This window comes from Microbacterium sp. FW305-3-2-15-F-LB2 (genome assembly GCF_058787255.1).
Genome location: NZ_JBYSZO010000001.1, coordinates 1,797,029 through 1,908,458 on the forward strand (window position 1 = coordinate 1,797,029; position 111,430 = coordinate 1,908,458).

Genomic DNA, 111,430 nt, shown 5'->3' on the forward strand with positions numbered 1-111,430 from the left:
TAACCAACCCGCGCATATCAGAGTGACAACGCGTCGAACACGACACGCGCGTCACCACCCGACACGACCGGAACGAGCGGACGCCGCAGCCGACGGGCACGGCGTCCGCTCACCCCTGCCCCTTGACAAACCCCACTCCCATATCAGGGCGCGTCGACGGCCCTAGGCTGAGCGAGGTGAACGAGATCCTCACGTGGCTGCTCGACGTCGTCCAGAACGTCGATCCCGTGGTGCGCACGCTCGTGGCCGGACTCGCCATGATGCTCGAGACGAGCGTGCTCGTCGGTCTGATCGTTCCCGGCGACACCGTCGTGATCGTCTCGGGGACCGCGATTTCCTCACCGCTCGACGGCGTTCTGCTCGGCGTGGCCGTCGTGATCGGGTCCCTCGTCGGCGAGAGCCTCGGATTCTGGCTCGGCCGGTACTTCGGGCCGCGCATCCGCGCCTCGCGCCTCGGGCAGAAACTCGGCGACCGCAACTGGGAACGCGCCGACCGCTATCTCCGCCGCCGCGGCGGCCCCGCGATCTTCCTGTCGCGCTTTCTTCCGGTGCTGCACTCCCTGGTGCCGCTCACGGTCGGGATGGCCGGCTATCGCTACCGGCGCTTCCTGGCCTGGACGGCCCCCGCGTGCATCGTCTGGGCGAGCCTCTACATCACGGTCGCCGCCACCGCCGCGGGCACCTACCGCGAACTCGCCGACCAGATCCACTACGCCGGATACGTCTTCGTCGGGATCATCGTCGTCTTCCTGATCCTGGTCTACGTCGGCAAGAAGGTGCTCGAGCGCATCGAGCGCCGCCACCTCGCCGAAGAACACGACACCCTCGAACCGGCGGGCGACGACGTGAAAGACTGAGGGGGATGCCTCGTTCCCCTCGCGCCAAAGTGCTCTGGTTCGCCCGCCTGGAGTACCGCTTCCACGCCTGGCGTGAGCGTCGAGCGCGGGCCCGCGGTCTGCGCCCCACGGTGACCGGGTTCCCCGGATACGGCACGGAGGAGTGGGTCCGCGTCCTCGGGCGCGTGCTGATCACTCCCCCGGGCAAGCGCACCTCGACCGGCGATTTCGCCAGCCTGCGCGGCTGGCGCAGCTTCGCGGCCGTGCCCGTCGGATTCGCCCAGGTCACCGTCACGATCGAGGGGGTCGCGCACAAGGTCATCGCCGATCGTGGTGGAGTCATCGACGCGAAGCTGCCGGCGACCCTGCCGCCCGGCTGGCAGACGGTGACGACGACCGTCGAGGGCAGCGCGCCGACGGAGACGCGCGTCTTCATCGTGGGTTCCGACGTGCGGTTCGGCGTCGTCAGCGACATCGACGACACCGTCATGGTCACCGCCCTTCCCCGCCCGCTGCTCGCGGCATGGAACTCCTTCGTCGTCGACGAGCACGCTCGCCAGCCCGTGCCGGGAATGGCGGTCATGTTGGAGCGACTGTCGCGTGAGCACCCCGGGACGCCGGTCATCTACCTGTCGACCGGCGCCTGGAACGTCGCTCCGACGCTCACGCGTTTCATGCGCCGACACCTTTTCCCGTCGGGTTCGTTCCTGCTCACCGACTGGGGCCCGACCCACGACCGTTGGTTCCGCAGCGGCCGCGACCACAAGGAGAGCAACCTCCGACGGCTCGCCGGCGAGTTCCCGAACGTGAAGTGGTTGCTGGTGGGTGACGACGGTCAGCACGATGACGCGATCTACACGCAGTTCGCCATCGAGCACCCCGACAGCGTCGCCGCCGTCGCCATCCGCCGTCTGCTCCCCGCGGAGGCGGTGCTCGCCGGTGGTCGCACGGTCGTCGACGACCATTCGGCCGCCGACGTCCCGTGGGTCACCGAGTCCGACGGAGCCGGGCTGCTCGAACGCCTCGAAGACGCCGGCGTCATCTCCCGTGACGCCTGACTCGGACGGCCGTGTCGGTGGGGGTTTGCGCTCCCCCTTTTCGCCGAGACTTCATCGCGCTGACATCTCCCTTGCAGTCCGCAAGGGAGATGTCGGGCGGATGAAGTCTCGCGGTAACCGCGGTCGCGGTAACCGCGGTCGCGGCGAGCGACCGAGCGCGACCCGCGTGTCGGAGGTCCCGCGTACGGTGGAGGCATGTGCGGTCGATTCGTCGTGGCCAATGTGGCATCCGAGCTCGTGGGGGTGCTGCGCGTCGACGTCGAGACCGATGAGCTCCCTCCTCCGTCGTACAACATCGCGCCCACGGCATCCGTGGCCATCGTCCTCGACTCGGTGAAGACCGAACCGCCGGTGCGGCGACTCGAGGTGGCGCGCTGGGGTCTCGTCCCGGGGTGGGCGAAAGACGTCAAGATCGGCGCGCGGGCGTTCAACGCGCGGTCCGAAGAGGTCGAAGACAAGCCGATGTTCCGGAACGCCCTCATCAAGCGCCGCGCCGTCATCCCCGCCTCGGGGTACTACGAGTGGAAGACGACGGAGGCGGGCAAGACCCCGCACTACATCCACCCCGCCGACGGCTCGCCGCTGTTCTTCGCGGGCCTCTACGAGTGGTGGAAGGATCCCGCGAAGGCCGACGACGATCCGGCGCGCTGGGTGCTGAGCTGCACGATCCTCACGCGCGACTCGATCGGGCGACTGGGATCCATCCACGACCGGATGCCGCTGTTCATGGACCCCGACTTCGCCGACGCGTGGCTCGACCCGACGACCGAGAACGTCGGCGACATCCTGGATGCCGCGATCGACGCGGCCCCCGACGTCGCCGAAACTCTCGACGATCATGTCGTGTCGCCGGCGGTCGGAAACGTCCGCAATGACTCGCCCGAGCTCATCGAGCCCGTGGCATGACGGCGCTCCTGGAGACGACCGCGCTGTCGCGATCCGAGTGGATCGCGCGGGCGGAGGCCCACGCCGAGCGGGCCGACGCGCTCACGGCCGCTCATCGTGCCCGCGCGGCGCGGGGCGAGAAGCATCCGGTCGAGGACTTCCTCTTCACCTACTACTCGTACAAGCCCGCAATCCTGCGCCGGTGGCATCCCGGTCCCGGGGTTGTTCTCGCCGACGCCGACGAGCGCGCAACCTGGCGCTGGTACCGCCCCGTCGCCGACGGCGTCGAGGTGGATGCCGACGCCTTCCGCCGCGAACGCGGCTCGCTGTACCGCGGCGTGGTGAACCTGTTGCGCGCCACCGCCGCTCGCCCGGCGCAGTTCGGATGCTTCGGCCTGCACGAGTGGGCCATGGCCTATCGCACCGATGAGGTGCGGCACGCGGTGCCGCTGCGTCTCGGATCCGACGGAACGGATGCCGTGGTCGAGTCGCACGACCTCAAGTGCACGCACTTCGATGCGTTCCGGTTCTTCACCCCCGACGCGGTTCCGCGCAACAAGGCGCCGCTCACGCGCGACTCGCAGGCCGACGTCGAACAGCCGGGCTGCCTGCACGCGGGCATGGACGTGTACAAGTGGGCGGTGAAGCTCGGGCCGCTCGTGCCCGGCGAGATTCTGCTCGACGCGTTCGAGCTCGCCCGTGACATCCGGATCCTCGACATGGAGGCGTCGCCCTACGACCTCGCCGACTGGGGCTACTCTCCCGTCGCGATCGAGACGCCCGACGGCAAGGCGCAGTACGTCGCGCGTCAGCGGGCGGTGAGTCTCCGTTCGCAGGCCCTGCGTGCGGCGCTCGTGAGCGCCGTCACGGGAGGGAACGACACGCCCGGTGGAGCCGATTTCTTGCCTCCCGAATCCGTGTAGTAAGCTCATGGAGTTGCCTCGAGAGGGGCGAACAACAGAAAACGGGCCTGTGGCGCAGCTGGTAGCGCACCTGCATGGCATGCAGGGGGTCAGGGGTTCGAGTCCCCTCAGGTCCACCGAAACAGATGCCCCGCGAAGGATTCGCGGGGCATCTTGCGTTTCCGCCTCACCCGAGCAGCACCACGTTGAACTCCCGGACGACCGCCCGCACCTCGTCGAGGTAGCGCCGCGCCTGTTCGGTCAGTGGGATCGCCGAGTGGGCGATCCACCCGATCTCGATGCGCTCGTCGACCTCGAGGGGCACGGCGACGATCTCGGGGTCGAGGTCGTCGCTGATGATGCCGGTCGAGATCGTGTAGCCCCCGAGGCCGATCATGAGGTTGAAGATCGTCGCACGGTCGGACACGCGGATCTCCTGCGTGCTCGACCGGGTCGAGAGGATCTCCTCGGCGAAATAGAACGAGTTGTTCGTCCCCTGGTCGAACGTCAGGCGCGGCAGCCCTTCGAGGTCCTCGAGGGTCACGCGCTTCCGCGCCGCCAGCGGGTTCTTGCGCGACACGAAGATGTGCGGGTCGGCGAGGAACAGCGGGTGGAACGACAGCCCCGAGTCGCGCAGCAGCTTGTCGATCACATCCCGGTTGAAATCGTTGCGATAGAGGATGCCGAGTTCGCTCCGCAGCGTCCGGACATCCTCGATGATGTCCCACGTCCGCGTCTCGCGCAGCGAGAACTCGTACTGCTCCGCCCCGCTCGCCTTCACCATCCGCACGAACGCGTCAACGGCGAAGGAGTAATGCTGCGCAGACACCCCGAGGAGTCGGCGCGAGGGCGGCCGATCGAGGTAGCGCTGTTCGAGCAGGGCGAGCTGTTCGACGACCTGCCGGGCGTACCCGAGGAACTCGACGCCGTCCGAGGTGAGCGTGATGCCACGCGCGGAGCGGACGAGGAGCGACCGCCCGACGCGCGCCTCGAGATCCTTCATCGCCGCGGACATCGTCGGCTGGGACACGTAGAGCAGGTCCGCGGCAGCGGAGATCGAGCCTTCGGCGGCGACCTCGATGAACGACTGGAGCTGCTGCAGCGTCACGCCGCTCGGTCGACGAGCCATAGGCAAAGACTATACGAGCGGATAGTCGCGTCGGATTACCCGATGGATGCCGAACGCGAGCACCATGGAACCACCGATGACCGCGCGGCGGTCTCCCCATGCGCGAGAGGAGCATCTGGCGATGTCCACCGACTTCACGTTCCAGATCTCGACCACCCGATTCGACGAGAACTACTCGCCGTCCGAGAGTTCGCGCGCCACCACGAACTTCGCGAACCTGGCCCGAGGCGAGGATCGCCAGGAGAACCTCCGCAACGCCCTCACGATGATCGACCGCCGGTTCAACGACCTCGCGCGGTGGGACAACCCTGACGGTGACCGCTACACGCTGGAGATCGACATCGTGTCGGTCGACCTCGAGTTCGCGGCATCCGGTGACGACCAGCGTTTCCCGCTCCTCGAGGTCCTCGACCTCGTGATCGTCGATCGGACCACCGGCGCGCGGCATCACGGCATCGTCGGGAACAACTTCTCGTCGTACCTGCGCGACTTCGACTTCAGCGTGTTGCTCCCGGCCGCAAGCGCCGCAGCGGGCGGCTTCACGGTGCCGGACGACTTCGGAGCGCTGCACGGAAAGCTCTTCCAGCATTTCCTGGAGTCGCCCGAGTACCAGCGGCATTTCGCGGTGTCACCGGTGATCTGCATCAGTGTCTCGACGAGCAAGACCTACCGACGCACCGACAACAGGCATCCGGTTCTCGGGGTCGAGTACGTGCAGGACGACTACTCCCTCACCGACGAGTACTTCGGCAAGATGGGCCTCCAGGTCCGCTACTTCCTGCCCGAGGGCAGCTCGGCGCCGCTCGCGTTCTACTTCCGCGGCGATCTGCTCAACGACTACACGAACCTGCAGCTCATCGGGACGATCAGCACGATGGAGACGTTCCAGAAGATCTACCGCCCCGAGATCTACAACGCCAACTCCGCCGCAGCCCACGTGTTCCGCCCGACCCTCGAGAGCAGCGACTTTTCGCGCACACGCGTCGACTACGACCGTGAGGAGCGCTCCCGCCTGGCCGTGACCCAGGGAAAGTACACGGAGGAGCACTTCGTGAAGCCCCACGGCGAGCTGCTCGCCCGCTGGGCCGGCCTCTCCCCCGCCCTCATCCACTGACCCGCCGGAGCCCCGCACGCATGAACGTCCTGATTCCCACCGCCGCCGTCGGCAGCCTCCCCAAGCCCTCGTGGCTGGCCGAACCCGAGAAGCTGTGGTCGCCCTGGGCGCTCGAGGGGGACGCTCTCGTCGAGGGAAAGCACGACGCCCTTCGCGCCGCCGTCCACGAGCAGCAGCGACGCGGGATCGACATCATCAGCGACGGTGAGCAGACGCGCCAGCACTTCGTCACGACCTTCATCGAGCATCTCACCGGCGTCGACTTCGAGAACCGCGAGACGGTCCGCATCCGCAACCGCTACGACGCGAGCGTCCCGACCGTCGTCGGGCCGGTCGCGCGGGAGAGGCCGGTCTTCGTCCAGGATGCCGCCTTCCTCCGCAGACAGACCGATCAGCCGATCAAGTGGGCGCTGCCCGGACCGATGACGATGATCGACACGCTCTCCGACCACTACTACGGGAGCCGCGAGAAGCTCGCGTGGGAGTTCGCCGGAATCCTGAATCAGGAGGCCAAGGAGCTCGAGGCTGCCGGGGTCGACGTCATCCAGTTCGACGAGCCCGCCTTCAACGTCTTCTTCGACGACGTGCGTGACTGGGGAATCGCGACACTCGAGCGCGCCATCGAGGGCCTGCGCGCCGAGACGGTGGTGCACATCTGCTACGGCTACGGCATCAAGGCCAACACGGACTGGAAGGCGACGCTCGGTCCGGAATGGCGCCAGTACGAGCACTCGTTCCCGCTCCTGCAGGACTCGAGCATCGACACGATCTCACTGGAGTCCCACAATTCCCGCATCCCGCTCGATGTGATCGAGCTGCTCCGCGGCAAGCGGGTCATGCTCGGTGCCGTCGACGTGGCGTCGAACGAGATCGAGCGCCCGGAAGAAGTCGCCGACACGCTCCGGCGGGCTCTGGAGTTCGTGGATGCCGACAAGCTCATCGCGAGTTCGAACTGCGGGATGGCTCCGCTGCCACGCGAGGTGGCGCTCGCCAAGCTCAGCGCCCTCAGCGCGGGCGCCGCGATCCTACGCGCCGAGCTCTCCCCCGCCCTGGTCTGATCGGGGAACGACGAAGGGCCGCCCCTCACGGGGCGGCCCTTCGTCGTGATCGCGTCAGTCGGCGGAGGCCGGAGCCGGCAGCTCGAGCGGCACGACCGGGCAGTCCTTCCACAGGCGCTCGAGGCCGTAGTACACGCGCTCCTGTTCGTGGAACACGTGGACGACGAGGTCGCCGAAGTCCAGCAACACCCAACGCGACTCTTGGCGTCCTTCGCGGCGTAGGCGCTTGTGCCCGGCCTCGAGGAGCTTCTCCTCGACCTCGTCCGCGATCGCGGCGACGTTGCGCTCGTTGCGCCCCGTCACGAGCAGGAAGATGTCGACGAGCGGGAGCGGCTCGGAGACGTCGAGCGCGACGAGATCCTCACCGGCCTTCGAGTCGGCGGCGATGGCGGCGATGCGCGCCATCTCGATTCCGTTGGGGCTGGCTGTCATCCGAAGACTCCTGTCGTGAAGGCGAGGACCAGCGCGACGGCGACCGCGACGGCGAGGGCGCCCGTGGTGATGATGAGACCGACGACGAGCTTGCTGCCCTTCTCGGGCGCCGGGGGGCGAATGATCTCACCGGGTTGCTTGACGGTACTGATGGCGGCGCTGGCCGCGATGGGGGTGGGCGACGAGGCCGGCGGCAGCTCTCCGTCGAGGAGAACGGCGTCGACGTCGCGACCATCCGTGGTTCCGGGGGCGTGACCGGCCGAGCCGAGGCCCTCGGGGAGTTCGAAGGTGCCCGTGATGAGCACTTCGCCGGTCGAGGTGATCGGACCGACAAGCGGCACCCCGGCCGGTGTCTGCGAGAGGATGAGCGCGTTGGGGGTGGATACGGAACCTGTGGCGGGGCTCCGGGAGATCAGCTGATCGAAGGACGGGGGGAGCGAGATCTCCGGCGTCTGACCGCTGAGGAGACCCGAGCCGAACGCCGGATCGATCGTCGAAACGGAAGCGTCGTTCGTGGCGGCGTCGCCGGTGTCGGCAGCCTCATTGGGCGCCGCCGGGCGGAAGATCGCCTGGAGGCCACTGGTCTTCTCGCCGTCATGGGTCTCCGACGAGGGCGCGGCATCGGTCGGTGACGGCTCTTCGGACTCCTGAGCGACCGGCGTTGCCGTCTGCACACGAGGCGCTTCCTCCGCCTCGGCGCGCGGCGCGGGGATTGCCGGCTGGAGGTCGGGCGCGATGATCGGCACCGAGGCGGTGCGGATACGCTCCTGAGCGCGCGCCTGCCGTCGCGTGAGTCCGGTCACACCCAGATCGCCCCCGTCGGACGGCGGGAAGGATGCCGGAACGATCGGCGGCTCGACGGCGGCGGCGGCAGGAGCTTCGGGCTCGTCAGGAGCGGGCGACGGCTCGTCGACCGGTGCCGGTACATCCACCGGCTCGCCATCGTCGGACTTGTCGGCCTTGCGGCCGAAGAGCCCGCCCAGCACACCCCCCTTCTTCGCGGGGGGTTCGGGCGCCTGCTCTGTTTCCGTGGCCGGATCCTCCACGGTGCGCTCAGGCGCCGCGGCGTCGGTCGCGGGCCCATCCGCCGACGCGACTTCGGCGGGCGTGGGGGGCTGTTCCACGGGCGACGGCTCACCGGCGACGTCGGACGGGACCTCGGGCTGCGGCGTGATGATCGGCGTCGCGCCGGTGTTGCGGAGTTCGCGCAGCTGACGCCGGGTCAGCGGCGGGGTCTCGGGATTCTCGGATGTGCTCATGCAGGGCTCCGGTAGAGGTGATGCTTCGCGATGTACTGCACGACGCCGTCGGGCACGAGGTACCACACGGGGTGTCCTCGGCGCACGCGGGCGCGGCAGTCTGTGGACGAAATGGCCAACGCCGGGATCTCGAGCTGGCTGACGTCGTCGGTGGGGAGTCCCTCGGTCGACAGGACGTGTCCAGGACGGGACACGGCCACGAAGTGGGCGAGGTCCCACAGCTCCCGATGATTGCGCCACCCCAGGATCTGCGCAACGGCGTCCGCCCCGGTGATGAAGAAGAGATCGGCACCGGGACGTTCGCGCTTCAGGTCGCGCAGCGTGTCGATCGTGTAGGTCGGGCCGGCGCGATCGATGTCGACGCGGCTCACCGTGAACTGCGGGTTGGACGCGGTCGCGATGACCGTCATGAGGTAGCGGTGCTCGCTCTCGGTGACGTCGGCCTTCTGCCACGGACGCCCCGTCGGCACGAAGACGACCTCGTCGAGGTCGAAGGACTGTGCGACCTCGCTCGCCGCGACCAGGTGACCGTGATGGATGGGATCGAATGTCCCACCCATGACCCCGATTCGAGGGGCGCGCGTCACCGACATACGGTGGGCCTCAGTGGCCGTGCGCCTCGGGGGTGGGCGTCCCGTGCTTCTCGGTGTATGCGGCGGCCTTGTGCGCGTGACGGTTCGACACGTTGCGGTACGACAGCGTGACCAGGCTCAGCGCGATGAACGCGACGAGGGCCAGGGCGCCGATCCACCACGTCTCGGCCTGCGCGTTACCACCGTGGTGGGCGCCCTCTTCGGCGGCGAGGGCGATCAGCGAGGCGAAAGTCATCAGTGCTCCGTTCAAGAAATCTGCGCGACGCGCACCATCATTTTAGCGGTCAGGCCCGGACCTGTCCGTCGCCGCGCCCCAGCCACTTGGTGCTGGTGAGTTCGGCGAGGCCCATCGGGCCGCGGGCGTGCAGTTTTTGCGTCGAGATCCCGACCTCCGCACCGAACCCGAACTCGCCGCCATCGGTGAACCGGGTCGACGCGTTCACGAGCACGACGGCCGAGTCGACCTCCGCGAGGAAGCGGGCGGCTGAAGCCTCGTCGTCGGTGATGATCGACTCGGTGTGATGTGTGGAGTAGCGGCGGATGTGATCGAGCGCCGTGTCGAGGTCATCGACGACGCGGACCGCGAGGTCGAGGCTGAGGTACTCCGTCGCCCAATCGTCGTCAGTGGCGGCCACCACGCGCGGGTCGTAGGCGGCCGCGGTCTCGTCGCCGTGGACACGGACTCCCGCGGCGGAAAGCGAACCGAGCAGATCGGGCAGCAGCCGGTCGGCGGCGTCCCGGTGCACGAGGACGGTCTCGACCGAGTTGCAGACGCTCGGACGCTGCGTCTTCGCGTTCAGCACGATGTCACGGGCCCAGTCGGCGCGTGCCGTGGCATCCAGATACACGTGGACGACGCCGGCACCGGTCTCGATGACCGGCACGGTCGACTCGGTGACGACGGTCTCGATGAGGGCGGCACTCCCCCGCGGCACGAGGACATCGACGAGCCCGCGGGCGTTCATGAGCGCTCGGGCGCCCTCACGACCGAAGTCGTCGACGGTCTGGATCGCCTCGGGCGAGATGCCCTGACTCTGCAGGGCGCCGCGCATGACGTCGACCAGAGCCGCGTTCGAGCTCTGGGCAGCGGAGCCGCCCCGGAGGACCACCGCGTTGCCGGATCGCAGGGCGAGCGCGGCGATGTCGACCGTCACGTTCGGCCGTGCCTCGTAGATCGACCCAACGACGCCGAACGGGACCGCGACCTTCTCGAGTGCGAGGCCGTTCGGAAGGGTGCGTCGGTCGAGGACGCGACCCACCGGATCGGGTAGCTCGGCCACGTCGCGCACCGCGGCGGAAAGGGCGGCGACCCGGCCCGCGTCGAGCCGGAGGCGGTCGAGCAGGGCCTCGCCGATCTTCGCGTCTCGGCCCCGGGCGAGGTCGTCGGCGTTGGCCGCGACGATATCGTCGGCGGACGCATCGATCGCGTCGGCGATCGCTCGCAGCATCGCGGTCTTCGTCGCGGAATCGAGGAGCCCGACCTGGCGCGCGGCATCTTTCGCCAGGCGCAGGCGTTCGTCGACCGAAACGGCGGTGAGGGTCATCGCGTCAGTCTATCGCCGCCCGCACCGCTCCCACGGGTCCCGTGGCAAGGGTGACAGGATCAGGGTTCGGGGCGAACCAGGTGCCCACGGGTGCACCGGTGAGCGCCTCCGACACGAGGTCGGCGCTCGTGACGAGGACCCCCACTCCGGCCGCGGACGCGAGCTTGGCGGCCGAGGCCTTCGTCGCTGCTCCGCCCGTGCCGACGCCGTTCACGGTGACCGACCCGAACGTGTACTGCGAGAGGTCGTCGCCCCACGACACGTCGGTGATGGGACGCGCGCCCGGCTCGCTCGGGGGTGCCGTGTACAGGCACTCGATGTCGCTGAGCAGCACGAGCGCATCGGCGCCGATCAGCTGCGCCACGAGGGCGGCCAACCGATCGTTGTCTCCGAAGCGGATCTCATGCGTGGCGACGGTGTCGTTCTCGTTCACGATGGGCAGGATGCCGAGCCCCAGCAGACGCTCCATCGCCCGACGGGCGTTCGAGCGCGGCGTCGCGTTCTCGAGATCGCCCGCGGTGAGGAGCACCTGGCCGGCGAGCAGTCCGAAGCGGTCGAGCGAGGTCTGATAGCGCCACATGAGCACGTTCTGCCCCACGGCGGCAGCGGCCTGCTGCGTCGCGAGGTCGTTGGGGCGTCCCTGCAGGTCGAGCAGGGGCAGCGCCGTCGCGATGGCGCCCGAGGACACCAGCACGACCTCGATCCCACCCTGCCGCGCGCGGGCCAAGGCGTCGACGATGAGGTCGATCCGGAACGCGCCGTCGCCGCTGATCGACGAGGAGCCGACCTTCACGACGACGCGCGACGCGGAGGGCAGGTCGCCCCGGACGCGCGCGGTCACCGCTCGCCCTCGTCGTCTCCCGCCCGGGCGGCGAGACGCTCGGCCTCGAGCTCCGCTCGGGCCTCTGCCTTGGCATCCATGCGCTCGTGGTAGCGCTCGCGACGCTCGTTGCTCGTCCGGCGATTGCTCTGCAGGAGGCGAGGGTCGGTGCCTCGCGGAGCCGTCATGAGCTCCGCCGCCGACGAGAGCGTCGGCTCCCAGTCGAACACGATGCCGTCGCCGGGGCCGATCACGACGGTCGCGCCGGCGACAGCGCCAGCGCGGAACAATTCGTCCTCGACGCCGAGGCGCGCGAGGCGATCGGCGAGGTATCCCACGGCCTCTTCGTTCTGGAAGTCGGTCTGCTGCACCCACTTGACGGGCTTGTCGCCCAGGATGCGATAGAGGGGACCGTACGTGCCGCCCTCCACCTTGATGGTGAAGTCCTTCTCCGAGCCGAGCGGGCGGATCACGATCCGTTCGGCGGGAGCGTCGTCGATCGTGGCCACGCGGTGCTGCTCGACGACCTCGCCGAGGGCGAACGTGAGCTCGCGGAGTCCCGCACGGCTGACCGTGGAGATCTCGAACACGCGGAACCCGCGGGCCTCGAGGTCGGGGCGCACGAGATCGGCGAGATCGCGGGCCTCCGGCACGTCGACCTTGTTGAGTGCGACGATCTGCGGGCGCTCGAGCAACGGCAGCTGCCCCTCGGGAACGGGGTACGCGGCCAGCTCGGCGAGGATGACATCCAGGTCGCTGAGCGGGTCGCGGCCGGGGTCGAGAGTCGCGCAGTCCAGCACGTGCACGAGCGCGGTGCAGCGTTCGACGTGGCGCAGGAACTCGAGACCGAGTCCGCGCCCCTCGCTCGCGCCCTCGATGAGACCCGGGACATCGGCGATCGTGAAGCGCACGTCGCCGGCCTGGACGACCCCGAGGTTCGGGTGCAGCGTCGTGAAGGGGTAGTCGGCGATCTTCGGGCGGGCGGCGGAGACCGCCGCGATCAGGCTCGACTTGCCGGCTGACGGGAAGCCCACCAGTGCGACATCGGCGACGGTCTTCAACTCGAGGACGACATCGCCCTCCCAGCCGGGCGTGCCGAGCAGGGCGAAACCGGGGGCCTTGCGCTTGGGCGAGGCGAGGGCGGCGTTGCCGAGACCGCCGAGGCCGCCGGGAGCGACCACGAAGCGCATCCCGGGGGTGAGCATGTCGACGAGGACGGTGCCGTCGGGATCCTTGACCACCGTGCCGAGTGGCACGGGGAGCTCCTGCTCCTCGCCCGCGGCACCGGATCGGTGGTCGCCCATGCCGAAGCCGCCGTTGCCCGCGGAGCGGTGCGGCGAGTGGTGGTACGACAGCAGCGTCGTCACCTGCGGGTCGGCGACGAGCACGACGTCGCCGCCGTGCCCGCCGTTACCGCCGTCGGGGCCGGCGAGCGGCTTGAACTTCTCGCGGCGCACCGACACGCAGCCGTTGCCGCCCTTGCCCGCACGCAGGTGCAGGGTGACGCGGTCGACGAAGGTGACCATGAGAACTCCTCCCGGAGGGTGCCGGCGGGGCCGACGTAGAAAAACGACGAGGGGGCGGGCACAGTGCCCACCCCCTCGGGAACGCCGTGAGCTGCGGAATTACTCCGCGGCAGCGGCGACGATGTTGACGACCTTGCGGCCGCCCTTCTGACCGAACTGGACCGAGCCGGCGGCGAGGGCGAACAGCGTGTCGTCGCCACCGCGGCCGACGTTGGCGCCGGGGTGGAAGTGCGTGCCGCGCTGGCGGACGAGGATCTCGCCGGCGAGGACGGTCTGGCCGCCGAAGCGCTTCACGCCGAGGCGCTGTGCGTTGGAGTCACGACCGTTGCGGGTGGAGCTTGCGCCCTTTTTGTGTGCCATCTCTGCGTCTCCTGGCTCTTACTTGATGCCGGTGATCTTGACGCGCGTGAGGTCCTGACGGTGGCCCTGGCGCTTCTTGTAGCCGGTCTTGTTCTTGAACTTCTGGATCACGATCTTCGGACCGCGCTCCTCACCGAGGACCTCGGCCGTGACCGAGACCTTCGCGAGCTTGTCGGCGTCGGTCGTGACCGTCTCGCCGTCGACGAACAGGACGGCGGGCAGCTGGATGCTCTCGCCGACCTTCGCCGCCTGGCGGTCGAGCACGACGATGGTGCCGACCTCGACCTTTTCCTGCCGGCCGCCGGCGCGCACAACTGCGTAAACCACTTCACACCTGTTTCATTCGGGAGCGCACGGCTCCGGTTGTCTGATGACATCGGGAGGACTTGAAGCCCTGAGTCTCGGTGCGATCCAGCCGACCTGAGCCGGCGGGGTCTCGCGTCAATCGCGCGGACACGACGCACCAAAGGACGAGTTTAGCTCACCCGGCGGATTCCGGCAAAAGCATCGGGGCCGCGTGTCGGCCATAGGATCGCCGGGTGGCGATTCTCATCGACGACCCGCAGTGGCCGGCGCACGGTCGGTTCTGGGCGCACCTGGTGAGCGACTCGGACCTCGCCGAGCTGCACGCGTTCGCCGCGGCAGCCGGCATCCCCCGTCGAGCCTTCGACCTCGACCACTACGACGTTCCGGACGAGCGCCACGCTGACCTCGTCGCTGCCGGCGCCGAGCACGTCGGCGGACGCGAACTCGTGCGCCGCCTCCGCGCCTCGGGCCTGCGGATCACCGCCCGCGAGAGGCGCGCCACAGGCGCGTGAGGGGTCAGGATCTGTCGCCCGACCGAGGTCGGAACGAATCTTGACCCCTCACGCGCGGACGTGGGGGCTCAGGCCTCTTCGGCCGGCTGGGCGCTGACCGGCGTGCCGGTGAGCGCCGCGGTGGTCACACGGCGGCGTGAGCGGCCCTGACCCGGCGCCTTCGGCTCGGGGAGCGCCTCGAGCACAGACTCGAGCAGTGCGTCCTTCTCGGTGCGCGGGGCGCGCGGCTCACGCTTCTTACGGGGGCGCTTCTCGCGGGCGGGCGCCTCGGCCTTGGCCTCCAGGGCCGCCTCGACGGACGCCACCACGGCCGCTTCGACGGCGGGATCATCGACGGTGGGGTGGATCGTGGATGCCGCGATCTGAGCGAGTGCCGACTTCACGCCCTCAGTGATCACATGCGTGCCGCCCGTGGGCGCTGCGGGTGCGGCGGTGTTCGCGCCGTTGTTCGTCGGGGATCCGTTGCCCCCGCGGCTGCCGCCGCGGCGGTTGCCATTGGCGTTTCCGTTGCCGTTGCCGTTCGCGACGGGAGCGGAGCGGTGCTTGACGACCGGGTCGTGGTGGACGATCACGCCGCGGCCGGCGCACACCTCGCACGCCTCGCTGAACGTCTCGAGCAGGCCCAGACCCAGCTTCTTGCGCGTCATCTGCACGAGACCGAGCGAGGTCACCTCGGCGACCTGGTGCTTGGTCCGGTCGCGGCTCAGGCACTCGATCAGTCGACGCAGCACGAGGTCGCGGTTGGACTCGAGCACCATGTCGATGAAGTCGACGACGATGATGCCGCCGATGTCGCGCAACCGCAGTTGGCGGACGATCTCTTCCGCCGCCTCGAGGTTGTTCTTCGTGACCGTCTCTTCCAGGTTTCCGCCGGAACCGACGAACTTGCCGGTGTTGACGTCGACGACCGTCATCGCCTCGGTCCGGTCGATCACGAGCGACCCACCCGAAGGGAGCCACACCTTCCGGTCGAGCGCCTTCTCGATCTGCTCGGTGATCCGGAACGCGTCGAACGGGTCCTGCTCGCCCTCGTACTTCTCGACGCGGTCGAGCAGATCGGGAGCGACGCCGGCGAGGTAGTTCGAGATGGTCGTGAGCGCTTCGTCGCCCTGGATGAGCATGCGCGTGAAGTCTTCGTTGAAGACGTCGCGCACGATCTTCACCAGCAGGTCGGGCTCGGAGTGCAGCAGCGCCGGAGCCTGGATGGTCTTCACCTGGGTGCTGATGTGCTCCCACTGCGCGGTCAGGCGCTGCACGTCGCGGGTCAGCTGATCCTCGGTCGCGCCCTCGGCGGCGGTGCGCACGATGACGCCGGACGACTCGGGAAGCACCTCTTTGAGGATCTTCTTCAGGCGCGCACGCTCGGTGTCGGGGAGCTTGCGCGAGATGCCGTTCATGGCGCCCCCGGGCACGTACACGAGGTAACGGCCGGGCAGGGAGATCTGGCTCGTCAGACGCGCACCCTTATGGCCGACCGGATCCTTCGTGACCTGCACGAGTACGCGGTCGCCCGACTTCAGCGCCAGCTCGATGCGGCGGGGCTGGTTGCCGGTCTCCACACCGTCCCAGTCGACCTCGCCGGAGTAGAGCACGGCGTTGCGTCCACGCCCGATGTCGACGAACGCCGCCTCCATGCTCGGGAGGACGTTCTGCACGCGACCGAGGTAGACGTTGCCGATGAGGGAGGCATCCTGGTTGCGGGCGACGTAGTGCTCGACGAGCACGTTGTCTTCCAGCACGCCGATCTGGATGCGACCGCCCTTCGACCGCACGACCATCACGCGGTCCACGGCCTCGCGGCGAGCGAGGAACTCGGCCTCGGTCACGACGGGGCGTCGACGACCGGCCTCACGACCGTCGCGGCGGCGCTGCTTCTTGGCCTCGAGGCGCGTGGAGCCCTTGATGCGCTGCGGCTCGGTGATGAGCTCGACCGCGCGCTGACGGACCGGTGCGGCCGGGGCCTCGGGCTGCTCGTCGGCACCGGCGGGGGCTGCGCCGCGGCGACGATTGCGGCGGCGGGCGTTGACGGAGGTGCGTTCGGCCGGGCCGTCGTCCTCACGGTCGTCGACGTCGTCGCGGGTCGCCAGGGGCGGGAGCTCGGGGGCGTAGAAGTGCAGCTGCGTCGACACGGCCGAGACGAACACCTCGGGGAGCAGGCCGAGCGACACCGCCGTGGGGATGGCGGGCGTCGTCGGCTCGGTCGGAGCCTCGGGCTCGGCCTGCGCTTCGGGCTGCGTGGATGCCTCGGGCTCGGCCGGCGCTTCGGGCTGCGTGGATGCCTCGGGCTCGGGCTCCGCGACCGCGGGGGTCTCTTCGGCCTCGGGCTCCACGGCATCCGTCGCCGTCATCGCGGCGGAGTCGGCGGCATCCGCTTCCAGGACGGCGGGCTCGCCGGCGTCGACCGCCGCTGCGGTCTCGGCGTCCTCGACCGCGGCCTCGTCGTCGGGATCGCTGTCCGTCGAAGGAGCGTCGGCCGCCGAGATGTCGTCCTGGACATCTTCGGCGGGGGTGTCGATCGCCGGGGTCTCGGCGGCGGGCTGTTCTGTTGCGTCGGCCATATCGGGCGTACTCCCTAGCGGGCGACACCGCGCGTCGCCCGGCGAAATCTCGTGCGGCGCCGCACCCGGCGGGGCCGCGAACTCACTCGGTCTGCAGCAGGCCTGCGGCTCGTGCTGCGAAGGGCGGTCATCGCCCGAAGTCTTCTGGTGATTCGCCTGCGGCGCGGCCGCGGCTCATCGAAACTCCATTATCGCACGGTCAGCGCGATTCGCTCACAGGTGCGGCGCGAGTCAATCCTCGTTCTCGCTCGCATCAACGCTCGGGCTCGGCAGAAACGCCCGGTAACGGCGTTTCCGCGGAGCCGGGGCGTTGATGTCGGCGGCCGAACGGAGCGGCATCTCGACGGCGAGGCATCGCACAGGCGCCGCATCGGACGACGGTGGAAGAATCGCGAACATGAGTGAAAGCGTCACCCCGCGTCGGCCCGTCGTCCTCGCGGTGTGGTTGATCATCGCCGGAGCGGTCGGATGGTGGGCGGCGTTCTCGCTCACGATGGAGCGGTTCCACCAGCTCATGGACGGTGGCGCCGCGGCATCCTGTGACTTCAGCGTTCTGGTGCAGTGCACCGCGAACCTCAAGTCGTGGCAGGGCAGCGTGTTCGGCTTTCCGAACCCCATCATCGGTCTCGCGGCGTGGATCGCCCCGATCGTCGTGGGCTTCGCGATCCTCGCGGGCGCCCGCTTCGCGCGCTGGTTCTGGATCCTGTTCTGGCTCGGCATCGCCGGCGCGCTGACGTTCGTCATCTGGCTCATCTCGCAGAGCGTCTTCGTGCTCGGCACCCTGTGCCCGTGGTGCATGGTCACGTGGTCGGTGACGATCCCGACGTTCTTCGTGGTCACGCTCCATCTGCTGCGCGAGGGCATTTTCCCCGTCGGGCCGAAGGTGCGAGAGATCGCGACGTCGCTCATGGCGTGGGTGCCGCTCATGGCGTTCGGCGCCTACGTCGTCGTCGCGGTCATCGCGCAGCTGCGTCTGGACGTGCTGTCGCAGATCTGACGCAGCCCGCACTCGGCATAGCCTCAGCGATTTGCGGAATGTGAGCGGGTTCGGGGCGGATGCCGCTGAGATTGTGCGGATCGCGGAGTCGGCGCCCCGCAGCCGCCACCGCATACGACGACGGCCGCCGTCCCTCGCGGGAACGGCGGCCGTCGTGGCATCCGGGATCAGTCGAACCAGATGGAGAGCTCGCGCGCGGCCGACTCGGGGCTGTCACTGCCGTGCACGAGGTTCTGCTGAACCTTCAGGCCCCAGTCGCGACCGAAGTCACCGCGGATCGTGCCGGGGGCCGCGGTCGTGGGGTCGGTGGTGCCGGCGAGTGAGCGGAAGCCCTCGATCACACGGTTGCCCGCGAGGCGGATCGCGACCGACGGGCCGGAGAGCATGAACTCCAGCAGCGGCTCGTAGAACGGCTTGCCCTCGTGTTCGGCGTAGTGCTCGGCGAGCCGCTCACGGTCGGGCTCGACGAGGCGGATGTCGACGAGGGCGTAGCCCTTCGCCTCGATGCGCGCAAGGATCGCGCCGGTCAGGCCGCGGGCGACGCCATCGGGCTTGACCAGGACGAGGGTCTCTTCGGTGGCCATGGGTCATTCTCCGTTCGAGAGGTCGGGGTCGGCGGCGCGTCGTGCGTTCTGCCGGTCCAGCGCCGCTCCCTTGATCGTCGCATACGCCCACATGCCACCGAAAATGAGAGCGACGACGGCGAGGGCCGGAACCAGGATGCCGCCGAGAGCGAGGATCACCTGGAGCGCCCAGCCGACGACGATGGCCCATCGGTGCCGCAGCAGACCCGAGATCGCGACCATGGCCGCGGCCATGACCGCTCCCCCGACGATCCCCCACCACGGCTCGATGCCCCACGGGAGCGCCTTGAGGCCGTACACGACGAGACCGCCGAGGAAGACGACGATCGACTCGAAGCCGAGAACGACCGCCCCGAGCGACTCCTGGGCGCCGCGGACGCGACGGGGGCGACGCTCGCGGGGGCTCATGCCTGCCACCCCGCCTTCCAGTCCTCGAGCTCGGACAGGCGGATCGCTTCGCCGGCGAGCACGACCGAGCCGGCGATCACAACGGCACGCCGGTCGGACTCTGCGGCCCACTCGCGTGCCGCGTCCGCCGCGTCCTCGAGGGTGCGGTGCACGGTGACGGGGACGTCGGCGGACTCGGCGACGTCGGCGATCGTGTCGGGGTCGGCGGCCCGCTCACTGTCCGGAGCGGTCGCGAAGATGCGGGCGACGGCGGGGGCGAGCGTCGAGACGATGCCCGCGGTGTCCTTGCCGGACAGGATGCCGACGACGGCCCCCCATTCGTCGATGTCGAACGCCTCGTCGAGAGCCGCGACGAGCGCACGGGCCCCGTGCGGGTTGTGGGCGGCGTCGACGAGCACGGTCGGCGCCGTGCCGAGCAGCTGCAGACGGCCCGGGGAGGTCGCGGCGCCGAGGCCGTCGATCACGACGTCGGAGGCGAGCGGCTGGGTGCCACCGCCGATCAGGGATTCCACGGCGGCGATCGCCAGCGCCGCGTTGGCCCCCTGGTGGGCGCCGTAGAGCGGCAGGTACAGCTCGGGGTAGGTGCCTGCGATGCCGCGGACGGTGAGGAGCTGACCGCCCACGGCGAGCGTCTGCGTCTCGAGAGCGAAGCCCTCTCCGGCGAACGCGACCGAGGCGTGCATCTTCTCGGCGCGCGCGACGATGGCCCGCCGCGCCTCCTCCGGCTGCGCGGCAGAGACGACCGCCGCGCCCTCCTTGATGATGCCGGCCTTGACGGACGCGATCGCGGCGATGGTCGAGCCCAGGCGGTCGGTGTGGTCGATGTCGATCGGCGTGAAGACCGCCACGTCGCCGTCGGCGGTGTTCGTCGAGTCCCACTCCCCGCCCATGCCGACCTCCAGCACGAGGACGTCGATCGGGGCGTCCGCGCACGCGACGAACGCCAGCGCGGTCAGCAGCTCGAAGAAGGTCAGCGGCGCGTCGCCGGACGCCTCGAGCTCGGCATCCACGATCTGCACGAAAGGCTGGATCTCGTCCCACGCGTCCGCGATCGCGGCGTCGGCCACCGGCTCTCCGTCGATGAGGATGCGCTCGGTGAAGCGTTCGAGATGCGGGCTGGTGAACAGGCCGGTCCGTAGCCCGAGAGCCCGGAGAAGGGTCTCGATGATGCGGCTCGTGGACGTCTTGCCGTTCGTGCCGGTCACGTGGATGACGCGGTAGGTGCGCTGCGGGTCGTCGAGCAGTTCGAGCAGCCGGCGCGTGCGCTCGACGCGCGGCTGCACCCACTGCTCGCCCTGGCGCTCGAGGAGCGCGGCGTAGACGGCATCGGCGCGGGAACGGTCGCTCATGCGGTGCCTCCGGTCGAGATGCGGGCGACGGCCACGGTGACCGCCCCGGCGTTGGCGTACGTCTTCGCCGCGACGACGACCGAGAACTCGGGCGCGAGGACCGTGGCGTGCTCGATGAGGCGCTCGGTGCGGGTGGCGAGCAGAACGCCTTCGGCGAGGGTCTCGGATGCCACGCCCGCGAGGTCGAACGCCTGGGCGACCGCGCGCGCGTCTGCGTCGTCGTCGAATGTCAAAGCGAGCGAGATGCGGTCGCTCACGTCGAAGCCCGCGGCCTTACGGGTGTCCTGGATCGCGCGGATCATGTCGCGCGCCAGGCCCTCGGCCTCGAGCTCGGGCGTCGTGACGGTGTCGAGCAGCACGAAACCGCCCGACGACAGCACCGCGAGAGCCTCCCCGGCGGGCCGTCCAGCGGTCTCGACGACGAGGTCGTACTCGGTCGGCTCCAGCGGGATGCCGCCGGCGACCACGCGGCCGTCGACCTGGCTCCAGTCGCCGGCACGGGCGGCCTGGATCGCCTGCTGCACCTGCTTGCCGAGGCGGGGACCGGCGGCCCGGGCGTTCACCGACAGGCGGTGGGTGATGCCGTAGGCGGCGGCCGTGTCGTCCTCGAGCGGGATCTGCTCGACGCTCTTCACGTTGAGCTCGTCGCGGAGGATGTCGTCGAACTGCGCCAGTCCGGCGGCATCCGGGGTCACCACCGTCAAACGCGGCAGCGGCAGGCGCACGCGCTTGCCCTCGCGCTTGCGGAGGGCGTTCGCGACGCTCGAGACCTCGCGGACCGTGTCCATCGCGGTGCGGATGTCGGCCGCGGCCGGGAAGGCCTCGGCATCCGGCCAGTCCTGCAGGTGCACGCTGCGACCGCCGGTGAGTCCCTGCCACACCCGCTCGGTCACGAGGGGAAGCAGCGGGGCGGCGACGCGCGTGAGCGTTTCGAGCACCGTGTAGAGCGTGTCGAAGGCCTCACGACTCGTCGGGTCATCGGTCACGCCCACCCAGAACCGGTCGCGCGAGCGTCGGATGTACCAGTTCGTCAGGACCTCGGCGAAGTCGCGAAGGCGCTCGGCCGCAGTCGTGGAGTCGAGCCCCTCGAGGTCGGCCGCGACGTCGCGCACGAGATCGCCGGTGAGGGCGAGGATGTAGCGGTCGAGCACGTCGGTCGAGTCCGTGCGCCATTCGGCCGTGTACCCGTCGCCGGAGGCGTTGGCGTACGTCGCGAAGAAGTACCACGCGTTCCACAGCGGCAGCAGGAACTCGCGGACGCCGGAGCGGATGCCTTCCTCGGTCACGACGAGGTTCCCTCCCCGCAGCACCGAACTCGACATGAGGAACCAGCGCATGGCATCCGAGCCGTCGCGGTCGAAGACCTCGTTCACGTCGGGGTAGTTGCGCAGCGACTTGGACATCTTCTGTCCGTCGTTGCCGAGGACGATCCCGTGGCACGAGACGCCCGTGAAAGCGGGGCGATCGAACAGCGCCGTCGATAGCACGTGCATGACGTAGAACCAGCCGCGGGTCTGCCCGATGTACTCGACGATGAAGTCGGCCGGCGAGTGCTCGTCGAACCACTCGTGGTTCTCGAACGGGTAGTGCACCTGCGCGAACGGCATGGAGCCGGAGTCGAACCACACGTCCAGCACGTCCTCGATGCGACGCATCGTCGAGCGACCGGTCGGGTCGTCGGGGTTCGGGCGCGTGAGGTCGTCGATGTAGGGACGGTGGAGGTCCACTTCGTCATCCGCGTTGCGCGGCAGGCGGCCGAAGTCGGCCTCGATCTCGGCGAGCGAGCCGTACACGTCGACGCGCGGGTAGTTCGGGTCGTCGCTCTTCCACACCGGGATCGGCGATCCCCAATACCGGTTCCGGCTGATCGACCAGTCGCGCGCGCCCTCGAGCCACTTGCCGAACTGGCCCTCCTTGACGTTCTCGGGCACCCAGGTGATCTGCTCGTTGTTCTCGAGCAGGCGGTCCTTCACGTCGGTGACGCGCACGAACCAGCTCGAGACCGCCTTGTAGATCAGGGGGTTCCGGCAGCGCCAGCAGTGGGGGTACGAGTGCTCGTACGACGCCTCGCGGAGAAGGCGCCCCTCCTGCTTCAGCAGGCGGATGAGCGGCCGGTTGGCATCCATCCACAGCTCTCCCGCGACGTCGGTGACGGCGGACAGGAACCGGCCGCCGTCGTCGAGCGAGATGATCGTGGGAAGGCCCGCGGCATCCGCGAGGCGCTTGTCATCCTCACCGTACGCGGGGGCCTGGTGCACGATTCCGGTGCCGTCGCTGACGGTGACGTAGTCGTCGACGAGGATCTTCCAGGCGTTGCCCGTCCCCCAGGTCTCGGCGTCCGCGTAGTAGTCGAACAGGCGGTCGTATGACACGCCCTCGAGCTCGGAGCCCAGGATCGTCGTCTGCACGGCCTGGCGCGCGGCATCCGGGGTCTCGTACCCGAGGTCCTTCGCGTAGCCGGGCAGCAGGTCTTCGGCCAGGAGGTAGCGGTGCGCGGTGGCCTCGATCGCCTCGTCGGGCGTGCCGTCGGGCGCGCGGTGCACGTCGGCCGCACCGTGGGGTCCGCCCTCGATCACGGCATAGCGGATGCCGGGACCCACCGCGAGGGCGAGGTTGGTCGGCAGGGTCCACGGCGTCGTCGTCCACGCGAGTGCACGTACACCGGTGAGGCCGAGGGCTTCGGCCTTCGCACCGACGAGCGGGAACGTCACGGTGACCGACGGGTCCTGGCGCATCTTGTAGACGTCGTCGTCCATGCGCAGTTCGTGGCTCGACAGCGGCGTCTCGTCGCGCCAGCAGTACGGCAGCACGCGGTAACCCTCGTACGCGAGGCCCTTGTCGTGCAGGGTCTTGAACGCCCACAGGACGCTCTCCATGTACGACGTGTCGAGCGTCTTGTAGCCGCGCTCGAAGTCGACCCAGCGCGCCTGGCGGGTGACGTAGTCCTGCCAGTCGCGCGTGTACTCGAGCACCGATTCGCGGGCCTTGCCGTTGAACACGGCGACACCCATGCGCTCGATCTCGTCCTTCTCGGTGATGCCGAGCTGCTTCATCGCCTCGAGCTCGGCGGGAAGGCCGTGCGTGTCCCACCCGAAGACGCGGTCGACCTTCTTGCCCCGCATCGTCTGGAAGCGCGGGAAGAGGTCCTTCGCGTAGCCGGTGAGGAGGTGCCCGTAGTGCGGCAGGCCGTTGGCGAAGGGCGGGCCGTCGTAGAACACCCATTCCTCGGCGCCCTCGCGCTGCTCGATCGACGCGCGGAACGTGTCGTCGGCATCCCAGAAGGCGAGCGTGTCGCGCTCGATCTCGGGGAAGCGGGGGCTGGGGACAACGGATGCCGCGGCGTCGGCCGCCGGTCCGAAGGATGAGGGGCGTGGGTAGGTCATGTCTCTCCGCAGGTCGCGATCCACCTGCAGGGACGATCCGTTCGGACCGCGGTACCACCCCGCATTGCGCCCACCGGGGTGGGCGCCGCTCTCACTGCGGCTGTGACGGGCCTGACCCGCTCGGTTCTACTGGGGGCGGTGACCCCGTTCTTCCGAGAGCTCCCCGGTGATAGCCGGATCGGTGCTGATACACCCATTCTACGCCGACGCGCTCGGGTCGGCGGGCTCGTCTCCGACAAACCAGGGTCCGGGCGCGGGAATGCCGGAGCGAACGCGGGAGTTTCTGGACTCGTGCCAAGATCTAACCCCGTGACCTCTGCTCCCCCCGTCCCCCGACCGACCTCCTCCGCACCCGCACGCCGCGTCGCGTGGGCGTCGATGATCGGCACCTCGCTCGAATCCTTCGACTTCTACGTCTACGCCTACTTCGCCGCGTTCTTCGTGGGACCGCTCTTCTTCGATCCGCTCGGCGGCATCGGCGCGACCTTCGCCGCGTTCTCGACGATCGCGCTCGCCTTCGTCGTGCGGCCGATCGGTGCCATCATCTTCGGTCACATGGGCGACCGGCTCGGCCGTCGCACCACGCTCCTGTGGACCGTGGGCATCATGGGCGTCGCGACGGGCCTCATCGGCGTTCTACCGACGTACGCCCAGGCCGGCTGGTTCGGGGCCGTGCTGCTGCTGGTGCTGCGTATCGCGCAGGGCCTTTCGCTGGGCGGAGAGTGGGGTGGCTCGATCCTTCTCGCGACCGAGCACTCCAGCCCGGTGAAGCGCGCGTTCTACGCCGCGATCCCGCAGCTGGGCTCGCCGGTCGGATCGATCCTCTCCGCGGTCGTGTTCATCGTGATGACCTTCGCACTCCCGGCCGATCAGCTCGCCGCCTGGGGCTGGCGCATCCCGTTCCTGCTCGCCCTCCCCCTGCTGCTGGTCTCGCTCTACCTCCGCTGGTCGATCGACGAGACGCCCGTGTTCGAGAACGTCGTGGCGACCGGTCGCCGCGACCGCGTCCCGTTCCTCGCGATGTTCCGCGCGCAGCCGACCGTGGTCGTCGTGGCCATCGGAGCGGCGCTGCTCGGCATCGGTTCCTACTCCCTGATGAACACCTACACGATCAACTACGGCGTCGAACGCCTCGGCTTCAGCTTCCAGGACCTGCTCGTCGCCACGACGATCGGTGCGCTCCTCCAGCTGGTCACGATCCCGCTGTTCGGCGCGTGGGCCAACCGCATCGGCTCGGCCAAGGTGGTGGCGTGGGGCGCGCTCGGCACGCTCCTCATCACGTTCCCGATGTACTTCCTGCTGCAGTTCGCGACCTTCCCGATCCTCGTCGCCACGATGATCGTCGGCGGCATCCTGCCGACCATGTCGTGGGCGGCCCTGGGCGGTCTCATGAACGACCTCTTCCCCGCCCACTTCCGTTACTCCGCGCTCTCGATCGCGTACGCCGTCGCGGCGACGATCTCCGGGTTCATCCCCCTCGCCACCGTCGCGCTCGGAAACGCCACGGGCTTCGCGTGGTGGCATCCCGGGGTCGTCCTCGCGATCCTCTCGGCCGTCACTCTCGTGGCGGCCTGGATCGCCGTGCGGCGCCGCCCGGTGGCCGAGACGGTCTGAGCGGTCGCCGCCCACTCGCCGCCGCGCGCCGTCGTGCGGTCTTCGGCGGAGGTTCAGTGGGCTGAGCGGTTGCGGGGCGCGGCGGTCGCTCAGTGATTCGCGCAATCTCAGTCGGCATCCGGGATTCGGGCTGAGGTTGTGCGGATCGCTGAGGTTCTGAGGGGCGCCGAGGGTGTGAGGGCTCTGTGGCTGATCGAGTGCGAATCACCGAGCTTCTGCATCGCCGCACCCGCAGCGTGCCTCCGTCACCCCCGCATCCGCAGCCCGCAGCCCGCAGCCCGCAGCAGCGCCGTCGCGTGCCGCGAGGGCCGGCTGACCTCCCGGTAGACTCGATCGGCATCCCACAGTCAGGCACGCACACACGGTGCCGCACATATCGCTCGAGGAGTACCCATGTCGCAGATCCCGGACAAGCCCGCCCTGGAGGGCCTCGAGCAGAAGTGGGATGCCGCGTGGACCGAACGCGGCACGTACGTCTTCGACCGGGCCCGTGCGGCCGAGGTGGGCCGCGCCGGTGTCTTCTCCGTCGACACCCCTCCCCCGACGGCATCCGGAAGCCTCCACATCGGGCACGTCTTCAGCTACACGCACACCGACGTCAAGGTGCGGTTCGAGCGCATGCGGGGCAAGACGGTGTTCTACCCCATCGGCTGGGATGACAACGGCTTGCCCACTGAGCGTCGCGTCCAGAACTACTACGGCGTTCGCTGCGACCCCTCGCTGCCGTACGACCCCGACTTCACGCCCCCGATCGCGGGTGGCGACAACAAGAGCAGCAAGGCAGCCGATCAGGTTCCCATCAGCCGCCGCAACTTCATCGAGCTGTGCGAGCTGCTGACCGTCGAGGACGAGAAGGCGTTCGAGGCGCTGTGGCGCGACCTCGGACTCAGCGTCGACTGGGGCCAGACGTACCGCACGATCTCGGACGACGCGATGCGCACCAGCCAGCTGGCGTTCCTGCGCAACGTCGAGCGCGGCGAGGCGTATCAGGCCCTCGCCCCCACGCTGTGGGACGTCGACTTCCGCTCGGCGATCGCGCAGGCCGAGCTCGAAGACCGCGAGCAGCCCGCCGCGTACCACCGTCTGGGCTTCCACAAGACGGACGGCTCCGGCGACGTGTTCATCGAGACCACCCGCCCCGAGCTGCTTGCCGCGTGCGTGGCGCTGGTGGCCAACCCCGCCGACGAGCGGTATCAGCCCCTCTTCGGCTCGACCGTGCGGACGCCGCTCTTCGACGTCGAGGTGCCGGTGCTCGCCCACCCGCTCGCGCAGCAGGACAAGGGCTCGGGCATCGCCATGATCTGTACGTTCGGCGACGTCACCGACATCATCTGGTGGCGTGAGCTCGACCTCCCCAACCGCACGATCATCGGCAAGGACGGCCGTATCGTCGCCGAGGCCCCGGATGTCATCGTGACGGATGCCGCGAAGGCGGCGTACGCCGAGCTCGCGGGCAAGACCGTGTTCAGCGCCAAGAAGCGCATCGTCGAACTCCTCCAGGAGTCGGGCGAGATGGAGGGCGACCCGAAGCCCTTCACGCACCCGGTGAAGTTCTTCGAGAAGGGCGACCGCCCCCTCGAGATCGTGTCGACGCGCCAGTGGTACATCCGCAACGGCGCGCGCGACGCCGAGCTGCGCGAGCGTCTCATCGCCCTCGGGCGGGAGATGTCGTGGCATCCCGACTTCATGCGCGTGCGCTTCGAGAACTGGACCAACGGGCTCACCGGCGACTGGCTCGTGTCGCGCCAGCGGTTCTTCGGCGTGCCGATTCCGGTCTGGTACGGCCTCGACGAGAACGGGGAGCGCGACTACTCCCGCGTGCTGACACCGGACCTCGCGGCGCTTCCGGTCGACCCCACGACGGACGTGCCCCCGGGCTACACCGAGGATCAGCGCGGCGTCGCGGGCGGCTTCGACGCCGAGCGCGACATCCTCGACACGTGGGCGACGTCGTCTCTCACGCCGCAGCTGGCCGGTGGCTGGCAGCGCGACGAGGAGCTGTGGAACCTCGTCGCCCCGTTCGATCTACGTCCGCAGGGGCAGGACATCATCCGCACGTGGCTGTTCTCGACGATGCTGCGCAGCGCTCTCGAAGACGGCCGGGTGCCGTGGACGGATGCCGCCATCTCGGGCTTCATCGTCGACCCCGACCGCAAGAAGATGTCGAAGTCCAAGGGCAACGTCGTCACACCGGCCGACGTGCTGCAGCAGCACGGCTCCGACGCCGTGCGGTACTGGGCGGCGTCCAGCCGCCTCGGCACCGACGCGGCCTTCGACCCGCAGAACCCGACGCAGATCAAGATCGGTCGGCGCCTGGCGATCAAGCTGTTGAACGCGGCGAAGTTCGTGCTGTCGTTCCCGGTGCCCGAGGGGGCCGAGGTCACCCACGCGCTGGATGCCTCGATGCTCGCCACCCTCGACCGGGTGGTCGCCGACGCGACGGCGGCGCTGGAGTCGTACGACCACGCCCGCGCCCTGGAGATCACCGAGTCGTTCTTCTGGACCTTCTGCGACGACTACCTCGAGCTCGTCAAGGAGCGCGCCTACGATCGCTCCGACGTCGGTCAGGCGTCGGCCGCTCTTGCGCTGCGCACGGCCCTGTCGACGCTCGTCCGCCTCTTCGCTCCGGTGTTGTCGTTCGCCACCGAAGAGACCTGGTCGTGGTTCGAGGACGGATCGGTGCACACCGCCGCGTGGCCCGAGCCACTCGGCATCGAGGGCGACGCCGTCGTGCTGACCGCCGTGGGCGAGGCGCTCATCGGCATCCGCCGTGCGAAGACCGAGGTGAAGGCCTCGCAGAAGACGCCGGTCCTCTCCCTCACGATCCACAGCCCGCACGTCGCCGCATTGCGCCTGGCCGAGGGCGATCTCCGCGCCGTGGGCCGGATCGAGACGATCACCTTCGTCGAGGCCGACACCACCACCGTCACCGACATCGTGTTCGCACCGCAGGAGGACTGATGCAACTCGGAACCCGCTGGACCGCCCGCGAGCAGCCCCCGGCCGCCGTGCCCGCCGTTCTCCACGCGCAGATCGCGGCCGTCGAGGCGGCGCTGAACCCCGATGGACTCAGCGCCCCCGCTCCGCGATGGACGCTGACCTTCCTCGAGGGTCGGCCGGTCGCCGAGCTCGACACCGGCGTGATCGTCTCGCAGGATGCCTCGGGCGAGGTCACCGTGCGCTACGACACCGACGACGAGTTCGCCTGAGGTCTCAGCGGGGCGTGAGGTAGCGCCACACGTCGTCGCTCATCTCCCGCGATGCCCGCCGTGCCGTTCTCAGCGCAGGCTCCGCCTCGGCTCGGACGGCACGGTGGCGCATGCGCTCCTCGGCAAACCTCGACATCGCGTGGGCCAGCGCGAGCAGTGCCGCTTCTGCGCGTGTCGGGCGGACCGGTTGCGCGACGGCAGACGTCATGGTGGCGCTCATGCGCTGCCCTTCTCGATCGGAAGGGGGAAGACGTCCGCGCGCATCGTGACGGCGCGCACGTCGTCTCCCGTCTGGTTCCGGTAGCGTTTCACGGTCTCGTCGATGAGTGCCTGCACACGGGCGATGAGCTCGGCGGACTGTGCAGGCGTGAGCCTCGCCGTCGCGGTCGTGATGACCGACGCTTCACGCCACTCCTCCGGTTCGTCCCAGCCGTGCGCCACGAAGTGCATGAGCTGCTGATGCCGCAGGGCGAGCGTCTCGGATTGCACGACCTCCATGACCGCGCGCCCGGACGGCGTGTTCTGCATCTCGGGATTGGTCAGCGTCACGCTCCCCGCGGGCCGCTCCCACCATCTTTCGCGCGCGGTCCCGCGACCCGCGACCTCACGGATGAGATCGTGGCGCGCCAGCGCACGAAGGTGGTAGCTCGTCGCCCCGGTCGACTCCCCCGTGAGCTCGGCGAGACTGCTCGCCGTCTGAGGACCGTACTGGCTGAGGATGTCGAAGAGTCGGACGCGGAGGGGATGCGCCAGCGCGCGGAGCGCCCCGGCATCCAGGACCCGCCCTTCCTGCGTTCGTTCTTCCATCATGTTGCAAAGATACCTTTGCAGACAGTTGTTTGCAACGTTCTCTCTGCATCCACGTCCGAGAGCACTTAGGCTGGAACGATGACGGATGCCGTGACCAATCCCCTCCTCGCTCCGACGCCGCTCCCCTACGATCTGCCGCCGTACGGCAGCATCCGGGTCGAGCATTACCTTCCGGCCTTCCATGCCGCGTTCGCGGCGCAGCGGGCCGAGGTCGACGCGATCACCTCGCAGACCGACGCGCCGGGGTTCGAGAACACGCTGGTGGCCCTCGAGCGCAGCGGCGCCCTGCTCGACCGGGTCGCCCGCACCTTCTACACCGTCGCGTCCGCCGACGGAACGGCTGAGGTGCAGGCCGTCGAGGAGGAGCTGGCGCCCCTCATGTCCGCACACGGCGACGCGATCCAGCTCGACGCGGCGCTCTTCGCGCGCGTGACGGCCGTGCACGACGCGCTCGACACCCTCGACCTGGATGCCGAGAGCCGGTACCTCGTGGAACGGCGCCACCGCGAGATGTCCCTCGCGGGTGCGGGCCTCGACGACTCCCAGAAGCAGCGCCTGACCGATCTCAACCAGCGTCTCTCGACCCTCACCACGACGTTCGAGAAGAACCTCCTTGCCGACACCAACGACCTGGCCGTCGTGTTCGACGACGCCACAGAGCTGGACGGGCTGAGCGACGGCGAGCTTTCGGCGGCCGCGCAGGCCGCGACCGAGCGCGGACTCGAAGGCCGCTACGTCGTCACCCTCACGCTGTACACGGGCCACCCGTACCTCGCTTCGATCACGAACCGCGAGAGCCGTCGCCGCCTCCTGGAGGCGTCCCGCGCTCGCGGCACCCGCGGCAACGCCCACGACAATCGTGCGACGCTGCGGGAGATCGTCCGCTTGCGGGCCGAGCGCGCGGCGCTCCTCGGCTATCCGTCGCATGCGGCCGCGGTCCTCGCGGATCAGACCGCCGGATCCCCGGACGCGGTGCACGACCTGCTGCGCCGGCTCGCGGTGCCCGCGGCGGCGAACGCCCGTGCCGAGCAGGAGGCGTTGCAGCGCATCGCCGATGGCGACGGCATCCGGATCGAGGCGCACGACTGGGCGTTCTACACCGAGAAGGTCCGTGCCGAGCAGTACGACCTCGATCGTGCCGCCCTGCGCCCGTGGTTCGAGGCCGAGCGCGTGCTGCGGGACGGGGTGTTCTCGGCCGCCGAGCAGCTGTACGGCATCCACATCGCCGAACGCCACGACCTGCAGGGATATCACCCCGACGTGCGTGTCTTCGAGGTTCACAACGCCGACGGCAGCGAGCTCGGGCTGTTCCTCCTCGACCTCTACACCCGTGATTCCAAGCGCGGCGGCGCGTGGATGAACTCGATCGTCACGCAATCGCGCCTTCGGGGCACGGCGCCGGTCGTCGTGAACAACCTCAACGTCAACAAGCCCGCGCCGGGCACGCCGACCCTCCTGACGCTCGACGAGGTCACGACGCTCTTCCACGAGTTCGGGCACGCCCTGCACGGTCTGTTCGCCACCGTCACCTACCCGCATTTCGCCGGCACGGCGGTGCACCGCGACTTCGTGGAGTTCCCCAGCCAGGTGAACGAGATGTGGATTTTCTGGCCCGAGATCCTCGCCCACTACGCGCGGCACCACGAGACGGGCGAGCCGCTGCCCGCGGACGTCGTCGAACGGCTCCACACCTCGGAGGCCTTCAACCAGGGCTTCGCCACGAGCGAGTACCTCGCGGCATCCTGGATCGACCAGGCCTGGCACGGGTTGTCGGTCGACGATGCGGCGCGGGACATCGACGTGTCCGCGTTCGAGGCGGCGGCTCTCGCCGACATCGGGCTCGACAACCCCGCGGTCCCGACCCGGTACGCCTCCACGTACTTCGCGCACGTCTTCTCGGGCGGATACAGCGCCGGGTACTACTCGTACATCTGGAGCGAGGTCCTCGACGCCGACACCGTCGAGTGGTTCCGCGAGAACGGCGGCCTGACACGCGAGAACGGCGACCGCTTCCGCCAGCGTCTCCTGGGTGTCGGCGGATCGGGCGATCCGCTCGCGGCCTACCGCGACTTCCGCGGCCGGGATGCCGAGATCCAGCCGCTGCTCGAACGTCGCGGCCTCATGGTCTGACAGCGCCGAGGCGTCTGGCACCATAGCGGGCATGCAGAGCATCACCGCGTCGCGGCTCGACGAGCTGGCCCGCCTCCGCCGGGTGCGCGATCGCATCGACCGCGAACACGCACGCCCCCTCGACGTCGAGGAGCTCGCCCGCGGCGTTCACATGTCGGCGGGCCATCTCAGCCGCACCTTCCGATCGGCCTTCGGTGAATCGCCTTACGCCTACCTCATGACCCGCCGCGTCGAGCGCGCGATGGCGCTCCTGCGCCGAGGGGATCTGACGGTCACCGAGGTCTGCTTCACCGTCGGCTTCTCTTCGCTCGGCACCTTCAGTACCCGGTTCACCGAGCTGGTCGGAATCGCTCCGAGCGTCTACCGCCGCTTGGCCTCGACACAGAACGCCGGGCCGCCCGCCTGCCGGGAGAAATTCGTCACTCGACCGGTCAGGAATCAAGAAGCGCCCCGCGGTACGCCACAGTTAGCGTGAGCGCCATGGACATCACGATTCATCAGACGTACCTGCCGCACACCGACCCGGAGGCCTCGCTGCGCTTCTACCGCGACCTCCTCGGATTCGAAGTGCGCGGAGACGTGGGGTACGAGAACATGCGCTGGCTCACGGTCGGGCCCGCCGGACAGGAGGACACAGCAATCGTGCTGCATCCACCGACGGCAAGCCCGGACCTCACCGTGGAGGAGAGCCGGGTGCTCCTCGAACTCATCGCCAAGGGCACGTATTTCGGCGTCAACCTGGCTACCCCCGACCTCGCAGCGACGTTCCAAGCCCTGGAGGCCGCGGGCGCGGAGGTTGTGCAGGAGCCCACAGAGCAGCCCTACGGCGTCTTCGACTGTGCGGTCCGAGACCCCGCGGGAAACATGGTCCGCATCCAGCAGCCCCGCTAGGTGCTCCGTCGTTCCCGAGGACGAAGCGGACGGGGCGGCATCCGATCGACCGTCGACCGATCGGCAGGGTCTTGCCAGCGAGCCGGCCGAGAGGCTCAGCACAGCCGAAAGGCCCGCGGCCACGGTAGCCTCGGGAACATGATGACCAGCCAGGCCCGTATCGGCCGCTCCCGGAACGGCGATCTGGTCGTGCGCTGATCCGCGCTCCTCCTTGTGTGAGTGACCCGAACTCACCCAGACAGCACAAGGAGAATCATGACCGCACACTTCAACCACACGATCATCGCTTCGATCGACGCCGCCGAGATGGCGGAGTTCTATCGTGACCTGATCGAAGCGGACGAGGCGCCCGCGTGGGGCCCGTTCGTCAACGTCCAGATCGGCGGCGGTGTCTTGCTGCAGTTCGCAGCCCCGCCGATGGAGTTCCCGCCGCAGCACTACGCGTATCTGCTCGATGACGCTCACTTCGACCGCGCCTACGGCAAGATCGTCGATCACGGCTTAGAGCATTGGGCAGACCCTCAGCGATCCCAGCCCGGACAGATCAATCACGAGCACGGTGGCCGAGGCGTCTATCTCCTCGATCCCTCCGGACACTATCTCGAGCTGATCACCCGGCCCTACCTCTGACCAACCCAGAGGGTGGGCATCGGGGCGAGGTGCGGTGTCCTCCCTCGCCGGCGACGTCAGGCGCTCTTGCGCTTCTGCGCCAACACCACCGTCGCGGGAACGCCGTCTTCGACGGACGCGCGAGTGATGACGACCTTCGCGACGTCGTCCGCAGACGGCACGTCGAACATGACCGGACCCAGCACGTCCTCCAGGATCGCCCGGAGCCCGCGGGCACCGGTCTTGCGGGCCACGGCGAGGTCGGCGATCGCGCGCAAGGCCTCTTCCTCGAACTCGAGCTGGACCCCGTCGATCTCGAACATGCGCTGGTACTGCTTCACCAGAGCGTTGCGCGGAGCCGTGAGGATCTCCATCAGGGCATCCTGATCGAGCGGCGAGACGGATGCCACGACCGGGAGGCGACCGATGAACTCGGGGATGAGGCCGAACTTGTGCAGGTCTTCCGGGAGCACCTCGCTGAAGAGGTCGGGCGCGTCCTCCTTGCGGTGGAGCGGAGCGCCGAAACCGACGCCGTGCTTGCCCACGCGCGCCGAGATGATCTCCTCCAGACCCGCGAAGGCGCCGGCCACGATGAACAGGACGTTCGTCGTGTCGATCTGGATGAACTCCTGGTGCGGGTGCTTGCGGCCGCCCTGCGGCGGAACCGACGCGACGGTGCCCTCGAGGATCTTGAGCAGGGCTTGCTGCACACCCTCGCCGGACACGTCGCGCGTGATCGAGGGATTTTCGGCCTTCCGCGCGATCTTGTCGACCTCGTCGATGTAGATGATCCCGGTCTCGGCACGCTTGACGTCGAAGTCGGCGGCCTGCAAGAGCTTCAGCAGGATGTTCTCGACGTCTTCGCCGACGTATCCGGCTTCCGTGAGGGCCGTGGCATCCGCCACCGCGAACGGCACGTTGAGACGCTTCGCGAGCGTCTGCGCCAGGTACGTCTTGCCGCATCCGGTCGGGCCGAGGAGCAGGATGTTGCTCTTGGCGATGTCGATCTCTTCGGCGCGCTGCTCGGCCGGCTGCAGGGTGCCGTGGGCGCGCACGCGCTTGTAGTGGTTGTAGACGGCGACGGCGAGGGCGCGCTTGGCGGGCTCCTGACCGACGACGTACTCCTCGAGGAAGCCGAAGATCTCACGCGGCTTCGGCAGATCGAAGTCGGCGACCTCGCCCGAGGACGATTCGGCCATGCGCTCTTCGATGATCTCGTTGCAGAGCTCGACGCACTCGTCGCAGATGTAGACGCCGGGACCGGCGATCAGCTGCTGCACCTGCTTCTGACTCTTGCCGCAGAAGGAGCATTTGAACAGATCGGCGCTTTCTCCGATACGTGCCATGCTCGTGCCTCCTCATCCCCGGCCACTCGCCCGAGTGACTTTGAGCCTAACCTCTGCTCGGGACATCCGAGGGCATTTGTGCGAGGTGCCGCGATTGTGATCGCCGAGGGCGGACACTGCCGCCGTCCCACGCGAGTCGCCCCGAATCGTCACCTCCGGCACATCTCGAGCGACGACTCCTGGTGGCTCACGCGCCGGAGGGGCCGAGTGCCCCACCGGGTACGACGATGCCCCGCCGGTGGTGTTCCGGCGGGGCATCGAGGGGGCGCTCAGGCGGTCAGAGCCGCCGGGACGCGCTTGCGAGTCGTCAGCACCTGGTCGACGATGCCGTACTCCATCGCCTCCTGGGCCGAGAGGATCTTGTCGCGGTCGATGTCCTTGTTGACCTTCGCGACGTCCTGGCCGGTGTGCCGCGCCATGGTCTCTTCGAGCCACGTGCGCATGCGCATGATCTCGGCGGCCTGGATCTCGATGTCGGACGCCTGTCCGTGACCCGACTCGCCGACGGCGGGCTGGTGGATCAGGATGCGGGCGTTCGGAAGAGCCAGACGCTTGCCGGGAGCACCGGCCGCGAGCAGCACCGACGCCGCCGAGGCGGCCTGACCGAGCACGACCGTCTGGATTTGCGGCGACACGTACTGCATCGTGTCGTAGATCGCGGTCATGGCCGTGAACGAGCCACCGGGCGAGTTGATGTACATGATGATGTCGCGGTCGGGGTCCTGCGACTCGAGCACGAGCAGCTGGGCCATGACGTCATCGGCCGAAGCGTCGTCGACCTGGACGCCCAGGAAGATGACTCGGTCCTCGAAGAGCTTGTTGTACGGGTCCTGACGCTTGTAGCCGTAGGCCGTCCGCTCCTCGAACTGGGGCAGGATGTAGCGGCTGTTCGGCATCTGCGCGGCGCCGCCGCCGAAGGTGGGAGTGTGCATTGCGGTGTCCTTTCCTCTCGCCCTCGGCCTCAGGCCGCGGTCCCGCCGCCACCGGCGACGTCGGTGGCGTGCTCACGCATGTGGTCGACGAAGCCGTACTCGAGCGCTTCCTGCGCCGTGAACCAGCGGTCGCGGTCGCCGTCGGCGTTGATCTGCTCGACGCTCTTGCCGGTCTGTGCCGCGGTGATCTCGGCGAGACGCTTCTTCATGTCGAGAATCAGCTGCGCCTGCGTCTGGATGTCGCTCGCGGTTCCGCCGAAGCCACCGTGCGGCTGGTGCAGCAGCACGCGGGCGTTCGGCGTGATGTAGCGCTTGCCCTTGGTGCCGCTGGTCAGGAGCAGCTGGCCCATCGACGCGGCCATGCCGATACCGACCGTGACGATGTCGTTCGGCACGAACTGCATCGTGTCGTAGATCGCCATGCCGGCCGTGATCGAGCCGCCGGGCGAGTTGATGTAGAGGTAGATGTCCTTCTGCGAGTCCTCTGCCGCGAGCAGCAGGATCTTGGCGCAGATCTCGTTGGCGTTCTCGTCACGCACCTCCGAACCGAGCCAGATGATGCGGTCCTTGAGCAGCCTGTCGAAGACGCTCGTTGCCATAAGGGGTTCGGGCATTTGTGCTCCTCTTCCGGTGATCTGCAACGAATCTACCGGCGGGATTCGGGGCGGGTCGCCGTGTTCGCCGCGGGCGGATCAGGCGTGTCCGTCCGCGATCTCGCGGGCGTATCCGGTCACGGAGCGGGTGTAGAGCGGAAGGTACGGGGCGAGCGTTTCCAGCGCGATGGATGCCGCCCGCTCGGCCTCCCCCGCCGACACGAGCGCGAGCGCGTAGAACGCCGCTGCGGCGTCGTGCAGAGGTCCGCGGGGCTGGCGCTCGTACTCGGCGCGCAGCAGGGCGAGCGCCTCGTCGATCTTGCCGAGATTGCGGATGGTGCTCGCCAGCTGGATCGTCGCGCGCGTCCGGCGCTCCTCGTCCAGGCCTCGGTCGAGGGCACGACGGTAGAGCACCTCGGCCTCGGCCTCGAGGCCGGCCGAGTCGCGGGCACCGGCCCGCTCGAACAGGGCGACGGGGTCGTCCTCGGGACGTTCGGTGGCCAGCGCGTCGATCCGCTCGACGACCTCGGTCTCGCTCAGGGTGTCGTCGCCCCACACGCCGTCGATGCGGTCCTGCCAGTCGTCCACGAGTGTTCTCCCCTGTGTCGGCGCGGCGCCTTCTTACCGCAGTCCTCGGCGGAAGAGGCGGTGACAAAAGCAGGGGGCGGATGCCGTGGCATCCACCCCCTGTCCTCGAACGCTGTTACTCGCTGTCGGCGGCCTTCTTCTTGGCCGGGGCGCGCTTCTTGGCGGGGGCCTTCTTGGGGGCCTCCTCGGCGGCGGCCTCTTCGGCCTCGACGACGGCGTCCGCGTCGGCTGCGGCGTCGGCGATCTCCTGCGCCTCCTCGACGACCTCGTCCTCGGCGTCGGTGGGCTCTTCGCCCTCGACGGCGACGAAGCCGGTCAGGTCGACGGGCTTGCCGTTCGTGTCGACGACGGTGACCTTGCCGAGCGCGATCGCGAGCGCCTTGTTCCGGGCGACCTCGCCGACCATCGCGGGGAGCTGGTTGCCCTGCTGCAGCGCGTTGACGAAGTCCTGCGGGGCCATGCCGTACTGGGCGGCCGACTGGATCAGGTACTGCGTCAGTTCGTCCTGCGAGACCTGGACATTGGCATCCTCGGCGATCTTGTCGAGGATCATCTGGGTGCGGAACTGCTTCTCGCTCGCCTCGGTGACCTCGGCGCGGTGCACGTCGTCCTCGAGGCGGTTCTCGCCCTCGAGGTGCGTGTGGACCTCGTCCTCGATGAGCTGCGGCGGCACCGGGATGTCGACGGCCTCGATGAGCGCCTCGACGAACTTGTCGCGCGCGGCGGCGCCCTGCGTGAAGACCGACTGCTCGGAGACGCGCTCGGCGAGCGAGGCGCGCAGCTCTTCGAGGGTGTCGAACTCGGATGCCATCTGCGCGAAGTCGTCGTCGGCGTCGGGGAGCTCGCGCTCCTTGACGGCCGTGATCGTGACCGAGACCTCGGCCTCTTCACCGGCGTGGTCGCCACCGACGAGCTTGGAGCGGAACGTGGTCTGCTCGTCAGCGGTCAGCGATTCAATGGCCTCGTCGATGCCCTCGAGCAGTTCGCCGGAGCCGACCTCGTACGACACGCCCTCGGCGCGGTCGATCTCGGCGCCGTCGATGGTGGCGACCAGGTCGAGCTCGACGAAGTCGCCCGTGGCGGCGGGACGGTCGACGGTGACGAGCGTGCCGAAGCGGGCGCGGAGTCGGTCGAGCTCGGCATCCACCGCGGCCTCATCGGCCTCGAGGGCGTCGACGGTCACGGTGATCGTGTCGTACGCGGGAAGGTCGAACTCGGGGCGGACGTCGACCTCGACGTCGACGATGAGGTCGCCCGAGTAGTCCTTGAGCTCGGGGAGCTCGACAATCTCGGCGCTGGGGCGGCCGATGACGCGCAGCTCCTGGTCTTCGACGGCCTGGCGGTAGAACCCGTCGAGACCCTCGTTGACGGCGTGCTCGATGACGGCGCCGCGACCGATGCGCTGGTCGATGATCGGCGCGGGCACCTTGCCCTTGCGGAAGCCGGGGATCTGCACGTCCTGAGCGATGTGCTCGTAGGCGTGGGCGATGCTCGGCTTGAGCTCTTCGGGCGAGACCGTGATGTGGAGCTTGACCCGGGTCGGGCTGAGCTTCTCGACGGTGCTGTTGACCATGCGGTGTGTTCTCCTCGTGTGGCCCGCGCGCACGCGGGGGCCGGCTAGGCCTGTGGTCTGTGGGGCCGTTGCGTCGGGGCGACAGGATTTGAACCTGCGGCCTCCCGCTCCCAAAGCGGGCGCTCTACCAAGCTGAGCTACGCCCCGGGGCGACGCGCATGACGCGTTCGACGAAACGACCCCTGAAAGTCTAGTCGATCGACGTGCGGGGGCCGGTGCGAGAGCCTCGCACATGTCGAGACTCCGGCTCGAGTCCCTTGATGGATGCCGCGCCCCGGTGCTCGAAAACAGGGGATGCCACGAGAACTGGCCGTTTCGAGCGAGGATCGCCCAATCCTCGGCGAATCCCCTGTCCTGGTGCCGCCCGTGTTCATGACACGGTCTGTCGTGAAGTAGAGTTGTGGACGCTGCGGTGCGCCGCCGCGGGGATGTAGCTCAATGGTAGAGCCTCAGTCTTCCAAACTGATGGTGCGGGTTCGATTCCCGTCATCCCCTCCATTTCGTCTTTCAGCTGAGCGCTGCGTTGTCCCCCAGTACCGCGTGGAACGACTCTGGGAGCACGACGTTCTCCCCCGCTCCGGCGAAGAACCCGGCCACCTGCTGCGGTCGGTATCCGGCGATGCCGCAGCCCACCTCCGTGACGAGGAACCGTAGCTCCGGATGCTCCGCCGCGAAAGCGACGAAACGTCTGGCCTGGTCCTCGAACACCGCCAGCCCCGACATCGTGTCGATCCCGTACGACTGGCCCTGCAGCCCCTCGGACTGACCCCACACGGCACCGAAGCGGTCGAGAGCGAACCGCGCCGCGCCGCCGCCGTGAGCTCCCGAGGCGTTGGAGCCGAAGACGAAGACCTCACCGGGTTCGAGCGTCTCGATGTGCATGGCGCCACGCTACGCGCGGGCTGCCGACGGTGCAGGGGGTTGCCGGACCTTAGGCTCGCAGGAATGATCGCCTGGGCGAACCGCTGGCAGATACCCGTCTACATCGGGGCGATGCTCGTGGGCGCTGCTGCCGGTCTCCTCGCATCGGGAATAACGCCCGTGCTGGAGACGCTCGTCACCCCGTTCCTGATCCTGCTGCTGTTCGCGACGTTCCTCTCGGTTCCCTTCGCCTCGATCGGTCGCGCGGTCCGCGACCTGCGGTTCCTCGGCGCGGTGCTGGTCCTGAACTTCGTCCTCGTGCCCCTGTTGGTCTTCGGTCTGTCGCGGTTCGTCGCCCACGACCGGGCTCTGCTCGTGGGAGTCCTCCTGGTTCTCCTCACGCCGTGCATCGACTACGTCATCGTGTTCACCCGATTGGCAGGGGGTGAGGCATCCCGGTTGTTGGCCGTGTCCCCGGTGCTCATGCTCGCGCAGTGCGCGCTGCTGCCCGTCTTCCTCGGTCTGTTCGCCGGGAGCGAGGTCGTGGCCACGATCGACGTCGGCCCCTTCGTTCTGGCGTTCGTCGCGTTCATCGCGCTACCGCTCGGCCTCGCGGCGCTCATTCAACGGTCGGGCCGCCGGTTCGCCGCAGCCCGCGTCGTCGAACGAACGATGGATGCCGCCATGGTTCCACTCCTCGCCCTGACCCTCGCCGTGGTCGTCGGCGCGCAGATCGACAGGGTCCGCACCCACGCGGTCGCGCTGCTCGGCGTCGTGCCGATCTACGTCGCGTTCCTCGTCGTCGCGCCGGTGCTCGGCATCCTCGTCTCCCGACTGTTCCGGCAGGACGCCGGCTCGGCCCGCGCGGTCGTGTTCTCGGGGTCGACGCGCAACTCGCTCGTCGTCCTGCCGCTCGCTCTGGCCCTCCCCGAGCCGTTTGCCCTCGCCTCCGCCGCCGTCGTCACGCAGACGCTCGTCGAGCTCCTCGGGATGGTCGTCCTGGTGCGGGTGGTGCCGCGCGTTATCGTGCGGTGAGTCAGAGCTGAATCGCCGCGGCGTGCCGCTCCGAGTGCCCGAGGTACGTTTGCGCGTTGCGGAGGATGCCCTCCCGCTCCTCGGGCGTCAGCGCGCGTCGCACCTTCGCGGGGACGCCGGCGACGAGGGACCCCTCGGGGATCACCGTGCCCTCGAGGACGACTGCTCCCCCGGCGACGAGGCATCCGGGGCCGATGTCGGCGCCCGAGAGAACGACGCTTCCCATTCCGATGAGCGAACCATCGCCGATCGTGCAGCCGTGCACGACCGCGTTGTGCCCCACCGAGACATCGGCGCCGATCGTCACCGGGCGGCCACGGTCGACGTGGACCGAGACGTTGTCCTGCAGGTTGCTTCGCGGGCCCAGCACGATCGCCGCCGCGTCGCCGCGGACCACGGCGTTGTACCAGACGCTCGACCCCTCGCTCAGGGTCACCGCGCCGATGATGCGGGCACCGGATGCCACGAACGCCGTCTCGTGGAGCTCCGGCGTCGCGTCGGGAAGGGCGAGGACCGTGGCATCCGCTGAGATCTTCATGCGCCGAGACTATCGGTCGACTGAGGTGAGGATTGCCTTCCTACCAGGGATTTAGCCCAGCCTCATCTTGCTTGCGGAATGTTCTGGGGTGAGTAGCGTTGCTGTCATCACGACCTCGGTACGACCCTCAGGAGATCTCATGAGCACCGTTCAGACGCCCGCCGCCACCACCGTCGACTCGACCATGGCCTCCAGCACCGCCCAGTTCCTCTCGCCCGTCGTCCTCGGTCTCGAGGCCCTCGTCGTCAACGGCAAGCAGGCGCACTGGCACGTCCGCGGGTCGAACTTCATCGGCGTGCACGAGCTGCTCGACACGGTCGTCGCCCACGCGCAGGACTGGGCGGACCTCGCCGCGGAGCGCATCGTCGCCCTCGGACTGCCGATCGACTCGCGCCTCTCGACCGTCGCCGCCAAGGCCAAGGAGACCGCGGTCCCCGCCGGTTTCGCGCAGTCGGACGTCGTCATCCGCGCCGTGATCGCCGACATCGACGCCGTGCTCGTCGACATCCAGACCGCGATCGACGGTCTCGACGAGACCGACCTGTCGAGCCAGGATGTCGCGATCGAGATCAAGCGCGGCCTCGACAAGGACCGCTGGTTCCTCTTCGCGCACCTCGCGGCCTGAGTCTCTCTTCGAAAGGGGGCGACGCTTCGGCGTCGCCCCCTTCGCTTCGCATGAGGGGTCAATTTCGGTCGCTTGCGAGAGGTCCAGGCGACGAATCTTGACCCCTCACGCGAGTCTTGGAACCTCGCGCGGATCCGGGGTCAGGACGCGTGCGTCACGCGTCCGGCGAGCAGCGTTGTGCGAACCGACATCGCGCGCAGAGCACGCTCATCGGCCGTCCGCGGGTCGGCATCCACGAGCACCAGATCCGCGGGGGCACCCGGCGTGATCTCGGCCGGGGCCGTCGAGCCGCCGGCGGTGGATGCCGCGATCGCGGTGTCGATGTCGACCCGCTGGTACGGCTGCCACGCGTCGCGGCCATCGCGCGTGCGGAACACGGCTGAGGCGATCGCCGCCCACGGATCCAGTCCCGCCACGGGAGCGTCGGAGCCGAAGCGCAGGTTGGCGCCGCTGTCGGCCAGCGACCGCAACGGGTACGGCTGAGCCGACTGCTCGGCCCAGATCGCATCCGTCATATCGCGGTCGTCGAGCGCGTGCTCGGGCTGCACACTCGCCGCCACGCCGAGTCTCGCGAACCGTGGGATGTCGGCGTGGGCCACGAGCTGAGCGTGCTCGATGGTGCCGACCGCACCGGTACGGGCGTACGCGTCGAGGGCGTGGGCGTTCGCGACGTCGCCGATCGCATGGATCGCGCACTCCAGACCGGCCGCGGTTGCGCGTGTCATGAGGTCGACGAGGTCGTCGGGAGGGATGGTGAGCAGACCGTGGTTGTGGACCTCGCCCGGGTAGTGGTGGGCGCACGCGGCAGTCCGTGTCCCCAACGAGCCGTCGGTGATGGCTTTCAGCGGACCGACGCGCACGAGATCGCCCGTAGCCCCGCGGACGGGGTCGCCCGTGCGGAGCCCCTCGGCGATCGCACGGTCGAGATGCTGCGGATACGTGCCGTACGACACCCGGAGGGTGTCGAAGCCGCGCGCCAGGCGCCTCTGCCACGGCTCGTCGTTCCACGTCATGTCGAGGTCGACCAAGCCGACGAGCCCGCGAGCGGCGGCCGCGCGCGCCATCCGTTCGACGGCACGGTCGGCGAGGTCGGGGTCGACGGCGTTGATCCGTCGCGAGATCTCGAACGCGTCCTCTTCGCGCAGAACACCGGATGCCGGTGGCAGATAACCCTCGCGGCGGAAGGCCGCGGAGTTCATCCACACACTGTGCACGTCGGCGTTCACGAGGTACGTCGGGACCTCGCCGGTGGTGGCATCCAAAAGCGTGAGCGTCGGCTCATCGGGCCACAGGCCGTCACGGAAGCCGACGCCGACACGGCGACCTCCGTCACCGGCCGGCGACGACCCGATGATGGTGGCTGCCTCCCGCGCCGAGCCCGCGTCACCCAGAGGGACACGATCGGTGGTGAGCGCCCACTGCACGACGTGCACGTGGTGGTCCCACAACCCCGGAAGCAGCCAGCCTCCGTCGCCGTCGACGACGACTCCGCGCGGGCGAAGGTTGCCCGTCGGCGCGATGTCGAGGATGCGCCCGCCCGCGAGCACGAGATCGACGGGCTCGTCGGGGGTGGGGAGGAAGGCGCGGCCGGGCCCGGCGACACGCACCGCCCGAACGAAGCCCGCGGTCTCGCCGATCATGCGCGCGGGCGCGCATCGGCGGCGCGGCGCATCTCTGCGGCGAGGGCCGGGTTCGCAAACGGCCCCCCGCCAAGCCCTTCGATGATGGCGTCGACGACCTCGGCCGGGCGGTTCTGACTGAGCTTCCGCTTCGCCACCACGCGGGTCGGGGTGAGACGGAACCCGACGGTGCCCGCGGCGAGCCGGTCCACGAACGCGGGATCGTTCGGCGCACGGTACAGCCGACGACCCTCCGCGCCCTCGAAACGCTCCACCAGCCGGTCGAGCACCCGCAGGTTCTCGTCCGGTGTCAGCAGCTCCGGGATGCCACTGAGGTGGGCGGAGACGAAGTTCCACGTCGGCACCGCCGGCACATCGCCGTACCACCGGGGCGAGATGTAGCCGTGCGGCCCTTGCACGACGACGAGCAGCTCACGGTCACCGAGCCCGAGGATCGCGTCGTCGGGCTTTCCCACGTGTCCCACGATCGTGAGGTCGTCGCGGTCGTCGTCGAGGAGGACGGCGTAGTGGGACGCCACCAGGCCGTCGGCACCGGTCGAGACCAGCGTGACCCATGGGTGACCCTCGATGAGGCGTCGGATCTCGCCGACATCGGTCATCGCGAAACTCGGATTCTGCCGCACCGGATCAGCCTAGAGCGCTCAGGCCTGGCACTTCGGGCACCAGTACAGCTTGCGTCCCGCCGCTTCCTCGACGAGCACCGTCGTGCCGCAGACCCGGCAGGGCAGCCCGGCGCGGTGGTAGACCCAATGCCGGTCGTCGCGGTGCGCCATGGCTTGCCGGTAGGCCTCGGGGTCGAGGTCGTCCATCGTCATCATCTGCCCGGTCTCGACGCCGATCGCGAGCAGCCGCACCCAGTCGCGCCACATCTCACGGACCGTCTCCTCGGGCACCTCACGGCCGGGGGTGTGCGGGTTCTGGCGGGCGCGGAACAGGATCTCGGCCCGGTAGACGTTGCCGATCCCGCTGACCACGGCCTGATCCATCAGCAGCAGACCGATCGCGGTGGGCTTGCGCCGCACCGTCGCGACGAACCGCTCCTCCCCCTCGACGATGTCGTCGACGAGGGGATCGGGCCCGAGCTTCGCGATCGTCGCCGCAACCTCATCCGGAGTCTGGAGCTGGCACGCGGTGGGACCGCGGAGATCGGCGCACGTCGCCTGGGTCAGCAGACGCAGTCGCACCGCACCGACGACCGGCGGCGGCCACTCCGTCTGCTCCTCGAGGCCGGTCGTCTGCTCCGACATCCGGACGCGGGCACGCCGGGGAGCCCCGATCGAGGTGAGGGAGTTCTCGCCGGCGGCATCCAGGATCGGCTCATCCAGGACGGTGCCGCGCTGGTTGGTGTGGCCCATGCGGCCGTTCGCGGACGCGATGGTCGCGTCGATCGCCACGTCTCCGGCGAAGTCCCACGCGCCGTACATGCCGAGGTGTACGCGCAGCCACACGTCGGGGTCGAACCGCAGGAACATCTGCTTGCCGACGGCGCGGACCTCGACCGCCTCCCGGCCGTCGATGACGGACGCGCCCTCGGCGAACCGGCCCTGAGGACTGGATGCCGCGACCGTGCGCCCCACGATGTTGCGGTCGAACTGCCGAGCGATGCGGTGGACGGAATGCCCTTCGGGCATCAGCCTGCCTCGGGGTCGAACGAGTCGCTCGCGTCGAGCACGTCGGGCTTCGTCTCCGACTCGCGCGGATCGGGCAGCAGGATGCCGTCCTGCTCGTACGCGGCCAGCTGCGCGATGCGGCGGGCGTGGCGCTCTTCGCCCGAGAACGGGGTCTCGATGAACCGGTCGATGAACGACGCGGCCTCGTCGAACGTGTGCTGGCGGGCGCCGATGGCGATCACGTTCGCGTCGTTGTGCTGGCGCGCCAGCTCGGCGGTCGCGATGTTCCAGACGAGGGCGGCACGGACCCCGAGCACCTTGTTGGCCGCGATCTGCTCGCCGTTGCCCGAGCCGCCGAAGACGACGCCGAGCGTCTCGACGCCGTCGGCCTGATCGCGCACGACCGCCTGAGCGGCGCGGATGCAGAACGCCGGGTAGTCGTCGAGCGGGTCGTACTCGATGGGGCCGTGATCGACGACCTCGTGGCCCTGGGAGGCGAGGTGGTGCTGCAGCTGGGTGGAGAACTCGAGACCGGCGTGATCGGTGCCGATGTGAATGCGCATGGGCCCATCCTAAAGAGAGCCGCCGACACCGTGGGCGCACACGACGACGCCGCCCACCCCGAGTCGGAGCGAGCGGCGTCGAGGCATCGTCAGGGCCGCAGTCCCGCGGCGACGGGCTTGAACCCGGCGCGGACGTTCTCGCAGCACCCCGGGCGGCAGACGTCGTACCAGGGGCCGAGGTCGGTCACGTGCGGACGCTCGGACTTCGGCGTGCCGGCGAGGCGCTCCTCGACCAGGTCGACGAGGCCGGAGACGTACGCGGGGTCGACGCCCGGAGTGGGCGTGCGGACGGCGCGGATGCCGGCCTCCTCGGCCGCCTCCATCGCCTCGGTGTCGAGGTCCCACAGCACTTCCATGTGGTCGCTGACGAATCCGAGCGGGACGATGACGACGGCCTCCGCCCCGCGGCCGGGGAGCTCGGCGATCACGTCGTTGACGTCGGGCTCGAGCCACGGCTGCGATGCGGGGCCGGAACGCGACTGGTACACGAGTTCCCACTCGACGTCGGCGACGGCCGCCGCGACCTCGGCCATGACGTACGCGGCGACAGCCTTGTGCTGCGCCTCGTAGGCGCCACCCTCGCCGAAGTCGACGTCACGGGGGCCGGACCGCTGGGCGTCAGCGGTCGGGATCGAGTGGGTGGAGAAGAGCACGCGGATCTTCTCCGGCGCGATGCCGTCCGCAACGTAGGAGGACACGGCATCCTTGACGCCCTCGACGAAGGCGGAGACGAAGCCGGGGTGGTCGAAGAACTGCCGCACCTTGTCGATCGTGACCGTCTCGCCGAGCCCGGTGGCCTCGAGCACGCGGGCGTAGTCCTCGCGGTACTGGCGGCAGCTGGAGAACGAGCTGTACGCGCTGGTCGCGATGGCGAGAAGAGTCGTGTCGCCGGCGTCCGCCGCCTCGGTGACGGCCTCCTCGAGGTAGGGCGCCCAGTTGCGGTTGCCCCAGTAGACGGGGAGGTTCAGTCCGCGGCGCGCGATCTCCGCCTCGAGAGCGGCCTTCAGCGCGCGGTTCTGCGCGTTGATCGGGCTCACGCCGCCGAAATGGCGGTAGTGATGGGCGACCTCTTCGAGGCGCTCATCGGGGATGCCACGCCCGCGCGTGACGTTGCGCAGGAACGGGATCACGTCCTCCTGCCCCTCGGGCCCGCCGAAGCCGGCGAGGAGGATGGCGTCGTAGGCCACGGGCGTCTCGACCCACTTGGGTCCGGATGCCGCGGCAGGAGACGCGTAAAGGACGGTTTCGGGGGTGGTGTCCGTGTCGGTCGTACTCACCCCGACATCCTCCCACCAACCTCATCAGCCCGGCCCTGGGGTATCTCGACACTAGGCTTATACGGTTGTCGTCGGCGCCAGCAGTGCCATCCGCGACGATCCACCCACATCCTCGGGAGAACGCCAGTGCCAGGAGAGAACCTCACCCGCATCGAAGCGCAGGAGCGCCGCGCGATCGTCGACACGCACGAATACGACGTGCGGCTCGACCTCACTCGTGGCGACGAGGTGTTCGGTTCGGTCACCACCGTCCGCTTCACCGCGACCGAGGGGGCATCGACGTTCATCGACCTCATCGCGCGCACGGTCAACACGGTCACCCTCAACGGCCGCAGCCTCGACCCGGCCGAGGTCTTCGCCGACTCGCGCATCGCGCTGGACGGCCTCGCCGCCGAGAACGAACTCGTCGTCGATGCGGACTGCGAGTACACGAACACCGGCGAGGGCCTGCACCGCTTCGTCGACCCCGTCGACGGCGAGGTCTACCTCTACACGCAGTTCGAGGTGCCCGATTCGCGTCGCGTGTTCACCGTCTTCGAGCAGCCCGACCTGAAGGCCGAGTTCACCTTCACGGTGACGGCCCCCGCCGCCTGGAAGGTCGTCTCCAACTCGCCCACACCCGAACCGCGCGAGGTCGGAGACGGCGTCGCCGAGTGGAGCTTCCCCGCGACGCCGCGCATCTCGTCCTACATCACCGCCCTCGTCGCGGGCCCTTACGAGTCGACGTTCTCCGAGCTCACGAGCGCTGACGGCCGCGTCATCCCGCTCGGCGTGTACGCCCGCAAGAGCCTGTGGCAGTACCTGGATGCCGACTACGTCTTCGACAAGACCCGTCAGGGCTTCGCGTACTACGAGGAGAAGTTCGGCTTCCCCTATCCCTTCGCGAAGTACGACCAGCTCTTCGTGCCCGAGTTCAACGCGGGCGCGATGGAGAACGCCGGCGCCGTGACGTTCACCGAGACGTACGTGTTCCGCAGCAAGGTCACGGATGCCGTGAAGGAGCGTCGCGTCGTGACGATCCTGCACGAGCTGGCGCACATGTGGTTCGGCGACCTCGTCACCATGAAGTGGTGGAACGACCTCTGGCTGAACGAGTCGTTCGCCGAGTGGGCCTCCACCATCGCGACGGCCGAGGCCACCGAGTGGGAGGCGGCCTGGACGACCTTCAACGCGATGGAGAAGACCTGGGCCTACCGCCAGGACCAGCTGCCCTCGACGCACCCCGTCGTCGCCGAGATCAACGACCTCGAAGACGTGCAGGTGAACTTCGACGGCATCACCTACGCCAAGGGCGGGTCGGTCCTCAAGCAGCTGGCCGCGTGGGTCGGTATCGAGCAGTTCTTCGCGGGCGTCGCGGCGTACTTCCAGAAGCACCAGTGGTCCAACACCGAGGTCGGCGACCTGCTCACCGAGCTCGAGACCACGAGCGGGCGCGACCTGGGCGACTGGGCCAAGAAGTGGCTCGAGACGGCGGGCGTCAACACGCTGTCGCCGCTCATCGAGCAGGACGACCACGGATCGCTCACGCGCTTCGCGATCGTCCAGACCGCCCCGTCGGACTACCCGACCATCCGTCCGCACCGTCTCGGCGTCGGCTTCTACTCGCTCTCCACGTCCGGCCGTCTCGAGCGGGTGCACCGCGTCGAGCTCGATGTCGACGGCGACCGCACCGAAGTACCGGAGCTGCGTGGCATCCGTCGTCCCGACCTCGTGCTGCTGAACGACGACGACCTCGCCTACGCGAAGATCCGTCTCGACGAGCGCTCGCTCGCCACGGCCATCGCGCACCTGAAGGACATCGCCGACCCGCTCGCGCGTTCGCTCGTCTGGGGTGCCGCGTGGGACCAGACCCGGGATGCCGAAGCCTCGGCGACCGACTACATCGACCTGGTGCTGCGCAACATCGGTTCCGAGACCGAGTCGACGACCGTGCGCACGACGCTCGCGCAGCTCCAGCTCGCCGCGAACAGCTACGTCGCCCCCGCCACGCGCGCGACCGCCCGTGAGCGTGTCGCGGACGGCCTGTGGGAGCTCGCCCAGTCCGCGGAAGCGGGCAGCGACAGCCAGCTGCAGTTCGTCACCGCGTTCGCCTCGGCGGCGGCCACGCCGGCACACGTCGAGACGGTCCGCTCACTGCGCGACGGTGAGACGGTGCTCGACGGGCTCGAGATCGACACCGACCTGTCGTGGCAGCTGCTCGTGGCCCTCGTTGCGGGCGGTGCGGTCACGGCGGACGACATCGACGCGGCCCGCGCCGCCGACAACACCGCGAAGGGTGGCGAGTTCGCGGCGCAGGCCAAGGCCGCGCTGCCCACGGTCGAGGCCAAGCAGGAGGCCTGGAGCTCGCTGATCGACAGCGCCGACGCGCCGAACACCATCGTGCGTTCGGCCGCGCTCGGGTTCACGCACCCCGCGACGGTCGACGTGCTCGCGGAGTTCGTCCAGCCGTACTTCGACATGTTGCTGCCGATCTGGGAGAGCCGCAGCTACCAGATCGCGCAGTACCTGATCGTGGGGCTGTACCCCGCCGCACTGGCGAACACGCAGCTGCGCGACGCCACGCGCGCCTGGCTCTCGGCGCACAAGGACGCCGCTCCGGCGCTTCGTCGCCTCGTGAGCGAGAACCTCGCGGGTGTCGAGCGCGCTCTCGCGGTGCAGGAGCGCGACGCGCAGTAGGGCAACGGCCTCGACGGACGCCCTCTCCCGCTTCGGTGGGAGGGGGCGTACCTCTTGCGATGTACTCCCCCACCCGGGGGATCCACCCGCGGACGGACGCGCCGACGGCCCGTGCTTCCTAGCGTGGAAGCATGATCATCGCAGACCACCTCACCAAGAGATTCGGTACCCGCACCGCCGTATCCGATGTCTCGTTCACCGTTCCTCCGGGGCGCGTCACCGGGTTCCTCGGCCCCAACGGCGCGGGCAAGTCCACCACGATGCGCATGATCGTCGGACTCGACCGCCCGAGCGCGGGCAGCGTCACCGTAAACGGCACGCCGTACGACCGGCTCCGCGCCCCTCTCACCGAGGTGGGCGTCCTCCTCGACGCCAAGGCCGTGCACACCGGACGCTCGGCACGCAACCACCTGCGCGTCATGGCCGCGACCCACGGGATCGGGCCGCGACGTGTCGACGAGGTCATCGAGCTCACCGGCATCGCCTCCGTTGCCGACAAGAGAGCGGGGGGCTTCTCGCTCGGCATGGGCCAACGCCTCGGAATCGCCGCGGCGCTTCTGGGCGATCCGCACACGCTGATCCTCGACGAGCCGGTCAACGGTCTCGACCCCGAGGGCGTGCGGTGGGTGCGCGAGTTCGTTCGCCACATCGCGGCCGAGGGCCGCACGGTCCTGCTCTCCAGCCACCTGATGAGCGAGATGGCTCTGACCGCCGACCACGTGATCGTGCTCGGGCGCGGACGCGTCCTCGCCGACGCGCCCTTGGGTGAACTCGTGCGGTCGTGGACCACCGAGGCCGTGCTCGTCCGCTCCCCCGAGCTCACGCGGCTCGTCGAGGTGCTGGTACCGGAAGGAGTCACGACGACGCTCGCCGAGCCGGGGCTCGCCCACGTCGTCGGCGCCTCCGCGGCCGTTGTCGGCGACATCGCCGCCCGCCACGGCATCCCCCTCCATGAACTGACCCCGCGCAGCGGCTCGCTCGAGGACGCCTACCTCGCCCTCACCGATGACGCGATCGAGTACAAGACGAAGGAACTCGTATGACCGCCCTCACCGCGCCTCGGCGCACGACGTTCACGGATGCCACGACCGGTCCGACATTCCTCCGGACGCTCCGCGCCGAGATGCTCAAGCTGACGACGCTCCGCTCGACGTGGTGGTCGCTTGCGATCGCGGCCGCCCTGTCCGTGGCCATCGCGTGGCTCTTCGGCTCGGCGTCGGACGGTGGCGACCCGATCCTGGGTGTCGTGGTCTCGGCACAGTTCACGATGCTCGTCGCCGGCGTCCTCGGTGCCATCGCGGTCACCGGCGAATACGCCACCGGCATGATCCGCTCCACCCTCACCGCGAATCCTCGTCGTGTTCAGGTGGCCCTCGCCAAGAGCGTCGCGATCGCGCTCGTCGTGGGCGCGGCGACCGCGGTCACGTACCTCGTCTGCCTCGCGGTCACGGTGCCCACCTCATCGGTCGCCATCGTCTGGTCGGACCCGGCCCGAGCCGTGCTTCCTCTGGTGTTCGGGATCGCTGCGATGGTCGCGTACGCGCTCATCGGTATGGGCTTCGGGCTCCTCATCCGCAATGGCGCCGGCGCGATCGCCGCCACCGTGGGCGTGCTGTTCGTCGCCCCGATCGCGGTAAACCTGTTCGCCCTGGGCGGCCCGTCGTGGCAGTGGGTGGTCGACCTCGGCCGGTACCTCCCGGTCGCCGCCGGATCCGACCTCACGGCGATCCCCACGGGTGACGTCCTGGTCCCGGCCCTCACCCTCGCCGCGTGGGTGGTCGGGCTCGTGGGGGCGGGGATGGTCCTGCTCCAGCGCCGCGACGCCTGACCCGAGGGGGTCGACGGATGCCTCGATGCCCAGGTGGCACCGAGGCATCCGTCGTTAGCATGAAGGGGATGCCTGTACTCGCGAGCACACCGGAACCCCGCCCCACGCCCAACGGTCTGACGGACCCTTCCACCTGGGCGTGGCTCGGGGAGCGCCTGCTGGAATTCGGCGGCGTCATTCTCCGGATCGTCGGGATCATCATCGGCGTCATCGTCGCCGCCTGGGTCCTCCGCGTCATCATCCGCCGTGTCGTCGACCGCATCGTCAACGGCGCCAAGAAGAACGCCCGCGTCGACGACACGCAAGCCCTCGACCGGTCTCCGCTCGCGGCTGTCCGGCTCGTGCAGCGCACACGAACGCTCGGCACGATCCTTCAGAACATCGTCAACGTCGTTCTCGTGATCGTCGCGCTCGTGTGGATCGCGGGCATCGTGGCACCCAACGCCCTGGCATCCCTCACCCTCCTCACGGCCGCGATCGGTGCCGGACTCGGCTTCGGCGCGCAGAACATCGTCAAGGACGTCCTGAACGGGATCTTCATCGTCGCGGAGGACCAGATCGGCATCGGCGACGTCGTCGATCTGGGGCTCGCTACCGGCATCGTGGAGTTCGTGAGCGTCCGCATCACGCATGTGCGTGACGTCAACGGCACGCTCTGGTACGTCCGCAACGGCGAGATCACGCGTATCGGCAACATGTCGCAGGGCTGGTCGCGCGTCATCATCGACCTGGCGGTGCCGGTGGATGCCGACATCGACGACGTCGAGAAGGCCATGCTCGGTGCCGCCAAGGCGCTCGCCAAGGAGCAGAAGTGGCGCTCGCGCATCATCGAGCAGCCCGAGATCTGGGGCTTGGAGTCGATCAGCGGCGACGCCCTCGTGATCCGCCTGGTCATGAAGACCCGCTCGAGCGCGAAGGACGACGTGGCGCGCGAACTCCGGGTCCGCCTGAAGCGAGCGATCGACGACATGGGGCTCACGCTGCCTCAGCTGAACTCCATCGTGCTGACCGGAGCCGAAGGCGCTCAGAGCGTGCGCGGGGCCCACCCGCCGAAGACGAAACCGACCCCCGTCACCACCGCGACCGAGCGGCCCGTCTGGCGACCGCGGCGGAAGAGGCTGGCCGTGTCGGACACGGTGCTCGACGCGGATGCCGTAGCCACCGAGATCGCGGCCGAGAAGGCCCGGGCGAAGAAGACGAAGCCGGTCGCGAAGGCCGAGACTCCCGCGCCGCCCGCAGACGCCCCGCCCGCAGACGCCCCGCCCGCAGCCGGCGACGGCGTGCACAAGCCCACTCCCCCCGCCGTGCGGGCCGACGACGACGGAGCCTCCGCGTGAGCGAACCGATCAGCTTCTACGAACAGGCCGGCGGGATGGACACCTTCCGGCGCCTGGTCGACGCGTTCTACCGCGGGGTCGCCGACGACGACGTCCTCAAGCCGATGTATCCCGAAGAAGACCTCGGGCCCGCGGCCGAGCGTCTCACGCTGTTCCTCGCGCAGTACTGGGGCGGGCCGACCACGTACAGCGAGAACCGCGGGCACCCGCGCCTGCGCATGCGGCACAATCCCTTCCACGTGAACCCCGATGCGCGCGATCGGTGGCTGCGGCACATGCGTGCGGCGGTCGACGAGATCGCGCTTCCTCCGGCCCTCGAAGCGCCGCTGTGGGACTACCTGGAGCGCGCCGCCCACGCGATGGTGAACACGTTCGAGCCACGCGGTATCGGACCCTTCCAGGGCGGGCGCCCCGCTACGGGACTCCCCGTCCGCGCGGCGGAAGCCCCGCGCGGGGAGGGCGGAGCGCCGGTCGGCTGATCGACGGCGGCGCCCTCTTTCGGCGGTGCGTTCGCTTGCGGAGAGCGGCGCGAGCGAGCGCAGCCCCCGCGAGCGAGGCGTCAGCGGCCGAAGATGTCGCCAAGACCCGGGAGTTCGAAGCCGGAGATCCGTTCTCCCAGGCCGCTGAGACCCTCACCGGCGCCCGAGATCGCCTCCTGCGCGCCACCTGCGGCCTCACCGATCGCCTCGGCTCCGAGCCCCTCGGCGAGAGCAGGGAGTTCGACCCCGGATGCCAGAGCCTCCAGGTCGACGCCGGCCGCGAGCCCCGAGAAGTCGACGCCCGACGCCACCGCCTCAGCGATCAGCGGCGCCGCCACCGCGCTCGCGACCGCCCCACCGGCGACGACGGCGAGGAGCCCTCCGGCCCCGAGGACGCCCGCTCCGACGAGTCCGCCGCGGCCGGTCCGGGCGAGCAGAGCCGACATGCCGCCGGGGCGCTGTGCCTCGGCGCGCCCGGCCGCGCGGGCGAGGTCGGCGGGGGCGTCGCTGCGCGGCCGGTCGTGCGGTGCGAATTCGGCATCCATCCGACCGCGCACGTGGGCGCGTTGCGCCGGGGTGAGGCGTTCGAACGCCTCGCGATGGAGGCGCTCCACCTGGTCGGGGTCGGCAGTGCGAAGGAGGTAGTCGTAGCGCGCGATGGCGGTGCGGTCTTCCGGGGGGAGCGCGGCCGCGGAGGCGGTCGGCGGAGCGTACCGATGACCGGGCTCCGTCGCCCCCGCAGCGCCGGGTGCCGCATCCGCGCGCGTGACCCGAGCAGGTGCGGCGGGGGTCTGCGGCGAACGGCGGTCGCCCGTGACAGCATCCGCGGCCGTGCGGACGAGATCACGCCAGTCCGTTCCGGCGGTCGATCCGGCGTTGGACGACGGACGCGAGGAGCCGGTCTTCTCGACGGCGCGGGCGGCGAGATCGAACAGGCGGGAGATCTTGGACATGGGGACACCTCTCGACGGGCGGCACGTGGCCGCGACGTCAAGGTCTCTTCCGTTCCGAGGAACCGACGTGCCCGGAGCCCAACCGTGGACTCGTGATGACGAGGACGTCGTCGAGGAATACTCCCCTTGCGTGGAACCGACGGTAGCGCCGATGGCTATGAGGTCGCTGGATCAGCGACCTGTGGCCCGCACCGCCGTGAGCCCGGAGCGCACCGGCCCGCGGACGAGCACGTGTCCGCGATTGAGCGTCACGCGCGTCCACACGCCGCTCGTGCGGACCGCGGCCTCCTCGGCCCCAGCGATGAACCCCAGCGCGTAGGCCGCGAACGCCGTGCCCAGCGGCAGACCCCCGAGGGCGTCGTCCGGTTGACCCCACACCTGAGCGCGCACCGTCCGCACGACATCCTCGCCCGGGTCGGCGGGCAGGGCGTCGGCGACCGCGGCGATCCCGTACTGGGCGCGCGCCGCCAGGACGGCGCTGTCGAGGGCGTCGGACTGCAGCCAGCCGCCACGAGGCGGGGAGACACCGGCCCAGGCCGGGGCGCTCGCGATCTCGGGCAGCACGACCGCTGAGGCATCGTCGGGGGCGATCGAGAGAGCGGATGCCTCGACCACCAGGTCGCACTGCAGCTCCGGGTCGACGGGTGACACCCGCAGACCGAGCACGGTGGGCGTGGCATCCAGGAGCCCGCGGGGCGCCAGCGGAGCCGCGGTCGTGACGAGGACGCCGCCGTCTGCGCGGAGCCGGACGGAGCCGTCACCGAGCCGTACGGATCGGGACGCGAACGTGAGCAGGTCGGCTGCCGCCTGCGGATCGGGGAACATCAGGCGGGCGGACACCCGCCCTAAACTATCAAGCGACGCAGACCTCTGCGCGGGACGGGAGTGAGCGTGACCGACGCCATCGACCCCGTGGCCTCGCTGCTCGCGGTGCTCGACCTCCGCGACGCGGGAGCACGGACCACCGAGGACATCTTCACCGGTGTCTCGCAGCCGATGCCGTCGGGCCGTGTGTATGGCGGCCAGGTGCTGGCGCAGTCGATCGTCGCCGCGTCGCGAACCCTTCCGCCCGAGCGCACCGTGCATTCGATGCACGGGTATTTTCTTCGGCCGGGCGACCCCGCTACCGGCATCACGTTCTCGGTCGACCGGATCCACGACGGGCGGTCGTTCTCGACTCGGCGCACGCAGGCTTTTCAGGCCGGCGTGCCGATCTTCTCGATGATCGCCTCGTTCCAGGACGAGGGGCCGGGCCTCGAACACGCCGAACCGATGCCCGTCGGCATCCCGTTCCCGGAGGATCTTCCGCCGTTCGACGACAGCCAGCTGCACCCGGCCAGCCGCAAGCTCTTCTCGGAACGACCGGTGGATGTTCTGCATGTGCCGTCGCCCGTGTACACGTCGGTCGAGGGCCCGCACGTGCCGCGTCAGGCCGTGTGGATGCGCACGCGACGCGAGCTCCCCGACGACCCGGCGGTGCACCGCGCCGCGCTGGCGTACCTGAGCGATCTGACGATCCAGGAGACGATCCTGCGCGGTCACGGAGTCCCATGGAGCGCACCGGGCCTCCGGGTGGCGAGCTTGGACCACGCGATGTGGTGGCACCGGCCGGGGCGCGTCGACGACTGGCTGCTCTACGTGCAGGAGTCGCCGAACGCCCGCGGCGGCCGTGGACTCTCCACCGGGCGCATCTACACGCGCGAGGGGACGCTGCTGGCGAGCGTCGCCCAGGAGATCATGGTGCGGGTGCCGGGCGAATAGGGTCAGCGCGTGGCGCCGCGCCGGCGGTACTCGATGGGGTCGCCCACGTACGGGCCCCAGGCGGCTCGCTCGGTCTCGCTCCACCGGATGGGGCGGCCGCTGGCCGTGTCGACGAGCACGACCACCGCGGTGGCGCGGGCATAGAGAACGGGCGCGTCGTCGCCGATCGGGCTGAAGACCTCGAAGCAGATGTCGGCGCTGGAGCCGCCCATCGCACCGATCCACAGGCGCACGTCGAGCGGTCGTTGACTGTACGGCACCGGGCGGAGGTACTCGATCTCCTGCCGCGCGATGAGGGTCGCGCGCTCTCCCCCGCTCTCCAGCACGCTCATGTCGAACACGGCGGTCGGCAGGGCGTCCCCGGCTTCGTCTCCGCGCCAGAACGCGCGGAGTCGTGCCTCTTCCAGCAGCTTCAACATCGACGTGTTGTTGACGTGGCCGAGTGCATCGAGATCTCCCCACCGCAAGTGGATGGGGATGTGGAGCCGCTCGGGCCCGGCCGGAGCCGAGCCCGAGGAGGGCGTCACGTCAGTCACGCGTGAGCTTGCGGTAGGTCGAGCGGGAGGGGTTCGCCGCATCGGCGCCGAGACGCTCGACCTTGTTCGCCTCGTAGGCCTCGAAGTTGCCCTCGAACCAGTGCCACTGGTCGGGGTGCTCGTCGGTGCCCTCGTAGGCGAGGATGTGCGTGGCGATGCGGTCGAGGAACCACCGGTCGTGCGTGATGACCACGGCGCAGCCGGGGAACTCGAGCAGAGCGTTCTCGAGCGAGCTCAGGGTCTCGACATCGAGGTCGTTGGTCGGCTCGTCGAGGAGGAGCAGGTTGCCGCCCTCCTTCAACGTCAGCGCGAGGTTCAGACGGTTGCGCTCACCGCCGGAAAGCACGCCGGCCTTCTTCTGCTGGTCGGGTCCCTTGAAACCGAACTTCGACACGTAGGCCCGCGAGGGGATCTCGGTCTTACCGACCGTGATGATGTCGAGCCCGTCGGACACGACCTCCCACAGCGTCTTCTCGGGATCGATGTTCGCGCGCGACTGGTCGACGTAGCTGATCTTGACCGTCTCGCCGATCTTCAGCGTGCCGCCATCGAGGGGCTCGAGACCGACGATCGTCTTGAACAGCGTGGTCTTTCCGACACCGTTGGGGCCGATGACGCCGACGATGCCGTTGGGGGGCAGGTTGAAGCTCAGGTTGCTGATGAGAGAGCGGTCGCCGAAGCTCTTCTCGAGCTTCTTCGCGTCGATCACGATGCTGCCGAGACGAGGGCCGGCGGGGATCTGGATCTCGTCGAAGTCGAGCTTGCGCGTGCGCTCCGCCTCGGCGGCCATCTCCTCGTAGCGCGCCAGACGCGCCTTCGACTTCACCTGGCGGCCCTTGGCATTGGACCGCACCCACTCGAGCTCTTCCTTGAGGCGCTTGGCGAGCTTGGCGTCCTTCTTGCCCTGGACGTCGAGACGCTGGCCCTTCTTCTCGAGGTAGGTCGAGTAGTTGCCCTCGTAGGGGTAGAGGTGACCGCGGTCGACCTCGGCGATCCACTCCGCGACGTTGTCGAGGAAGTACCGGTCGTGGGTGATGGCGATGACGGCGCCCTTGTAGGCCTTGAGGTGCTGCTCGAGCCAGAGCACGCTCTCGGCGTCGAGGTGGTTGGTGGGCTCGTCGAGCAGCAGCAGGTCGGGCTTCTGCAGCAGCAGCTTCGCGAGGGCGACGCGGCGGCGCTCACCACCGGACAGCGGCACGACCGACGCGTCGGCCGGCGGGGTGCGCAGGGCATCCATCGCCTGCTCGAGCTGCGAGTCGAGGTCCCACCCGTCGGCGGCGTCGATCTCTTCCTGCAGGGTGCCCATCTCGGCCAGCAGCGCGTCGAAGTCGGCGTCGGGGTCGGCCATGAGCGCCGAGATCTCGTTGAAGCGGTCGAGCTTCGGCTTGATCGCGACTCCGTCCTGGATGTTCTCCAGCACGGTCTTGCTGTCGTCGAGTTCGGGCTCCTGCATGAGGATGCCGACGGTGAATCCGGGACTCAGCCGGGCCTCGCCGTTGGACGGCGTGTCGAGGCCCGCCATGATCTTCAGGATCGTGGACTTACCGGCCCCGTTCGGGCCGACCATGCCGATCTTGGCGCCGGGTAGGAACGACATCGTGACGTCGTCGAGAATCAGCTTGTCGCCCACGGCCTTGCGGGCGCGGACCATGGAATAGATGTATTCGGCCATCGAGGACGTACCACCTTCGATTGAGGATGAGGGCCGCGCCCTCCCGGGTCGCGGAGTCGAATGTCTGCGCTGCGCCCGGGTGCGCGGAAGTCGTCTCCAGCCTAGCAACGCCACCCTGAGCGGTGCCCCGCCGACGCACTCGGCCGAACGATCACCAGTCGATGGCGCGGGTCTGACCGATCAGGCATCCCCCGGTCGACAGACCGGGCAGAACGGCGGCTACGGGATCGCCGATCGCGGGACCGACCTGGCCGACGAGGCACTCCTCGCCCCACCGCACCGAGAACTCGATGCTCTCGGCCGGGTTGCCGATCGTCGTCTGGTCGGGGGTGACCTGCATCGCCGTCTTGTCGAAGCCCGCGGCCACGAGCGCATCGACATAGGCGCGGCCCGAGGCCTGTGCCGGGCCGCCCCACACGTCACGGGTGACTCGGGTGAAGAGCGGCAGGTTGTCGTTGGCGGAGCCGCTCGACTCGAGGGTCGGAGCGATCGTCGGAGACGGGGCAGGGGCAGATTCCGCGGAGCCCGACGTCGTCGCCGAAGGCGCCGTTTCGGGCGGCCGCGGGGGTTCGTTCGCCGTGCACCCCGCGAGGGCGACGACGGCAGCCAACGCCAGCGCAGCGACCGGACGGGGATTCAGGCGGATCACCCGCTCGAGTCTACGGACCGTCCGCGCACTGCCCGTGCCGCTCAGAACGGTGTCGAGTCGCCCACCTCGACGAGCGTGGAGTCCGAGCCGCCGCCGCGCGTCTCCGTCACCGAAGACGTGTCTCCGAGCCCTGCCGGCTCATCGCCGGGCACCGCCCAGGCGTCCGCGTCGCTCGCGGTCTCGGCAGCCGATTGTCCCTCCGGCGTCGTCGCTCCGTCGCCCGGAGACCGTTCGGGCCGACGGAAGGCCGAGACACCCCAGCGCAGGTCGTGCCCGACCGCGTCGGCGGTGACATCGGCGCTCACGCCACGCTTCGCGTCCGTCTCCCACTCCCGCAGCCGTAGTCGGCCGGCGACGATGACGCGCTCCCCTTTGTGGAGCGATGCCAGGGCGTTGCGGCCCAGCTCGCCGAAGACGGAGACGGCGTAGTAGTTCGTGTGGCCGTCGATCCACTGGCCGCGCTCACGGTCGAAGCGCCGCTCGCTGACCGCCAGCCGGAAGGCGGCGATCGGATCGCCGCCACGGGTCGCGCGCTCCTCCGGATCTCCGACGATGTTGCCGACGAGGGTGATGTGGTCGCTCATGATGTGTCCTCTCTCGATGTGGGCTCCGGCACCCGTGTGCCCGACGGGCGCCGGAGCCACCGTCAGAATGTCCGGATTCTTCGCCGCCGCGCGGGCATCTCGAACCGTTCCGTGGAGAGATCGGGCGGGCGAGGCCGTGGGGAGGACCGGTACCGAACCAATGTCGGAGGTCCCTCGTACCGTGGGCGCATGACCACCGCACTCTGGAACGACCTCGCACCGGCACCGCGCCCGGCCGGGTGGGGCGCGGCGACGCACGTCGCAGCGGGTCTGTGGCGCATCGCCGACCCGCGCGGCGTCGTCGTCGGACACGTGCGCGCGATCGCCGCCGACGGAGGCTGGCGCTACGCCGCCGAACGATTCCACGCGGCGAGCGGACGCTTCCGCCGTCTCGGCGAGTTCTGGTCGTCCGCCGACGCGTTGGAGTGCCTGCGCTACGCGCGATGACCCCGCTCGGGCTGCACGACGCGCGATGACGCCGCCCCATTGCGCTACGCGCTGGGAAGCCGCCGGCGACCGACCGCGGTCGGCTCAGACCCGGCGAGCGGCCATCGTCGGTTCAGACCACCGCCGCAAGATCGTCGAGCGCGGCACCCACGGGCGTGCCGCGCACGTCGTCCCACGCCGCTCGTAAGATGTCGACGGCTCGCTCCAAGGTGTGGGGCGCGGCGGTGAACGGGATGCGAAGACGACGGTCGTGCCCGCCGTCCACCGCGAAGCGCGAACCGGCCGAGAGAAGAAGGCCACGCGCACGCGCGTTCATGACGAGCGGAGTGCTCACGGGCTCGCCGATACCGACCCACAGCGACACTCCCCCGTGGACGGTCGGGACGTCCCACTCGGGGAAGGTCTCGACGAGGGCGCGTGTCACGGCATCGCGGCCCGCGCGCAGCAGGTCGGCGCGCTGTGCGCTGATCTCGTCGAGCCGGCCGATGACCCGAGCGGCCACGGCCTGCTCGAACTCGGGAGTTCCGAGGTCGTGCACCGGGCGTCCACTGGCAAGGCGTCGGATGATGTCGGCCTGGGCACGCACCCACCCGACACGCAGGCCGCCCCACACCGTCTTGCCGAGGGATCCGACGCGAACGATACGGTCCGCGTCGGGGAACGCGGTCGACTCGGCCTGTCGGTCGATGTCGAGTCCGGCGGTCGTCTCGTCCAGGACGAGGATCGTACCGGCCCTCTGCGATCCGTCGACGAACGCGTTCACTTCCGCGCGACTCATCGTGCGGCCGGTGGGGTTGTGGAACTCGGGCATGAGGTACGCGAGCGCCGGAAGCACCCGCGCGAACGTCTGCGCGGCGCGGTCGAGGTCCCATCCCGTATCAGGGGTGACGGGAACGCCCACCAGGCGGGCCCCGGCCGCGCGGAAAGCGTCCGCTCCGTGCGAGTACGTCGGCGTCTCGATCAGCACGCGATCAGCGCGCGACAGCAGCACCGACGCGATCAGGTGCAGCGCGCTCTGCGCCCCCGTCGTCACGAGGATCTCATCCGCACCGGTCGGGAGCCCGCGGTCTCGGTAGTGCTGCGCGATAGCCTCGCGCAGACCGACCTGGCCGACGACGTCGTAGCCCGTCCGAGAGAGGAGGACCGCGGCATCCTGCGCGACCTCCGCGAACACGGCCGGCAAGCCCGGCCACGCGGCGGGACTCGCCTGCTGCAGGTCGATCACGCCGTCGCGCCGGTCGTCGACACCGGGGTCGGTCCGTCGGAGAGGCAACGTGACGCTGCCGCTCCCGCGCAGGCTCTGGATGTGCCCGGAATCTCGCAGGCTGCGGTAGGTCGCCGCCACGGTCGTGCGGCTGAGGCTCAACGCCGCGGCGAGTTCGCGCTCTGCCGGCAGCGCCGTCCGCGGCGCGATGCGGTTGTCCAGACACAGCAGGCGGATGCCGTCGGCCAGCGATTCGTACGCGGGCCCGCGACCGCGCCAACCGCCGAGCGCCTCGGCCAGAGCCCGGGCGGAGATACGGGAATCCATGGGGCCAGAATAGTCAAATTGGACCCCTTGCATAGACCCAATCGCGTGATTGGATCTTCTCCGTGACCTCCCGAATCCTCCGCCTCCTGATCGGCCTCGCCCTTTACGGTTTCGGTTGCGCCCTGACCATCGCGGCAGGCCTCGGCGTCGACCCGTGGACGGTCTTCGCCGAAGGTCTCTCGCGCGTGACGGGCATCGGCGTCGGATGGATCACGAACATCGTCGGACTCGGGGTCCTGCTGCTCTGGATCCCCCTGCGCCAGCGACCGGGGATCGGCACGGTGGCGAACATCCTGCTCGTCGGGACGAGCATCCAGCTCGCGCTGGCCGTCCTGCCCCACCCCGACGACCTCGTCTGGCAGGTGGCACTGCTCGTGTGCGGCGTGGTCACGGTGGCCGTGGCATCCGGTCTCTACATCGGCGCGCACTTCGGCCCGGGCCCGCGCGACGGTCTCATGACCGGACTCCACGCACGCCTCGGCTGGCCGATCTGGGTGTGCCGTCTCGCCGTCGAGGGCACCGTGCTCGTCGCCGGTTGGCTGCTGGGCGGAACCGTCGGGATCGGGACGGTCGTGTTCGCGCTCGGCATCGGTCCGCTCGTCCACGTCGCGCTGCCGCTCTTGGCGGCACCCGAGCCGCAGCGGCGTCTTCGCCGCCCGGCCCGGGTGTGAGGCCGCCGCGCCGCACGGCATCATCGCCCGCGGCGCGGTGTGGAACTCAGTGCTCCCGGAACTCGGGGCGGTCGCTCCCGGGCTTCAGGTGCGAGTGCAGGGCGTTCTTCGCAATGGCCATGGTCGGGTAGACACCGAGCCGCTCGTCCTTGCCCGTCATGTGTACGGCGTAGCCCTCGGCATCCTTCTGGATGGTGCCGACGACGCCGCCCGGACCGTAGGCGACCCACAGGCGCCGTGTCGTCGTATCGGACATGGTTCTCCTTTCGTTCGATCTGGCCGGACACTACGCCCGCGCCGTCGACGCCGCCAGGGGGTCGACCACGCGGAGAGCGGTCACCGATATCCTGGTGCGGACCCCCAGTAGCTCAGTGGATAGAGCAGCGGCCTTCTAATCCGCCGGTCGCACGTTCGAATCGTGCCTGGGGGACCGACTCCACGTCCGACCCCGTCAGTAGGATGACGGGATGGTAAGCGCCTCTGAGAACGACCGGCTCGTCTGGATCGACTGCGAGATGACGGGACTCGACCTCGCGGTCGACGAGCTCGTCGAGATCGCGATCGTCGTCACCGATTTCGAGCTGAACGTCCTCGATTCGGGCTTCCAGGTCGTCATCAGGCCCGACGCGTCGGCGTTGGAGAACATGGGCGAGTTCGTCACCGAGATGCATCGCTCGTCTGGACTGCTCGACGAGATCCCCCACGGTGTGAGCCTCGCGGATGCCGAGTTCCAGGCGCTCGAGTACATCCAGCGTTTCGCTCCCCTCGAGGGCAAGGCGCCCCTCGCCGGAAACACCATCGGGACCGACCGCATGTTCCTCGCGAAGTACATGCCGCGCGTCGATCGGTGGCTGCACTACCGCAACGTCGACGTGTCGAGCATCAAGGAGCTGTCGCGTCGGTGGTACCCCCGTGCGTATTTCAACGCTCCCGCGAAGAACGGCGGGCACCGCGCTCTTGCCGACATCCTCGAGTCGATCCGCGAATTGGCGTACTACCGCAAGGCCGTTTTCGTGCCCGAGCCCGGCCCGACCAGCGACGAGGCGAAGGGCGCCGCATCGTCGGTCGTTTCGTCGTTCGCGCGAGACGTATGACATAATCGTTCAGTTGTCCGCTGCGGCGGACGCATGGTGGCTATAGCTCAGTTGGTAGAGCACCGCGTTGTGGTCGCGGGGGTCGCGGGTTCAAGTCCCGTTAGCCACCCCACATCGAAGGCCCGCTCCCGGCGGGCCTTCGTCGTTCCGGCCGGCGCCCCTCGGCGGCTCATAGAATCGACCGGGCGGGGCGAATCGGCATCCGCCGCCATCGTCCGCACGATCGGGAGACCCCATGCACGAGGACGTCGGAGAGCACGCGACTCTCGATCTCGACGCCGAGGCGTTCGAGGCTCTCGTCGTCGCCGAGCTCGACCGTCTCCCCGATGACATGGTCGAAGGACTCGACAACGTCGTCTTCGTGGTCGAAGACCGCCCCGAGGACGGGTCGCTCGACCTCCTCGGTCTCTACGACGGCTGGGCGTTGACCGAGCGCGACCGGTACGGGGTGGGCGAGCTCCCCGACCGGATCATCGTGTACCGCGAGCCCCACCTGGCCGCATGCGCCGACGAAGACGAACTGCGTGACGAGATCCACACGACGCTCGTGCACGAGATCGCGCACTTCTACGGGATCGACGATGCGCGGCTGCACGAACTCGGATGGGCGTGATGGCAGGCATCGCCGCCCCCGACCTCGACGAGGTCACCGAGATCGAGGTCGCTCCCCCGACGTCGTGGCAGACCGTCGTGTGGAACGATCCCGTGAACCTGATGAGCTACGTCGTCCACGTGTTCCGCACGTACTTCGGGTTCGACGCCGACACGGCGCACCGGCTGATGCTCTCGGTGCACCACGACGGCCACGCCGTCGTCGCGCGCGGCCCTCGCGAGCTCATGGAAGTGCACGCGCAGGCGATGCACGACTACGGACTCTGGGCCACCGTGCGAAAGGACGAGCGATGAATGACCGCATCGTCGTGATGGAGATCAGCGGGCTCGAGGCGCTCCACCTGGCGGGCATCGTCGGGCAGTTCCGCGATCTCGTCGTCGATGCCGGCCGCGACGACGACCCGGCCGTGATCCGTCTGCTCCCCGACGCCTACCCCGACGACGAGGAGGCGAGCCGCGAGTTCCGGAGGCTCACGGGCGCCGACATGCTCGACCGCCGCGACGACGACGCGCGCACGGTGCTTCACACCCTCGGCATGGACGGCGGCGACCTCGACCCCGGGAGCGACCCCGACACGACGATCACGGTGGCCCTCGGCGAGACCGAGGCGCGCGCGTGGATGCGGACCCTCTCGGCGGTTCGCCTCGTGCTGGCCACGCGACTCGGCATCCAGGACGACGACGACCATCGTCCCGGTGACGCGCGCTTCGGCATCTACGACTGGATCGGCTACCGTCTGGACGGCCTCGTCACCGCTCTCGACCGTGAGCTCGACGATCCGTCCGGCCGCTGATCCGATCAGACCGTTCCGCCGCCGCTGATCACGGCAGGAAGACGACCAGGGATGCCAGGGCCTGCGGCTCGTGCTCCCGGAGGTGAGCGGACTCCTGGGCCGCCCAGCGATCCCAGTGCGGACGGTACGTGTCGCCGTCGCGGCGCAGCGCGCGGTCCTTACGGGAGATGTCGGGCGCATCCACCCACACCCGGACGTCGGCGAGCGACGCCGCGGCGGGAGTGAGGAGCCCCGAGCCCTCGACGACGAGCGGGAGCGACGGGTCGACGGCGTGCGCCTCCGCGCGCTCCCCCGACTCCCAGTCCCAGCGCTGCCAGACGCCGACGGCACCCTTCGCGTGCGGCAGAAGGATCGACTCCCGCGCGTAGTCGGCACCCTCGGCGAGACCGCCCCATCCCGGATAGAGGTCGTCCAGCGCGACGAGCTGCACACGACCGCGCCCCGGCCACGCGGTCACCAGTCGCCGCGCGAGCGAGCTCTTCCCCGCCCCACTCCGGCCGTCGATCAGCACCACCGGGTTGGACGCGCCGACCGCCCGCACCCGCGACAACACCGCCCCGACCGCAGCGGTCAGGGCGGCGTCGAGGGGATCTCCGCTACTTCTTGAGGGCGCGGATGACACGGCTGAGGGCGCGACCGGCCACCCACACGAACGGGATGCCGACGGCGAGCAACGACACCAGGTTCGGGTCGAAACGCAGGTCGTCGCCACGGCGGATGTACGCGCCCAACGGCAGCGTGTACCCGCCACCGCCGCCGCCCTCGTTGCCGTTCTCGTCGGAGCCTCCGCCGAATCCGGCCCAAATCAGGGCGACGGGGACGATGCGGACGCCGTCGACGTCCTGCTGCTCCCCGTAGGCGGACGTGACGCCGAAGCTGGTGGCCTGCTTGCCGAGTTCCAATGCGATGTTGGGCATGGGCCCACCGTACCCGGCCGCGACGGTCGCGCCCAGGGGTGTTGCGCCCGCGGGCGGGCCGTGTCAGTGCTCGTACGAGGGACGGGGGTTCGTCGGCAGTGCGCCGCCGCCGCGGGCGGGACCGAGGAGCGAGCCGCGCGTCACGGCACCGCGCCCGAACCGCGCGGTGGCACCGTCGAGCGCCCCCTCGACGCGCCGCCACTCCGCGTCGTCGTCCCACAGCGTCGCGGCCGCTGACGTCGGCCGGAGCTTCTCGCCGCGCACGCCGACGAGCCGCACCGCTTGTCGGCGGTCGATTCCGTCGAACAGCTCGATCGCGGCATCGCCGATCCGTTGGCCGACCGACGTGGGTTCGGGCAGCGTCCGCGAACGACTCAGCGTCGTGAAGTCGCTGAAGCGCACCTTGATCGAGATCGTGGATGCCTCGAACTCCTGGCTGCGCAAGCGCGCACCGACGCGGTCGGCGAGCCGCCGCAGCTCGACGTGCAGCGTCCGGGTGTCGGAGATGTCGGTGTGGAAGGTCTCTTCGTGGCCGACGCTCTTCTCGACCCGGCTCGTGTGCACCTCGCGAGCGTCGATTCCGCGCGCGAGGTGCCAGATACGTTCGCCCATCGCCGGGCCCAGCACCTGCTCGAGCACCGGACGGGGCGTGTCGAGCACGTCGGAGATGAGCCGGATCCCTCGCGACTCCAGCGACTCGGCCGCCTTCGGTCCGACGCCCCAGAGGGCGCGGACGGATCGCGGACGCAGGAAGGCCTCGGTGTCGGCCTCCGCGACGATGAGCAGGCCGTTGGGTTTGGAGATCGTGGATGCCATCTTCGCCACGTGCTTCGTCGCGGCCACGCCGACGCTGCACGTCAGGCCCGTGCGCTCTTTGACCCGGGTACGGAGGTCGCGCGCGATCTTTCCCGGGCTCCCCCACAGTCGCCTCGCGCCGCGCACGTCGAGGAACGCCTCGTCGATCGACAGCGGTTCCACGAGTGGCGTGATCTCGTCGAAGATCGCCATGACCTGCCGCGACATCTCGGTGTATCGCGAGTACGGCGGGTTCACCACGATCGCGTTCGGGCACAGGCGGAGCGCGACCGCCACCGGCATCGCCGACTTCACGCCGTAACGACGTGCCTCGTACGACGCGCTCGAGACGACGCCGCGCCCCTCGGACCCGCCGATGATGAGGGGCTTGCCCGCGAGCGAGGGGTCATCGAGCACGGCCACCGACGCGAAGAACGCATCCATGTCGACGTGCAGGATGCCCGCTCCCGTGTCGTCGGCGTCGGGCGGCGAGACGATGCGCCCCGTGCCGTCCCCGCGTCCCATGGCATCCATTCTCCCCCGGGCCTCCGACATTGCGGCCGGTGGGGTGGGCGCGCGGACTCAGCGATCCGCACAACCTCGGTTCGGATTCGCGCGAGCGCACCGACATCGGGCGAATCACCGAGGTTGTGCGGCCGCCGTCGACCCGTGCGGCGTCGAGGACGCCCGGCGAACGACGGATGCCACGGCCCCGGTCGCGCGGACCGGTGGAGCCGTGGCATCCGGGGGTGCTTACTGCGCGGCGGCGCGTTCCAGCACGAGCTCGCGCACGCGCGCGGCGTCGGCCTGACCCTTCATGGCCTTCATGACGGCGCCGATGACGGCGCCGGCGGCTTGGACCTTGCCGTCGCGGATCTTCGCGAGCACGTCGGGCTGAGCGGCGAGGGCGTCGTCGATGGCGGCGATGAGCGCACCGTCGTCCGACACGACGGCGAGCCCGCGGGCGTCGACGACCTCCTGCGGAGTGCCTTCACCGGCGATGACCCCCTCGAGCACCTGGCGCGCGAGCTTGTCGGTCAGCGTTCCGGCGTCGACCAGCTTCTGCAACGCGGCCACGTTCTCGGGGCTGACGAGCTCGGCGGGCTCGCGTTCCTCGGCGTTCGCGATGCGGCTGATCTCGCTCAACCACCACTTGCGTGCGGCGGCCGGCGTCGCACCCGCGGCGACGGTGGCTTCGACCTCGTCGAGCAGCCCGGCGTTCACGACGCCCTGGAAGTCGATGTCGGCGAAGCCCCAGTCGGCCTTCAGACGACGACGGCGGGCGGCGGGGGGCTCGGGCAGGGCCGCGCGCAGCTCCTCGATCAGCTCGGGCGCCGGAACGACCGGCAGCAGATCCGGCTCGGGGAAGTACCGGTAGTCATCGGCATCCGACTTCGGACGCCCGGGCGACGTGCGCCCGGTGTCCTCGTGCCAGTGGCGCGTCTCCTGCGTGATCGTGCCGCCCGCGGCGAGGATCGCGGCCTGCCGCTGGATCTCGTACCGCACCGCGCGCTCGACGGACCGCATCGAGTTCACGTTCTTCGTCTCGGTGCGGGTGCCCAGCTTCTCCTGCCCCCGCGGGCGCAGCGACACGTTCGCATCGCAGCGGAGGTTGCCGCGCTCGAGACGTGCCTCCGAGATGCCGAGGGCGCGCACGATGTCGCGGATCGTCGCGACGTACGCCTTCGCCAGTGCGGGGGCCGAGTGCTCCGCGCCGACGATCGGCTTGGTCACGATCTCGACCAGCGGCACCCCCGCGCGGTTGTAGTCGACGAGGGAGTACTCCGCGCCCTGGATGCGACCGGTGGCCCCACCCATGTGCGTGAGCTTGCCGGCATCCTCTTCCATGTGCGCGCGCTCGATCGGCACCGTGACGATCGTGCCGTCCTCGAGCTCGACCTCGACGGAACCCTCGAACGCGATGGGCTCGTCGTACTGCGAGATCTGGTAGTTCTTGCCCAGGTCGGGGTAGAAGTAGTTCTTCCGCGCGAAGCGGCTCGACGGCGCGATCGAGCAGCCGAGGGCCAGACCCAGGCTGATCGACGAGCGGATCGCCTCGGCGTTCACGACCGGCAGTGCACCCGGCAGGCCCATGTCGACCGGGGCGACGAGCGTGTTCGGCTCGGCGCCGTGGTTCGCCTCGTTCGCCGGGTTGGGCGCGGCGGAGAACATCTTCGTCGCGGTGTTCAGTTCGACGTGGACCTCGAACCCGAGGACCGGCTCGAACATCTCGAGCGCCTCGTCGAAGTCCATCAGCGCATCCTTGGCCATCAGCGCGTCGCTCCGTTCGTGAGGGAAGGGGCCCGGTCCAGCAGCGGACCGCCCCACTGGTCGACGAGCAGCGCCTCGAGGGCCGCGCCGACACGGTACAGGCGCGCGTCCTCGCGGGCGGGAGCGAGGAACTGGATGCCGACCGGCAGCCCGTCCTCCTCGGCTAAGCCGCTCGGGATCGAGATGCCCGGGACACCGGCGAGGTTCGCCGGGATCGTGGTGACGTCGTTGAGATACATCTGCAGCGGGTCATCGATCTTCTCGCCGAGGCGGAAGGCGGTCGTCGGGGCCGACGGCGTGGCGATGACGTCCACGTCGGCGAACGCCGCGTCGAAGTCCTGCTGGATGAGCGTGCGGACCTTCTGCGCGCTGCCGTAGTAGGCGTCGTAGTACCCGGCCGACAGGGCGTACGTGCCGAGGATGATGCGGCGCTTGACCTCGGGGCCGAACCCGGCGTCGCGGGTGGCGGCCATGACGTTCTCCACCGTCGGGGTGCCCTCAGGGGTGACGCGCAGACCGAAGCGCACCGAATCGAACTTGGCGAGGTTGCTGGATGCCTCCGCGGGGAGGATCAGGTAGTACGCCGCGACGCCGTACTCGAAGTGCGGCGCGCTGATCTCGACGATCTCCGCACCCTGCGCCTCCATCGCCGAGAGCGCCGCGCGGAACGAGTCCGAGACGCCCTTCTGGAATCCGCGGTCGTCGAGCTCGCGGATGACCCCGACCTTGAGGCCCTTCAGCACGGCACCCGACGCACCCTCGCGCGCGGCGGCCGCGAACGACGGCCACGCGTCGGAGAGCGACGTCGAGTCGTGCGGGTCGTGTCCGCCGATGACGTCGTGCAGAAGACCGGCGTCGAGCACGGTGCGGGTCACGGGACCGACCTGGTCGAGGCTGGATGCCAGCGCGATCGCGCCGTAGCGGCTGACTCCGCCGTACGTGGGCTTCACGCCGACCGTGCCGGTGACGTGAGCGGGCTGACGGATCGACCCGCCCGTGTCGGAGCCCAGGGCCAACGGCGCCTCGAACGCGGCCACGGCCGCGGCCGAACCGCCACCCGAACCGCCGGGGATACGGTCGAGGTCCCAGGGGTTCCGGGTCGGGCCGTAGGCGGAGAATTCCGTGGAGGACCCCATGGCGAACTCGTCCATGTTGGTCTTGCCGAGGGGCACGAGACCGGCCGCGCGAGCGCGCGCCACGACGGTCGCGTCGTACGGCGACATGTAGCCCTCGAGGATCTTCGATCCGCTCGTGGACGGCATGTCGGTCGTGACGAGGACGTCCTTCACGGCGAGCGGCACACCGGCGAGCTCGCCGAGCTGTTCGCCCGCGGCGCGGCGGCGGTCGATGTCGGCCGCGACGTCGAGGGCGTGGTCGCTGACGTGGAGGAAGGCGTGCACGTCGCCGTCGACGGCGGTGATGCGATCGAGGTGCGCCTGCGTCGCCTCGACGCTCGACACCTCTTTCGCGGTGAGAGCGGCGGCGAGGTCGGCGGCGCTCAGGCGCGTAAGGTCGGTCACTGCTCCTCCCCCAGGATCGCGGTCACGCGGAACCGGCCGTCGGCCTGGTCCGGCGCGTTCTGCAGCACCTGCTCGAGAGTGAGCTGCTGCTGCACGACATCGGGGCGGAAGACGTTCTGCAGCGGGATCGGGTGGCTCGTGGCGGCGACGTCCGGCGTTGCCACCTCGGACACCTTCGCGATGTTGTCGACGATGGCATCCAGCTGCCCGGTGAGGCGCTGCACCTCGTCGTCGCTCAACTGGATCCGAGCGAGCACACCGAGATGGCGCACGAGATCAGGGGTGATTTCAGACACTCCGCAAGTCTAGTTCGCGGGCACCGCGCGCCGGGACCGGGCCCGGCCTACGCTGGAACCGTGACGAGCTTCGACCCGCCTCGCCCCTGGACCGCCAGCTACGCCCCCGGAGTGCCGGAAGACCTCGAGCCGCAGTCGGGGTCGCTCGTGGACATCCTCGATGCCTCGACACGCGACTACCCGGATGCGCCAGCGCTGGAGTTCTTCGGCCGGACCACCACGTACGCCGACCTCTCGGCCGAGGTCGCCCGTGTCGCCGCGGCGCTGGCCGCGCACGGCGTGCGGGCCGGCGACCCCGTCGCGATCGTGCTGCCGAACTGCCCCCAGCACATCGTGGCCTTCTACGCCGTGCTGCGTCTCGGCGCGGTCGTCGTGGAGCATAACCCGCTCTACACTCCGCGCGAGCTGCGTAAGCAGTTCGAGGATCACGGTGCGAAGCACGCGGTCGTGTGGAGCAAGGTCGTGAAGACCGTGCAGGAGTTCCCCGCCGACCTCCGCGTCACGACGCTCGTCTCGGTCGATGTCACGCAGGCCATGCCGCTGCGTATGCAGGTGGCCCTGCGCCTCCCCGTCGCCAAGGCGCGGGAGGCACGCGCAGCGCTCACCGAGAAGACCTCGGATGCCACCCCCTGGACGCAGCTCGTCCGCCACGACCCCCTCCCGGAGTCCCACCCCCGCCCGGCGACCGGCGATCTGGCGATCATCCAGTACACCAGCGGCACGACGGGCACGCCCAAGGGGGCGATGCTCTCGCACGCCAACCTGCTGGCCAACGCCGCCCAGTCGCGTGCGTGGGTGCCGTCGATCGTGCGGGGCGAGGGCTGCGTCGTCTACGCCGTCCTGCCGATGTTCCACGCCTACGGGCTGACCCTGTGCCTCACCTTCGCGATGTCGATGGGGGCGCGCCTGGTGCTCTTCCCGAAGTTCGACCCCGATCTCGTCCTCGCTGTGACGAAGCGGCATCCCGCGACCTTCCTGCCGCTCGTCCCACCGATCGCCGAGCGACTCCTCGCCGCCGCCGAGGCGCAGGGCGTGTCGCTCGCGGGCACCGACATCGCGATCTCGGGTGCGATGGCTCTCCCGCACGACCTGGTGGTGCCGTTCGAGAAGGCGACCGGCGGCTACCTCGTGGAGGGCTACGGCCTCAGCGAATGCTCGCCCGTCCTCATGGCCAACCCCGTGGCAGAGAACCGCGTGCCGGGCACCGTGGGACTGCCGCTGCCGGGCACCGAGTGCCGCGTCGTCGATCCCGACGATCCGCACACCGACGTCGAGCCGGGCGCGCGCGGCGAACTCGTCGTGCGCGGGCCGCAGGTGTTCTCGGGCTACTACGGCAAGCCCGAGGAGACCGAGGCGGTCTTCGTCGACGGATGGTTCCGCACCGGCGACATCGTCACGATCGACGAGGGCGGATTCGTCCGCATCGTCGACCGCATCAAGGAGCTCATCATCACGGGCGGGTTCAACGTGGCCCCCACCGAGGTGGAGAACGTCCTGCGCCAGCACCCGGGGATCGCCGACGTCGCCGTGGTGGGGCTGCCGAGCGAGCACTCCGGCGAAGAGGTCGTCGCCGCCGTCGTCGCCTCCCCCGATTCGACCCTCGACCCCGAAGAGGTGCGCACCTTCGCGCGCGGCATCCTGACGCCGTACAAGGTGCCGCGTCGCGTCGTGGTCGTCGACGAACTGCCGAAGTCGCTCATCGGCAAGGTGCTGCGCCGTCAGGTCAAGGAACGTCTGCTCGCGGACTGACCCAAAGCGGCGGGTCACTCCTCCGAGGGTGCCGTGGCGGTCTCGAGCGCGGCGGGACCCTGGGTCACGAGGAGGTGGAAGCCGGCGGCATCCAGGATCCGGATGCCGAGCTCCTCCGCCTTCGCCAGCTTGGAGCCCGCGCCGGGGCCTGCGGCGACGAAGTCCGTCTTCTTCGACACGCTGGACGCCGCCTTGCCACCCGCCTGGATGATCGCCTCCTGAGCGCCCTCGCGGGTGTAGCCCTCGAGGGAGCCGGTGGCGACGACGGTGAGTCCGGCGAGGACTCCGCCCGCGGCGGCTGCCGCTCCGGGGCCGGGATGACCGGGGATCGAGAAGCGCACGCCCGCGGAGGTCCAACGGTCCACGATCTCGCGGTGCCAGTCGACGTCGAACCAGTCGATCACGGCGTCGGCGATGATGCCGCCGACGCCCTCGACGGCCGCAAGCTCCTCGCGGGAGGCGGCACGGATGGCATCCAGGGACCCGAACCACTGCGCCAGGGCACGCGCGGCGACGGGACCCACATGGCGGATGTTGAGCGAGACGAGCAGACGCCAGAGGTCTTTCGTCTTCGCCTTCTCGAGCTCTGCGACGAGCTTGACGGCCTGCTCGGAGGGCAGTGCCTCGCGGTAGTCCTTCCGGATGCCGCGACGTCGCCGCTCGGCCGGATCGAGGTCTTCCGTTCCAGGCGGGTAGGTCGCGGCGCCGAGCTTCTGGAACGGCGCCCGCCGAACCTCCTCGCCGGTTCTCTCGTCGATCTTGCGTTCGCCGGTCTCGGCGTCGCGCACGACGACCTCGATCGGCACGAGCTGCTCGACGGTGAGGTCGAACAGACCGGCCTCGGTGTCGAGCGGCGGCTCGGCCGGAACGTCGGGCTGGGTCAGTGCCGCAGCCGTGACCTCGCCGAGCGCCTCGATGTCGAGGGCCCCCCGCGAACCGATGTGCTCCACGCGGCCACGGACCTGCGCGGGGCAGGATCGCGCGTTGGGGCACCGCAGATCGATGTCACCCTCTTTGGCCGGGCGCAGAGGCGTCCCGCACTCGGGGCAGTCCGCCGGCATGACGAAGGCGCGTTCCGTACCGTCGCGCAGCTCGACCACCGGGCCGAGCACCTCGGGGATGACGTCGCCGGCCTTGCGCAGCACGACGGTGTCGCCGATCAGTACACCCTTGACCTTGACGACGTCCTGGTTGTGGAGCGTGGCCTGCCGCACGACGCTGCCGGCCACCCGCGCAGGCTCCATGACGGCGAACGGCGTCGCCCGACCCGTGCGGCCGACGGACACCACGATGTCGAGCAGCTTCGTGTTGACCTGCTCGGGCGGGTACTTGTACGCGATCGCCCAGCGCGGTGCGCGGCTCGTCGCGCCGAGCTCGTCGTGCAACGCCAGCTCGTCGATCTTCACGACGACGCCGTCGATCTCGTGCTCGACATCGTGCCGGTGCTCGCCGTAGTGCGCGACGAAGTCGAGCACCTCCTCGACGGTGGACTCGACCCGGCTGTACGGCGAGGTCGGAAGCCCCCACGACTTCAGGAGGTCGTAGATCTCGCTCTGGGCGGCGACGGGCGGGTCGGGCCAGGCGCCGATGCCGTGGACGTACAGGGCGAGCGAGGCGATCCGCGCGAGACCCGCCTCGAGCTCGAGCCCGGTCTTCTTCTCGATCTGCTGTCGGAGGCCACCGCTCGCGGCGTTGCGCGGGTTGGCGAACGCCGGGAAACGACGCGCCGCAGCCTGCTCGGCCTTCTCTTCGTCGAACGCCTTCGCCCCGCCGCGCCGTGCGGTCGCGCGCTCGCGCGCCTCGGCCACGGCCCGCTCGCGATACTCGCCCTGGAGTCGGTTGAGGTTCTCGAACGCCGCGACGGGGATGAAGACCTCGCCACGCACCTCGACGAGGGTCGGATGCCCGACGCCCGTGAGCTCCCGCGGGATGCCCGCGACGCGGAGCGCGTTGTCGGTCACGATCTCGCCGACGCGCCCGTCGCCGCGCGTTGCGGCGGAGGTCAGCACGCCGTTCTCGTACCGCAGGCTGATGGCGAGCCCGTCGATCTTGAGCTCGCTGAGCCACTTCACCGGTCGCCCGGCGGACGCTTCGGTCTTGATCGCCCAGTCGCGCAGCTCGTCCGGGGAGAACACGTTGTCGAGGCTCAGCATCCGCTCGGCGTGCTCGATGGTGACGAGGTCGGTCGCCTCAGCCGCACCCACCGAGAGGGTGGGGCTGTCCTGACCCTGGAGCTCGGGATACAGCCGCTCGATGGCCTCGAGCCGATGCATCCAGCCGTCGTACGTCGCGTCGTCGACGAGCTCGGCATCCCGCCCGTAGTAGGCGTCGCGGGCGTCGACGATGCGCTGCGTCAGGTCGGCCGCCTCGCCGCGCGCCTCGTCGAGGGTCAGGTCGGGAAGCTGGTCGTGCTCGGTCACGCCTCCAGCTTAGGGACGGCTCCCGACATCGCCGGCGGGGGTTGTGGCGCACACGGGCACGGGAGGAGATTCCCGGGGCGGAGGGGCGATCCCGGGGCCGTGGTCCTCCCGTCCCCGAATCTCCTCCGCGGCCGTGAGCCGCGGCGAGACCGCAGCTGACTGACGAGCCGGGTCACACCTCGGCGGGGACGGCGGACACCGTGCGCGCGATCGTGAACTGTCCGATCACCCGCGTGCCGTCGTACAGCACCGCCGTCTGGCCGGGCGCGACGCCGTCGAACGGCTCGTCGGGACGCACCGTGAGCACGCCGTCCTCGAGCACCGCGATCGCGGGCACCGGGTCGGCGTGGGCGCGGATCTGCACGTGGCATCCGAATTCCGTGGCCTCCGGCGCACGTCCGGCCCACGTGAAGCGGTCACCGGAGATCTCGGCGCACGCCAGCGCCTCTTTCGGGCCCACGACGACGGTGTTGTTCACGGGCCGCACCTCGAGCACGAACCGCGGCTTGCCGTCGGGCGCGGGGACGCCGAGCTGCAACCCCCGGCGCTGTCCGACGGTGAACGCGTGCGCTCCCTCGTGGCGTCCTACGACCGCACCGGAGCGGTCGAGGATCTCGCCCTGCTCGGCGCCCACGCGATCCGCCAGCCACCCGCGCGTGTCGCCGTCGGGGATGAAGCAGATGTCGTGGCTGTCGGGCTTCTGCGCCACGGAGAGACCGCGTTCCTCGGCCTCGGCGCGCACGACGGCCTTGGACGGGGTCGATCCGAGCGGGAAGTACGTGTGCGCGAGCTGCGCCGCGGTCAGGACGCCGAGGACGTAGGACTGGTCCTTCGCGGCATCCGAGGCCCGGTGGAGTTCGCGCCCGCCGGGCGTCTCGACGAGCGTCGCGTAGTGGCCCGTGCACACCGCGTCGAAACCGAGCTCGAGCGCCCGCTCGAGCAGCGCGGCGAACTTGATCTTCTCGTTGCAGCGCATGCACGGGTTCGGGGTGCGTCCGGCACGGTACTCGGAGACGAAGTCCTCGATGACGTCATCGCGGAACCGCTCCGAGAAGTCCCACACGTAGAAGGGGATGCCGAGCTTGTCGGCGGCGCGTCGGGCGTCCATCGCGTCTTCGATCGTGCAGCAGCCCCGGCTTCCTGCGCGGAGGGTTCCCCCGGCGCGCGAGAGCGCCAAGTGCACACCCACGACGTCGTGCCCCGCCTCGACCGCGCGGGCCGCAGCCACCGCGGAGTCCACGCCACCGCTCATCGCCGCCAGAACTCGCATCGTCCCAGTCTACGAACCGCCCGCTGAACGGGCGCCGGATGCCACGGCCCGCTCGTACGCGGACGGGAGCGCCGCGAGGACGGCATCCACGTCGTCGTCCGTCGACGTGCGCCCGAGCGTGAGGCGGAGGACCGAGCGTGCGGCGCGATCGTCGAGGCCCAGGGCGAGGACGACGTGAGAGGGCTCGGCGACGCCCGCCTGACACGCGGACCCGGTCGACACCGAGATCCCGGCCATGTCGAGAAGGAACAGCAGCGTCTCCCCCGCCGCCCCCGGGAAGAGCACGTGCGCGTTTCCCGGCAGTCGGTCGTCCGGGTCGCCGAGGAGACGCGCGGCCGGGATGGCCTCCTGGATGCCGTGCACCAGGCGCCGGCGGAGCGCCTCCAGCCGCACCGACTCGCGCTCGCGTTCCGCCTCGGTCGCGGCAGCGGCGGCGGCGAACGCGGCTGCCCCCGCGGCGTCCTGCGTCCCGGCGCGGAGTCCGCGCTGCTGCCCGCCGCCGTGCAGCAGCGGGGTGAGTCGCGCGTGGCGGGAGACGACCGCGGCACCCACTCCGACAGGACCGCCCACCTTGTGCGCCGACACGGACAGCGCGACGAGGCCACCGGGGTCGGACCCGGGCCCGCGCCACCGCGCGAAGTCGACGGCCACCTGCCCGAGCGCCGAGACGGCGTCCAGGTGCAGGGTCACACCGGCATCGGCGGCGGCGCGCGCGAGACCCGCGGCGTCCTGCACCGTTCCGACCTCGTTGTTCGCCACGAGCGCGGTGGCCAGGGCCGCCCCCGGCAGCGCGACGGCGAAGTCGGTGACGGGGATGCGGCCGATCCCGTCCAACCGCACGGGTCGGACGCTCGCGCCGGCCTCCCCGGTAAGCCAGGCCACCGTGTCGAGGGTCGCGTGATGCTCGCCGTCCGGCAGGACGATCGCGTCGGTGGACGGCACCCGCGACCACCACATGCCCTTGAGCGCGAGGTTCGTCGCCTCGGTGCCACCCGAGGTCAGCACGACCTCGATGGGCTGGCATCCGAGGATCTCGGCGAGCTGCTCCCGGGCGTCCTCCAACAGCCGCCGTGCCGCCTGACCGGCCCCGTGGATCGACGAGGGATTGCCCAGCACCTCATGCGCGGAGAGCCACGCGTCGCGCGCCTCCGGCCGCAGCGGGGTCGTGGCGGCGTGGTCGAGATAGACCGACATTCACCCTCCCGCTTCCCATCCGAGTCCTTCACTACCCTAGGACGCATGGTCCCACCCGAAGCGGCCCTGTCTGCTCCCTCTGCGCTCCTCGCCCCGTCGTTGAACGACCTCGGCGTACGGCCCGGTCAGGACGGGGGCACGCTCCGGGTGTGGTCGGCGCACGCAGACGCGATGCACCTCGTCGTCTTCGACGACGTCGATCTCGACTGGGCCGTCGAGACCGTGCCGATGACCCCCGTCGGTGGCGGGGTGTTCGAGGCGACCAGCCCTCTGCTGCGACCCGGCGCACGTTACGCAGTGCGCGTGGGCGGACCCCACGCGCCCGGCAACACGTTCAACCCGCAGACGTTGCTCCTCGACCCCTACGCGCGGGGTCTCGTGTCCGGCGGCTTCGGCGACTGGCGCTCCGTCGTCGTCGACGGCGGCTTCGACTGGGGCGGAGTCGCCAAGCCGCGCGTCCCCTTGGACCGCACGGTGATCTACGAGGGTCATGTGAAGGGGCTGACCAAGCGGCATCCCCGGGTTCCCCCGGCCCTGCACGGCACGTACGCGGGCCTCGCCCACCCGGCGATGATCGAGCACTTCCTGTCGCTCGGGATCACGAGCGTCGAGCTGCTGCCGGTGCACGCGTTCGCGACCGAGCCGCGTCTGCTGCACCTGGGACTGACCAACTATTGGGGCTACAACTCCCTCAACTTCTTCACGCCGCACGCCGCGTACGCGACCTCCGCGAGCCGCGCGGAGGGCCCCGAGGCCGTGCTGCGGGAGTTCAAGGGCATGGTGCGACTCCTGCACGAGGCGGGTCTGGAGGTCATCCTCGACGTCGTGTACAACCACACCGCGGAAGAGGGCATCGGTGGCCCCCGCTCGAGCTTCCGCGGAATCGACAACCGCTCGTACTACCGCCAGACCGACGAGGGCGTCTATATCGACGAGACCGGGTGCGGCAACGCGGTGAACACGTCGACGGATGCCGCCGCCCGCCTCGTGCTCGACTCTCTTCGCTACTGGGCTGAGGACGTGCAGATCGATGGCTTCCGATTCGACCTCGCCGTCACGCTCGGCCGCGACGAGAACCACTCCTTCACCCCCGACCACCCGCTCCTGAAGGCCATCCGCGACGACGAGGTGCTCGCGGGCACGAAGCTGATCGCCGAGCCGTGGGACGTCGGCATGGGCGGCTGGCAGACCGGCAGCTTCGGCGACGGGTGGCTCGAGTGGAACGACCGCTATCGCGACCGCGTCCGCAATTTCTGGCTCAGCGACATCGACTACGCCCGCCGCGCCAGCACCGCGCCGGTGGGCATCGGAGGGTTCGCCACACGTCTTGCAGGGTCGTCGAACACGTTCTCGGAAGAACGCGGTCCGCTCGCGAGCGTCAACTTCGTCACCGCCCACGACGGGTTCACTCTGCGCGACCTCGTCTCGTACGACGTCAAGCACAACCTCGGCAACGGCGAACAGAACCGCGACGGGGCCGACACCAATCGCTCGTACAACCACGGCGCCGAAGGCCGGACCGACGACCCGCGCATCCTCGCGACGCGCCGGAAGGCGATGCGCAATCTTCTGGGGACGCTCCTTCTGTCCGCCGGGGTGCCCATGATCACCGCGGGCGACGAGATGGGACGCACGCAGCGCGGCAACAACAACGCGTATTGCCACGACTCCCCGCTCACGTGGCTCGCGTGGGACCTCGCGCCGTGGCAGGAGGATCTGTTCGCGCACACCCAGCGTCTCCTCCGCCTCCGCCGGGAGAACCCCGCTCTGCGTCCCGTCCGTTTCGCGCGTCTCGGGGAACACATCCCCTCCGCCTCGCTCATGGACTGGTTCGACGAGCACGGCGAGACCATGTCGAGCGAGCGCTGGACCGATCCCTCGCACCGCACGCTCCAGTACCTCGCGACCTCGACGCCCGAGAACGAGGAACTCAACCGCATCCTGCTCGTCGTGCACGGGAACGAGAGTCCCGTCGAGGTCACGCTGCCCGACCTCGCGGAGGACGTCGAGTACGTCTCGCTGTGGTCGAGCGCCGACGAGACGCCCTCGGACGACACCCCTCGCCTCTCGCCCGGTGATGTCGTGCCCTTCGTCGGGACATCGATGCGTCTGTTCCGCGTCGACGTCCCGATCTGACGCAGCGTCGGGGAATCGGTCCCCTCTGTCAAGGCCTGGGGCAAGCCCTGCGGGAACGTCGGCGCCCCACGATAGGTTCGGAACGTGGCCACCACGACGACGACACCGATGCCCGTTCCCGCTTGGCGCAGCGCCTCCTCGATCCCCGTACGTCCGATCACCCCGACGCCCTCGAAGGGTGTGGTCACGCCGCGGCTTCCGCTGGCGCTCCCGCATCCGTCCGTGCCAGGCGGCCGATTCCGTCCGTCCGCCTACGTCGGCGAAGCCGTTCCCTTCACCGTCACCGCGTTCCGCGAGGGACACGACCGGATCGGCGTGCAGGTACGACTCTTCTCCCCCTCCGGCGACGAATCGCTGCACCGGCTCTCGCCGCTGAACGACGGCTTCGACCGGTGGTCGACCCTCATCGCGCCGCTCGAGCAGGGCGTGTGGAGGTTCCGCTTCGAGGCGTTCGCCGACGAGTTCGCCACGTGGGAACACGCCGCCGACGTGAAGATCGCCGCGGGCGTCGACTCCGCGCTGATGCGCGAGATGGGTGCGCTGCTCTTCGATCGCGCGCGCGGTGAGAAGAAGCGCCCTGCCGCCGACAAAGATCTCCTGTACGCCGCGGCACGGACCCTCCGCGACCCCGACACGCACGATGACGTCGCGCTGCAGGTCGTGCGCGACCCCGAAATCGCGGCCGTCTTCGACGCTCGCCCGCTGATGGGTCTCGTCTCGGCCGGGAAGGATGCCGAACTCCTGGTGGAGCGCGAACGCGCGGGCGTCGGCGCGTGGTACGAATTCTTCCCCCGTTCCGAGGGTGCGACCCGTGGCGAAGATGGTTCCGTGATCAGTGGGACGTTCCGCACGGCCGTGGATCGACTGCCGGGCGTCGCGGGGATGGGTTTCGACGTCCTGTACCTGCCGCCCATCCACCCGATCGGCGAGCAGAACCGCAAGGGGCCCAACAACACCCTCGTGACCTCGCCCGGCGACCCCGGCTCCCCCTGGGCCATCGGCGGGCCGGCCGGCGGACACGACACCGTCCACCCCGACCTCGGCACGCTCGAGGACTTCCGCGCGTTCGTCGCGGCCGCCGGCGAGAACGGCATCGAGGTCGCGCTTGACCTCGCGTTGCAGGCCTCGCCCGACCACCCCTGGGTCGCCGAGCATCCCGAGTGGTTCACGACGCTCCCCGACGGGTCCATCGCGTTCGCCGAGAACCCGCCGAAGAAGTACCAGGACATCTACCCGGTCAACTTCGACAACGACCCCGCCGGCATCCGCGCCGAGGTACTCCGCATCGTGCGGCATTGGATCGCCCAGGGCGTTCGCATCTTCCGCGTCGACAACCCGCACACCAAGCCGCTGCAGTTCTGGGAGTGGCTGATCGCGACAGTGAGCGCCGAAGACCCCGACGTCGTGTTCCTCGCCGAGGCGTTCACGCGCCCGGCTCCGCTGCAGGGGCTCGCGATGGCCGGCTTCCAGCAGAGCTACACGTACTTCACGTGGCGCAACACCAAGCAGGAGCTCGAGGAGTTCTTCGACGGGCTCGCGCACGACACGGCCGACTTCCTGCGGCCGAACCTCTTCGTGAACACCCCCGACATCCTCACCGAGTACCTGCAGTTCGGCGGACGGCCGGCCTACAAGATCCGCGCCGCCCTCGCGGCGACCGCGGCACCGACGTACGGCGTCTACGCCGGCTACGAGCTGTACGAGAACGTCGCGCGCCCGGGGTCGGAAGAGAACATCGACAACGAGAAGTACGAGTACAAGTTCCGTGACTGGTCCGGTGCCGAGGCGTCCGGCGACTCCCTCGCCCCGTACCTGCGCCGACTCAACGGCATCCGCCGTGACCACCCGGCCCTGCGCCAACTGCGGAACCTCCACGTCCAGTGGAGCGACGACGACGCCATCCTCGTCTACGCCAAGCACCTCGATGCGGCGCTGTCGCCGACGGGCGCGGCGGACACCCTCATCGTCGTGGCCAACGTCGATCCGCACTCCGCGCGCGAGACGACCGTCCACCTCGACACCACCATCTGGGGTATCGAGCCCGGCACGCCCTTCGAGGTCGAAGACCTCATCACCGGTGCCGTCTGGACGTGGACCGACCACAACTTCGTGCGCCTGGACGCATTCGCCGAACCCGTGCACATCCTGCACGTGAAGGAGTCCCGATGACCTCGCTTCCCCCCGAGCTCCTGGATGCCGTCGCCCACGGCGCCCACCACGATCCGCACAGCATCCTCGGCGTGCACGAGACCACGGACGGGTGGCTCATCCGCACGCGCCGGCCACTCGCCCGTGAGGTGGTCGCCGAGCTCGACGACGGCACGAAGGTCGAGCTCGAGCACCTGCGTGCGGGCATCTGGGAAGGCCTCCACCCCGAGGCTCCCGGCGATTACCGGGTCCGAGCGACCTACGACGGCGGCGGCGACCACCTCGCGGACGATCCGTATCGCCACGCGCCGTCGATCGGCGAGCTCGACCTGCATCTGATCTCGGAGGGACGCCACGAGGAACTGTGGCGAGTGCTCGGAGCGCACGTGCGCGATCTCGACGGCTCCCCCGGCACGGCGTTCACCGTGTGGGCGCCGGACGCTCGCGCGGTGCGCGTGATCGGCGACTTCAACGGGTGGGACGGCACGGGCAGCGCGCTGCGGTCGATGGGCGGCAGTGGCGTCTGGGAGCTGTTCCTCCCCGAGGTCGGTGTCGGAGCGCGCTACAAGTTCGAGATCCTCACGCGCGCGGGCGCGTGGATCCAGAAGGCCGACCCGATGGCGCGCCTCGCCGAGCTGCCGCCCGCCACGGCCTCGGTGGTGACGGCATCCGACTATCGCTGGGACGACGACGTCTGGATCGACGAGCGCTCGCACACCGCGCCGATCGACCGGCCGATGTCGATCTACGAACTCCACCTCGGTTCGTGGCGGCCCGGATTGTCCTACCGGGCGGCGGCCGACGAGATCATCGACTACGTCGGCGCCCAGGGCTTCACGCACGTGGAGTTCCTGCCGCTGGCCGAGCACCCGTTCGGCGGCTCGTGGGGCTATCAGGTGTCGGGCTACTACGCCCCGACGAGCAGATTCGGCGACCCCGACGATCTGCGCTACCTGATCGACCGGCTGCACCAGGCCGGCATCGGCGTGATCATGGACTGGGTTCCCGGTCACTTCCCCAAGGACGACTTCGCCCTGGCGAAGTTCGACGGCGAGGCGCTCTACGAGCACCCCGACCCCCGCCGAGGCGAGCACAAGGACTGGGGCACGCTGATCTTCGACTACGGGCGCAACGAGGTACGCAACTTCCTCGTCGCGAACGCGCTGTACTGGTTCGAGGAGTTCCACGTCGACGGTCTGCGCGTGGATGCCGTGGCATCCATGCTGTATCTCGATTACTCCCGCAACGACGGAGAGTGGGCCCCGAACCAGTTCGGCGGGCGCGAGAACCTCGAGGCGATCCGGTTCCTCCAGGAGGTCAACGCGACCGCTTACAAGCGCTACCCCGGCATCGCGATGATCGCAGAGGAGTCCACGAGCTTCCCCGGTGTAACCGCCCCCACCAGCCACGCGGGCCTCGGCTTCGGGTTCAAGTGGAACATGGGCTGGATGAACGACTCGCTGCAGTACATCGGGCGGGATCCGATGTACCGCTCGCATCACGAGGGCGAACTCTCGTTCTCGTTCGTCTACGCGTTCAGCGAGAACTTCATCCTGCCGATCAGCCACGACGAGGTCGTGCACGGGAAGGGCAGCCTCTTCGGTCGGATGCCGGGCGACCACTGGCAGAAGCTTGCGAACATGCGCGCGTTCCTCGCCTACATGTGGGGTCATCCCGGCAAGCAGCTGCTGTTCATGGGCCAGGAGTTCGGGCAGATGTCCGAGTGGTCCGAGTCGCGCGGCCTCGACTGGTGGATGCTCGATCAGCCCTCGCACGCGCAGCTGCACTCCTTCGTGGGCGAGCTGAACCGCGTGTACCGCGAGCACGCGCCGCTGTGGTCCCGCGACCACGACGGGGCCGCGTTCTCACGCCTGGGCGCACCGGCATGGAACCCGAACGTCCTGGCGTTCGCGCGCCGCGACCACCACGGCAACACGATCGCCGTCGTGTGCAACTTCTCGGGCGTGCCCCTGGGCGACTTTCCGCTCGACCTCCCCGAGGCCGGCACCTGGACCGAGGTGCTCAACAGCGACGCCGAGGCGTTCGGTGGCTCCGGGCAGGGCAACCTCGGCGCGGTGACGACCGACGGCCGCGGGAGCGCCGTGTTGACGGTTCCGCCGCTCGGCGTTCTGTGGTTGCACCACCGCGCCGGCTGATCCGTTGAACGCGTGAACCACGAAGGCCCCGTCGGAAGACGGGGCCTTCGTCATGCGCGGGCCGGAAGTCGCGGCGCGCTCAGAACAGAAGGGATGCCAGCCGCGAACGCGCCCGGATGACGCGAGCGTCTTCGTCCCCGATGAGGCCGAAGAGCTCCAGGAGGCGCTCGCGGACCGGGGCACGCTCATCGGTCGGCAGCGACGCGAAGAGGTCGAGCAGCCGCTCGAAGGCGTCCTCGACGTGACCGCCGGCGATGTCGAGGTCGGCCACGACGAACTGGGCGTCGACATCGGCGGGAGCCGCCGCCGCGGCGGCCCGGGCCGCCTGCAGGTCGACCCCTTGCACGCGGTCGAGCAGCCGGACCTGGCCGAGCCCGGCGCGCGCGTCGGCATCCCGGGGGTTCTCCGCGAGGGCGCGTTCGTACGCGGCGATCGCGCGCGGGTAATCACCCTCTTCGATGGCGGCGAACGCCTCTGCGTGGAGCGGTGGGAGAGGCTGCTCGGCGGGTTCCTCGGCGTCGGTGTCGGCACCGTCGACCGGAACCGCCCCGGTGACGCCGTGCTGCGCCGCGAGCTGGAGGAGCTGTCCGAAGACCTCGCGCACCTGCTGCTCAGGAACGGCACCGGTGAACAGCGGCACCGGCTGACCCGCGACGAGGGCGACGACCATCGGGATGGACTGGGCTCGGAAACCCTGCGCGAGCTGAGGGTTGGCGTCGACGTCGACCTTGGCGAGCACGACCTTGCCGGCGAGCTCGACGACGACCTTCTCGAGGATGGGGCTGAGCTGCTTGCACGGGGCGCACCACTCCGCCCACAGGTCGACGACCACGGGCACGCTGCGCGAGAGCTCGAGGACCTGGGGGAAGGACGCGTCCGTGACATCGAACACCAGCGTGGACGTCGGCGCGCCGGGGCCAGCGGGTGCCGAACCTGCAGCCGCGGCCGCCGGAGGCTGAGGCCGGTTGCGGAGCGATGACAGATCGACGGCACCGCGCAGGACGGAGCCGGGGGTGGGAGTGCTCACGGAGACACCTTCGCTTCGAGGAGGCTGGAACGGTAGCCGAGCAGCCGGATCTTGTCGTCCGACCCCTGGCTCGGCACGTAGAAGAAGATCTGGTCGGTATAGGTGGTAGTGAATCCGGTCGCCGACTGATCGACGCCGGTGAGGGCCTTCACCGCGGGATTATTGTCCAGCTTGATGACGGCATCCGGGTTGGTGGGCTTGGCGGTATCGCTCTCGTAGACGTTGACCGCGACGATCGCGCCCGTGTCGAGAGTTGCCAGAGCGATCGGCGCCGCGGGCCCGGCCGAGGCCGAGAAGGTGATCTCTGCCGTGTCCTTGCCTGTCTGGTTCAACTCGTCCGTGCGGTTCTTCTTGTTCTGGTCGATCGCGGGAAGCAGCAGATCGTTCGCCGTGTCGAAGGCCGCCCACGACGCGCTGTTCTGACCGTTGTTGATGAGATCGGCGTACGCCTCGGCCACCTGGTCGGGTGCCATCACGAGGAACGACGAGTCCGGCGGCACCTGCGTCGCACCGACATAGGGAGCGGCCAGCTCGGGCAGGTTCGTGGATGCCTCGAGGTTGCCGATGTACGACACCCGGTACTCCGACCACGGGTCGTCCTGCGTCATCATCATGATCGAGGTCGTGGGGGACGTGGCATCCGCGGTCTCGACCACCGTCATGACGGTCCGGGGCCAGGTGCCCGTCGTCTGCGGGAGGATGATCTGCACCGGCTCGGCGGGGATCGCGGGCAGGGCAGGACGATCGGGCAGAGCCGCACGCAGCGTGTAGTTGGTCTTCCGCTCGGCCAACGCGGGCCCCGTCAGCCGGGTCTCGGCGGCGGCGGCGTCGAGAGCCGCATCGGCCTGACCCACCGTCGTCGCGATCCGCGAGACGATCTTCTCGGCCTGGTTCTGGGTCACGGCGGGCGGGAACTGTCCCTCGGGGACGATGACCGTCGGCGTGGGGCTGGGGCTCTCGCTGGCGGCGAGCTGGGGCCACGCGTCCGCCGAGCACCCGGCGAAGAGTGCGGCAGCGACACCCAGGGCGGGAACGGCGATCAGCGTGCGACGACCGGGGCCGAGCGCGCCACGACTCCGGCGAGAGGTGCTGACCACCCCCTTGTCGGCGGCGGCGGCGTCCGCATCGGCGATCGAGATCGGTTCGGTCACCGGCAGGGGCAGACCCTTACGCCGCGGTCGACGCGAGCGACGGACGTGCAGGATGCCGAGGAGGTACAGCACGATCCCCGCGAGGAGCGCGACCGCTCCCCCGGCGATCAGGGGCCCCGCCCACGGCGTCGAGTTGTCGATGGGCCAGGTGACCGAGATGTCGGACGGCGCCGGCGCGGTTCCGTCGCTGGCGACGAGGACGCTCATATCGGCGGGGAGTTGCAGGGTCGTGCTGAGCGACCCCGTCTGCTGGTATTCGTCGAGCCAGAGGTCGGATCCCACGGGTGTGCGGGCGGCCGTCGCCTCGGACTCCGGTGCGGTCGTGGAGGCGGCGACGGATGCCGTCTGTACCGCGTCGTCCTGCCCGAGGGTCACGGCGGTGTACGGGACATCGGCGAGCCAGGCTTGCATGTCGGTCGTCCGGCCGTAGGAGACGAAGACGTCACCGTCGCCCTCCACGCGAAGCGCCTGCGCGCCGGGAAGCTTGCCGAGAACCGCGCCGTCGATCAGCGTGTACGCCGTCGAGCCGTCGGTTTGGACGGACTCGGTCGCCTCCGACGGGCCCTGGAACACGGTGCGTTGGGCGATGCCCGCACCGATCATGGCGGCGGCGATGACGAACGCCACCACGGCCCAGACGAATCTCACGCTTCACACCATCCCCACCGGCGACTCGGGCGGTCACCGAAGAATCGACGTTTCAGACTAGCCGAGGCCGGCTGAAAGTTCGCGGCGAGGCCTGGCGGACCCTGGTTCTGTTCCACGCTCAGTATTCTTTCGACACGGGCACGCTCGCCCGCCGGAGGCAGGAGTCACTGAGGATGAAGATCCACAATCCGTTCCGCGTCGCGCTGCTCGCGACCCTCGGCGTCGGGGTGGGACTCCTGGTCATCGGGAGCGTCGCGAACCTGTCCACGATCCTCCTCTACGTGGGGACGGCGCTGTTCCTCTCGCTGGGGCTCGACCCCGTCGTGTCATTCCTCGAGCGTCGAGGACTCCCCCGATGGGCGGCGGTGCTCCTGACGATCCTCGGCGTCCTCGGCATCTTCGCCGGAATCATCCTCATGGTCGTGCCGATCATCGTGAGCCAGATCACGCAGCTGGTCGGACAGATCGAGGCACTCCTGCAGCCCGGCCGATGGAACGAGATCGTCACCGGCGTGCAGCAGTGGGTCACTCAGACCTTCCCGTGGCTGCGGATCGACGAGGTCTGGGCCGGGGTGCAGCACTGGTTCTCCACCCTCGACGTCGGATCCATCTCGACGATGGTCGGCAACAGTCTGCTGACCATCGGCGGCGCTGTCGCGGCCGGAGTCGGCGGCGCCTTCATCGTCCTGATCCTGACCATCTACTTCACCGCCTCGACGCCGTCGCTGAAGTCCGCGGTCTACCAACTCGTCCCCGCCTCCAAGCGTGCACGGTTCATCGAGCTGTCCGAGAAGATCACCGATTCGGTCGGCTACTACGTCATGGGCCAGGTCAGCCTGGGCGTGATCAATGGCATCCTCAGCGCGATCTTCCTCTCGATCATCGGGGCTCCTTTCCCCGCCGTGCTCGCGGTCATCGCCTTCTTCTTCTCGCTGATCCCGCTCGTCGGCACGCTCACGGGATCGACGATCATCGTGCTGACGTGCCTCATTCCGGGCCTCGGGACCCCGACGTGGGCGATCTTCGCCGCCGCGATCTACTACCTCGTCTACATGCAGATCGAGGCGTACGTGATCTCTCCGCGCATCATGAACCGCGCGGTGTCGGTGCCCGGCTCGGTCGTGGTGATCTCGGCCTTGGCCGGCGGCGCACTCCTGAATCTCCTCGGCGCGCTCATCGCGATCCCCGTGGCGGCCAGCATCCTGATCATCTACCGCGAGGTCATCATCCCGCGGCAGAACGAGCGCTGACCTCAGCCCTCGACCGGACCAACCCACTCCGTCGGGAGCGGCAGGGCATCCGGGTTCACCGCGGCGACGATCTCGGTCAGCACGCGGCGTGTCTGGTTCTCGCCGACCCACAGGTGCTTGCCGCCCTCGACGGCGATGAGCCGGGCGTGCGGCACGGAAGCGAACCGCTCGCGTGCTTCGTCGGGGCGGAGGTAGTCGTCGAACTCCGGCACGAGGACGACCATGCGCCGAGGATCATCGCCCCAGGCCGCGACGTCGCGGGCGGTCGCACGGTGCAGGGGCGGCGACAGGAGGATGACGCCCTCGATGTCATGATCCCGGCCGTACTTCAGTGCCAGCTCGGTCCCGAACGACCAGCCCACGAGCCACGGACGGGGCAGCCCGCGCTCGCGGACGAAATCGACCGCGGCAGCGACATCGAAGATCTCGGCCGCTCCCCCGTCGAACGCACCCTCGCTCGTCCCGCGCGGCGAGGTCGTGCCGCGGGTGTTGAACCTCAGCACCGCGACATCCGCCAGAGCGGGGAGGCGCCCGGCAGCCTTCCGCAGAATGTGCGAGTCCATGAACCCGCCCGCGGTGGGGAGCGGATGCAACGTCACGAGCGTGGCGACCGGCTCTCGGTCTTCCGGCACGGCCAGTTCTCCGACGAGCGTCAGGCCATCGACGGTCGACAACTCGATCTCTTCGCGTCGAGCCGGCAGCAGGACGGGTCCGCGTATCTCCATCAGGCGATCCTCCAACAGTGGGTGTGCCAGTGGCGCCGGGCGGCGAGATCGGCGGAGTCGCCCAACACGCCGTCGCTACGCCACACGACGACGTGCGCGACGCCCGCCTCGACCGCGCGGCCGCACCCCGGGCAGACATAGGACTTCTGGGCTTGCGCCGCTGACAGCGGCTGGACGGTCCATTCCACGCCGCGCTTGACCTCGGTGCGCTTCCAGCCGGCGATCAGACGGTCGAGGGAGGCGTCGGACCGGTCGTGCGACGGCCGACGCTTGCGAGAACGGGGCATCCCCGCGTCACCACCAGTGGTTGCTGGTCCAAAACGCGTATGCGCCAGCCCAGCTGCCGTACCGACCCGTGGCGTACCCGGTCGCCCATCGGAGGTTGTCGACGGGGTCGTAACCGTTACCCGGGACCTTGCCGCACGGAAGGGCCTGGACGAGTCCACACGCCCCGGACGACCGGTTGGTGGCGTTGGGGTTCCACCCGCTCTCACGGCTGACGATGTAGTCCACGTACCCCATGTCGGCCTCGGAGATCCCCGCCGCCGCCATCCATTCGCTCGGCGCGCCCCCACCGGAGTAGAACAACGGACCGACGCTTCCGCCCGTCGAGGCGTTGGACCCGGACGACGATGAGGTCGTCTTGGGCGTCGGAGTCGGAGTGGGCTTCGGCTTGACGTAGACGTTGTAGCTCGACCGATCCAGCGAGGGGGCCTGCTTCTCGCCACCGGTCGAGACCTGCTGCGCGTCGTCCAGCCCCTCGGCATAGAGCGTCACGGTCTTGGGCTCGTCGGCCTGAGCGCGCAGGATGGCGCCGCCCATCGGACCCACGTAGGCGCCGGTGAAGGCGAGGGCTGCACAGGCCGCGAAGACCGTGACGACGCCCCGCCGACGCGACCACCGCTGCGCGGAACGCGCGGACGGAGCCGGGTGCACCACATCGACCACGACGTGGCCACGACGGGCTGCACGCCGAGACGTCGGGCGCTGGAGGTCGGTTCCGGAAGTCACAGTGGGCACGAGTCTACCGATGCGTCCGCGGGGCTGTCACTCGAGCGTCAACCCACCGCGAGCATGACCTCGACGACGGCGTCGAGCACCGCATCGACCTGGACCTCGCGATAACCGTTGCGCTGCGGGCGGAACGCCACGGAGCGCACCTGCTCGGCCGTGACCGGATCACCGGCCGCGAGGTACCGCGCGATGCGATCGGCGACGATGTCGACCTCCTCGATGCGGTATCCGTAGTGTGCGAGGCCGACGCGGTCGAATCTCGAGCCCCGCGGACGCGACAGGCGATCCAGGACCACCTGCGCGGTGTCACGCGTTTCCGCCACCCAGGCGCGAGCACCCAGGCGAGAGAGGGCGTACTCCCGCTCCCGGGCCGCGAACGCGTCCTCCACGCGCCCGAGCGCGGCATCCACCGGACCGATGGCGTAGCCGCCCCGAACGAGGGGGAAGGATGCCGAGCGAACCTCCGTCGACCGGAGGGCGCCGGGCTCGTTCGCCTCGAAGGCGTCACGAGCCTTCTCGAGGAAGGTGTCGACGGCGCGCTTCTCATAACCCTTCCTCCGCCCGGGGGCGTCGGGGAACGGCGTCGAGCGGGTCGACCGCGGGGCCTCGGTCTCGGTCATGACACTCCCAGGGGCGAGAGGAGGTAGTACAGCGCCAACGCTGCCGTGGCGGACGGAAGGATCGAGTCCAGGCGATCGAGGACGCCGCCGTGGCCGGGGAGCCACGAACTCATGTCCTTGATCCCCAGATCGCGCTTGAGCATCGACTCGCCGAGGTCGCCGATGGTGGCCGTGAGGAGGACGACGGCGCCGAAGATGAGACCCGTCCACCAGGGCACCTGCAGCATGAAGACGGCGAGAAGCGCTCCCGCCGCCAGAGCGGCGACGCAGGCTCCCGCGAAACCCTCCCAGGTCTTCTTGGGGCTGATGCGCGGGGCCATGGGGTGTCGGCCGCCGCGGCCGAACGTCAGGCCCGACACGTAGGCGCCCGTGTCGGCGACGACCGCGAGCACGAGGAAGGCGAGCACCCACCACTCACCGCCGTCCTCGGCCAGGAGGATGAGCGCCATGCTCGTGAGGAACGGAACGTACAACTGCACGAAGGCGGCGACGAGCACATCGGCCAGAACCTCGTTGTGGGGGCGGCCATCGTTCGCGAAGAGCTGTGCCACGAGACGCCAGACGATCACCAGGGCGATGGCGACGAGCGTGGCCACCCAGTGCATCCAGAGCCCGGCGAGGAATCCGCTTGCCAGAAGCAGGGTTCCCGCCCCGAGCTGTGGGATGACATCGACCCGTCGGCCCGACACCTGCAGGGCGCGGGAGAACTCGAAGACCGCGAGCACCATCGCGCCGAGCGCGAAGAAGGCGAACAGCCACTTGACGAAGATCAGGGATGCCACCACGACGACGCCGATCGCGACGCCGATGAGGATCGCGACGATCAGATCTCTTCCGGTGCGCTGACGGATGCGCTCTTTGGCTTGATCGAATTCCGCGCGGGCGTGCGCGATGTGGTGCTCGGCATCCGTGCGCATCGCGCGCAACTGGGACTCGATCGCGGTCACCGTCTCGCCGGTGGCCGGCGCACGCCGGACCGAATCACCCTTCCGTCGGGAGGGCGGAACGGCCGACGCGTTCTCGTCGGCATCGGGGGCCTCGGGCATGGATCAGACCTCGAGCAGCTCGGCCTCTTTGCGCTTGAGCGCCTCGTCGATGGCGTCGACGTGCGAGCGCGTGACACCGTCGAGCTCCTTCTCGGCGCGCACGAGCTCGTCTTCGCCGACATCGCTCTTGAGTGCGTCCAGGTCGTCCTTCGCCTTGCGGCGGAGATTACGCACCTGGACCTTGGCGTCCTCGCCCTTGCCGCGGACGAGCTTGACGTACTCCTTGCGACGATCCTCGGTCAGCTCCGGCATCGTGACGCGGACGATGGTGCCGTCGTTCGTCGGGTTCACACCCAGGTTCGGCATGTCGCGGATCGCCAGCTCGATGGCCTTGAGCGCCGACTTGTCGTAGGGGTTGATCACGAGCGTACGAGCCTCGGGGTTGTTCAACGAGGCGAGCTGCGCCAGCGGCGTCGGCGAGCCGTAGTAATCGACCAGGACCTTCTGGAACATCTGGGGGTTGGCGCGCCCGGTGCGGACGGTGGCGAAGTCTTCCTTCGCGGCCTCGACGGCGCGGTCCATGCGGGCTCCGGCATCGGCCAGGACATCGGCGATCACGGTGACTCCATTCGTTGGGGCTGACGACTCAGTCTAATCGCGCGCGGGCCCGGCACCCGGGCCCGCGCCGCGCGTCACGAAGTGACGAGAGTGCCGATCGGCTCACCCAGCAGGGCCCGGGTGACGTTGCCCGCGGGCTCCATGCCGAACACGCGCATGTCCATACCGTTGTCCATGCAGAGGCTGAACGCGGTCGAGTCCACGACCTTGAGGCCCTTCTGCAGGGCGTCACCGTACGTGAGGTGGTCGAGCTTGGTGGCACTGGCATCCACCCGGGGGTCGGCGGTGTAGACGCCGTCGACGCCGTTCTTGGCGACGAGCACCTCCGACGCACCGATTTCGAGCGCGCGCTGTGCGGCCACGGTGTCGGTGGAGAAGTACGGAAGGCCGGCGCCGGCGCCGAAGATGACGACGCGGCCCTTCTCCATGTGCCGCTGCGCGCGGCGGGGGATGTAGGGCTCGGCGACCTGGGTCATCGAGATGGCGGACTGCACGCGCGTGGCGGCCCCCGCCTGCTCGAGGAAGTCCTGAAGGGCCAGCGAGTTCATCACGGTGCCGAGCATTCCCATGTAGTCGGCCCGTCCGCGGTCCATGCCGCGCTGGCTCAGCTCCGCACCGCGGAAGAAGTTGCCTCCGCCGACGACGATCGCGATCTCGACGCGATCCACCGCCTCGGCGATCTCGCGGGCGATCTGGCTGACGACGTCGGGGTTTACCCCGAGCTGTCCTCCGCCGAAGGCCTCACCGGACAGTTTGAGCAGAACGCGGCGGCGCCGGGTCGCTTCATCGATCACGTGTCATGTCCTCTCGTCTGGTTCAAACTATCTCCCCCGCCGACGCGACCGATACGCCACGCGCGCAGGGAAAAGGCCCGGGATGCCATGGCATCCCGGGCCTTGTCATCGGTGCTTACGCGCCGACCTTGAAACGGGCGAAGTCGGTCAGGGTGAGACCGGCGTCGGAGGCGACCTTTGCGACGGACAGCTTGTTGTCCTTCGCGTAGTCCTGGTCGAGCAGGGCGACCTGCTTGAAGAACGCGTTCACGCGGCCCTCGACGATCTTCGGAAGAGCGGCCTCGGGCTTGCCCTCGTTGCGGGAGATCTCCGTGACGATCTCGCGCTCCTTGTCGACGTCGGCCTCGGGCACGTCGTCGCGGGAGAGGAACGTGGGGTTGGCGAAGGAGATGTGCTGTGCGATGCTGCGAGCCGTCTCCGCGTCGTCGCCGGAGTAGGCGAGGACGACGCCGACCTGGGGCGGGAGGTCCTTGCTGGTCTTGTGCAGGTAGACCTCGAACTTCTCGCCGCGGATGGTGCGGACGCGACGGAGCTCGACCTTCTCGCCGATGATGGCGGCCTCGTCCGAGATGAGCTGCTCGACGGTCTGGCCGTCGGCGTCGGCGGCGAGGGCGGCCTCGACCGAGTCGGCACCGGCGGCGGAAGCCGCGGCGACGACCTTGTCGGCCAGCGCGATGAAGCGGTCGTTCTTCGCGACGAAGTCGGTCTCGCAAGCGAGCTCGAGGAGCGTGACGGCCCCCTCGGTCTCACGGGCGGTGACAAGGCCCTCGCTCGTGGAGCGGTCGGCGCGCTTGGCGTTGCCCTTCGCGCCCTTGAGGCGCAGGATCTCGACGGCCTTTTCGACGTCGCCGTCGGCCTCTTCGAGCGCCTTCTTGGTGTCGACCATGCCCGTGCCGAGCTGCTCGCGCAGGGCCTTGATGTCGGCGATCGTGAAGTTTGCCATGGTGTGGCGGTCTCCTTGTCGTTGTGCGTTCTGATGTGAGCTCGGCGGGGCCGTGCGCGCCCGGGGGCGCGGTCACGACCCCGCCGGATCGTAGCCTGTGCGGGTGACGCCGCGGTGTGCGGCGGCGCGCTTACTTGCTGTCGGCGGCCTCGGCGGCGGCGACCTCGGAGGCCTCTTCGCCCGAAGCGTCGGCGACGGCCTCGTCGTGGGCCTCGGCGCCGGCGGCGTCGTCAGCCGACTCGGTCGCAACCTCGACGGCCTCGGCACCGGTCTCGGTGGCCTCGGGGGTCTCGAGCAGCTCGCGCTCCCACTCGGCGAGGGGCTCGGCGGCCTCTTCCTCACCGGCGGGCTGGTGACGCTGGATCAGGCCCTCGGCGGCAGCGTCGGCGATGATGCGCGTGAGCAGGCTCACGGAGCGGATCGCGTCGTCGTTGCCGGGGATCGGGTACTGGACCTCGTCGGGGTCGGCGTTGGTGTCGAGGATGCCGATGACGGGGATGCCGAGCTTCTTGGCCTCGTCGATGGCGAGGTGCTCGCGCTTGGCGTCGACGACCCAGATCGCCGAGGGGGTCTTCTGCAGGTTGCGGATACCACCGAGCGACTTGTGCAGCTTGTCGAGCTCGCGCTTCTTGAGCAGGAGCTCCTTCTTGGTGAAGCCGCTCTCGGCCGGGTTCTCGTAGTCGAGCTCCTCGAGCTCCTTCATGCGGGCGAGGCGCTTCGACACCGTCTGGAAGTTGGTGAGGAGGCCACCGAGCCAGCGCTGGTTGACGTAGGGCTGGCCCACGCGGGTCGCCTGCTCGGCGAGGACTTCCTGTGCCTGCTTCTTAGTGCCGACGAAGAGGATGGTGCCGCCGTGCGCGACGGTCTCCTTGACGAACTCGTAGGCCTTGTCGATGTACGACAGCGACTGCTGGAGGTCGATGATGTGGATGCCGGAGCGCTCGGTCAGGATGAAGCGCTTGACCTTCGGGTTCCACCGGCGGGTCTGGTGTCCGAAGTGCACGCCGCTGTCGAGCAGCTGGCGGATGGTGACGACGGCCATGGTCGTACTCCTGTTCTGGGCGCTTGCGCGCCGTGGTTGCGGTTGTTCGCGCCGTTCGATCGAGCGGCGAGCCTGGTGCCCGGCGCACACCCGCCTTTCCGCCGGAGCGGAGGACCGTGGGGTGTGGATGCCGCGCGATGCGCTGATCCGGAGACCAGTGCGCTGCGCTGTGGGCACGCGGAGTCATCCCGATACACGAGATGCGGTCTCCAGCATACAGGACGGCTCCTCCCCACGAGGCCCGGTTCTCGGGTCGTACACGGAACGCCGGACCTCACCCACGCGGAAGTGATCGCGCGGGGCAGCCTGGATGCCATGAGGGATCAACGGGACGAGTGGCCGTACCTGGTGGTCGCTGTTCTCATGGCGCTTGCTGTCGTTGTGTACGGACCGCCGGCGCGCGCCGCCGAGGAGGATCCGCTCGCTCAGCGGGGCTGGGTGTGGCCGGTGGACGCCGTGCAGGTCATCCGCCCGTTCGAAGCTCCGTTGCACCGGTACGCCGCGGGTCATCGGGGCGTGGATCTCGGCGGCGTGGATCGCGTTCGCGCCCCCGCCCGCGGGACGGTGGCGTTCGCCGGGATGGTGGCGGGGCGGCCCGTCGTCACGATCGACCACGGTGACGGGCTGGTCACCACGTTCGAGCCGGTGACGACGACGCTCCGCGCGGGCGACGCGGTCGCGCGAGGAGATCCGGTCGGCGCGGTGGCCGTCGGTGGTCACACCCCGGCCGGGGCGGTGCATTTCGGAGTGCGGTGGAAGGGCGACTACATCAACCCGCTGCGGTTGCTCGGCGGCGTGCCCCGCGCGGTCCTTCTGCCGTGCTGTTGAGCCGCGGGACTGGCGTCGGAGACTTTCGGCGACGACTCAGCCGACCCGGTTTCCGCGTCCCTCGACGGTGCTTTGGCCGATACCGCCGCCCGCCGTCACCGTGTTGTCCTGGCCGCGGAGCAGCAGGGACCCCAGGGCAGCTCCGACGGTCACGCTCCCCCTGTCACCGCTGAGATCGAGACGGCCGAGGGCGCCGGTGACGGTAAGCGCGGTGTCGTTGCCCTGGATGGTGGCGCTGTCGACGGCGGCACCGGTGACTCGGATCCGGTCACCGGACATCGTCAAGGCCTGGATCGATGCGGACGCGGCATCCACGGTGATGGCGGAGCCCGACACGGTGAGCTGCGCACACGTGCCCTCGACGCGCACCGAGCGCTCGGCACCCGTGATCGCCGCGGTGCCGCCGTCACCGCAGGCCATGACGGACCCATCACCGGGGGCGGGGGCGGGCGTGCTCGCTGCCGTCGGCGTCGACGGGGGCGCGGTGACGGACGGCGTCACCGTCGCCGGGGGCAGCGTTGCCGTAGGCAGGGGGCTCGGCGTCGAGGGGGCGACCGAGGGGGCGGATGCCGCGGGGGGCAAACGCGTCACGCCGGGCTGCGGCGCGAGCCCGCACCCTGCGAGTTGGACGGCGATGACGAGCGCGCCGACCGCCGCGGCGACGAGTCGAGCACGGTGGTCCACGGTGCCACGCTACGGCCCGGCGCATCACCGGCCAAGCACCAGGCCTGCGGAAGTCGCTCCGAGTCGGTCCGCGCTGCGGTCAGGCGCGGGGGTGGGCCAGCCGGTACGCCTCGCGGAGGCGTTCGGCCGAGACGTGCGTGTAGATCTGCGTCGTTCCGAGGCTCGCGTGGCCGAGGATCTCCTGCACGGAGCGCAGGTCGGCGCCGCCGTCGAGGAGGTGGGTCGCTGCGGAGTGGCGGAGGGCGTGCGGGCCGAGGGATTCGGCCCCGACCGCGGGCGCGACGATCCGCGAGACGAGGGCGTGCACGGCGCGGGGACCCAGGCGGCTGCCTCGCGCTCCGAGGAAGACCGCGGCCCCGGCATCCTCTCCGCGGGCCGACAATGCGGGGCGCCCCCGTACCAGGTAAGCGTCGAGCGCGCGGGCCGCGGGGGCGCCGTAGGGGACGACGCGCTCCTTATCCCCCTTTCCGCGGAGGCGGAGGGTCCGACGCTCGTGGTCGATGTCGTCGACGTCGAGGCCGCAGATCTCGGACACGCGGGCCCCCGTGCCGTAAAGGAGCTCGAGGAGCGCGTGATCGCGCAGGGCGACGGGGTCGCCGTCCCTCGCCGCGGCCTCCGCTTCGGTCAGCAGCGCGTCCAGGGCGGGGGCCGTCGCGACCGTCGGTAGCGTCCGCCCCCGTTTCGGCGCGACGAGGCGTTGCCCCGGGTCCCCATCGGTGAAGCCCTCCTCTTGCGCCCAGGCGAAGAACCCCTTCGCCGTCGAGGTCCGGCGCGCGGCCGTCGCCTTGCTGAGCCCGGTGATGGTGGCATCCCACTGCCACTCCCGAAGGGTTTCGACGTCGATCTCGCGGACGTCGGGATCGCCCGAGGCGCGAACGAGATCCGCGAGGTCGGATCGGTAAGCGCGCACGGTCGCGGGTGACAGGCGGCGCACGCTTCCGAGGTGGGCCAGGTAGCCCTCGATCGCTTCGGAAACGCGCACGGATCAAGCATGCTCTCTCGGGCGTGGGCGCGCTCGTAGGACGCGCGCGCTCCCCCGACCGTCTCGCGCCCTGCGGTGTCTGCCTTCCCCTGCGGGCTTCGAGCGCACCGATCGCGCCACCCCGGGTCTGAATCGCCCAGGTCATTCGCTCCGCCGCACCGATCGCCACAGCCCATCCGCACCACGCGCGACGCGTCCCTCGAGCTCGGCGAGCCCCAGCAGCGCCTGGGCATCGGCGTACGCGAAGCCAGCGCGGCGTGCGACGTCCTCCGTGTCGCGCCCGACCCGCGCGGACAGCGCGTCGAGCAATCGCGTCGTGTCGTCGGTGCGTGTCCCCTCCTGCCGGCCGTGCGTCACCGCGTCGCCCAGCATCTCGCGCACGTCCGCTGCGGAGGTCACGCAAACGCCGTCGAACTCCCGCAGTACCCGGTGGCTTCCCGCGGAGGCCGCGCTCGTCACCGGCCCGGGAACGGCCCCCAGAGCCCGGCCGAGCTGAGCGGCATGCGCCGCGGTGTTCAACGAGCCGCTGCGGTGTCCGGCCTCGACGATGACCACCGCGTCCGCGAGGGCAGCGATGAGCCTGTTCCGAGACAGGAAGCGCCACTTCGTCGGCGCCGCACCGCACGGCGTTTCGCTGATCACCGCTCCGGAGGCCGCGATGCTCGAGAGAAGGGCCTCGTGCCCGCGGGGATACGCGCGATCGACCCCACCGGCGAGGAAGGCGACGGTACGACCGTCGGTCGTGAGCGCGGCCCTGTGGGCGGCACCGTCGATGCCGTACGCCGCCCCGGACACCACGATGACTCCCGAGGCCGCGAGCTCCGCCGCCAGGTCCGCGGCGACGGCCTCGCCGTACGGTGTCGCCGCTCGCGCGCCCACGATCGCCACGGTCGGCGAAGCTTCGAGCCACTCGAGGTCGCCCCGGACCCACAGGACGTGCGGTGTATGCGCACCGAGGTCGTCCAACCGGTGCGGCCACCGCGAGTCGGAAGGAATGAGGAGGGTCGCACCTGCTCGGCGGGCGGCATCGAGAGCGTGACGGATCGAGCCGGGATCCGCGCGCGGCATCCACCTCGCGCGGGCCGAGCTCCACTCGTCATCGGCATCCGACAGTGCGATGCGCAGGGCATCCTCCGCCCCGAAGCGCGATACGAGGTCACCCGCGGCGCCGTCACCCGGTTCCGCCAGGACCGACCACCACACGCGGGCGTGGGCGTCGCGCACATCGATATCCGGCTCCCGGCCGATCCCGGCCAGCGCCGCGGCGGCGGCATCCGTCGACAGATCGGGGCTCGTCATGCCATGTTCCCCTGCCGCAGGAAGAGCGCGCGTCCCACGTCGTCGCTGTGCAGACGGTCGTGTCCTGCGATATCAGCTACGGTCCATGCGACTCGAAGCAGGCGGTCGTAGCCGCGGAGAGTGAGTGTGCCGCGCCGGAGCGCCGTGTCGAGCGGCCGGAGAACCTCGGGCTCGGGTGCGGCGGACCCGCGCAACCACGTTCCGGGCACGTCGGCGTTGCGTCGCCACGGAGTCTCCGACCACCGCTGCGCCGCCCGCTCCCGGGCGCTCGCGACGATCGCACGCGCCGCAGCCGTCGTCATGGTTGTGCCCGCGCTCGAACGCCGGGCGTCCGACACCCGCTGCAACCGAAGATCGAGGTCGATGCGGTCGAGGAGCGGGCCGGAGAGGCGCCGCGTGTATCGCCGAACCGCCTGCGGCGCACACTAGCAAACCCCACCGGGCACGCCGAACTGGCCGCACGGGCACGGGTTTGTCGCGACGACGAGCTGGAATCGCGCCGGGAACGTCGCGGACACACCCGACCGGTGGAGCTGGATCACACCGCTCTCCAGCGGTTGGCGCAGCGCGTCCAGAACGGATGCCGGGAACTCCCCGCCCTCGTCGAGGAACAACACGCCCTCGCTCGCGCGGGCGATCGCCCCCGGCCGCACCACGCCCGATCCGCCGCCGATCAGCGCGGCGGCACTCGCACCGTGGTGAGGGCTCTCGAACGGCGGCGTCCGGCTCAGACGGGTCACGACCTCACCCGACAGCGAACGCACCGACGCGACCGACAGTGCGGCGTCATCGTCGAGATCGGGCAGGATACCGGGCAACCGGCGCGCCAGCATCGTCTTGCCTGCACCGGGAGGCCCGCTCATCAAGAGGTGGTGCCCGCCCGCCGCCGCGACGATGAGGGCGTCCACGGCATCCGGTTGTCCGAGGATGTCAGCCAGGTCGAGCGACTCGTCTCGCATCGGCGGAGCCTCGTCGGCGAGGACCGGTGACAGATCCGGCGCCTCGCTCACGCCGCCGTGCCAGCGCACGACCTCCGCGAGACACGTCGCCGCCCTCACCTCGATGCCCTCCACCAGCGCCGCCTCCGCCGCGTTCGCCGCCGGCACGACGACTCGCGTTCGCCCGGCGCGGTGCGCGGCGAGCACTGACGGCAACACTCCCGGCACCGGACGCAGACGCCCATCGAGTCCCAGCTCGCCGATGTGGACGGTGTCGGCGACGCGCGCGGCATCCATCGTCCCGGTCGTCGCGAGCGCGGCGACCGCGATCGCCACATCGAAAGCAGAGCCGCGCTTCGGCAGGCTCGCGGGCGACAGGTTCACGGTCAGCCGACGCTTGGGCAGTTCGAGACCCCGGTTGGTACACGCATTGCGCACGCGCCGTCCGGCCTCCCCGAGCGCCTTGTCCGGTAACCCGATGATCGCGAACTCCGGTGTTTGAGGAGACAGATCGGCCTCGACCTCGACGAGATCTCCCCGCATTCCGGTCAGGGCCACGGCCCACGTACGCGCAACGGTCACAGCGCGTCCTCGAGGTGTTCGAGTCGAGCGGTCCGAGGGTCCGGACCGATCAGAGCGATCGCGTCCACACGAAGGCTTTGGCCCCGGGCTGCGTCGGGATGAGCGGCGATCCACGCCATCGCCAGCCGCCACAAGCGCGCCGCCTTGCGGCGATCGATCGCTTCGAACGGGTGCCCGAACGCTTCGCTCGTGCGCGTCTTCACCTCGACCACGACGAGCGTTCCCGCGCTCTCGGCGACGATGTCGATCTCGCCCTGCGGACACCGCCAGTTGCGGTCCAGGACGCGAAAGCCGTTCGCGGTCAGGTAGTGGGCGGCTCGTTCTTCACCGGCTCGCCCGAAGTCGTCTTTCGCTGCCATGCCCGAGAGCGTGGCATCCGTGATCCCCCTCCCGCGGGGCCTGGAGGCCTCCTCGGGGACAACCGGCGAGACTCATCGGTTGGGGAGGAACCGTCAGTTGTCGAGCGAGAGCTCTTCGGGAAGCTGGAAGTCGCGGCGCGAAAGCTCTTCGACGTTGACGTCCTTGAACGTCAGCACGCGCACCGACTTCACGAACCGATCGGCGCGGTAGATGTCCCACACCCACACGTCGGTCATCGAGATCTCGAAGTAGAAGTCGTGCTCGGTGTCGCGGCGGACGACGTTGACGTCGTTGGCGAGATAGAACCGGCGTTCGGTCTCGATCACATACTGGAACTGCGAGACCACGTCACGGTACTCGCGGTACAGGGCCAGTTCGAGTTCGCGGTCGTAATCCTCGAAGACGTCGTCATCCATGGTCTCTCCATCCTAGGCGCGTGACGCCGTACCGGTGGACCCGACCGACAGCCGCGACCTCTGGGACTCAGAACAGCGTCGGCGCGGGGGCGATCGCCCACGAGTGCCGGTGGTGCACGCTCATGCCGTGCACGCCGATCGCCTCGCGGTGGTCGAGGCTCGCGTAGCCCTTGTTTCGCGCCCACCCGTAGGCCGGCAGTTCGTCATGCAGACCGGTCATCACCGCATCACGCGCGACCTTGGCGATGACGGATGCCGCGGCCGCACTCGCGCAATCCCGATCGGCCTTGATGATCGGCTTCACGCGCAGGCCGGCTTCGCCCGCCGGGGTGATGTAGTCGTGGTTGCCGTCGAGGATCACGAGCGCCTCATCCGGCACGACGCCGTGCGCACGGAGATCCGCGATCGCCCGCACGGCGGCGAGCCCCAGCGCGCGGATGATCCCGATCTCGTCGATCTCCGCGGAGCTCGCCCAACCCACCGCGCTGTGCTGAACGAACGCTGCGGCCCGCGCGGCGACATCGGGACGGCGCGCCTCGGGCACGAGCTTCGAATCGCGCAGCCCCGCGGGGACGCGCTTGCGCGATCGGGTCGGGTCGATGACGGCCGCTCCGACCGCCACCGGACCCGCGAGGGCCCCGCGTCCGACCTCGTCGCACGCGATGATCAGCGCGTGCTCCTTGAGCAGACGCCGCTCCAACGTGAGGGTGGGCTCGATCATGGCGCCGTCTCCGGTGACGGCACCCCCGCGAACACCTCGTGGTGGAAATCGATCGCACCGAAACGGCCGAACGGCCACGTGATGAGGAACGCGCGTCCCACGACGTTGTCGATCGGTACGAAGCCCTTGCCCGGTTGGTCCTGGTTGTAGCGCGAGTCCTTGGAGCTGTTGCGATTGTCGCCGAGCACCCACAGCGACCCCTGGGGCACGGTGATGTCGTACGGCACCGGCGCGGGCGCCGTGGCACCCGGCGCCAGCTTGACGTACGGCTCGACCAGCGGGACGCCGTTGACCTCGGTCTGACCCAGCGCGTTGCAGCACACCACGTGGTCACCCGGTGTGCCGATGACGCGCTTGATGAGATGGTCGTCGCTGTCGGGCGCCGAGAGCCCGACGAGCGAGAGAAGCCAATCGGTTGCTTCGACGATCGGCGGACGCTGCGGACTCGGCGTCGACGGGAGCCATCCGCCGGGGTCGCGGAACACCACGACATCTCCCCGCGAGTACTCGCCGAATTTGGGCGTGAGCTCGTCGACGAGGATGCGGTCGTTCACCAGAAGCGTGTCGTTCATCGACGCCGAGGGGATGTAGAACGATCGGACCACGAACGTCTTGACGAGGAACGACACCGCCAGTGCGATCACCAGGATGATCACGACGTCCCGGAGGAACGTCAGACCTCCACGTCGCCGCCGAGTGGTCGGGGTCGAAGCCGGAGGGGATGCGGTTTCGTCGCTCATGTTGATCCTTCGCCGGGCTCACCGAACACCGGAAGACCGCGGGGACAAGCCTCGCACATTCCGCCCCGGCCACCGAACGTCCCACGGCCTCGAACGGCTATGAATGCTCGGCTCATCGGCATCCGGATGCCCGTTCATCGGCGCGGCGCTGTCTTCGCCGAGACTTCATTGCGCCGACATCCGCCGCGCAATCCGCAAGGGAGATGTCGGCGCAATGAAGTCTCGCGTTTCAGAAGCCACCGCACCGACGCGCCCCGGAAACGGAGAACGCCCCGCGACGGATCGCGGGGCGTTCGTGAAGCGGGACTCAGCGGTCGCGCTTCTCCTTGATCTTGGCCTTCTTGCCACGCAGGTTGCGCAGGTAGTAGAGCTTCGCGCGGCGCACGTCACCACGGGTGACGACCTCGATGTGGTCGATCACGGGGCTGTGCACGGGGAAGGTGCGCTCGACACCGACCTGGAAGCTGACCTTGCGGACACAGAAGGTCTCGCGCACACCGTCGCCGGAGCGGCCGATGACGACGCCCTGGAACACCTGGATACGCGAGCGGTTGCCCTCGGTGATGTTGACGTGCACCTTGACGGTGTCGCCGGGGCCGAAGACGGGGATGTCGGAGCGGAGCGAAGCCGCGTCGACGGAGTCGAGGATCTGCATGATCGTCACTTCCTGCGACCGCCACAGGTCGATCGCACGATAAGAATGGGAAAAGTGAGGCGTGCCCGAAGCCGCAGATGCGGCGGACTCCCCTGAGGCAGAGCCGGTCAGGGCACAAACGCCTATTCTGCCACGGACCGCAGCACCGACCAAACCGGCTCAGCGCGACGCGGGCTTCTCCTCGATCACGATGACCTCTCCCCCGACCTTCGGCCGCGGCTGTTCGCGCGTGGGCGGGATGAAGCCGGTGCCGTCGGCGGTGTGCAGAAGCGTGATCCCGCCGCGGGCTTCGCTCCACAGCTGTGCCAGCGACGACCACAGAAGTACGAACGCTCCGACGACGCTGAGGACGAGCAGGGGGAAGAACGTCCGCGAGTCGTACAGGCCGAGCGCCACGACGACGACCTGCCACACACCCACACCGATGACATCGCGCCACGACGCGGCACGGTCGGTGCGGACGCTCCCGCGACCTCGGACGATGAGTGCCACGAGGGTCTGCGTCACGAACACCGCCGGCGCGGCGATCAACAGCCACAGGAGCGCCCACCCGCTCCCGCCGCTGAACACGATCCATCCGACGAACAACCACAGGGGCAGCACGAAGGCGGCGGGGAAGAGCCAGCGCAGAAACAGTCGGCGAAGCACCATGGACCGATGGTAAGGGCGGCAGTTGTGCGGTCGCTTTGAACTCGCACGGCGACGATCGGCGAGAATGGAGGTTCGAGGAAAGGGAACCATCGATGATCGAACTGCGCACCCCGGCCGAGATCGACGCCATGCGCCCGGCCGGCCGATTCGTCGCGGAAGTCCTGGCGACGCTGCGCGACGAGACGAAGGTCGGCACCAACCTGCTCCACCTCGACCGCCGTGCGCACGACATGATCCGTGCCGCCGGTGCCGAGTCCTGCTACATCGACTACCACCCCTCGTTCGGTGCGAGTCCCTTCGGCAAGGTCCTGTGCACCTCGATCAACGACGCCGTGCTCCACGGTCTCCCGCACGACTACGCACTTCGCGACGGAGACCTCGTGTCGCTCGACTTCGCGGCGTCCGTCGACGGCTGGGTCGCCGACTCGGCCGTGTCGTTCGTCGTGGGCACCCCCCGCGACGAGGACCTCGCCCTCATCGACACCACGCAGCGCGCCCTCGCCGCGGCGATCGACGCCGCGACCGTCGGCCACCGAATCGGCGACATCTCGGCCGCCATCGCCGCCGTCGCCCACGCCGAAGGGCTCAGCATCAACACCGATTTCGGCGGTCACGGTGTCGGCCGCACGATGCACGGCGACCCCCACGTCGCCAACGACGGCAAGGCCGGGCGCGGCTATCCGCTACGCGACGGCCTCGTGCTGGCGCTCGAGCCCTGGTTCCTGCAGACCACCGACGAGCTCATCACCGATCCCGACGGCTGGACGCTGCGCAGCGCCGACGGCTCGCGCGGATCGCACTCCGAGCACACCGTCGCCATCACAGCGGACGGCCCGATCGTGCTCACCGATCGCTCATTCCTCGGCGTCGACTGATCACCGGGATTGTGGCATCCCGAACCGGATGCCACAGCTCCGACACGCGCTCAGTCGGTGAGGAGGTCCGGTCGGCGTTCGCGGGTGCGCTCGAGCTGTTGCTCGCGGCGCCAGGTCGCCACCGCGCCGTGGTTGCCGCTCAGGAGCACCGGCGGAACGTCGAGGCCGCGCCACGAAGCGGGCTTGGTGAACGACGGGTATTCGAGCAGTCCGTCTTCGTGGGACTCCTCCACGAGGCTCTCGGGGTTGCCCACGACACCGGGGATCAAGCGGCCGATGGCCTCGACCATCGCCATCACGGCGACCTCGCCGCCGTTGAGCACGTAGTCCCCGAGGCTGAGCAGACGCACGCGACCGAGGCCCGCGGCGTAGTCGAACACGCGTTCGTCGATGCCCTCGTAGCGGCCGCACCCGAAGACGAGGTGCTCCTCGGTCGAGAGCTCGCGGGCGATCTTCTGCGTGAAGCGCTCCCCCGCGGGCGACGGGAAAACGATGACCGGGGTCGCCTCGGCATCGCGCGTCACGTCGTCGAGAGCCTCGCCCCACGGCTCGGGCTTCATGACCATCCCCGCACCACCGCCGTACGGGGTGTCGTCGACCGTGCGGTGACGGTCGTGCGTGTAGTCGCGGAGATCGTGCACGCGCACGTCTAGCAACCCGCTCTGGCGGGCCTTGCCCAGGAGAGACACCTCGAGGGCGTCGAAGATCGTCGGGAAGATCGAGACGACGTCGATGCGCACGTCAGTCCTCGCGGGAGTCGGCGGCCGCGTCACCCTCCGGCTCGCCACCGGAGGCATCGGTGTCTTCGGAGGCCGCTTCTTCGCGCGGCGTGTCGTCCTCGCCGGGCAGCTCTTCGAAGAGGCCGGCAGGAGGCGTGACGACCACGCGACCGCCGTCGATATCGACCTCGGGCACGATGGCGCTCACGAACGGAACGAGAACGTCGGCGTCCTCGCCGCGACCCGTCGGGCGCACGATCAGCAGGTCTTGCGCGGGGAAGTGATCGACCCGCACGACGCGACCGATCACCGCGCCGTCACGCACGACATCGAGGCCCACCAGCTGATGGTCGTACCAGGCGTCGTCCTCCTGGGTCGGCGACTCGGTGTCCTGATCGATCCAGAGGATGGCTTTCACCAGCTCTTCCGCGACCGTGCGATCGTCCACGCCCTCGAAGAAGGCGACGGGGTGGGAGTTCATCCACCGGAACTCGCGGACCTTCAACTCGCGGCCGTGCCACGGGGAGGTCTCGGGAACCTGGAGGGTGAAGGTGTTGCCGGGGACGAAGCGTCCCTCGGGGTCATCGGTGTACAGCTCGAGCTTGAACGCGCCCTTGAGGCCGTGGGCCTTGACCAGGCGGCCCACGCGGAGCTGGGTCTTGGCGGGCTGAGCACCCGCGGCGTCGCCGTCCGACATCAGTCGTCGGCGACGTCGACGCGGACGCGCTGCCCGTCGGCGAGGGCCGTGATGAGCGTACGCAGCGCCTTGGCGGTGCGACCGCCGCGCCCGATCACGCGACCCCGATCATCGGGGTGCACGCGAACCTCCAGCACCTCGCCACGCGGCGAGGTGGAGGAACGGATGGTCACGGCATCCGGGTGATCGACGATCCCCTTGACGACGTGTTCGAGCGCGGCGGACAGCACGGGACTTACTCTGCCGAGGTCTCGCCGGCGGAGGCTTCGGGCGCCTCGGCGGCCGGGGCCTCGTCGGCCTTCTTCTCGGCCTTGGGCTTCACGACCGACTTCTTCGAGGAGTCGGCCTCGAAGGCGGCCTTCGGCTCGCGGACCTTGACGGTGGACTTCGCGTCCTTCTCGCCCTTGAACGTGCCCCAGTCGCCCGTGAGCTTGAGGATGGCACGCACCTGCTCGGTCGGCTGAGCGCCGACGCCGAGCCAGTACTGGGCGCGCTCCGAGTCGACCTCGATGAACGAGGGCTCCTCGGTCGGGTGGTACTTGCCGATCTCCTCGATCACACGACCGTCGCGCTTGGTGCGCGAGTCGGCGACGACGATACGGTAGTAGGGCGCACGGATCTTGCCGAGACGCTTGAGTCGGATCTTGACAGCCACGATTTCTCCTGTGGTGGGAAATGAACGAACCGGTCGCCTGGAGCGTGGGGTGCACACCCGGCGGAAGCTCAAAGAGGAGGACCGGTGCTGGATAGAGGGTCGAGCACCTGGTCCGACCCTCTATTCTGCCAGATGACACGGTGGGTAGCGAACCCGACGACGCACGTGTCGTCATGTCAGACTGACCACATGACGCTGCCGTTCGCCCCGTCCGCCCGTTCCTCGGTGGGACTCGAATGGGAACTCATGCTCGCCGACCGCGAGACGGGCGACCTGGTACCGCGTGCTCCCGAGATCCTGGAGCTCGTCGAAGAGGCCACCGCACACGAGCGATTCACCGTGACCGGCGAGTTGCTCACGAACACGGTCGAGGTCACGAGCGGTGTGGGACACACCGTGGCGGAGGCGGTCGACGACATCGCGGATGCCATCGGCGCGCTGCGCGAGCAGACCGAACCCCGCGGCATCGAGTTGCTGTGCGCCGGCAGCCACCCCTTCGCGCAGTGGTACGACCAGCAGGTCACCGACAAGACGCGGTATCACACCCTCATCGAGCGCACCCAGTGGTGGGGCCGGAACATGATGATCTGGGGCATCCACGTCCACGTGGGCGTCGACGACGTCGACAAGGTGATCCCCATCGTCAATGCGCTGACGGTGTTCCTCCCGCACCTGCAGGCGCTGTCGGCATCCAGCCCGTTCTGGGCGGGCGAGCGAACCGGCTACGCCAGCAACCGCGCACTGGTGTTCCAACAGCTCCCCACCGCGGGCCTCCCCTGGCAGCTGAAGGAGTGGACGGACTTCGAGCACTATCTCGACGACATGGTCCGCACGGGCGTGATGGCGGATGCCAGCGAGGTGCGCTGGGACATCCGGCCGGCGCCCCGCTGGGGAACGATCGAGATCCGCGCCTGCGACGGCATGTCGACTCTGCCGGAGCTCGCCGCCGTGGCCGCGCTCGCGCAGACCCTCGTGGAGCGCTTCTCGCGCATCCTCGATGAGGGCGGCGAGCTCCCCGGCATCCCGCCGTGGTTCGCCCGCGAGAACAAGTGGCGGTCCGCCCGGTACGGCCTGGACGCCCGCGTGATCGTGGATCGCGACGGCACCCAGCTGCCGGTGCGCGAGCACCTGAGGACGACGATGGAGGAGCTCGCCGACATCGCCGTCGAACTGAAGTGCGCGCGTGAGTTCGCGGGCCTGGAGACGATCCTCGCCACCGGGGGAAGTTCCGCTCGCCAGATCGCCGTTGCCGAGGCGGCGGATGGTGACCTCCGCGCGGTCGTCCAGCACCTCATCCGGGAGTTCCGTGGTGGTCCGACGCTCCGCGAGCACCTCGCCGCCCTGCGAGCGTGACCCCATGACCCCTCGGCGCGGACTCATAAGTTCGCGGCCGTAGGATCGCGCCATGACCCCTCGGCGCCGTGCCTCGACGCTCCTGCTCGCGGCCGCAGCCGTGAGCGGCCTCGCCACGATGACCGCGTGTGCGCCCGAGCCTTCCGGGGAATCGCCCGACCGCGTCGCGGCAGTGACCTTTCCGTCGCCGTCCGTCACAGCCGCCGCGCCGCAGCGGTCGTCGGCACCGCTGCGGATCGTAACTCTCGGCGACTCGCTGATGGCCGGATCCGGCCTCGAGCGCGACGAGGCGTGGCCCGAACTCCTCGCTCAGCGTGATGACGTGTCCGTGACGAATCTCGCGTGCGGCGGCATGGGGTTCGTGGTCTCGGGCGAATGCGGCACGTCTTACGCCGGCTTCTCCCCCGCGATCGCGGCACTGCAACCCGAACTGATCCTCGTGCAGAGCTCGAGCAACGACTTCTGGCAGGATGCCGACGACATCCGCACCGACACGGACGACACCGTGAACCAGTTGCGCGACGCCGCCCCCGACGCGCGCATCGTCGGACTCAGCACGATCTGGAACGACGATCCGGCGGTCCCGGACGACACGGTGACGACCTCGGACGCTCTCCGGGAGGCCGTCGATTCGGTCGGGGGGACGTTCATCGACATCGGCCAGCCGCTCGTCGGTCACCCCGAGTGGATGCAGGACGACGACGTCCACCCGACCGCTCGGGGCGAGAGAGCCATCGAGCAGACGGTGTTCTCCGCTCTCCAGGACGCCGGCCTTCTCTCCTGACGGCCGCTCGTCGGTGGGCCGGAGCGACCGCTCGGCGGCCGTGGGTGTCAGCCGCGGCCGAGGAGCTTCTGAAGTTCGGCGAGGTCGGCCTCGCTCGGCGCCTTCTGCCCGCCCAGACCGAAGCCGGAGCCGGTCGCGGGAGCCGCAGCGGCGATGCCAGCGTTCTCCGCCGCCCGCTTGGCAGGGTTGCCCGAGCGGGAGCCCTTCGCCTTCTGCTGCTTCCCGCGCTTGGAGGAGGCACCCGGCTTGCCGCCGATCGAACCCATTCCGGGGATGTTGGGCACTCCGCCGCGCGCGACGGTCTTCATCATCTTGGCGGCCTGCTCGAAGCGCTGCACGAGCTGATTGACATCGGTGACGGTCATTCCGGAACCACGCGCGATGCGCAGGCGGCGCGAGCCGTTGAGGATCTTGGGATTGCGACGCTCGGCGACGGTCATCGAGCGGATGATCGCCTCGGTGCGGTCGATCTCGCGCTCGTCGAAGTCCTCGAGCTGCTGCTTCATGGACCCCATGCCCGGGAGCATCCCGAGCATCTTCTTCATGGAGCCCATCTTCTTCATCTGCTGCATCTGCTCGAGGAAGTCCTCGAGCGTGAAGGTCTCCGTCGCGAGCTTCTCGGCGACCTTCATCGCCTCGGCCTCGTCGAAAGCCTGCTGCGCCTGCTCGATCAGCGTGAGGATGTCACCGAGATCGAGGATGCGCGACGCCATGCGGTCGGGGTGGAACGGCTCGACGTCGTCGAGACCCTCACCCGTGGACGCGAAGATGATCGGACGCCCCGTCACGGATGCGACCGAGAGCGCGGCGCCACCGCGGGCGTCACCGTCGAGCTTCGACAACACCACGCCGGTGAAGTCGACGCCGTCCTGGAAGGCCTTCGCCGTGTTCACGGCATCCTGACCGATCATCGCGTCGATGACGAACAGCACCTCGTCGGGCTGCGTCGCCGTACGGATGTCGGCCGCCTGCTTCATCAGCTCGGCGTCGACGCCGAGACGCCCGGCGGTGTCGATGATGACGGTGTCGTACTGCTGACGCGTGGCGTACGCGACGCCATCGCGGGCGACCTTCACCGGGTCTCCGACGCCGTTGCCCGGCTCGGGGGCGTAGATGGCGGCTCCCGCGCGCTCGGCGACGACCTGGAGCTGGTTCACGGCGTTGGGGCGCTGCAGGTCACAGGCGACGAGGAGCGGCGTGTGACCGTCCTTCTCGAGCATCTTCGCGAGCTTGCCCGCGAACGTCGTCTTACCCGACCCCTGGAGGCCGGCGAGCATGATCACGGTCGGCGGGTTCTTCGCGAACTGGAGTCGGCGCTGCTGACCACCGAGGATGCCGATGAGCTCGTCGTTGACGATCTGCACGACCTGCTGCGCCGGGTTCAGGGCGCGATTGACCTCATCACCCAGCGCGCGCTCGCGGACGGCGGCGGTGAACTCCTTGACCACCGGCAGCGCGACGTCGGCGTCGAGCAGGGCACGCCGAATCTCACGGACCGTCCCGTCGATGTCGGCGGGGGTGAGCTGCCCCTTCTTGCGCAGATTGCGGAAGGTCTCTGTGAGCCGGTCGGAGAGCGTGCCGAAAGTCGCCATGATGGAAAGAGTTTACGCGGCCGTCCCGGTTACCGCCGCCGCTGCGGCTGGGCCGTCGCGCAACCTCCGTGATTCGCCGGGCCGCAGTCCGATGAGGGCGATCGGACTGAGCGTGCGCAGATCGCCGTGGAGACGACGGATGCCACGCGCTCAGGCCGCCGCCAGAGCCTCCGACAGCGTCTCGGTCAGCGCACGACCCGCTGTGTGGTCGGCCCATGCCCAGACCGCCGCGAGCACGGCGGCCGACAGCGCCGCTCCGCGCACCTGAGCGGGAAGCGGCGCCATACCGTCGCGCACGAGCCGCGCCGCCGTCTCGCGCTGCAGCCGGAACTGACGGATCGCACGGTCGCGATCGAGCTCGGCGGCGATCCCCATGGCATCCGCGTTCACGATGGCCAGGGCCAGGGCGTCGGGAGCAAACCCGTCACCGATCCCCAGGAGTACGTCGTGCACCGCACCGCCGTCGCGGAGGTCGGCGACCGCCGCGTCGACGCGCTCGTCGAAGCCCGACCAGAGCACGTCGCTCTTGGCCGAGAAGTAGTTGAAGAAGCTCGACCGGCTCACGCCGGCGCGGCGCGTGATGTCCGACACCGAGGTGGCGTCGTAGCCCTTCTCCAAGAACAGTTCGCACGCGGCCTCCGACAGCACCTCACGTGACGACGCGCGGGGGCGTCCCGTTCGCGATTCGGTGGCCATGACAACAGCCTACGGGCGTGCACATGTGTATTCTTGGACGCAATCCAACAACCGGGAGCGGTGATGCTCGAGATTCTTCGCGCGGGGCTCGGCCCCGACTACGTGCCGTATCTGGACGGCTGGGCTCTGCAGCGCGTGGTGCACGCCGACGTCGTCGCGGGGACGCGGTCCGACACGTTGCTTCTGCTCGAGCACGAACCGGTCTACACCGCGGGCAAGCGCACGGAGGCGCACGAACGCCCCACGGACGGCACCCCCGTGATCGACGTCGATCGCGGTGGCAAGATCACCTGGCACGGCCCGGGGCAGCTCGTGGGCTACCCGATCGTCCGGCTTCCCGAGCCGCTCGACGTCGTCGCTCACGTGCGACGGCTCGAGGGTCTGCTCATTTCCGCCCTCGCCGCGCACGGTGTCGAGGGCTTCCGCGTCGAGGGGCGCAGCGGCGTCTGGGTGCGTCGCCCGCTCGGGGTCGACAAGGTCGCGGCGATCGGCGTGCGCGTCGAGAAAGGTGTCACCATGCACGGGTTCGCGGTCAACTGCGACAACACTCTGGCCGGATTCCGGGGCATCGTTCCCTGCGGGATCACGGATGCCGGCGTCACCACGGTCAGCGAGGTCGTCGGCGCCGAGGTCTCCCCCGCCGACATCGTCGCCAGCGTGGAATCCGTCTTCCGGACCGAGTACTCGGCGGTGGCCGCGTGAGCGCCTGCGGAACGGGCAGCGCCGGGGGCGCGGCATCCACGGCTCCGAACGGCCGCAAGCTCCTCCGCCTCGAGGTGCGCAACGCGCAGACCCCGATCGAGCGCAAGCCCGAGTGGATCAAGACGAAGGCACGCCTCGGGCCCGAATACACGGCGCTGCAGAATCTCGTGAAGACCGAGGAGCTGCACACGGTGTGCCAGGAGGCCGGGTGCCCGAACATCTTCGAGTGCTGGGAGGACCGCGAGGCGACGTTCCTCATCGGCGGCTCGCAGTGCACGCGACGCTGCGACTTCTGCCAGATCGACACGGGCAAGCCCGCGGACTACGACACCGACGAGCCGCGCCGCGTCGCGGAGAGCGTGTCGCGGATGCAGCTGCGCTACGCCACGGTCACCGGCGTCGCCCGCGACGACCTGCCCGACGAGGGCGCCTGGCTGCACGCGGAGACGGTGCGGCGCATCCACGCGGAGAACCCGGGAACGGGTGTCGAGATCCTCGCGACCGACTTCTCCGGCAACACGGCTCTGCTCGACGAGGTCTTCTCGTCGCGGCCGGAGGTGTTCGCGCACAACGTCGAGACGGTGCCGCGCATCTTCAAGCGCATCCGCCCCGCGTTCCGGTACGAGCGGTCGCTCGGGGTGCTGACCGCGGCGCGGGACGCTGGGCTCATCACGAAGTCGAACCTCATCCTCGGCATGGGCGAGGAGCCCGAGGAGGTCGTGCAGGCGCTGCACGACCTGCACGAGGCCGGGACGGACATCATCACCATCACGCAGTACCTGCGTCCGACCCCGCGGCACCTTCCGGTGCAGCGCTGGGTCAAGCCCGCCGAATTCGTCGAGTTCAAGGAGGAGGCCGAGCGCATCGGGTTCCTCGGAGTGCTTGCCGGTCCGCTGGTGCGGTCCTCCTACCGCGCCGGACGCCTGTGGGCGCAGTCGATGGTCTCGAAGGGCCGCGAGATCCCGCCTCACCTCGCGCACCTCGCGAAGGACATCGCCGCGGCCGACGCGGGCTTCGCGCAGGCGGTGTGAACGGCGCAGAGTAGACCCGTCCACCCCCGCGAGGGAAGCTCCCTTTCCGTTTGTCTTCGAGGTCTAGCGTGACGCCCGGTCATCCGACCGCACGTGGGA

Annotated in this window: 112 protein-coding genes, 5 tRNA genes and 1 pseudogene; 44 read left to right on the forward strand and 74 right to left on the reverse strand. The window is 69.6% G+C overall.

Annotation, left to right across the window (positions count from 1 at the left end; translation table 11 throughout):
* Nucleotides 1-176 precede the first annotated feature (176 nt).
* The 5 genes from AC3WLZ_RS08705 to AC3WLZ_RS08725 all read left to right on the forward strand — a co-directional run bounded on the left by AC3WLZ_RS08705 (nt 177) and on the right by AC3WLZ_RS08725 (nt 3,818).
* Nucleotides 177-857, forward strand: coding sequence for a DedA family protein (locus tag AC3WLZ_RS08705; protein WP_412924588.1), 681 nt, complete (start codon nt 177-179; stop codon nt 855-857).
* 5 nt (nt 858-862) lie between these two features.
* On the forward strand, nt 863-1,894 hold the full coding sequence (locus AC3WLZ_RS08710) for an App1 family protein phosphatidate phosphatase (protein WP_412924589.1): 1,032 nt from the start codon (nt 863-865) through the stop codon (nt 1,892-1,894).
* A gap of 195 nt (nt 1,895-2,089) precedes the next feature.
* Nucleotides 2,090-2,800 (forward strand): SOS response-associated peptidase, encoded by a 711-nt coding sequence (locus AC3WLZ_RS08715; protein ID WP_492469763.1) that lies wholly within the window; start codon nt 2,090-2,092, stop codon nt 2,798-2,800.
* Nucleotides 2,797-3,702 (forward strand): 3-methyladenine DNA glycosylase, encoded by a 906-nt coding sequence (locus AC3WLZ_RS08720; RefSeq protein ID WP_492469764.1) that lies wholly within the window; start codon nt 2,797-2,799, stop codon nt 3,700-3,702. The genes AC3WLZ_RS08715 and AC3WLZ_RS08720 overlap by 4 nt, the downstream gene beginning before the upstream one ends.
* Nucleotides 3,703-3,745: 43 nt before the next feature.
* Nucleotides 3,746-3,818 (forward strand) — tRNA-Ala (locus tag AC3WLZ_RS08725).
* Between the two features lie 50 nt (nt 3,819-3,868).
* On the opposite strand, the gene AC3WLZ_RS08730 is transcribed toward AC3WLZ_RS08725, so the two are convergent.
* On the reverse strand, nt 3,869-4,810 hold the full coding sequence (locus tag AC3WLZ_RS08730; RefSeq protein WP_492469765.1) for a LysR family transcriptional regulator: 942 nt from the start codon (nt 4,808-4,810) through the stop codon (nt 3,869-3,871).
* Between the two features lie 121 nt (nt 4,811-4,931).
* On the opposite strand from AC3WLZ_RS08730, the gene AC3WLZ_RS08735 reads away from it, so the two are divergent.
* Nucleotides 4,932-5,924 carry a putative oxygenase MesX gene (locus AC3WLZ_RS08735; protein WP_412924593.1) on the forward strand — a complete coding sequence of 331 codons (993 nt, stop codon included), beginning with the start codon at nt 4,932-4,934 and terminating at the stop codon, nt 5,922-5,924.
* Between the two features lie 20 nt (nt 5,925-5,944).
* The gene (locus AC3WLZ_RS08740) at nt 5,945-6,982 is read left to right on the forward strand and encodes a methionine synthase (protein ID WP_492469766.1); all 1,038 of its coding nucleotides are present in this window, start codon (nt 5,945-5,947) and stop codon (nt 6,980-6,982) included.
* Between the two features lie 54 nt (nt 6,983-7,036).
* Here the strand turns inward: AC3WLZ_RS08740 and rsfS are convergent, their stop codons facing one another.
* From rsfS to rplU, 9 genes are all read right to left on the reverse strand, one after another.
* Nucleotides 7,037-7,414 (reverse strand): ribosome silencing factor, encoded by a 378-nt coding sequence (gene rsfS / locus AC3WLZ_RS08745; RefSeq protein WP_063257675.1) that lies wholly within the window; start codon nt 7,412-7,414, stop codon nt 7,037-7,039.
* Nucleotides 7,411-8,673: a hypothetical protein gene (locus AC3WLZ_RS08750; protein ID WP_492469767.1), complete on the reverse strand. Its 1,263-nt coding sequence runs from the start codon at nt 8,671-8,673 to the stop codon at nt 7,411-7,413. The genes rsfS and AC3WLZ_RS08750 overlap by 4 nt, the downstream gene beginning before the upstream one ends.
* The gene (gene nadD / locus AC3WLZ_RS08755; protein WP_412924596.1) at nt 8,670-9,266 is read right to left on the reverse strand and encodes a nicotinate-nucleotide adenylyltransferase; all 597 of its coding nucleotides are present in this window, start codon (nt 9,264-9,266) and stop codon (nt 8,670-8,672) included. The genes AC3WLZ_RS08750 and nadD overlap by 4 nt, the downstream gene beginning before the upstream one ends.
* A 10-nt stretch (nt 9,267-9,276) precedes the next feature.
* Nucleotides 9,277-9,501, reverse strand: a complete 225-nt coding sequence (locus AC3WLZ_RS08760; RefSeq protein ID WP_412924597.1) for a hypothetical protein — start codon at nt 9,499-9,501, stop codon at nt 9,277-9,279.
* Nucleotides 9,502-9,550: 49 nt separating this feature from the next.
* Entirely contained in the window at nt 9,551-10,810 is a 1,260-nt protein-coding gene (locus AC3WLZ_RS08765) for a glutamate-5-semialdehyde dehydrogenase (RefSeq protein ID WP_492469768.1), read from the reverse strand.
* A 4-nt stretch (nt 10,811-10,814) separates the two neighbouring features.
* Nucleotides 10,815-11,651, reverse strand: coding sequence for a glutamate 5-kinase (gene proB, locus AC3WLZ_RS08770; protein WP_492469769.1), 837 nt, complete (start codon nt 11,649-11,651; stop codon nt 10,815-10,817).
* Nucleotides 11,648-13,156, reverse strand: coding sequence for a GTPase ObgE (gene obgE / locus AC3WLZ_RS08775; RefSeq protein ID WP_492469770.1), 1,509 nt, complete (start codon nt 13,154-13,156; stop codon nt 11,648-11,650). The genes proB and obgE overlap by 4 nt, the downstream gene beginning before the upstream one ends.
* A gap of 99 nt (nt 13,157-13,255) precedes the next feature.
* Nucleotides 13,256-13,516, reverse strand: coding sequence for a 50S ribosomal protein L27 (gene rpmA / locus AC3WLZ_RS08780; RefSeq protein ID WP_412924601.1), 261 nt, complete (start codon nt 13,514-13,516; stop codon nt 13,256-13,258).
* 18 nt (nt 13,517-13,534) lie between these two features.
* Nucleotides 13,535-13,843, reverse strand: coding sequence for a 50S ribosomal protein L21 (gene rplU, locus AC3WLZ_RS08785; protein ID WP_022878253.1), 309 nt, complete (start codon nt 13,841-13,843; stop codon nt 13,535-13,537).
* 212 nt (nt 13,844-14,055) lie between these two features.
* Between rplU and AC3WLZ_RS08790 the strand changes: the two genes are divergently transcribed.
* Nucleotides 14,056-14,334 carry a DUF4031 domain-containing protein gene (locus AC3WLZ_RS08790; protein ID WP_492469771.1) on the forward strand — a complete coding sequence of 93 codons (279 nt, stop codon included), beginning with the start codon at nt 14,056-14,058 and terminating at the stop codon, nt 14,332-14,334.
* A 68-nt stretch (nt 14,335-14,402) separates the two neighbouring features.
* On the opposite strand, the gene AC3WLZ_RS08795 is transcribed toward AC3WLZ_RS08790, so the two are convergent.
* Entirely contained in the window at nt 14,403-16,892 is a 2,490-nt protein-coding gene (locus AC3WLZ_RS08795) for an Rne/Rng family ribonuclease (RefSeq protein ID WP_492469772.1), read from the reverse strand.
* 397 nt (nt 16,893-17,289) lie between these two features.
* Here AC3WLZ_RS08795 and AC3WLZ_RS08800 point away from each other — a divergent pair, with 397 nt between their 5' ends.
* On the forward strand, nt 17,290-17,889 hold the full coding sequence (locus tag AC3WLZ_RS08800; protein ID WP_492469773.1) for a vitamin K epoxide reductase family protein: 600 nt from the start codon (nt 17,290-17,292) through the stop codon (nt 17,887-17,889).
* A gap of 167 nt (nt 17,890-18,056) precedes the next feature.
* Here AC3WLZ_RS08800 and ndk read toward each other — a convergent pair whose 3' ends face one another.
* Genes ndk through ileS form a run of 4 tightly spaced genes read right to left on the reverse strand, consistent with a single transcriptional unit; the run spans nt 18,057 to nt 23,613 of the window.
* On the reverse strand, nt 18,057-18,473 hold the full coding sequence (gene ndk, locus AC3WLZ_RS08805) for a nucleoside-diphosphate kinase (RefSeq protein WP_138172333.1): 417 nt from the start codon (nt 18,471-18,473) through the stop codon (nt 18,057-18,059).
* 3 nt (nt 18,474-18,476) lie between these two features.
* A complete protein-coding gene (locus AC3WLZ_RS08810) occupies nt 18,477-18,881 on the reverse strand; it encodes a DUF4233 domain-containing protein (protein WP_492469774.1) in 405 nt (134 codons plus the stop codon).
* The gene (locus AC3WLZ_RS08815) at nt 18,878-20,230 is read right to left on the reverse strand and encodes a bifunctional folylpolyglutamate synthase/dihydrofolate synthase (RefSeq protein WP_492469775.1); all 1,353 of its coding nucleotides are present in this window, start codon (nt 20,228-20,230) and stop codon (nt 18,878-18,880) included. The genes AC3WLZ_RS08810 and AC3WLZ_RS08815 overlap by 4 nt, the downstream gene beginning before the upstream one ends.
* A complete protein-coding gene (ileS, locus tag AC3WLZ_RS08820) occupies nt 20,227-23,613 on the reverse strand; it encodes an isoleucine--tRNA ligase (protein ID WP_492469776.1) in 3,387 nt (1,128 codons plus the stop codon). The genes AC3WLZ_RS08815 and ileS overlap by 4 nt, the downstream gene beginning before the upstream one ends.
* 309 nt (nt 23,614-23,922) lie before the next feature.
* Between ileS and AC3WLZ_RS08825 the strand changes: the two genes are divergently transcribed.
* The 3 genes from AC3WLZ_RS08825 to AC3WLZ_RS08835 all read left to right on the forward strand — a co-directional run bounded on the left by AC3WLZ_RS08825 (nt 23,923) and on the right by AC3WLZ_RS08835 (nt 28,436).
* Nucleotides 23,923-25,227, forward strand: a complete 1,305-nt coding sequence (locus AC3WLZ_RS08825; protein WP_412924609.1) for an MFS transporter — start codon at nt 23,923-23,925, stop codon at nt 25,225-25,227.
* A gap of 393 nt (nt 25,228-25,620) precedes the next feature.
* On the forward strand, nt 25,621-28,188 hold the full coding sequence (gene valS / locus AC3WLZ_RS08830; protein ID WP_492469777.1) for a valine--tRNA ligase: 2,568 nt from the start codon (nt 25,621-25,623) through the stop codon (nt 28,186-28,188).
* On the forward strand, nt 28,188-28,436 hold the full coding sequence (locus AC3WLZ_RS08835; RefSeq protein WP_412924611.1) for a hypothetical protein: 249 nt from the start codon (nt 28,188-28,190) through the stop codon (nt 28,434-28,436). The genes valS and AC3WLZ_RS08835 overlap by 1 nt, the downstream gene beginning before the upstream one ends.
* A gap of 4 nt (nt 28,437-28,440) precedes the next feature.
* Here the strand turns inward: AC3WLZ_RS08835 and AC3WLZ_RS08840 are convergent, their stop codons facing one another.
* Both AC3WLZ_RS08840 and AC3WLZ_RS08845 read right to left on the reverse strand, forming a co-directional pair.
* Nucleotides 28,441-28,656, reverse strand: a complete 216-nt coding sequence (locus tag AC3WLZ_RS08840; RefSeq protein WP_492469778.1) for a hypothetical protein — start codon at nt 28,654-28,656, stop codon at nt 28,441-28,443.
* Entirely contained in the window at nt 28,653-29,246 is a 594-nt protein-coding gene (locus AC3WLZ_RS08845) for a helix-turn-helix domain-containing protein (RefSeq protein ID WP_492469779.1), read from the reverse strand. Before AC3WLZ_RS08845 ends, AC3WLZ_RS08840 begins: the two co-directional genes overlap by 4 nt.
* Nucleotides 29,247-29,324: 78 nt before the next feature.
* Between AC3WLZ_RS08845 and AC3WLZ_RS08850 the strand changes: the two genes are divergently transcribed.
* The 4 genes from AC3WLZ_RS08850 to AC3WLZ_RS08865 all read left to right on the forward strand — a co-directional run bounded on the left by AC3WLZ_RS08850 (nt 29,325) and on the right by AC3WLZ_RS08865 (nt 32,897).
* On the forward strand, nt 29,325-31,376 hold the full coding sequence (locus AC3WLZ_RS08850; protein WP_492469780.1) for a M3 family metallopeptidase: 2,052 nt from the start codon (nt 29,325-29,327) through the stop codon (nt 31,374-31,376).
* A 31-nt stretch (nt 31,377-31,407) separates the two neighbouring features.
* On the forward strand, nt 31,408-31,851 hold the full coding sequence (locus AC3WLZ_RS08855) for a helix-turn-helix transcriptional regulator (RefSeq protein WP_492469781.1): 444 nt from the start codon (nt 31,408-31,410) through the stop codon (nt 31,849-31,851).
* 5 nt (nt 31,852-31,856) lie between these two features.
* Nucleotides 31,857-32,267 carry a VOC family protein gene (locus AC3WLZ_RS08860; RefSeq protein ID WP_492469782.1) on the forward strand — a complete coding sequence of 137 codons (411 nt, stop codon included), beginning with the start codon at nt 31,857-31,859 and terminating at the stop codon, nt 32,265-32,267.
* A 255-nt stretch (nt 32,268-32,522) separates the two neighbouring features.
* Entirely contained in the window at nt 32,523-32,897 is a 375-nt protein-coding gene (locus AC3WLZ_RS08865) for a VOC family protein (protein ID WP_492469783.1), read from the forward strand.
* 56 nt (nt 32,898-32,953) lie between these two features.
* Here AC3WLZ_RS08865 and clpX read toward each other — a convergent pair whose 3' ends face one another.
* From clpX to AC3WLZ_RS08895, 6 genes are all read right to left on the reverse strand, one after another.
* Nucleotides 32,954-34,222, reverse strand: coding sequence for an ATP-dependent Clp protease ATP-binding subunit ClpX (gene clpX / locus AC3WLZ_RS08870; protein ID WP_412924615.1), 1,269 nt, complete (start codon nt 34,220-34,222; stop codon nt 32,954-32,956).
* A gap of 269 nt (nt 34,223-34,491) precedes the next feature.
* A complete protein-coding gene (locus tag AC3WLZ_RS08875; RefSeq protein WP_412924616.1) occupies nt 34,492-35,154 on the reverse strand; it encodes an ATP-dependent Clp protease proteolytic subunit in 663 nt (220 codons plus the stop codon).
* Between the two features lie 29 nt (nt 35,155-35,183).
* Nucleotides 35,184-35,768, reverse strand: a complete 585-nt coding sequence (locus tag AC3WLZ_RS08880) for an ATP-dependent Clp protease proteolytic subunit (protein WP_412924617.1) — start codon at nt 35,766-35,768, stop codon at nt 35,184-35,186.
* Nucleotides 35,769-35,846: 78 nt separating this feature from the next.
* Entirely contained in the window at nt 35,847-36,335 is a 489-nt protein-coding gene (locus AC3WLZ_RS08885; protein ID WP_492469784.1) for a tetratricopeptide repeat protein, read from the reverse strand.
* Nucleotides 36,336-36,450: 115 nt separating this feature from the next.
* Nucleotides 36,451-37,908, reverse strand: coding sequence for a trigger factor (gene tig / locus AC3WLZ_RS08890; RefSeq protein WP_492469785.1), 1,458 nt, complete (start codon nt 37,906-37,908; stop codon nt 36,451-36,453).
* Between the two features lie 73 nt (nt 37,909-37,981).
* Nucleotides 37,982-38,055: transfer RNA gene (locus AC3WLZ_RS08895), tRNA-Pro, on the reverse strand.
* A gap of 277 nt (nt 38,056-38,332) precedes the next feature.
* Between AC3WLZ_RS08895 and AC3WLZ_RS08900 the strand changes: the two genes are divergently transcribed.
* Nucleotides 38,333-38,406 (forward strand) — tRNA-Gly (locus AC3WLZ_RS08900).
* 9 nt (nt 38,407-38,415) lie between these two features.
* On the opposite strand, the gene AC3WLZ_RS08905 is transcribed toward AC3WLZ_RS08900, so the two are convergent.
* Nucleotides 38,416-38,790 (reverse strand): A1S_2505 family phage non-structural protein, encoded by a 375-nt coding sequence (locus AC3WLZ_RS08905; RefSeq protein WP_492469786.1) that lies wholly within the window; start codon nt 38,788-38,790, stop codon nt 38,416-38,418.
* Between the two features lie 63 nt (nt 38,791-38,853).
* On the opposite strand from AC3WLZ_RS08905, the gene AC3WLZ_RS08910 reads away from it, so the two are divergent.
* A complete protein-coding gene (locus AC3WLZ_RS08910; RefSeq protein ID WP_492469787.1) occupies nt 38,854-39,804 on the forward strand; it encodes an arsenic resistance protein in 951 nt (316 codons plus the stop codon).
* 1 nt (nt 39,805) lies between these two features.
* Here AC3WLZ_RS08910 and AC3WLZ_RS08915 read toward each other — a convergent pair whose 3' ends face one another.
* Nucleotides 39,806-40,342, reverse strand: a complete 537-nt coding sequence (locus AC3WLZ_RS08915; protein WP_492469788.1) for a gamma carbonic anhydrase family protein — start codon at nt 40,340-40,342, stop codon at nt 39,806-39,808.
* Nucleotides 40,343-40,481: 139 nt separating this feature from the next.
* On the opposite strand from AC3WLZ_RS08915, the gene AC3WLZ_RS08920 reads away from it, so the two are divergent.
* Nucleotides 40,482-40,967, forward strand: coding sequence for a Dps family protein (locus tag AC3WLZ_RS08920; RefSeq protein ID WP_412924623.1), 486 nt, complete (start codon nt 40,482-40,484; stop codon nt 40,965-40,967).
* A 140-nt stretch (nt 40,968-41,107) separates the two neighbouring features.
* Here the strand turns inward: AC3WLZ_RS08920 and AC3WLZ_RS08925 are convergent, their stop codons facing one another.
* From AC3WLZ_RS08925 to AC3WLZ_RS08945, 5 genes are all read right to left on the reverse strand, one after another.
* Nucleotides 41,108-42,607, reverse strand: coding sequence for an amidohydrolase (locus AC3WLZ_RS08925; RefSeq protein WP_492469789.1), 1,500 nt, complete (start codon nt 42,605-42,607; stop codon nt 41,108-41,110).
* A complete protein-coding gene (locus tag AC3WLZ_RS08930; RefSeq protein WP_492469790.1) occupies nt 42,604-43,230 on the reverse strand; it encodes an FMN-binding negative transcriptional regulator in 627 nt (208 codons plus the stop codon). The genes AC3WLZ_RS08925 and AC3WLZ_RS08930 overlap by 4 nt, the downstream gene beginning before the upstream one ends.
* Before the next feature lie 18 nt (nt 43,231-43,248).
* Nucleotides 43,249-44,238 (reverse strand): Fpg/Nei family DNA glycosylase, encoded by a 990-nt coding sequence (locus tag AC3WLZ_RS08935; RefSeq protein ID WP_492469791.1) that lies wholly within the window; start codon nt 44,236-44,238, stop codon nt 43,249-43,251.
* Nucleotides 44,238-44,780, reverse strand: coding sequence for a ribose-5-phosphate isomerase (locus AC3WLZ_RS08940; protein WP_412924627.1), 543 nt, complete (start codon nt 44,778-44,780; stop codon nt 44,238-44,240). The genes AC3WLZ_RS08935 and AC3WLZ_RS08940 overlap by 1 nt, the downstream gene beginning before the upstream one ends.
* 89 nt (nt 44,781-44,869) lie before the next feature.
* On the reverse strand, nt 44,870-46,057 hold the full coding sequence (locus tag AC3WLZ_RS08945) for a ferrochelatase (protein WP_492469792.1): 1,188 nt from the start codon (nt 46,055-46,057) through the stop codon (nt 44,870-44,872).
* 126 nt (nt 46,058-46,183) lie between these two features.
* Here AC3WLZ_RS08945 and pepN point away from each other — a divergent pair, with 126 nt between their 5' ends.
* From pepN to AC3WLZ_RS08970, 5 genes are all read left to right on the forward strand, one after another.
* Entirely contained in the window at nt 46,184-48,733 is a 2,550-nt protein-coding gene (gene pepN, locus AC3WLZ_RS08950; RefSeq protein ID WP_492469793.1) for an aminopeptidase N, read from the forward strand.
* Between the two features lie 131 nt (nt 48,734-48,864).
* A complete protein-coding gene (locus AC3WLZ_RS08955) occupies nt 48,865-49,776 on the forward strand; it encodes an ABC transporter ATP-binding protein (protein WP_492469794.1) in 912 nt (303 codons plus the stop codon).
* Nucleotides 49,773-50,561: an ABC transporter permease subunit gene (locus AC3WLZ_RS08960; RefSeq protein ID WP_492469795.1), complete on the forward strand. Its 789-nt coding sequence runs from the start codon at nt 49,773-49,775 to the stop codon at nt 50,559-50,561. Before AC3WLZ_RS08955 ends, AC3WLZ_RS08960 begins: the two co-directional genes overlap by 4 nt.
* A 68-nt stretch (nt 50,562-50,629) precedes the next feature.
* Nucleotides 50,630-51,898 (forward strand): mechanosensitive ion channel family protein, encoded by a 1,269-nt coding sequence (locus tag AC3WLZ_RS08965; protein WP_492469796.1) that lies wholly within the window; start codon nt 50,630-50,632, stop codon nt 51,896-51,898.
* Nucleotides 51,895-52,377 (forward strand): globin, encoded by a 483-nt coding sequence (locus AC3WLZ_RS08970; RefSeq protein WP_492469797.1) that lies wholly within the window; start codon nt 51,895-51,897, stop codon nt 52,375-52,377. The genes AC3WLZ_RS08965 and AC3WLZ_RS08970 overlap by 4 nt, the downstream gene beginning before the upstream one ends.
* 80 nt (nt 52,378-52,457) lie before the next feature.
* On the opposite strand, the gene AC3WLZ_RS08975 is transcribed toward AC3WLZ_RS08970, so the two are convergent.
* Together AC3WLZ_RS08975 and AC3WLZ_RS08980 are read right to left on the reverse strand one after the other, a co-directional pair.
* Nucleotides 52,458-53,330 (reverse strand): cation-transporting ATPase, encoded by an 873-nt coding sequence (locus AC3WLZ_RS08975; protein WP_492469798.1) that lies wholly within the window; start codon nt 53,328-53,330, stop codon nt 52,458-52,460.
* A 171-nt stretch (nt 53,331-53,501) separates the two neighbouring features.
* On the reverse strand, nt 53,502-54,170 hold the full coding sequence (locus tag AC3WLZ_RS08980; protein WP_492469799.1) for a DUF8185 domain-containing protein: 669 nt from the start codon (nt 54,168-54,170) through the stop codon (nt 53,502-53,504).
* 51 nt (nt 54,171-54,221) lie between these two features.
* On the opposite strand from AC3WLZ_RS08980, the gene AC3WLZ_RS08985 reads away from it, so the two are divergent.
* The gene (locus AC3WLZ_RS08985) at nt 54,222-55,091 is read left to right on the forward strand and encodes an acyl-CoA thioesterase (protein ID WP_492469800.1); all 870 of its coding nucleotides are present in this window, start codon (nt 54,222-54,224) and stop codon (nt 55,089-55,091) included.
* Between the two features lie 2 nt (nt 55,092-55,093).
* On the opposite strand, the gene AC3WLZ_RS08990 is transcribed toward AC3WLZ_RS08985, so the two are convergent.
* From AC3WLZ_RS08990 to AC3WLZ_RS09005, 4 genes are all read right to left on the reverse strand, one after another.
* The gene (locus tag AC3WLZ_RS08990) at nt 55,094-55,627 is read right to left on the reverse strand and encodes an acyl-CoA thioesterase (RefSeq protein ID WP_492469801.1); all 534 of its coding nucleotides are present in this window, start codon (nt 55,625-55,627) and stop codon (nt 55,094-55,096) included.
* Nucleotides 55,620-57,299 (reverse strand): energy-dependent translational throttle protein EttA, encoded by a 1,680-nt coding sequence (gene ettA / locus AC3WLZ_RS08995; protein WP_412924638.1) that lies wholly within the window; start codon nt 57,297-57,299, stop codon nt 55,620-55,622. Before ettA ends, AC3WLZ_RS08990 begins: the two co-directional genes overlap by 8 nt.
* 151 nt (nt 57,300-57,450) lie before the next feature.
* Nucleotides 57,451-57,948, reverse strand: coding sequence for a DUF6993 domain-containing protein (locus AC3WLZ_RS09000; protein ID WP_492469802.1), 498 nt, complete (start codon nt 57,946-57,948; stop codon nt 57,451-57,453).
* A gap of 41 nt (nt 57,949-57,989) precedes the next feature.
* Entirely contained in the window at nt 57,990-58,532 is a 543-nt protein-coding gene (locus AC3WLZ_RS09005) for a single-stranded DNA-binding protein (protein ID WP_492469803.1), read from the reverse strand.
* A 189-nt stretch (nt 58,533-58,721) separates the two neighbouring features.
* Here AC3WLZ_RS09005 and AC3WLZ_RS09010 point away from each other — a divergent pair, with 189 nt between their 5' ends.
* A complete protein-coding gene (locus tag AC3WLZ_RS09010; RefSeq protein WP_492469804.1) occupies nt 58,722-58,979 on the forward strand; it encodes a hypothetical protein in 258 nt (85 codons plus the stop codon).
* Nucleotides 58,980-59,091: 112 nt separating this feature from the next.
* Here AC3WLZ_RS09010 and yczR read toward each other — a convergent pair whose 3' ends face one another.
* The gene (gene yczR, locus AC3WLZ_RS09015; RefSeq protein ID WP_492469805.1) at nt 59,092-60,510 is read right to left on the reverse strand and encodes a MocR-like transcription factor YczR; all 1,419 of its coding nucleotides are present in this window, start codon (nt 60,508-60,510) and stop codon (nt 59,092-59,094) included.
* 62 nt (nt 60,511-60,572) lie between these two features.
* On the opposite strand from yczR, the gene yczE reads away from it, so the two are divergent.
* Nucleotides 60,573-61,181 carry a membrane protein YczE gene (yczE, locus tag AC3WLZ_RS09020; RefSeq protein ID WP_492469806.1) on the forward strand — a complete coding sequence of 203 codons (609 nt, stop codon included), beginning with the start codon at nt 60,573-60,575 and terminating at the stop codon, nt 61,179-61,181.
* Between the two features lie 46 nt (nt 61,182-61,227).
* Here the strand turns inward: yczE and AC3WLZ_RS09025 are convergent, their stop codons facing one another.
* Nucleotides 61,228-61,437, reverse strand: coding sequence for a methyltransferase (locus tag AC3WLZ_RS09025; RefSeq protein ID WP_412924644.1), 210 nt, complete (start codon nt 61,435-61,437; stop codon nt 61,228-61,230).
* 101 nt (nt 61,438-61,538) lie between these two features.
* Here AC3WLZ_RS09025 and AC3WLZ_RS09030 point away from each other — a divergent pair.
* The 6 genes from AC3WLZ_RS09030 (at nt 61,539) to AC3WLZ_RS09055 (ending at nt 63,681) form a co-directional block, all read left to right on the forward strand.
* Nucleotides 61,539-61,611 (forward strand) — tRNA-Arg (locus tag AC3WLZ_RS09030).
* 37 nt (nt 61,612-61,648) lie between these two features.
* Nucleotides 61,649-62,275 carry an oligoribonuclease gene (gene orn, locus AC3WLZ_RS09035; protein ID WP_492469807.1) on the forward strand — a complete coding sequence of 209 codons (627 nt, stop codon included), beginning with the start codon at nt 61,649-61,651 and terminating at the stop codon, nt 62,273-62,275.
* Between the two features lie 36 nt (nt 62,276-62,311).
* Nucleotides 62,312-62,387 (forward strand) — tRNA-His (locus AC3WLZ_RS09040).
* Between the two features lie 123 nt (nt 62,388-62,510).
* A complete protein-coding gene (locus AC3WLZ_RS09045; protein WP_412924646.1) occupies nt 62,511-62,888 on the forward strand; it encodes a metallopeptidase family protein in 378 nt (125 codons plus the stop codon).
* On the forward strand, nt 62,879-63,181 hold the full coding sequence (clpS, locus tag AC3WLZ_RS09050; protein ID WP_412924647.1) for an ATP-dependent Clp protease adapter ClpS: 303 nt from the start codon (nt 62,879-62,881) through the stop codon (nt 63,179-63,181). The genes AC3WLZ_RS09045 and clpS overlap by 10 nt, the downstream gene beginning before the upstream one ends.
* A complete protein-coding gene (locus AC3WLZ_RS09055) occupies nt 63,178-63,681 on the forward strand; it encodes a DUF2017 family protein (protein WP_492469808.1) in 504 nt (167 codons plus the stop codon). The genes clpS and AC3WLZ_RS09055 overlap by 4 nt, the downstream gene beginning before the upstream one ends.
* A gap of 28 nt (nt 63,682-63,709) precedes the next feature.
* Here AC3WLZ_RS09055 and AC3WLZ_RS09060 read toward each other — a convergent pair whose 3' ends face one another.
* The 6 genes from AC3WLZ_RS09060 to gatC all read right to left on the reverse strand — a co-directional run bounded on the left by AC3WLZ_RS09060 (nt 63,710) and on the right by gatC (nt 69,480).
* A complete protein-coding gene (locus AC3WLZ_RS09060) occupies nt 63,710-64,303 on the reverse strand; it encodes a nucleoside/nucleotide kinase family protein (protein WP_492469809.1) in 594 nt (197 codons plus the stop codon).
* Nucleotides 64,278-64,598 (reverse strand): hypothetical protein, encoded by a 321-nt coding sequence (locus AC3WLZ_RS09065; protein WP_412924650.1) that lies wholly within the window; start codon nt 64,596-64,598, stop codon nt 64,278-64,280. The genes AC3WLZ_RS09060 and AC3WLZ_RS09065 overlap by 26 nt, the downstream gene beginning before the upstream one ends.
* Nucleotides 64,599-64,661: 63 nt before the next feature.
* Nucleotides 64,662-65,918 (reverse strand): DNA polymerase IV, encoded by a 1,257-nt coding sequence (locus tag AC3WLZ_RS09070; protein ID WP_492469810.1) that lies wholly within the window; start codon nt 65,916-65,918, stop codon nt 64,662-64,664.
* A 228-nt stretch (nt 65,919-66,146) separates the two neighbouring features.
* Complete coding sequence (gene gatB, locus AC3WLZ_RS09075; RefSeq protein ID WP_412924652.1) at nt 66,147-67,664, reverse strand: Asp-tRNA(Asn)/Glu-tRNA(Gln) amidotransferase subunit GatB; 1,518 nt, start codon at nt 67,662-67,664, stop codon at nt 66,147-66,149.
* Entirely contained in the window at nt 67,664-69,184 is a 1,521-nt protein-coding gene (gene gatA / locus AC3WLZ_RS09080; protein ID WP_492469811.1) for an Asp-tRNA(Asn)/Glu-tRNA(Gln) amidotransferase subunit GatA, read from the reverse strand. Before gatA ends, gatB begins: the two co-directional genes overlap by 1 nt.
* Nucleotides 69,181-69,480 carry an Asp-tRNA(Asn)/Glu-tRNA(Gln) amidotransferase subunit GatC gene (gene gatC / locus AC3WLZ_RS09085; protein ID WP_412924654.1) on the reverse strand — a complete coding sequence of 100 codons (300 nt, stop codon included), beginning with the start codon at nt 69,478-69,480 and terminating at the stop codon, nt 69,181-69,183. The genes gatA and gatC overlap by 4 nt, the downstream gene beginning before the upstream one ends.
* 60 nt (nt 69,481-69,540) lie before the next feature.
* Between gatC and AC3WLZ_RS09090 the strand changes: the two genes are divergently transcribed.
* A complete protein-coding gene (locus AC3WLZ_RS09090; protein ID WP_492469812.1) occupies nt 69,541-71,229 on the forward strand; it encodes a long-chain-fatty-acid--CoA ligase in 1,689 nt (562 codons plus the stop codon).
* A gap of 14 nt (nt 71,230-71,243) precedes the next feature.
* Here the strand turns inward: AC3WLZ_RS09090 and ligA are convergent, their stop codons facing one another.
* From ligA to AC3WLZ_RS09105, 3 genes are all read right to left on the reverse strand, one after another.
* Complete coding sequence (gene ligA / locus AC3WLZ_RS09095; RefSeq protein ID WP_492469813.1) at nt 71,244-73,649, reverse strand: NAD-dependent DNA ligase LigA; 2,406 nt, start codon at nt 73,647-73,649, stop codon at nt 71,244-71,246.
* A gap of 172 nt (nt 73,650-73,821) precedes the next feature.
* Nucleotides 73,822-74,919, reverse strand: a complete 1,098-nt coding sequence (gene mnmA / locus AC3WLZ_RS09100) for a tRNA 2-thiouridine(34) synthase MnmA (protein WP_412924657.1) — start codon at nt 74,917-74,919, stop codon at nt 73,822-73,824.
* 9 nt (nt 74,920-74,928) lie between these two features.
* A complete protein-coding gene (locus tag AC3WLZ_RS09105; protein ID WP_412924658.1) occupies nt 74,929-76,113 on the reverse strand; it encodes a cysteine desulfurase family protein in 1,185 nt (394 codons plus the stop codon).
* A gap of 45 nt (nt 76,114-76,158) precedes the next feature.
* Here AC3WLZ_RS09105 and glgX point away from each other — a divergent pair, with 45 nt between their 5' ends.
* The 3 genes from glgX (at nt 76,159) to glgB (ending at nt 82,553) form a co-directional block, all read left to right on the forward strand.
* A complete protein-coding gene (gene glgX, locus AC3WLZ_RS09110) occupies nt 76,159-78,249 on the forward strand; it encodes a glycogen debranching protein GlgX (RefSeq protein ID WP_492469814.1) in 2,091 nt (696 codons plus the stop codon).
* 108 nt (nt 78,250-78,357) lie between these two features.
* Nucleotides 78,358-80,418: an alpha-1,4-glucan--maltose-1-phosphate maltosyltransferase gene (locus AC3WLZ_RS09115; RefSeq protein WP_492470961.1), complete on the forward strand. Its 2,061-nt coding sequence runs from the start codon at nt 78,358-78,360 to the stop codon at nt 80,416-80,418.
* Nucleotides 80,415-82,553, forward strand: coding sequence for a 1,4-alpha-glucan branching protein GlgB (gene glgB / locus AC3WLZ_RS09120; protein WP_412924660.1), 2,139 nt, complete (start codon nt 80,415-80,417; stop codon nt 82,551-82,553). Before AC3WLZ_RS09115 ends, glgB begins: the two co-directional genes overlap by 4 nt.
* A 79-nt stretch (nt 82,554-82,632) precedes the next feature.
* Here the strand turns inward: glgB and AC3WLZ_RS09125 are convergent, their stop codons facing one another.
* Nucleotides 82,633-83,580: a tetratricopeptide repeat protein gene (locus AC3WLZ_RS09125; protein WP_492469815.1), complete on the reverse strand. Its 948-nt coding sequence runs from the start codon at nt 83,578-83,580 to the stop codon at nt 82,633-82,635.
* Nucleotides 83,577-85,379: a DUF8094 domain-containing protein gene (locus tag AC3WLZ_RS09130; protein WP_412924662.1), complete on the reverse strand. Its 1,803-nt coding sequence runs from the start codon at nt 85,377-85,379 to the stop codon at nt 83,577-83,579. The genes AC3WLZ_RS09125 and AC3WLZ_RS09130 overlap by 4 nt, the downstream gene beginning before the upstream one ends.
* A 173-nt stretch (nt 85,380-85,552) precedes the next feature.
* Between AC3WLZ_RS09130 and AC3WLZ_RS09135 the strand changes: the two genes are divergently transcribed.
* Entirely contained in the window at nt 85,553-86,629 is a 1,077-nt protein-coding gene (locus AC3WLZ_RS09135) for an AI-2E family transporter (RefSeq protein ID WP_412924663.1), read from the forward strand.
* 2 nt (nt 86,630-86,631) lie between these two features.
* Here the strand turns inward: AC3WLZ_RS09135 and AC3WLZ_RS09140 are convergent, their stop codons facing one another.
* From AC3WLZ_RS09140 to rpsB, 9 genes are all read right to left on the reverse strand, one after another.
* The gene (locus AC3WLZ_RS09140) at nt 86,632-87,354 is read right to left on the reverse strand and encodes an alpha/beta hydrolase (protein ID WP_412924664.1); all 723 of its coding nucleotides are present in this window, start codon (nt 87,352-87,354) and stop codon (nt 86,632-86,634) included.
* A complete protein-coding gene (locus AC3WLZ_RS09145; RefSeq protein ID WP_412924665.1) occupies nt 87,354-87,641 on the reverse strand; it encodes an Rv1322 family protein in 288 nt (95 codons plus the stop codon). The genes AC3WLZ_RS09140 and AC3WLZ_RS09145 overlap by 1 nt, the downstream gene beginning before the upstream one ends.
* A gap of 7 nt (nt 87,642-87,648) precedes the next feature.
* Nucleotides 87,649-88,365, reverse strand: coding sequence for an aggregation-promoting factor C-terminal-like domain-containing protein (locus AC3WLZ_RS09150; protein ID WP_492469816.1), 717 nt, complete (start codon nt 88,363-88,365; stop codon nt 87,649-87,651).
* Nucleotides 88,366-88,412: 47 nt separating this feature from the next.
* Nucleotides 88,413-88,988 carry a DivIVA domain-containing protein gene (locus tag AC3WLZ_RS09155; protein WP_412924667.1) on the reverse strand — a complete coding sequence of 192 codons (576 nt, stop codon included), beginning with the start codon at nt 88,986-88,988 and terminating at the stop codon, nt 88,413-88,415.
* On the reverse strand, nt 88,985-90,034 hold the full coding sequence (locus AC3WLZ_RS09160; protein ID WP_412924668.1) for a phosphatidate cytidylyltransferase: 1,050 nt from the start codon (nt 90,032-90,034) through the stop codon (nt 88,985-88,987). The genes AC3WLZ_RS09155 and AC3WLZ_RS09160 overlap by 4 nt, the downstream gene beginning before the upstream one ends.
* 3 nt (nt 90,035-90,037) lie before the next feature.
* The gene (gene frr, locus AC3WLZ_RS09165; protein WP_492469817.1) at nt 90,038-90,592 is read right to left on the reverse strand and encodes a ribosome recycling factor; all 555 of its coding nucleotides are present in this window, start codon (nt 90,590-90,592) and stop codon (nt 90,038-90,040) included.
* A 74-nt stretch (nt 90,593-90,666) separates the two neighbouring features.
* On the reverse strand, nt 90,667-91,386 hold the full coding sequence (gene pyrH / locus AC3WLZ_RS09170; protein ID WP_412924670.1) for a UMP kinase: 720 nt from the start codon (nt 91,384-91,386) through the stop codon (nt 90,667-90,669).
* A 115-nt stretch (nt 91,387-91,501) separates the two neighbouring features.
* Nucleotides 91,502-92,329: a translation elongation factor Ts gene (tsf, locus tag AC3WLZ_RS09175; protein ID WP_492469818.1), complete on the reverse strand. Its 828-nt coding sequence runs from the start codon at nt 92,327-92,329 to the stop codon at nt 91,502-91,504.
* A gap of 130 nt (nt 92,330-92,459) precedes the next feature.
* Entirely contained in the window at nt 92,460-93,371 is a 912-nt protein-coding gene (rpsB, locus tag AC3WLZ_RS09180; RefSeq protein WP_492469819.1) for a 30S ribosomal protein S2, read from the reverse strand.
* Between the two features lie 315 nt (nt 93,372-93,686).
* Between rpsB and AC3WLZ_RS09185 the strand changes: the two genes are divergently transcribed.
* The gene (locus tag AC3WLZ_RS09185) at nt 93,687-94,199 is read left to right on the forward strand and encodes a murein hydrolase activator EnvC family protein (RefSeq protein WP_492469820.1); all 513 of its coding nucleotides are present in this window, start codon (nt 93,687-93,689) and stop codon (nt 94,197-94,199) included.
* Nucleotides 94,200-94,235: 36 nt separating this feature from the next.
* Here the strand turns inward: AC3WLZ_RS09185 and AC3WLZ_RS09190 are convergent, their stop codons facing one another.
* The 10 genes and pseudogenes from AC3WLZ_RS09190 to AC3WLZ_RS09235 form a co-directional block, all read right to left on the reverse strand.
* Nucleotides 94,236-94,883: a DUF3060 domain-containing protein gene (locus tag AC3WLZ_RS09190; protein ID WP_492469821.1), complete on the reverse strand. Its 648-nt coding sequence runs from the start codon at nt 94,881-94,883 to the stop codon at nt 94,236-94,238.
* Nucleotides 94,884-94,962: 79 nt separating this feature from the next.
* Complete coding sequence (locus tag AC3WLZ_RS09195; RefSeq protein WP_492469822.1) at nt 94,963-95,865, reverse strand: tyrosine recombinase XerC; 903 nt, start codon at nt 95,863-95,865, stop codon at nt 94,963-94,965.
* Nucleotides 95,866-96,006: 141 nt separating this feature from the next.
* The gene (dprA, locus tag AC3WLZ_RS09200) at nt 96,007-97,164 is read right to left on the reverse strand and encodes a DNA-processing protein DprA (protein WP_492469823.1); all 1,158 of its coding nucleotides are present in this window, start codon (nt 97,162-97,164) and stop codon (nt 96,007-96,009) included.
* A pseudogene (locus tag AC3WLZ_RS09205) lies at nt 97,161-98,684 on the reverse strand (YifB family Mg chelatase-like AAA ATPase). Before AC3WLZ_RS09205 ends, dprA begins: the two are co-directional and overlap by 4 nt.
* Entirely contained in the window at nt 98,681-99,043 is a 363-nt protein-coding gene (locus tag AC3WLZ_RS09210; RefSeq protein WP_412924678.1) for a YraN family protein, read from the reverse strand. The pseudogene AC3WLZ_RS09205 and the gene AC3WLZ_RS09210 overlap by 4 nt, the downstream one beginning before the upstream one ends.
* A 93-nt stretch (nt 99,044-99,136) precedes the next feature.
* Entirely contained in the window at nt 99,137-99,460 is a 324-nt protein-coding gene (locus AC3WLZ_RS09215) for a DUF2469 family protein (protein ID WP_134126534.1), read from the reverse strand.
* Nucleotides 99,461-99,527: 67 nt separating this feature from the next.
* Nucleotides 99,528-100,181, reverse strand: coding sequence for a ribonuclease HII (rnhB, locus tag AC3WLZ_RS09220; RefSeq protein ID WP_492469824.1), 654 nt, complete (start codon nt 100,179-100,181; stop codon nt 99,528-99,530).
* Complete coding sequence (gene lepB / locus AC3WLZ_RS09225; protein ID WP_492469825.1) at nt 100,178-100,921, reverse strand: signal peptidase I; 744 nt, start codon at nt 100,919-100,921, stop codon at nt 100,178-100,180. Before lepB ends, rnhB begins: the two co-directional genes overlap by 4 nt.
* Nucleotides 100,922-101,228: 307 nt before the next feature.
* Entirely contained in the window at nt 101,229-101,576 is a 348-nt protein-coding gene (gene rplS / locus AC3WLZ_RS09230) for a 50S ribosomal protein L19 (protein WP_076491715.1), read from the reverse strand.
* Between the two features lie 159 nt (nt 101,577-101,735).
* On the reverse strand, nt 101,736-102,227 hold the full coding sequence (locus AC3WLZ_RS09235) for an MFS transporter permease (protein ID WP_412924681.1): 492 nt from the start codon (nt 102,225-102,227) through the stop codon (nt 101,736-101,738).
* A gap of 92 nt (nt 102,228-102,319) precedes the next feature.
* Between AC3WLZ_RS09235 and map the strand changes: the two genes are divergently transcribed.
* Entirely contained in the window at nt 102,320-103,102 is a 783-nt protein-coding gene (gene map, locus AC3WLZ_RS09240) for a type I methionyl aminopeptidase (RefSeq protein WP_412924682.1), read from the forward strand.
* Between the two features lie 50 nt (nt 103,103-103,152).
* Here the strand turns inward: map and trmD are convergent, their stop codons facing one another.
* Genes trmD through rpsP form a run of 4 tightly spaced genes read right to left on the reverse strand, consistent with a single transcriptional unit; the run spans nt 103,153 to nt 105,173 of the window.
* Entirely contained in the window at nt 103,153-103,842 is a 690-nt protein-coding gene (gene trmD / locus AC3WLZ_RS09245) for a tRNA (guanosine(37)-N1)-methyltransferase TrmD (RefSeq protein WP_412924683.1), read from the reverse strand.
* Nucleotide 103,843: 1 nt separating this feature from the next.
* The gene (rimM, locus tag AC3WLZ_RS09250) at nt 103,844-104,518 is read right to left on the reverse strand and encodes a ribosome maturation factor RimM (RefSeq protein WP_492469826.1); all 675 of its coding nucleotides are present in this window, start codon (nt 104,516-104,518) and stop codon (nt 103,844-103,846) included.
* Complete coding sequence (locus AC3WLZ_RS09255) at nt 104,518-104,748, reverse strand: RNA-binding protein (RefSeq protein WP_138172408.1); 231 nt, start codon at nt 104,746-104,748, stop codon at nt 104,518-104,520. The genes rimM and AC3WLZ_RS09255 overlap by 1 nt, the downstream gene beginning before the upstream one ends.
* A 5-nt stretch (nt 104,749-104,753) precedes the next feature.
* Nucleotides 104,754-105,173, reverse strand: a complete 420-nt coding sequence (gene rpsP / locus AC3WLZ_RS09260; protein ID WP_492469827.1) for a 30S ribosomal protein S16 — start codon at nt 105,171-105,173, stop codon at nt 104,754-104,756.
* 189 nt (nt 105,174-105,362) lie between these two features.
* On the opposite strand from rpsP, the gene AC3WLZ_RS09265 reads away from it, so the two are divergent.
* Both AC3WLZ_RS09265 and AC3WLZ_RS09270 read left to right on the forward strand, forming a co-directional pair.
* Entirely contained in the window at nt 105,363-106,526 is a 1,164-nt protein-coding gene (locus AC3WLZ_RS09265; protein ID WP_412924686.1) for a glutamate--cysteine ligase, read from the forward strand.
* Nucleotides 106,527-106,578: 52 nt separating this feature from the next.
* Complete coding sequence (locus AC3WLZ_RS09270; protein WP_492469828.1) at nt 106,579-107,310, forward strand: SGNH/GDSL hydrolase family protein; 732 nt, start codon at nt 106,579-106,581, stop codon at nt 107,308-107,310.
* 47 nt (nt 107,311-107,357) lie between these two features.
* On the opposite strand, the gene ffh is transcribed toward AC3WLZ_RS09270, so the two are convergent.
* Together ffh and AC3WLZ_RS09280 are read right to left on the reverse strand one after the other, a co-directional pair.
* Nucleotides 107,358-108,902 carry a signal recognition particle protein gene (ffh, locus tag AC3WLZ_RS09275; RefSeq protein ID WP_412924688.1) on the reverse strand — a complete coding sequence of 515 codons (1,545 nt, stop codon included), beginning with the start codon at nt 108,900-108,902 and terminating at the stop codon, nt 107,358-107,360.
* Between the two features lie 150 nt (nt 108,903-109,052).
* Entirely contained in the window at nt 109,053-109,598 is a 546-nt protein-coding gene (locus AC3WLZ_RS09280; RefSeq protein ID WP_492469829.1) for a TetR/AcrR family transcriptional regulator, read from the reverse strand.
* Between the two features lie 63 nt (nt 109,599-109,661).
* Between AC3WLZ_RS09280 and lipB the strand changes: the two genes are divergently transcribed.
* Both lipB and lipA read left to right on the forward strand, forming a co-directional pair.
* A complete protein-coding gene (gene lipB, locus AC3WLZ_RS09285) occupies nt 109,662-110,300 on the forward strand; it encodes a lipoyl(octanoyl) transferase LipB (RefSeq protein WP_492469830.1) in 639 nt (212 codons plus the stop codon).
* Complete coding sequence (gene lipA / locus AC3WLZ_RS09290; RefSeq protein WP_412924691.1) at nt 110,297-111,331, forward strand: lipoyl synthase; 1,035 nt, start codon at nt 110,297-110,299, stop codon at nt 111,329-111,331. Before lipB ends, lipA begins: the two co-directional genes overlap by 4 nt.
* The last annotated feature ends 99 nt before the right edge of the window (nt 111,332-111,430 follow it).

Coding starts and splice junctions, on each gene's coding strand:
- AC3WLZ_RS08840 (WP_492469778.1), bottom strand. CDS start 28,656: ATGAGCGCCACCATGACGTCTGCCGTCGCGCAACCGGTCCGCCCGACA.
- AC3WLZ_RS08750 (WP_492469767.1), bottom strand. CDS start 8,673: ATGAGCACATCCGAGAATCCCGAGACCCCGCCGCTGACCCGGCGTCAG.
- AC3WLZ_RS08795 (WP_492469772.1), bottom strand. CDS start 16,892: ATGGCCGACGCAACAGAACAGCCCGCCGCCGAGACCCCGGCGATCGAC.
- rpsB (WP_492469819.1), bottom strand. CDS start 93,371: ATGGCCGTCGTCACCATCCGCCAGCTGCTCGACAGCGGCGTGCACTTC.
- AC3WLZ_RS09160 (WP_412924668.1), bottom strand. CDS start 90,034: ATGCCCGAGGCCCCCGATGCCGACGAGAACGCGTCGGCCGTTCCGCCC.
- tsf (WP_492469818.1), bottom strand. CDS start 92,329: ATGGCAAACTTCACGATCGCCGACATCAAGGCCCTGCGCGAGCAGCTC.
- AC3WLZ_RS08835 (WP_412924611.1), top strand. CDS start 28,188: ATGCAACTCGGAACCCGCTGGACCGCCCGCGAGCAGCCCCCGGCCGCC.
- AC3WLZ_RS08925 (WP_492469789.1), bottom strand. CDS start 42,607: ATGATCGGCGAGACCGCGGGCTTCGTTCGGGCGGTGCGTGTCGCCGGG.
- AC3WLZ_RS08955 (WP_492469794.1), top strand. CDS start 48,865: ATGATCATCGCAGACCACCTCACCAAGAGATTCGGTACCCGCACCGCC.
- tig (WP_492469785.1), bottom strand. CDS start 37,908: ATGGTCAACAGCACCGTCGAGAAGCTCAGCCCGACCCGGGTCAAGCTC.
- AC3WLZ_RS09155 (WP_412924667.1), bottom strand. CDS start 88,988: ATGACCGAGACCGAGGCCCCGCGGTCGACCCGCTCGACGCCGTTCCCC.
- AC3WLZ_RS09070 (WP_492469810.1), bottom strand. CDS start 65,918: ATGGGACGCGGGGACGGCACGGGGCGCATCGTCTCGCCGCCCGACGCC.
- AC3WLZ_RS08765 (WP_492469768.1), bottom strand. CDS start 10,810: ATGACCCTCACCGCCGTTTCGGTCGACGAACGCCTGCGCCTGGCGAAA.
- AC3WLZ_RS08880 (WP_412924617.1), bottom strand. CDS start 35,768: ATGCCCGAACCCCTTATGGCAACGAGCGTCTTCGACAGGCTGCTCAAG.
- gatB (WP_412924652.1), bottom strand. CDS start 67,664: ATGGCCAAGGATGCGCTGATGGACTTCGACGAGGCGCTCGAGATGTTC.
- AC3WLZ_RS08940 (WP_412924627.1), bottom strand. CDS start 44,780: ATGCGCATTCACATCGGCACCGATCACGCCGGTCTCGAGTTCTCCACC.
- AC3WLZ_RS09115 (WP_492470961.1), top strand. CDS start 78,358: ATGCCCGTTCCCGCTTGGCGCAGCGCCTCCTCGATCCCCGTACGTCCG.
- AC3WLZ_RS09145 (WP_412924665.1), bottom strand. CDS start 87,641: ATGCCCCGTTCTCGCAAGCGTCGGCCGTCGCACGACCGGTCCGACGCC.
- AC3WLZ_RS08865 (WP_492469783.1), top strand. CDS start 32,523: ATGACCGCACACTTCAACCACACGATCATCGCTTCGATCGACGCCGCC.
- AC3WLZ_RS09105 (WP_412924658.1), bottom strand. CDS start 76,113: ATGTCGGTCTATCTCGACCACGCCGCCACGACCCCGCTGCGGCCGGAG.
- AC3WLZ_RS09185 (WP_492469820.1), top strand. CDS start 93,687: ATGAGGGATCAACGGGACGAGTGGCCGTACCTGGTGGTCGCTGTTCTC.
- AC3WLZ_RS09005 (WP_492469803.1), bottom strand. CDS start 58,532: ATGAGCGACCACATCACCCTCGTCGGCAACATCGTCGGAGATCCGGAG.
- AC3WLZ_RS09280 (WP_492469829.1), bottom strand. CDS start 109,598: ATGGCCACCGAATCGCGAACGGGACGCCCCCGCGCGTCGTCACGTGAG.
- AC3WLZ_RS08860 (WP_492469782.1), top strand. CDS start 31,857: ATGGACATCACGATTCATCAGACGTACCTGCCGCACACCGACCCGGAG.
- rsfS (WP_063257675.1), bottom strand. CDS start 7,414: ATGACAGCCAGCCCCAACGGAATCGAGATGGCGCGCATCGCCGCCATC.
- AC3WLZ_RS09055 (WP_492469808.1), top strand. CDS start 63,178: ATGAATGACCGCATCGTCGTGATGGAGATCAGCGGGCTCGAGGCGCTC.
- orn (WP_492469807.1), top strand. CDS start 61,649: ATGGTAAGCGCCTCTGAGAACGACCGGCTCGTCTGGATCGACTGCGAG.
- AC3WLZ_RS08710 (WP_412924589.1), top strand. CDS start 863: ATGCCTCGTTCCCCTCGCGCCAAAGTGCTCTGGTTCGCCCGCCTGGAG.
- ettA (WP_412924638.1), bottom strand. CDS start 57,299: ATGGCCGAATACATCTATTCCATGGTCCGCGCCCGCAAGGCCGTGGGC.
- AC3WLZ_RS08730 (WP_492469765.1), bottom strand. CDS start 4,810: ATGGCTCGTCGACCGAGCGGCGTGACGCTGCAGCAGCTCCAGTCGTTC.
- glgX (WP_492469814.1), top strand. CDS start 76,159: ATGGTCCCACCCGAAGCGGCCCTGTCTGCTCCCTCTGCGCTCCTCGCC.
- AC3WLZ_RS08915 (WP_492469788.1), bottom strand. CDS start 40,342: ATGAAGATCTCAGCGGATGCCACGGTCCTCGCCCTTCCCGACGCGACG.
- AC3WLZ_RS08965 (WP_492469796.1), top strand. CDS start 50,630: ATGCCTGTACTCGCGAGCACACCGGAACCCCGCCCCACGCCCAACGGT.
- AC3WLZ_RS08735 (WP_412924593.1), top strand. CDS start 4,932: ATGTCCACCGACTTCACGTTCCAGATCTCGACCACCCGATTCGACGAG.
- AC3WLZ_RS08960 (WP_492469795.1), top strand. CDS start 49,773: ATGACCGCCCTCACCGCGCCTCGGCGCACGACGTTCACGGATGCCACG.
- dprA (WP_492469823.1), bottom strand. CDS start 97,164: ATGACGAGCCCCGATCTGTCGACGGATGCCGCCGCCGCGGCGCTGGCC.
- glgB (WP_412924660.1), top strand. CDS start 80,415: ATGACCTCGCTTCCCCCCGAGCTCCTGGATGCCGTCGCCCACGGCGCC.
- AC3WLZ_RS09065 (WP_412924650.1), bottom strand. CDS start 64,598: ATGCCCAACATCGCATTGGAACTCGGCAAGCAGGCCACCAGCTTCGGC.
- AC3WLZ_RS09265 (WP_412924686.1), top strand. CDS start 105,363: ATGACGCTGCCGTTCGCCCCGTCCGCCCGTTCCTCGGTGGGACTCGAA.
- AC3WLZ_RS09010 (WP_492469804.1), top strand. CDS start 58,722: ATGACCACCGCACTCTGGAACGACCTCGCACCGGCACCGCGCCCGGCC.
- mnmA (WP_412924657.1), bottom strand. CDS start 74,919: ATGCGAGTTCTGGCGGCGATGAGCGGTGGCGTGGACTCCGCGGTGGCT.
- AC3WLZ_RS08740 (WP_492469766.1), top strand. CDS start 5,945: ATGAACGTCCTGATTCCCACCGCCGCCGTCGGCAGCCTCCCCAAGCCC.
- AC3WLZ_RS08720 (WP_492469764.1), top strand. CDS start 2,797: ATGACGGCGCTCCTGGAGACGACCGCGCTGTCGCGATCCGAGTGGATC.
- yczR (WP_492469805.1), bottom strand. CDS start 60,510: ATGGATTCCCGTATCTCCGCCCGGGCTCTGGCCGAGGCGCTCGGCGGT.
- valS (WP_492469777.1), top strand. CDS start 25,621: ATGTCGCAGATCCCGGACAAGCCCGCCCTGGAGGGCCTCGAGCAGAAG.
- rplS (WP_076491715.1), bottom strand. CDS start 101,576: ATGCAGATCCTCGACTCCGTCGACGCGGCTTCGCTCCGCTCCGACATC.
- rpmA (WP_412924601.1), bottom strand. CDS start 13,516: ATGGCACACAAAAAGGGCGCAAGCTCCACCCGCAACGGTCGTGACTCC.
- AC3WLZ_RS09210 (WP_412924678.1), bottom strand. CDS start 99,043: ATGGCAGCGAAAGACGACTTCGGGCGAGCCGGTGAAGAACGAGCCGCC.
- AC3WLZ_RS09215 (WP_134126534.1), bottom strand. CDS start 99,460: ATGGATGACGACGTCTTCGAGGATTACGACCGCGAACTCGAACTGGCC.
- AC3WLZ_RS08920 (WP_412924623.1), top strand. CDS start 40,482: ATGAGCACCGTTCAGACGCCCGCCGCCACCACCGTCGACTCGACCATG.
- AC3WLZ_RS09270 (WP_492469828.1), top strand. CDS start 106,579: ATGACCCCTCGGCGCCGTGCCTCGACGCTCCTGCTCGCGGCCGCAGCC.
- clpS (WP_412924647.1), top strand. CDS start 62,879: ATGGGCGTGATGGCAGGCATCGCCGCCCCCGACCTCGACGAGGTCACC.
- AC3WLZ_RS08845 (WP_492469779.1), bottom strand. CDS start 29,246: ATGATGGAAGAACGAACGCAGGAAGGGCGGGTCCTGGATGCCGGGGCG.
- AC3WLZ_RS08975 (WP_492469798.1), bottom strand. CDS start 53,330: ATGTCCAAGATCTCCCGCCTGTTCGATCTCGCCGCCCGCGCCGTCGAG.
- AC3WLZ_RS09135 (WP_412924663.1), top strand. CDS start 85,553: ATGAAGATCCACAATCCGTTCCGCGTCGCGCTGCTCGCGACCCTCGGC.
- lipB (WP_492469830.1), top strand. CDS start 109,662: ATGCTCGAGATTCTTCGCGCGGGGCTCGGCCCCGACTACGTGCCGTAT.
- map (WP_412924682.1), top strand. CDS start 102,320: ATGATCGAACTGCGCACCCCGGCCGAGATCGACGCCATGCGCCCGGCC.
- AC3WLZ_RS08760 (WP_412924597.1), bottom strand. CDS start 9,501: ATGACTTTCGCCTCGCTGATCGCCCTCGCCGCCGAAGAGGGCGCCCAC.
- AC3WLZ_RS08910 (WP_492469787.1), top strand. CDS start 38,854: ATGATCGCCTGGGCGAACCGCTGGCAGATACCCGTCTACATCGGGGCG.
- AC3WLZ_RS09235 (WP_412924681.1), bottom strand. CDS start 102,227: ATGGTGCTTCGCCGACTGTTTCTGCGCTGGCTCTTCCCCGCCGCCTTC.
- rnhB (WP_492469824.1), bottom strand. CDS start 100,181: ATGATCGAGCCCACCCTCACGTTGGAGCGGCGTCTGCTCAAGGAGCAC.
- AC3WLZ_RS08875 (WP_412924616.1), bottom strand. CDS start 35,154: ATGCACACTCCCACCTTCGGCGGCGGCGCCGCGCAGATGCCGAACAGC.
- AC3WLZ_RS08810 (WP_492469774.1), bottom strand. CDS start 18,881: ATGAGCCCCCGCGAGCGTCGCCCCCGTCGCGTCCGCGGCGCCCAGGAG.
- AC3WLZ_RS08850 (WP_492469780.1), top strand. CDS start 29,325: ATGACGGATGCCGTGACCAATCCCCTCCTCGCTCCGACGCCGCTCCCC.
- rimM (WP_492469826.1), bottom strand. CDS start 104,518: ATGTCGGACGGCGACGCCGCGGGTGCTCAGCCCGCCAAGACCCAGCTC.
- clpX (WP_412924615.1), bottom strand. CDS start 34,222: ATGGCACGTATCGGAGAAAGCGCCGATCTGTTCAAATGCTCCTTCTGC.
- lepB (WP_492469825.1), bottom strand. CDS start 100,921: ATGAGCGACGAAACCGCATCCCCTCCGGCTTCGACCCCGACCACTCGG.
- AC3WLZ_RS08800 (WP_492469773.1), top strand. CDS start 17,290: ATGAGTGAAAGCGTCACCCCGCGTCGGCCCGTCGTCCTCGCGGTGTGG.
- nadD (WP_412924596.1), bottom strand. CDS start 9,266: ATGTCGGTGACGCGCGCCCCTCGAATCGGGGTCATGGGTGGGACATTC.
- AC3WLZ_RS09045 (WP_412924646.1), top strand. CDS start 62,511: ATGCACGAGGACGTCGGAGAGCACGCGACTCTCGATCTCGACGCCGAG.
- AC3WLZ_RS08855 (WP_492469781.1), top strand. CDS start 31,408: ATGCAGAGCATCACCGCGTCGCGGCTCGACGAGCTGGCCCGCCTCCGC.
- AC3WLZ_RS09140 (WP_412924664.1), bottom strand. CDS start 87,354: ATGGAGATACGCGGACCCGTCCTGCTGCCGGCTCGACGCGAAGAGATC.
- ndk (WP_138172333.1), bottom strand. CDS start 18,473: ATGGCCACCGAAGAGACCCTCGTCCTGGTCAAGCCCGATGGCGTCGCC.
- AC3WLZ_RS09025 (WP_412924644.1), bottom strand. CDS start 61,437: ATGTCCGATACGACGACACGGCGCCTGTGGGTCGCCTACGGTCCGGGC.
- ileS (WP_492469776.1), bottom strand. CDS start 23,613: ATGACCTACCCACGCCCCTCATCCTTCGGACCGGCGGCCGACGCCGCG.
- ffh (WP_412924688.1), bottom strand. CDS start 108,902: ATGGCGACTTTCGGCACGCTCTCCGACCGGCTCACAGAGACCTTCCGC.
- AC3WLZ_RS08905 (WP_492469786.1), bottom strand. CDS start 38,790: ATGCACATCGAGACGCTCGAACCCGGTGAGGTCTTCGTCTTCGGCTCC.
- AC3WLZ_RS08935 (WP_492469791.1), bottom strand. CDS start 44,238: ATGCCCGAAGGGCATTCCGTCCACCGCATCGCTCGGCAGTTCGACCGC.
- obgE (WP_492469770.1), bottom strand. CDS start 13,156: ATGGTCACCTTCGTCGACCGCGTCACCCTGCACCTGCGTGCGGGCAAG.
- AC3WLZ_RS08715 (WP_492469763.1), top strand. CDS start 2,090: ATGTGCGGTCGATTCGTCGTGGCCAATGTGGCATCCGAGCTCGTGGGG.
- AC3WLZ_RS08815 (WP_492469775.1), bottom strand. CDS start 20,230: ATGAGCGACCGTTCCCGCGCCGATGCCGTCTACGCCGCGCTCCTCGAG.